The following is a 114,203-nucleotide window of genomic DNA, read 5'->3' as shown; positions in this document are numbered from 1 at the left end:
AACCTGCGCGGCGAGAGCGAGAGCGACAAGCTGTCGGCCGTCGCGCAACTGAAGGCCGCGTTCGAGAGCCTGCGCGGCAAGATTCCGGGGCTGCTGCACCTCGAGATCGGTGTGGATTCCAGCCGCGTCGACTATGCCTGCGACGTGGTGCTCTACTCCGAGTTCGACTCGCAGGGCGCGCTGGAACAGTACGCGGTGCACCCCGAACACCAGCGCGTGAAGCGCGAGCTCGGCGATTTGCGCATTGCCCGGTATCAGGTCGACTATCAACCCTAGGAGAAACCATGTTCTACGTGATCCACGCGCTGGACAAGCCCAACGCGGTGTCTGTGCGGCTGGCCAACTACGAAGCGCACAAGGCCTATCTGTCCCAGGCCACGCTCCGCACGCTCGTCTCCGGCCCGCTGCTGGCCGACGATGGCGAAACGATGATCGGCTCGTTCTTCCTCGTCGAGGCCGACCGCAAGGAGGATGTCGTGGCGTTCAACGCCAACGATCCGTTCGCGCATGCGGGACTCTGGCAGCAGGTCAATATCCACCCGTTCAACAAGCGTGTCGACAATCGCTAGGACGCGGTATCTGATCGTCGGCGGCGGCACGGCGGGCGCGGTGCTGGCCGCGCGGCTGTCGGAGGATCCGGCCGCGACGGTGGTGCTGCTCGAGGCCGGCGCCGATGTGCGGCCCGATGCGATTCCGGCCGATATCGACGATGCGTTTCCGAGCGCGTCGCTGAACCCGTCGTATTTCTGGCCGGGACTGCGGGCGCGGCGGCGCGTCGGTGGCGACGAGTTTCCGTATCCGCAGGCGCGCATCCTGGGCGGCGGGTCGAGCATCAACGGTATGTGGACGCTGCGCGGGCTGCCGTCCGACTACGAGCGCTGGGTCGATGCCGGCGCGGGTGGCTGGGGGTGGGACGATGTGCGGCCCTATTTCGAGCGCGCGGAGGGCGATGCCGGACGCGATGGCAGGCCCGGCAGCGATGGGCCGTTCGCCGTGAGGCGGGCGCCGCGCGCGGAGTGGCCCGGTATCGCGATTGCGATCGAGGCGGCGGCGCATGCGCGCGGGCTGGCGACGATCGACGATATCAACGAGCGGCCCGGATGCGGTTTCTTTGCCATGCCCTATGCGGCGCGCGACGGTCGCCGCTCGTCCGGGGTGTCGTGCTATCTGACGGCCGCGGTGCGCGCGCGGCCGAACCTGACGATCGTGACGGATGCCACGGTGCTGCGGGTGGAGGTCTCGGACGATGCGGGCGTTCGGCGGGCGACTGGTGTCACGTACCGGCGGGGCGAGACCGGGGGCGATGCGGCGATTCGGCTCGACGCCGATGAAGTCGTGCTGTGCGCGGGCGGCGTGCATTCGCCCGCCATCCTGCTGCGGTCGGGCATCGGCGACAGCGACGCCTTGCGTGCGGCGGGCATCGTGCCGCGCTGGCACCTGCCCGGTGTGGGGCGTCAGCTTCAGAACCACCCTTATCTGCAATTCGCGCTCACGTTGCCGCGGCATGCGCGGCAGTCGTCCGCGGTGCGCACGTTTGCCTGCGCGGGGGTGCGGCATTCTTCCGGGCAGCCGGATTGCCCCGAGGGCGACCTGATCCTGTCGTTGCTCGGGCGCGTGGGGCCCCGCAGTTTTGGCACCGATCTCGCGATGGTGAGCGCGGCCCTGTATGCGCCCTATTCGCGTGGATCGGTGCGCGTGACGTCGCCCGACGCAGATGCGCCGCCGTCGATCGATTTCCGGTTGCTCGACGACCCACGCGATGCGCCGCGCATGGTGCTGGCCGCGCGGATGGTGGAGGCGTTGCTGGCTTCGCCCGCGATGCGGCGCAGCTATCACGACGCGTTTATCCTGCCGCCCGTGATGGCCGCAAATCAGTTCAACCGGCCGGGCCTGGCGGGCACGCTCGTGGCGGTGGGGGCGAAGCTCGCGCTCAATGCGCCGGCACGGGTGTCGCGCCGGGTGATGGCCAACGCGCTGAAACCGGGGCGCTGGATCGGCCAGCAGCGACTGACCGACGAGGAGATCCTCGGCGCCGTCGCGCCGATGGGCCATCCGACGTCCACTTGCCGCATGGGGCGGGCAGACGATCGCCAGGCCGTGGTCGATGCCCGTTGCCGGGTGATCGGCATCGATGGCCTGCGCGTGGCCGATGCGTCGGTCATGCCGTCCGTGCCGAGCGCCAACACGAACCTGCCGACGATCATGCTTGCGGAGAAGGCGGCGGATCTGATTCGGATGCGGGCGTAATCAGCCCCGGCTGCCCCGTCGGGCCGAGGCCTGTTGCCACTGGGCCTCGGTCCATTGCAGCAGGTCTTCGGCCCCCGACGTGCGCAGATGCTGCCCGCCGTCGATGGCGATGACCTCGCCGTTGATATAGCCCGCATGATCGGACAAAAGATAAGCCGCCAGGTTGGCCAGTTCCCCATGCTCGCCCACGCGCCCGAGCGGGTTCGTGCGCGCCGGATCGACGGCCGCGCGGCTGCCCGTCGGGTCGAGCCCGGCCCCCGCGCCCGCGGTCGGGAACGGCCCCGGTGCGATGCCCACGGTGCGGATGCCATGCGGCCCCCATTCGACCGCAAGGCTGCGCGTCATCGCCTGGACCGCGGACTTCGCCATCGCCGACGGCACCGTGAATGCCCGCCCCGTGCGAACCGACGTCGACAGGATGCTCAGCACCGTCCCGCCCCGCCGCGCATCGATCCATCGCCGCCCCACCCCAAGCGTGCAATACAGCGCGCCATGCATCGTGACGCCCAGGATCGCATCCGCCGCGCGGGCCGAGAGCTGCTCCGTGCGCGCGATGAAGCTGGCGGCCGCATTGTTGACCAGCGCGTCGAGCGGCCCGGTCTGCCAGATCGACGAAAGCATCCGGTCCACGGCCTCGGGATCGCGCACGTCGCACACATGGGTCTCGACCGTAGCGCCGAATGCGCGCTGAACGTCCTCGGCAAACTCGGCAAGCACAGCCTCCCGCCGGCCGCAGACCACCAGTTGCGCCCCGAGCGAAACGAGCCGCCGCCCGATGCTCGCGCCGATACCGGTCCCGCCGCCCGTAATCAGCACGCGCCGCCCTGCAAACAGATCAGACACGAACATCGGACACCCCCTTCGTTATTGCAGTTCGAGCTTGGTCACCTGAATCAGCCGCTTCCAGCGCGCGATCTCCTCGGTCTGGTACCTGCGCAGTTCCGCGGGCGTGGAAAGGATCAACTGGTTCGATTGCTGCCGGTAATAGTCCTGCACCTCGGGCGCCGCACCGGCCTTGGCGAACAAGGCAATCACCCGCTGCACCACCGCCGGCGGCGTCTTGACCGGCAGCGCCGCGGCCACCCAGTTGAAGCACTGGAAGTCCGGCACGCCCGCCTCCGCCGAGGTCGGCACGTCGGGCAGCAGCGGCGTCCGGCGCGGCGCCGTATACGCCAGCGCGCGCGCCTTGCCGGCCTTGGCCAGCTCGATCGCGCCCGATGCATCGACCACCGCGAAGTCCACATTGCCCGCGACCACGGCGTTGATGGCATCGCCCGCGCCCTTGTACGGCACGTTGGTGGTCTTCATATTGGCCAGCTCGTTGAGCCATTCGCTATACAACGTATACGACACCGATCCCGATCCGTAATTGAGCGCGCCGGGCTTCTCGTGCGCGGCATCGATCAATGCCTTGAGCGTCGTGTAGCGCGAGTTCTGCGGCACGAGCACGAGGCAAGGACCGCGCGTCAGCAGCGACACGGGTGCGAAATCCTCGATCGGATCGTAGGGCAGCTTGCGAAAGGCCGCGGCATTCGTGGAGAGCGTCGAATTGCTGCCGACGAACACCGTATACCCGTCGGCCGGCGCGCCGAGCACCGTCTGCACGCCGATAAACCCGTTGCCGCCGGGCTTGTTCTCGACGACCACGCCCTGCCCGGTCAGGTCCGTGATCTTCTTCGCGAAGATCCGCGCGGTGGAATCGGTGCCGCTGCCGGGCGGGAACGGCACCACGAAGCGGATGGGCCGCGACGGATAATCGCCGTCGGACGCCGAGGCCGGCGCGGCCGCCCACGGCATGATGAGGGCCAGTGCCAGCGCGGCTGGCTTGCGTACTGCACGAAAAATGCGGGTCAACGTCTGCATGGTGTCGCCTGCCATGTCGGATTGGGAAGGCGCCGCCTGTGCCGGCGGTCGCCATGGAGGGAAGCGGTGCCTACTGCTGCCGCTTGAGCCCCAGCAGATCGCGTGCAATCACCCAGCGGTGCACCTCCGAGGGCCCCTCGTAGATCCGCATCAGCCGCGTCTCGTTCGCCATCATCTGCAACGGCATCTCCTTGGTCATGCCCATCGCGCCGAAGGTCTGCATCGCATGGTCGATCACGTCCCAGGCCATTTCCGTGGCGAAGACCTTGATCATCGATACCTGCGTGCGCGCCTGCTGCCCCGCATCGATGCGTGCGGCCGCGTCATAGGTCATAAGCCTGCACGCATGGATGCGCGTGGCTGCGTCGGCGACCCACCACTGGATGGCCTGCCGCTCGGCCAGCGTACTGCCGAATGTACGACGCTGCGGCGCGTACTCGCAGATCATGTCGAGCGCCCGCTGCGCGCGGCCGATGCACCATGCGGCCATCTGGACGCGGCGCGACGACAGGCGCGTCTGCATCGGTGCGAAACCCTCGCCCTCCACGCCGAGCAACTGGCTGCCCGCGACGCGGCAGTCCTCGAGCACGATCTCGTACGTAGAGTGGCCGCCGATCATCGGGATGCGCCGTTCGATCTTGAACCCGGGCGTGCCGCGCTCGACGATAAAGGCCGAGATCGCTGGCCGCTTGCCCGGAACACGCGCAGTCACGGCCATGACGATGGTCCAGTCGGCCTGCTCAGCGCGGCTGATCCAGATCTTGCGGCCGTTGAGCACCCATCCATCGCCATCGCGCTCCGCGCGCGTGGTCATCATCGCGGGATCGCCGCCCGCGCCGGGCTCCGAGATCGCAATCGCGGACACGGTCTCGCCGCGCGCGTACGGATCCAGATAGCGCTCGCGCTGGGCCGCGTTGGCGGCCTCCAGCAGCATGCGCAGGTTCGGCGTATCGGGCGGCAGCGAGTACGGGACGATCGTGCGGCCCATTTCCTCGTTGACGCCGACCATCGCGACCACGGGGAGGTCCGACCCGCCCATCGATTCGGGCGCGTCGAGCCCCCAGAGGCCCAGTTCGCGCGACATCGCGTCGAGCTTCGCCTTTTCCGCGGGCAACAGCGACAGGTGGCCGCCTTCGGCCTCGCGTGCGAGTACCGCGGGCTCCAGCGGCATCATGTGCTCGCGCACGAAGCGTGCGACGAGGTCCTTCACCATCCGGTGTTCGTGATCGATCTCGAATTGCATGGTGTCTCCGTGGTTATGGCGCGGTCTTGATGCCGGCCGCCGACAGCACTTCTTCCGTATGCTCGCCCAGCGTCGGCGCGTGCCGGCGCAGCGACAGCGGCGTGGCCGAGAACCGCGCGGCGGGACGCATCTCGCGCAGCGGGCCGGCCGTGGGATGCGTCGTTTCCTGAAACAGTCCCACCGCCTGAAGATGCGGGTGCTGCGGCACATCGTCGAGCGCGAGGATCGGGGTCGCGGGGATATCGAGTTCCGCGAACAGCGCGAGCCATTCGGCCGTCGTCCGTTCCACGGTGATCTCGGCCATCTGCGCGTACAACATCCGGATATTGGCGTTCCGCTGCGCGCGGTCCGAAATATCGAACTGATCGAGCAGATGCCCGCGTCCCGCCGACTCGAAGAACGCGCGCCAGTGGCGGTCCGTGTAAGGCAGCGCGCAAATCCAGCCATCGCGCGTGCGGGCGGGACGGCGGCCGCCCTGCAACAGCCGCGCGTATCCCGCTCCGCCCGTGGGCGGCGCGAAGGTAAGCCCGCCGAGGTGCTCGGCCATGATGAAGCTCGCCATCGTCTCGAGCATCGGGACCTCGACCTGCTGGCCTTCGCCGCGACGCTCGCGATGGAGCAGCGCCGCGAGCACGGCGTTGGCGAGGGCCATGCCGACGGTCTTGTCGGCGATCAGGCTCGGCACATACTCGGGCCGCTCGCCCTCGGGCGTGAGCAGCCCCACGAGGCCGCAGGCCGCCTGGATGATGTCGTCGAAGGCGGGCTTGTCGCGATCGGGACCGTCCTGGCCGAAGCCCGTGGCCACGCAATAGACCAGTCGCGGATTGATCGCGGCGGCGGCCGCGTAGCCGAACCCGAGCCGTTCGATGGCCGAGACGCGCATGTTGTGCACGAGCACATCGGCATCGGCGATCAACGCGCGCAGGCCGGCCTTGCCGTCTTCGGTCTTCAGGTCCAGCACGACCGAGCGCTTGTTGCGGTTCAGCGCGAGGTAGATCGAGCTCAGGCCCGGATGCCGCGATACGCCGTTGCTGCGCATCAGGTCGCCCTCCGGCCCCTCGATCTTGATCACATCGGCGCCGAGGTCGCCGAGAATCTGCGTGGCCATCGGTCCGAGTACCACCGATGTCAGGTCCAGCACGCGAATGCCGTCCAGCGGACCGGCGAGCGCGGGCCGGCCGACCCTGTCGTCCTGCTTCATGCGATGTCTCCCTGACGTACGATCAGCGGCGCTGGAAATTGGGTTCGCGCCGCTCGGCCATCGCGGCGACGCCCTCGCGGAAATCCGCGGTGGCAAACTGCACGCGTTGCTCGGCCAGTTCGCGCTGGTTCACCGCGACGATCTGGTCGGCGAGTCCCATGCGCAGCGTCTGGCGCGTGCTTTCGACCGCGAGCGGCGCGGAAAGCGCGATCTCGCCAGCCAGCGCGAGCGCGCGAAAGCGGACTTCGTCCTCAGGCACGAGTTCGTCGGCCAGACCGATGGCCACGGCCTCTTCGCCACCGATGCGGGCGCCGGTATAGAACAGTCGCGCCGCATGCTGCTGGCCGACGAGCCTCGGCAGCGTCACGCTGAGACCGAAACCGGGATGGAAGCCGAGCCGATTGAAATTGGCCGAGAAGCGCGCCTCCTGGCAGGTCACGCGGAAGTCCGCCGCGAGCGCGATGCCGAGGCCCGCGCCGACGGCCGGTCCCTGAATGGCGGCCACGACGGGCTTGCGATTGCGGAACAGCCGCAGTGCCTGCGCATAGAACGGCGCCGGATCCGCATGGACCGCGCCGCGTTCGCTGCCGCTGAAATCGGCGCCCGCGCAAAACGTGCGCAGGCCCGAGGCGAGCACGACCGCGCGGCACTCGTCATCGGCGTCGCAGTCGTCGAACGCATCGGCGAGCGCGCGCATGACGTCGGCATTGACGAAATTGTGCGGCGGGCGTGTGAGTTCGATCAGCGCGACGTGCGCTTCCGTGGCGTGGCGAACCACGGCGTCCGACATGGCATTGGCTTCGGTCGTCATTTGGCGGTTGTCTCCTTGTCTCGTCATGCAAGGCCACACCCGCGTTCCATCCAGCGCGCGGGCCTTGTGGTTTTTCAGTATTCAACAAAGGCCAGCGCGCGCCTACACTGCAATTTCAATGATTGAAATTGGTGCAATGCGCTCGTCCACCGTATCGACGCCGTCGGCCGAAGGCACCTCCAGCCGACGCCGCACGCAGGACACCGGCCGCTTCACGCGCGACAATGCCGGCAGCCAGACGCTCGAACGCGGGCTTCTGCTGCTGCGCGCGTTCCGCGCCGGAACCACCTTCCTCAGCAATGCGGAACTCGCGGCGCGCACGGGCCTGCCGCGGCCGACCGTGAGCCGCCTCACGCATTCGCTCGTCGCCGCGGGCTTTCTGCGCTACGACCTGACCACGCGCGCCTATCGGCTGGCGCCCGTGGTCCTGAGCCTCGCCGATGCGTTCGTGCAATCGACGCCCGTGCCGCGCCAGGCGTTGCTGGCCATGCAGGACCTTGCGGAGGCGGAACGCGTCAACGTCGGCCTGGCCATCGGTGACCAGACCGAAATGGTCTACGTGGTATCGATTCGCCATAGCGGCGACAGCGTTTCCCGCACCCGGCGCGTGGCACCGGGCACACGCGTGCCCATGGACAGCGCCACGATCGGGCTCGCGTGGCTGGCCATGCAGGCACCCGCCGTGCGCGACGAACTGCTCGCGCGCATCGCGGCCCGCGCGGGCGAGCGCTGGGCACGCGAAGGGAGCGGCGTCCTGCGCCGCATCGCGCAGGCGCAGCGGCAGGGGTATTGCGCCGCGCCCTACCAGTACGGTCATCTGGCAGCGGTCGGCACCGCATTCACGGGGATCGACGGGCAGGTCTATGGCCTGAATATCAGCTACCCCCAGCGCACGGGCCATGGCCGCGAGGACAGCCTCCGCTACGGCGGCATGCTGCTGGCCCTCGCCGGCCGCATGGAACTGGCGGCGGTCTCGCTCGCGCCGCAGGCCGCGGTCTAGGGTCTAGGGTCTAGGGTCTAGCACTGCGGGACGCTTCGTCTGCCCATGCGCTATCGCGCGTTGCTCGAGGAAGAGAGACATCGCCCGCGTCCGCCGCCAGCTGCGCGATCTCGTCCCATGCCCAGGCCCGCGATGTCCGACGCGCCGCCAACGGCCGTGGACCTCGGACGCCTGTGCCGGATCGCGCGGGTCTCCCCATAGCACCCTCCGCTGGCCGATCTGCAGGGACGCGACCATCCGCGCGAGCGGTGAGCGCGTCACAAAGACCCCGCCCTCCGACACCTTCGTCGCGTACGGGTCACCGCCCGGCAGCAGGGTCACTCATACCATCGGTCGACCCCGGATACACCACGCGTCAATAGGCGCCGACAATCCCGCCCCCTAGCATTCTGGCTATATCGCAGGAGGGGAATGTCATGCGCATGCCAGATTTCAGGAAGCGTAAGCCGGTGTGGATCGCCAGGGGCGTATTGCTCGTGGTCGTGGCAATGGCCGTGGTGACGGACCTGACCGGTTGCGTCAACTATGCGGGCATCCATGACGACCGGCATATCGCGACGCCCGCGCAGTTCGAGGCCAGGCAGAGCCTGCCCGACGAGCACGGGCGGTGGCCGACCCTCGCGTGGGCGCAACAGTTCGGCGATCCGCAACTGCCGGCGCTGATCGACGAAGCGCTGCGCGGCAGTCCGACCATCGACGCGGCAATGGCGCGCATTGCGAAGGCGCGTGCGTATGTCGGTGAAGCCGATGCCGCGCGATATCCCAATGTCAGCGGCTCATACTCGTGGACGCGCGCGCGGCTCTCGGACAACTCGCTCGTGCCGCCGCCGTACGGCGGATCGTGGCAGAACCTCAACAACGCATTCGCGCACGCGTCGTGGGACCTCGATCTATGGGGCAAGCAGCGCGAAGGCTTCCGGCAGGCCGTGTCGCAGGAAAAAGCGACGGAAGCGGAAGCCGAGGCCGTGCGCATCGCGCTCGCCGCCTCGGTCGCCAGCGCCTACAACCAGCTCGCGCGCCTCTACGCGCTGCATGACATCCAGGCGCGCGAGGTGGGCAACCGGCAGGATATTGGCAACGTGACCGAGCGCCGCGTGCGCGCGGGACTCGACACGGACGTCGAGCGCCAGACCGCCCATGGCGAGACCTCGACCACGCAATCGACGGTCAGCGGACTCGATGGCCAGATCCTGGCCGTGCGCTACCAGCTCGCCGCGTTGCTTGGCGCGGGACCGGATCGCGGTCAGCGGATCGCGCGGCCGACCTTCGCTGGCCTCGATACCGGCACACCCGTCATGACCCTGCCCGACAACCTGCCCGCCGACCTCGTGTCGCGCCGTCCCGATATCGTCGCCGCGTACTGGCAGGTGGATGCCGCGCTGCACGGCGTCAAGGTGACGAAGGCCGAGTTCTACCCCGATATCAACCTGTCGGTCGATGCCGGCCTGAGCGCGCTCGGCTGGGGACGATTCCTGCAGACCTCGTCGCGACAGCTGATCGCGGGCCCCGCCATTCACCTGCCGATCTTCGACGCCGGCGCGTTGCGCTCGCAGCTCAAGGGCAACTACGCCGACGTCGATGCGTCCGTCGCCCACTACGACCGCACGTTGATCGACGCGCTCTCCGACGTGGCGAGCCAGATCGCGCGTATCCGTGCGGCCGACAGGCAGCTCGTCGATGCGCGGCAGGCCCTCGATGCGCAGACCACCGCTTACCGGCTCGCGCTGATTCGCTATCGCGCGGGCCTGATCGAACAACTGACGCTGCTGCGCGCCGACGACAACCGCCTGGCCGCCGAGACCGCCGTCGTGAACCTCGAGATGGATCGTCGCGACATGCAGATCGCATTGATCCACGCGCTCGGCGGGGGCTTCGATAGCCACACGGACAACGATACCCAAGCTCTCAGGAGTGCTCCATGAACGCACCTGCCTCCGCCGCCGACGTCAGCCCGCCGCCGCCCGCGGCCGCCCCCGCCCCCGACGGCAAGACCCGCGCGCGCAAACGCTGGCTCTCCGTCATCGGCGTGATCGTCGTGGCCGCCGGCATCGGTTACGGCGTCTATTACGAACGCGTGGCGCGCTTCCATATCGACACCGACGACGCCTACGTCAACGGCAATATCGTGCCGATCACGCCGCAGATCACGGGCACCGTCATCGCGGTCGATGCCAACAACACGCAGATCGTCGAGAAAGGCAAGCCGCTGGTACGCATCGATCCCGCCGACGCCCGTATCGCGCTGCAAAAGGCCGAGGCGGACCTCGGCCAGACCGTGCGCCGCGTGCATGCGGTCTTCGTCGGCGACGACAAGCTCCGTGCGGACGTCGTGCAGCGGCAGACCGACCTTGCACGCGCGCAGGGCGACCTTCAGCGCCGGCTGGCCACGGGCGCGGCCGGCGCGGTCTCCACCGAGGACATCTCGCACGCGCAGGACGCCGTGGCCACGGCCCGCGCCGCACTGAACGCCGCGCAGCAGGCCCTGCGCGAGAACCGCGCGATGACCGACGATACGTCCGTAGCGCAGCATCCCGACGTGCAGGCCGCCGCCGCGCGCGTCCGCGACGCCTATCTGGCCTACGCGCGCACCACGATGCCCGCGCCCGTCACCGGCTACGTGACGCAGCGCAACGTGCAGGTGGGCCAGCGCGTGGCGCCCGGCACGCCGCTGATGTCGCTGGTCCCGCTCGAACAGGCGTGGGTCGATGCCAATTTCAAGGAATGGCAGCTCCGCAGCATCCGCGTGGGCCAGCCTGCGACCATCACGGCCGATGTCTACGGCGACACGGTCACCTACCACGGCCGCGTGGTCGGCCTCGCCCCCGGCACCGGCTCGGCGCTCGCGTTGCTGCCCGCGCAGAATGCCACCGGCAACTGGATCAAGGTCGTGCAACGCCTGCCGGTCCGCATCGCGATTCCGGTGGAGGAACTGCGCGCCCATCCGCTGCGCGTGGGGCTGTCGATGAATGTCGATATCGATATTCGCGATACCGCCGGCGCGCAGGATGCGAAGGCCGTCGCGCAGACCCGGGCGCTGATGGCGACGTCGTTCGCGGACGACCAGACCGATGTCTTCGCGCGGTACGGCGACGAGGCCGACGCGGAGATCGCGCGCATCGTCGCGGCAAACGCACGCTAAGCACGACAGGCCCGGAGAGTACGATGACCGCCCAGACCGATCTTCCGCCGCTGACCGGCGCCCGCATGGTGCTCGGCTCGCTCGGCATCGGGCTGGCCGGCTTCATGACCGTGCTGGATTCGTCCATCGCCAACGTCGCGATTCCGACCATCTCGGGCAATCTCGGCGTGTCCGTCGATGAAGGGACATGGGTCATCACCGTTTTCGCCGCCGCAAATTCGGTCGCCATTCCGCTGACCGGCTGGCTGACCCAGCGCTTCGGACAGGTCAAGCTGTTCGTGACGTCGATCGTGCTGTTCGTGCTGGCGTCCTTCCTGTGCGGCATCGCACCGTCGCTGCCGCTGCTGCTGGCGGCGCGGGCGCTGCAGGGCGCGGTTGCCGGCCCGCTGATTCCGCTCTCGCAGGCGCTGCTGCTGAGTTCGTGGCCGAAACAAAAAGCGTCGCTTGCGCTGTCGTTGTTCTCGATGATCGTCGTCACGGGCCCGATCGTGGGCCCATCGCTCGGCGGCTGGGTCACCGACAGCTATAGCTGGTCGTGGATCTTCTTTATCAACGTGCCCGTGGGCTTGCTGTCGGCCACGCTGGTCTGGTCGCTGTATCGCAAGCGGGAGACACCGGCGCGCAAGCTGCCTATCGACACCGTGGGGCTCGCGCTGCTGGTCATCTGGGTAGCCGCGCTCCAGATCATGCTCGACAAGGGCAAGGACCTCGACTGGTTCTCGTCCACCACCATCGTGGTACTGACCGTGGTCGCGGTGATCGCGTTCGCGCTGTTCGTGGTATGGGAGCTCACGGACAAGAACCCGATCGTCGATCTGACGCTGTTCAGGCAGCGCAACTTCCTCGGCGGCACGGTGGCCATCTCCATCGCCTATGGCATCTTTTTCGGCACGCTCGTGCTGCTGCCGCAATGGATGCAGGAGTACCTCGGCTACCGCGCGCTCGACTCCGGGCTCGCCACCGCGCCGCTGGGCTTCTTCGCGGTGATCGGCGCGCCGATCATGGGCCGGCTCCTGCCGAAGACCGATGCGCGCGTCATCGGCACGCTCGCGTTCGCCGGCTTTGCCGCGGTGTACTACATGCGCACGAACTTCTACGTGGGCATCGACGAGTGGCACATCATCGTGCCCACGCTGCTGCAGGGCATTCCGATGGCGCTGTTCTTCGCGCCGCTCACGACGATCATCCTCGCGGGCCAGCCGCCCGAGAAGGTGCCTGCCGCCGCGGGCCTGTCGACCTTCGCGCGGATGTTCTTCGGCGGCGTCGGCACGTCCGTGGCCAACGTGCTGTGGAACAACCGGACCATCCTGCATCACCAGGTGCTGACCGAGCAGGCCAGCGCCAACAACCCGGTGTTCACGGGCCAGCTCGATCGCTATCATGCGACGCTGGGGCTGAGCCACGACGCCGGCTATGCGCTGTTCGACCTCACCGTGCAGTCGCAGGCCGCGATGATGGCGCTCAACGATATCTTCTACGGCGCCGCCATCGCGATGATCGTGATCATTCCGCTGATCTGGATCACACGTCCCGCACGCGGAGGCGGAGGCATGTCGGCAGCGGCCCACTGAAGCATGGCTCAACGCCTCGCACATTTTTGTAGCTTGCATGCTCGTCAGCACCGGATTTGCTTAGCCGAAATGCTTCGAAGCCCGGCTTCGCATCGGCACCGATCGCTTCGGTGCGCCCGGCCGCGCGCACCGGCCCTGGCACCTACCCTTGGCGCTCCTATCGCCGAACCAAGAGGTAGTACACCATGCAAAGCATCGAACTGCGGGACCGGTCCCAACTTGCCACGCACGAGGCCGACGCCGGTCTCGTGCCCCCCGAGCGGCAGTCGCCCTCGCCCACATCATCCCGGCGGCGCCGGGCCTCCGCGCAGGTGCCGGCACCACTGGCATCGACCACGCCCGCGCGGACTGCCCCGGTAACCGAAGGCCGCCGCCCGATCGCGCGTGCGCTAAAGGACTATGCCGTGGAGAAGTTCCATCAGGTCGATATCGTCAACGCGCTCGCGCCGCGCCAGGATCGGGCATTCCGGACACAGATCGGCGGCACCGGCGGTGACGACGGCGCCGCGCTTGCCGAGCAGCTACGCGAGCACCTGAACACGATTCGCGACGAGATTCTCGAGGGCCAGGGCACCGAAGGCGGATACCGGTACGACCTCCCCGCTCCCGCCCGCAACCGGCTGCTGCGCGATATCGCCAGTATCGAGGCCGCGCTGAACGGCCTGACCGAGGATAAGAGCAAGGCCGCCAGCATCGGCCTCGTGGCGACACGGCTGGCGCTGACGCCATTGCCGTTGCTGCTGCCATTGCTGTCGCACGAACAGCAACGCAACGGCGTGGCGCTGATCGTCGCCTCGCTGTGCAAGACATGGCTGATCGCGGCGGGGCTGTTCATGAACCCGACGGCCAACGGCCGTGTCGTCGGGCAGCACGTGCTCAATCGCGACCTTGCCAACAGCCTGCAGGCCGTACTGCTGATCGCGAATATCGTCCCGACGAAGCAGGCGGAGGCCGTGTCCGAGAACCTTGCCTACAACCTCGTCGTGGGCGTGGCGGGCTTTGTGGCGCTCATGGCGGCCTTCTACGGCGCGAATGCCGCGAAAGCGCAGCTCGACCGCTATCGTCACGGTGCCGCCACGCCGGGCTCGCTCGGCGCGTTCACGGCCCAGTTGTCGCCGGAATCGCGCGCATTTCTGGAGGACATGGCCACGGGCACGGCGGCGCAATATGGCGCACTGCAACGTGCGCGCGCCGGCTTCAAGGCGAGCGGCCAGCGGCTCACCAACACCGCCGACGGACACGTCAGCCATATCCTCGGCGGATTGCAGAACCTCGAGAACGATATGCTGCGGCTCGCGGGCGTCCCGCAGCCGGCCGCGCGGGCCAGCCGCAACGAGGACAAGGTCGGCAAGGGCATCATGTTCGGGATCAGCGCGGCGGTCCTGTTCGCGCCGATCATCCCCGTCACGGGCGCCGGCATCAAGCCGAAGCTGGAAACCATCCCGCTCGTCGATCTGCTGATCGACTATGCATTCACGATGTTCCATATGGGCGCCATCCTCCGCAACCCGGGGGCGAGCGTGCAGGAATCGCACGATGCGTTCTCGCAGTGGGTCGGCTTCAGCGGCGTGATGGCGTTCTGCTATGGCACGAATGCCGCGCTCAACGATCCCATCGCGAAGGACGACAAGGCGTGGGGCAAGTTCATCACGGGTCTGTCGATCGCGAATACGACGGTGGCGACGCCGCTCGGGACCACGATGGCCGATGCGGTATCGCTGGTGTTCCGGCTGTTGAGCCGCGGCGACCGCGACGGCGCGGGCCGGCAGCTCGCGGAGATCGGCGAAGCGATCATGGCGGCGCCGGCTCATGCGCCAGCCGAGGCGCCGACGCAAGAACCGGCCCGCATCGTCGAGGTCACGGACCCCGACGACGCGGGCCACGCGTAGGCGCGTGGCGATCAGGTCCGATCGCCCACCGCGCGGCGGCGCGTCTCGTACGCGCTGCCGAACGTCTGCCTGGCGCGACCGAGCACCTGCACGAACTCGAGCTGTTCGCCCTCGGGGCCCTTGCAGTAGATCAGCGACCAGCCGTCGGACGGCCCTTCCGTGATGCGATTCGTATTGGTATCGACGGGCAGCGCGAGGCGCTCCTGATCGGTCCGCGCGGTCACGATGCGGTTCGCCTTTACATTGGTCATGCCACGGCGCGCGGACTCGGCTTCCAGGTCGTGCACGAACTGGTTGAAATCCACATCGTCGCGAATATAGAAGCAGATGTGCATCGAACGCGGGTACGCCGGGCTCGTCAGGTTGTGCGGCGGCGCATAGCTGTCGCCGGTCCCCTGCGGCTGATCGCGGTCGCGATACTGCAACAGCTCCAGCACCACGTTGTCGAACTGGACGAACCGCACATCCAGCCGCTGGGCACCGCTGCGAAGATCGGGCACGCCGATCGCGCGCGGATTCACGTGCTCCTGCCGCGCGCGAATCTCCTCGGTCAGCAGCAGCGTGTTCTGGATCTTCTCCCCGCTGAAATTGCCATCGCGCAGGATCTCGGTGCCGCCGAGCACCTGGGTGTAGAACTCGAACGCGCGATCCATGTTCTGGACCGTCAGCCCGAAGTGCTGGACACCGCGCAGCCGGGCGCCGAGGGACGCCGCGGCACCCGCGCGTGATGCCGATGGTGCCGATGGTGCCGATGGTGCCGATGGAGACGACTGTGCCATGGCCGTCGTCGGGGCTGCCGCCAGCGCGCCCGCAATGCCGCCCACGGAAGCGAGGCCCGCGGCCATCAGCAGGTCGCGCCGTCCGGCGTTGGGCAGCGCGCGCGCCGCGTCGTTGACGAGCTTGTCGCTGCGATCGATATTATCCTCAGACATGTTTTCTCCCACATTAGTAGAAATCGATGCTATCGGCTACGGCAGTGGACTTCTCGTTAAGCGTAGTCAAATCCGGTGAACCCCTAAGCGGGTGAGGTATCCGCTATCATCGCGGCTTCTTCGGTTTGAAGAGACAAGGTGACTGAAGCGCAGACGACTCCTCCAGAAGGTTCGGCCAACGCGGACGGCAATGGGTTCGGGTTCGGACGCTTTCGCCTGATTCCGGGCCGGCAGCTGTTGCTCGACGGGGAGACCCCGGTCCGCATCGGCGGGCGCGCGCTCGAGATTCTGGCGGCGCTGGTCGAACGGCCCGGCGATCTCGTCAGCAAGGCAGAGCTCATGGCGCGCGCGTGGCCGAACACGGTCGTCGAGGACAGCAATCTCAAGGTCCACATGGCGGCGCTGCGGCGCGCGCTGGGCGACGGCCAGCCGGGGCAGCGCTATATCGCGACCGTGATCGGCCGCGGTTATCGCTTCGTGGCGCCCGTGTCCTCCACGACCTCCTCGTTGCAACCGGCGGAACTCGCGTCACCGCCGCACAACCTGCCCGCGCTGACCACGCGCGTCATCGGTCGCGGCGACGCAATCGACACGCTGCTGTCACAACTGCGGGAGCGGCGGTTCGTCACCGTCGTGGGCCCGGGCGGGATCGGCAAGACCACGGTCGCGCTCGCCGTGGCGGACGCCGTCATTGCCGGCAGCGCGCGCGAAGTGCCGTCCGAGGTTCGATTCGTCGACCTCGCGCCGTTGTCCGACAGCCACTTCGTGGGCGGCACCATCGCGGCCGCGCTCGGTCTTTCGGTACAGGGCAGCGATGCGCTGCCCGCCGTTGTCGCCTGCCTGCGCGAGCGGCCCATGCTCATCGTGCTCGACAGCTGCGAACATGTGATCGATGCCGCCGCGGCGTTCGCCGAGCAGATCGTCTCGGGCGCGCCCGACGTGCGCATCCTGGCCACGAGCCGCGAATCGCTGCGTGTGCGCGGCGAGGTCATCTACCGCCTGGCGCCGCTCGACCTGCCGCCGGACTCGGCGACGCTCACGGCCAGGGAAGCGCTGGCGTCTCCCGCCGTGCAGCTGTTCGTCGAACGCGCAGCCGAATGCGTGGATGGATTCGAACTGCGCGATGCCGATGCGCCGGTCGTCGCCGAGATCTGCCGCAAGCTCGACGGCATCGCGCTGGCCATCGAACTGGCGGCCACGCGCCTGGACGCGTTCAGCATCCACGACCTGTCGATCCTGCTCGAGGACCGGCTGCGGCTGCTGTACCAGGACCGCCGCGGCACGCTGCCGCGCCATCGCACGCTGGCCGCCGCGCTCGACTGGAGCTACGAATACCTGCCGGTCCGCGAGCAGACGCTGCTGCGGCGCCTTTCGGTCTGCATCGGCCCCTTTACGCGCGAAACGGCTGCCGCGCTCGGGGCACTCGATGGCGAGCCCCCCGAAGTCGTCGAAGCCATGGCGAACCTCGTCGCCAAGTCCCTGCTCGTGGCCGATGTGACGGGCCATTTCGTGTACTACCGCCTGCTCGACACCACGCGGGCCTACGGCCAGCACAAGCTGATCGCGCTCGGCGAGTACGCACATTGCGTGCGCCGGCATGCGGAGCATCATCGCGACCTGCTTACCCGCGCCGCGGCGGAATGGGAAGCGCGCCCCACTGCCGCATGGCTGGCGGATTACGGCGGCAAGATCGACGACGTGCGCGCGGCGCTGCGCTGGGCGTTCTCCCCTGCCGGAGATGTCGAGCTCGGCATTTCGCTCACGGTGGCGGCCATTCCGCTGTGGATGCATCTGGCGCTGTTCGAGGAATGCCGGCAGGCCGTCGAGGGCGCGCTGGCCGTCGCGGCCGAGCGTGCCAGCGACGGCACGCAGGATCGCCGCGACGAAATGAAGCTCAATGCGGCACTGGGCGCGGCACTGCTCTATGCGCAGGGCCCGACCGTGCAGACCGGCCGTGTCTGGAGCCGCGCGCTCGCGCTCGCGGAGCAGCTTAGCGATGGCGAATACCAGTTGCGCGCGTTGTGGGGACTGTCGGTCTATCACACGTACATCGGCGAACATCGCATCGCGCTGGACCTGGCCGCGCGGTTCCGCGAGGTGGCCGCCGGCCAGGGAGATCGCGCCGCGCAGCTCAGCATCGATCGCATGAGCGCCACGGCGCTGCGCTATCTTGGCGAACAGGATCAGGCGCGACGCTATCTGGACCGCATGCTCGGGCAGTACGTGTCGCCCGTGCATCGCTCGCATATTGCACGCTTCCAGCTCGACCAGCGCGCCGCCGCGCTCGGTACGCTGTCCAGTGTGCAGTGGCTGCAGGGCTTTCCCGACCAGGCGATGGCGTCCGCGCACCGCGCCCTCGACGACGCGCGCGGCACGCACCATGCGCTGTCCGTCTCCAACGCGCTGGTCAATGCCGTGTGCCCGATCGCGCTGCTCGTCGGCGATATCGAGACCGCGCGGCACGCGCATGCCATGCTGGCGCAGCATCTCGCGCGCCAGCCCGTCACGTTCTGGAACGCCTTGTCTACCGTCGTCGACGGCATGCTGCGCCTGCGCCAGCACGATTTCACGGGGATTTGCGTCATGCGCGGGGGACTCGATGCGCTCGAGAGCAGCGGCTTCCGGCTACGCTATCCCGCCTATCTGGGCGTGCTGGCCGACGGCATGGGCGCGGCCGGGCAGTTCACGGAGGCCCACGCCGCGATCGACGAGGCGCTGTCGTGGTCCGCGCGCACCGGCGAACGCTGGTGCCTGCCTGAGCTCCTGCGCATCAAGGGCGGGCTGATCCGCGAGGGCGATGGCGATCTCGAGGCGGCGGCCGCGCATCTTCGGCAGGCCGTGGATCTTGCGCGCCACCAACGTGCCTTGTCGTGGGAATTGCGCGCCGCCTTCGATCTCGCAAAGCTATTGGCCGCCCGGAATCGCGCGGCGGAGGCGCTTGCGCTGCTCGCGCCCGTGCAGGCAAAGTTCACCGAGGGCTTTCGTACCGCGGACTACCTCGCCGCGCGCGCATTGCTGGCGACCATGCACCTTCACCACGTTTAACCAGCCTTAACGCACGCCCGCGCGCCGAACGTGCAAAAGTGTCAGAGGCACCGACCCCTTTCACTTTTATCGGAGACCCGCCATGGCGCAGGCATCTGCCAGTATCGATCTCGCGGTGCCGCCCGGCGAGGTATGGGGCCTGATCGGCGGATTCGATTCGCTGCCCGACTGGCTGCCCTATATCCCCAAGAGCGAACTCGACGACGGCGGCCGCGTGCGCCGGCTCGCCAACCCGAACGGCGATCCGATCGTCGAGCGGCTGATGTCGTTCGACGAGGCCGGGCGCAGCTACAGCTATGCGATTCTCGAGGCGCCGTTTCCCGTGACCGGCTATCTGTCCACGCTGCGCGTGGTGGAACGCGACGGCGGCCACGCCTGCCGCGTCGAATGGTCGGGGCAATTCACGCCGGACCCGGGCGTCGGCAACGAGGAGGCTTCGCAGCTGTTCCGCGGCATCTACGAAGACGGCCTGAAGGCGCTGGCCGACGCGTACGCGGCAAAGCGCTCCTGAACCACCTCGCGCTCTTCTTCGACCGGCTCTGGCACACCGATATCGAGAAGATCGACCATGCGCACGAGCTCCGCGAACGATGCCGCCTGCATCTTGCGCATGGCCTGGCTGCGATGCATCTTGACCGTCGCCTCGCTGATGCCGATGCGCTCGGCTACCTGCTTGTTGAGCAGCCCGTGCGTCGCCAGGACCATGACCTCGCGCTCGCGCGGCGTCAGCGAATCGAATCGCGCGCGGAGGCTCGCCGTATGACAGATCGACCGATAGCGCTCGCGATCGACATCGAGGCCACGATAGACCGCGTCGAGCAGGTCCTGGTCGCGAAACGGCTTGGCGATGAAATCGATGGCGCCCTCCTTCATCGCGGCAACGCCCATCGTGAAGTCCGCGTAGCCAGAGATGAAGACGATCGGCAGCGCGCGTTCCGTGCGCGCGAGCTTCGTCTGCAGCGACAGGCCGCTGAGGCCCCGCAGGCGAACGTCCAGGACCATGCAGGCGGGGCTTTCGGGCGGCGTCACGGCCAGGGCTTCCTCGGCGGACGCGAACAGCTGGTACCGCAAGCCGACCGACCGCAGCAGGTTCGACAGCGCGATGCGCACGCCCGCATCGTCATCGACGATCAGCACGGTCGCATCGTCGATGGACATGACGTCGAGGGAAGGATGGCTCGCCAAGGCTGGACTTTTCACGGGGGACCCCTCTGTCTATTCCATCGATACGGCCATACTAGGCCGATACCGCGGGGCGATGCGTGAATGCGGGGTTAATCGTCGTGAAGTGGGCGCAACAGGAATGTGGTTGAGACCGAAGGCGACTCAACTCATCCACATTCCGTCTTGGACAGGCTTAAGTCCGCCACCTAGACTGCCCTTCATCCACTTCTTTTCGAGAAACGAGATCATCATGAGCATCCGCGACACACTGGCCGGCCACGTGCTCGGCTTCGGCACCGCCCCGCTGGGCAACATGTTCCGCGCCATTCCCGAGGCAGAGGCGAAAGCCACCGTCGAGGCGGCCTGGAACCAGGGCGTCCGTTACTTCGATACGGCACCGTTCTACGGCGCCGGCCTCGCCGAGATTCGCCTGGGCGAAGTGCTCGATCAGTACAAGCGCGACGAGTACGTGCTCAGCACGAAGGTCGGCCGCATCATCCTCGACGAGGTAGAGGATGCCAGCGCGCGCTCGCTGGGCGAGAAGAGCGGCGTATTCGCCGCGGGCCGCCCGAACAAGATCGTCAACGACTACTCGGCAGACGCCACGCTGCGGTCGATCGAGGACAGCCTCGAGCGCATGAAGACCGATCGGCTCGATATCGTCTGGATTCACGATATTGCACAGGATTTCTATGGCGACGAATGGCTCTCGTACTTCGAAGCCGCGCGCAAGGGTGCGTTCCGCGCGCTGACCCGTCTGCGCGACGAAGGCGTCATCAAGGGCTGGGGCCTCGGCGTGAACAAGGTCGAGCCCATCGAACTGACGCTCGATCTGGGCGAGGCACAGCCCGACGGCTTCCTGCTCGCGGGCCGCTACTCGCTGCTCGACCACGAACGGGCGCTGCAGCGCGTGATGCCCAAGGCGGCCGAGCGCCAGACCGAGATTGTCGTCGGCGGTCCGTACAGCTCGGGCATCCTGGCGGGTGGCGCGCACTTCGAATACCAGAAGGCGCCGGCCGACATCATCGCCAAGGTGGAACGCATCAAGTCCGTGGCCCAGCGCCACGGCGTGAGCGTGAAGGCCGCCGCGCTGCAGTTCGCGCTGGCCAATCCGGCGGTCGCCGCGGTGATCCCCGGTGCCAGCAAGCCCGAACGCATCGCCGAGGACGTGGCCGCGCTGGCCGAGGTCATTCCGGCCGACTTCTGGCGCGAACTGCGCGCGGAGCGGCTGGTCGCCGCGAACGCGCCGCTGCCGATCGATCGCGGCTGATTGGCTCCGATCCGCGCAGCAAGTGCGCGAGGCGGCGGGAACAGCGGGCCAGAGGCGGAGACATCGAGAAGGATTTACCTCGATTTACCCGACTTAACCGCAGACGAGCGACCGGTCCGGTAAAACGGATTACATGCACTCGTCACACGAAGCCGCCTCGCCCTCAGCTGACTCGCGGTCGCGAGAGACTCCCATCATGAGCGACATTTTCGTATTCGGGCCCTATCGACTCTACCCGCAGGCACGTGTGCTGCAACGCGACGGCACGGACGTCCAGCTGGGTAGCCGCGCGTTCGACATGCTCGTCGCGATGGTCGATCGCGCCGGCGATGTCCTGTCGCACCGGGACCTGATGGCAATTGCCTGGCCGGATCTGGTCGTCGAGGATTCCAACGTGCGCGTGCAGATGGCCAATCTGCGGCGCAAGCTCGGTTGCGGCAGTGAAGGGGTGCGCTATATCGCGAGTATCGCGGGGCGGGGTTACTGCTTTGTCGCGCCCTTGCAATGCTTTGCCGCCGAGAAATCGCTGTCGCCCCTCCGGCGCGTCGGCGTGCCGCGCCCGCTTCCGCCGCCGCTCGAGCGCGCGCTCGGCCGCGGCGAGCAGATCGTCGAGCTTTCCGACATGATTGCCAGCCGTGGCTTCGTCACGGTCGTGGGGCCCGGCGGTGTGGGAAAGACCACGCTGTCCGTGCTCGTCGCGCATGCGATGCATCAGTACGCGGACGCGACGTGCTTCGTCGATCTCGGCATGGTCGAGCATGGCGTGCTCGTGCTCGATCATGTGATCGCAGCGGTGGGGTTGCATGTGACGGGGGGCAATCGGCTAGACGTCAATCGGCTAGACGAATTGCTGGCGTTCCTGGCCGAGCGGCGGATGCTGATCGTCCTCGACAACTGCGAGCATCTGATCGAATCGGTGGCATCGCTGGTCGAACAGCTGGTCGCGCACGCGCCCCATACCCGCCTGCTCGTTACGAGCCGCGAAGCCTTGCGCGTGCATGGCGAGTCGGTCTATCTGCTGCGCCCGCTGGGGTCGCCGCCGCATACGGGGCGACTGACGGCACGGCAGGCACTCGCGTGGCCGGCGGTGCAGCTGTTCATGGAACGCGCCCAGGAAGGCGGACATCATCCGCCGCTGAGCAACGAGCACGCGGCGGTGGTCGCGGGCATCTGCCGGCGGCTCGACGGTAACCCGCTCGCCATCGAACTCGTGGCCAGCCGGGTTGGGCGGTACGGCATCCAGGGCGTGGCGGACCTGCTCGGCAACCAGCTTGCGCTGCGCTGGCGGGGCCGGCGCGACGCGGCGCCGCGGCACCGGACGGTGGAGGCGATGCTCGACTGGAGCTGCAACCTGCTGCCGGCGCGGGACCGAATGGTGTTGTACCGGCTGAGCGTATTCACGGGCGAGTTCTCGCTCGACGCGGCGGTAGCGGTCGCGGCGGATGACCTGTGCACCACCGCGGAGGCCGCGGAATCGATCGGCGACCTGATCGACAAGTCGCTGGTCGCCGTCAATACGGTGGACGGTCGGACGCGGCTGCGGCTGCTGGACACGACGCGCACCTATGCGGCGATGCGGCTCGCCGAGGCGACCCGCACGAACGAGACGATCGCCGCCGCGCAACCCGTGCTCGCGATCGCACCGCCGCTGTTGCCGGGCCTGCAGCGGCTGATGGCGAGCCCGCTGCCGTCCTAGCAGTGCGTGAGAGGGCCGGAGGAGGCGCCGTGCTTCGCCCCGTCCTGTTCGAGCCTGTGCGTATCGGCACACTCGATCTTGCCAACCGCATCGCGATCGCGCCCATATGCCAGTATGCGGCCGAGGATGGATGCATGAACGACTGGCACCTGATCCAGCTGGGTCAGCTCGCGCTGTCGGGCGCGGCCTTGCTGACGATCGAGACCACCGCCGTGCTGCCCGAGGGCCGCACGAGCCATGCCGACGTCGGCCTCTGGAACGTGCAGAACGAAGCCGCGATGGGCCTGACGATCGAAAGCATCCGTCGCTGGTCGGACATGCCGCTCGCGGTGCAGCTGAGCCATGCCGGGCGCCGCGCCTCGGTGGAAGTGCCGTCACGCGGCGGCGCGCAGATGCCGCCCGGGGACGGGCACGGCTGGCAGACCCGCGCCCCGTCGGCACTGGCGCGCCGACAGGGCGATATCTCTCCGCGCGCGCTCGACCGCCGCGACATCAAGCGTATACGCGACGGCTTTACGGCCGCCGCGCGGCGCGCCGCGAACATCGATATCGACGCGATCCAGCTGCAGGCGGCCAGCGGCCACCTGCTTCACCAGTTCCTGTCGCCGCTCTCCAATCAGCGCACCGACGAATACGGCGGCTCGCTTGCCAACCGCATGCGCTTTCCGCTCGAAGTACTGGATGCGATTCGCGACGAAGTGTGCGTGATGTCGGCGGAGCGATGCACGGTCACGGTACGCATGCCCGCGACGGACTGGCTCGACGGCGGCTGGGATCTCGCACAGGCCACGGCATTCGCCCACGAACTCGCGCGGCATGGCTGCGATGCGATCCATATCGCCGGAGGCGGACTGCTCGACGATGCAGGCATCCCGGCGGCCCCCGGCTATCAGGTGCCGTTCGCGCGCGCGCTTCGCCACGAGACAGGCGTGCCCGTCATCGCGGCGGGCTGGATCATGGGCTTCGAGCAGGCCGAGGCGATCGTGTGCAATGGCGACGCGGACGTGATCGCGATCGGCCACGCGATCATCGAGAATCCGCAGTGGCCGCGGCATGCCGCGTTGCGGTTGTGCGGCCCGGCGCCCGGCGAGACGATGCCCTCGCCTGGCGCGCCGTGGGCGCAATGGCGCCCGCGCGCCATGCCGCACGAGTGGGAATGACGCGCCTCAGTGCGCGCGCACGGCATTCGTGATGGCGCCCGCGCATTCGCGCACCATCGGCCCGAGCTTGCCCAGCACTTCGTCGGCGGTCCACCGGCTTCCCGGCGCCACGACATGCACAGCCGCCACCGCGCGTCCGTCCTTGTTGTAGACGGGCGCGCCAACATTGAGATGTCCGATGTAGTACTCCTCGAAGTTGATCGAGTACCCACGCGCCCGGCCTTCGACGACCGCCTTGAAGATCTGCTCGCGATCGAGGTTCGTGTGCGACGTCAGCGGCTTGATATCCATCTCGCGCAGCAGCGCGTGGATCTCCGCATCGGGCAGTCCCGCCAGATAGGCGCGCCCCGCCGCCGTGCAATACATCGGCATGCGGCTACCGATGGCCTGATGCGCGACGATCGGCTTGCGGCTCGTAAACGAGGCCACGTAGACCATGTTGAGCCCGCACGGCTCGGTAAGCGACACCGTCTCGTCGCAGTTGCTGTTCATCGCGGACAGGAACGGATTGGCGCTGTCGATCAGCGTATTGGAGGCGACGTAGTTGCAGCCGATCTCCATGACCTTGTTCGCCAGCTCGTAGCGCCGCGTATGCGGGTCCTTGGTGACGTAGCCCAGCGCCTCCAGCGTGAACACGATGCGCTGCGCGGAACTGCGCGTAATGCCGACCGTTTCCGCGATCTGCCCCAGGCTCATATGCCGGTTGCGGGCGCCAAAGGCCGCCAGCACGGCGAGGCCCTTCTCGACCGACTGGTTGAACATCGGCGAATCCTTCTGATCGCTGTCCATGTGGCAACCCTTTTTCCGTAACAAATTAATCGATATGCGAACGCACATAAGCGTTTACCGAACGCCGACTTCTTCGTAGACTTTCCGTAATCGCTGCACAGACATAGTATATCGCATAGCGATTAACGTGACGCACTTTTTTGTGCAAGCGCACCAGAACGGCGCCGTTATCCGCACCAAAGTCGCACCAAGACAACGGCGACCGTTCGCACCGTCAATCGATCCGAAAGGAATGAGGAAACGCAATGAAAGTCGGAGTGGAAGTGGGAGGAACGTTCACGGATCTCGTCGCCCATAGCGGCGGCCAGGTTCGTGTCATCAAGGTGCCCAGCACGCCTTCGTCGCCGGACATCGGCGTCGTCAATGCGTTGCGCGCCGCGGGCATCGACTTTTCGCAGATCGAGGACTTCGCGCACGGCTCCACCGTGGCGACGAATGCCGTCCTCGAACGCAAGGGCGGCAAGGTGGCGTTCGTCGCCACCGAGGGATTCCGCGACATTCTCTTCTTGCAGCGTCACGATCGCCGTCAGATCTATGACCTGTTCTACAAGAAGCCCGCGCCGCCGCTGCCGCGCCGTGCCTGCTTCGAAGCGCACGAACGCATCCTGACCGATGGCTCCGTCGAGCGCGCCCTCGACGAGCGCCGCTTCCGCCTCGAGGTGCTGCCGCTGCTCGAAGCCGGCGCCTACGACGCGGTGGCCATCTGCCTGCTCAACGCCTACCGCAACCCCGATCATGAGCTGCGCCTCGCGCAGCTGATCCGCGACGCGCTGCCGGGCATCGTCGTGACCTGCTCGCACCAGGTCGCCTGCGAATTCCGCGAATACGAACGCGCCAGCACGGCCACGCTGTCGGCCTTCGTGCAGCCCGTCATCGCGGGCTACCTGGGCCGCCTGACGGAGACGCTGACGCGCGAAGGGTTCCGCGGCCGCTTCTCGGTCATGCAGTCCAACGGCGGCCGCCTGCCGGCCGAGGCCATGCGCGAGAACGCGATCAGCGCCCTCTTCTCCGGCCCCGCCGCCGGCGTGGTCGGCGCGGTGCGCCAGGTCGTGCGTTCCGGCCACCGCAATATCATCACGTTCGACATGGGCGGCACAAGCTCCGACGTGTGCCTCGTGCAGGACGGCAAGCCGACGCTGGCTCCGGAAACCGAGATCGACGGCCTGCCCGTGCGCACGCCCGTACTCGATATCGTGTCGGTGGGCGCCGGTGGCGGCAGCCTGATCTGGATCGACGACGGCGGCATGCTGCGCGTGGGCCCGGAAAGCGCCGGCGCGCAGCCTGGCCCAGCCTGCTACGGCAAGGGCGGCACGCAGCCGACGATCACCGATGCGCACGTCGTGCTCGGCACCGTGCGGCCGGAAGCGTTCCTCGGCGGCCAGATGTCGCTCGACGTGGCCGCCGCGCACCGCGCATTCGATGCGCTGGCCGCGCACTTCAAGCTGCCCGTGGAAGCCGTGGCCTATAACGCCGTGCGCCTGTCCAATGCGAACATCGTCCGCGCGATCCAGCTGGTCTCGACCGAGCGCGGCCGCGACCCGCGCGACTACGTGCTCGTGCCGTTCGGTGGCGCCGGTCCGATGCAGGCCGCGCAGATCGCCGAGGAACTCGGTATCGACACCGTGGTGGCACCGCCGAACCCCGGCGTGACCTCGGCCCACGGCCTGCTCGCCTCCGACTTCATCAAGTACGAGACGACGACGCACCGCGTGCAGGTCAGCGACGACACCTGCGGCGAGCTCCGCACGCGCTTTGCCGCGATGAAGCAGGACCTCGAGGCGCAGTTCCAGCGTATGTCGTTCGACCAGCCGCTGACGTTCGGCTACACGCTCGAGATGCGTTACGTGGGCCAGGCCTTCGAAGTGCCGCTGGAGCTGGACGCCGACGCGCTGGCGAAACTCGACCGCGCCGGCCTCGAGGCCGCGTTCATCGACGCGCATCACCGTATCTATTTCCATAGCGACAAGTCGGGCCGCCCGATGGAAGTGGTCGCGCTGCGCGTAGGCGCCACGCTCGCCGCACCGCCGCTGGCCGCCACCTCGCAGAACACGGGCAGCGCCACGGCCGCCGCGGGCGAACCGGCGCTGTACGACGGCAACGCCTGGGCACCGTGCGCGCGCCGCACCGTGACGGGCCTCGCCACGACCAACCAGTCGGTGCAGGGCCCCGCCGTGCTCGAGGACTACACCACGACGGTGCTCGTGCCCGCCGGCTGGAAAGCCGCCGTCGATTCGCAATCCAACCTGATTCTCTCCAAGGAGGCCTGAGCATGCCGGTCAATCCGTTCGACAACGCGATCATCAGCCAGAGCATGCTCGCGGCCGCCCGCGAGATGGGCGTCAAGCTGATTCGCTCCGCGTATACCACCATCCTGCGCGAGGCCAGCGACGGCTCCGCCGCGATTGCCAACGTGCATGGCGACATCGTCGCCCAGGCCGAGCTGATTCCCATCCAGCTGGGTCCCATCGGCATGACGCTGAAGGCGCTGCTCAAGAAGCATCCGGCGGAGACGATCACGCCGGACGACTTCATGATCACGAACGATCCGTACTCGGGTGGCCAGCACTTGCCCGACGTCTATATCTTCTGCCCGATCTTCTACAGCGGAAAGCTCATCGGCTTCGCGGCCAGCGTGGCGCACCAGATCGACTTTGGCGGCGGCGCCCCGGGCCTGGACCCCGGTGCCAGCGACATCTATCAGGAAGGCCTGCGCCTGCCGCTGACCAAGTGGTCGAAGAGCAAGGACTGGGACGGCGGTCCGTTCGAGCAGCTCGTGCGCGCCAATATCCGCGTGCCGGACCTGACCATCGGCGACATGAACGCGATGTTCGCGGCCAATGCCATTGCCAATGCGCGCGTCACGCAGCTCTGCGACAAGTACGGCGAAGCGACGGTCACCGAAGTCATGGCCGAGATGGTCAACTACTCGGAGCGCCGCTTCCGCGCCGCCATCCAGCAGGTGCCCGATGGCGTGTACTACGGCGAAGATGTGATCGACGACGACGGTGTCAGCGACGAACCGCTGCTGATCAAGGCCAAGGTCACCGTGGCCGGCGACTCGATCGACATCGACTTCGACGGCAGCAGCCCGCAGGTACGCCGCAACCTCAACTCGCCGTACTCGTGCACGGTGTCCGCCGCGGTCACGGTGGTCAAGTCGATCCTGACCTCGCCGGATATCCCGTTCAACGACGGCATTCTGCGCGCGGTCCGCATCTCGGCGCCGTACGGGTCGATCCTGAACCCGGCGCCGCCGTCGCCGGTGCGCGCGCGCCTGGAGGCCAACTACCGGATCTACAACGCCGTCATGCGCGCGCTGTCCACGGTGGTGCCCGAGAAGGTCATCGCCACGGGCTTCGACACGCTGACCGCCGCATGCTTCTCCATCCAGCGCGACGAGAGCTACAGCGTCTATCTTGAAATCTTCGGCGGCGGCTACGGTGGCTCGCAGCACGGCGACGGTTGCGATGCGGTGGACTCGCCGCTCTCCAATTGCGCGAACACGCCAGCGGAAGCGCTCGACATGGAGTACGACTTCTTCCGTCTGGAGCGTTACGCGCTGGAAGCGGACTCCTTCGGCACGGGCAAGCACCGTGGCGGTGCCGGTTTCAGCCGCGAATACTCGGTGCTCAAGGATGGCGTGGTATTTGCAATCTACGCGGACCGTCACCGTTATGCACCACGCGGGCTCTTCGGCGGCGAGGAAGGCAAGCGCGGCTATTGCGAAATCACGCGCAACGGCGTCACCGAACGCCTGGCGTCGAAGTCGATGGTCACGCTGAACAAGGGCGACCGTGTCAAGGTGTTCATGGGCGGCGGGGGCGGTTACGGCGATGCGCGCGAGCGCAACCCGGAACTGGTGGAAGCCGATATCTGTGATGGCATGGTAGCCAGCGCGCGCTAGACCGTGCGGCACTCTTTGGGGGAATAGAAATCATGAAGCATCGTTTCAGTGGTGTGCTGTCCCAATCGTTTGTGAAGTCGATCGCGGCGTCGGCGCTGCTGCTTGGCGCCGCTGGCGCGCAGGCCGAGATCTCCGACGGCGTGGTCCGCATCGGTCTGCTGACCGACATGTCGGGCGCGTTCTCGCAGTTCTCCGGCCAGGGGTCGGTCGTGGCCGCCCAGATGGCCATCGATGACTGTCTCGCCAGAGAGTGCAAGGGACTGAAGATCGAGCTACTGACCGCCGACCATCAGAACAAGACCGATATCGCGCTGGCCAAGGCCCGCGAGTGGGCCGACGTCAACAAGGTGGATGCCTACGCGGACATGGTCAACTCCGCGGTGGCGCTCGCCATGGAGAGCCTGGCCGTGCAGAAGAAGAAGGCCGCGCTGTTCGCGGGCGGTCCCGTGCGCATTACCAACGAGGACTGCCAGCCCGAGTACGTCGTGCAGTGGATGTGGGACACCTACTCGCAGACCGCCGCGGCCATCAAGGGCATCGCGCAGGCGAAGCAACGCTGGTACTTCATCACCGTGGACTACGCGTACGGCAACGCGGCGGCCGCCGAGGCGCGCAAGCAGCTGGAGGCGCTTGGCGCGCAGACCGTCGGCGAGACCAAGCACCCGCTCAACAGCAGCGACATGTCGTCGCAGATCATCGCCGCGCAGCAGTCCAACGCGGACGTGATCGCGTACGTCAACTCGGGCGCGGACTCGGCCAATGCCATCAAGACCGCGAGCCAGTTCAAGCTCGGCGCCAAGAAGATGCAGGCGGCGTTCTTCCCGACGGTCTACGAGATCAAGGGCATCGGTCTCGACCAGGCCAAGGGGCTGCGCTTTCCGGAGAGCTTCTACTGGGACATCGACGACGGCACGCGCCGCTTCAGCAAGCGCTTCATGGACATCTACAAGAAGGGACCGCCGTCGCTGACGCACGCCGGTGTCTACTCGTCCGTGCTGCACTACCTGAAGGCCGTGGCATCCAGCAAGTCCGATGACGCCCAGGTGGCCATCCGCACCATGCACCAGCTTCCCATCCAGGACGACGTGGTACGCAATCCCAAGCTACGCCCCGACGGCCGCATGGTGCATGACTACTACTACTTCCGCGTGAAGAACCCCGAGGAGTCGAAGGGGCCGTGGGATCTGTACGCACTGGAGAAAACGCTGCCCGGCGACGACGTATTCCTGCCGGTCGGCAACAGCCAGTGCCGGGTCTTCAAGAACGCCTCGAAGTAGCCCGGCCCCAGGCTCGTACACGGCATGACTCCAGACGATCTGATACTCGAGACGCACGCGCTGACCAAGACGTTCAAGGGTTTTACCGCGGTCAGCGACGTGAACCTGCGCGTGAAGCGTGGTTCGATTCATGCCTTGATCGGCCCCAACGGGGCCGGCAAGACCACATGTTTCAACCTGCTGACGAAGTTCCTCGAACCGACGACGGGCACGATCCTGTTCAACGGTATCGACATCACGCGCGACAAGCCCGCGCAGATCGCGCGCCGCGGCGTGATCCGCTCGTTTCAGATCTCGGCCGTTTTCCCGCACCTCACGGTGCGGGAAAACGTTCGCATCGGTCTGCAACGCCAGCTCGGCACCGCGTTCCAGTTCTGGCGCAGCGAGCGTTCGCTCGACGTGCTGAACGATCGCGCGATGGCGCTGCTGGAGCAGGTCGGCCTGACCGAGTTCGCGGAGACCGTTACGGTGAACCTGCCGTACGGCCGCAAGCGCGCGCTCGAGATCGCCACCACGCTCGCGATGGAACCGGAACTCATGCTGCTGGACGAGCCCACGCAGGGCATGGGCCACGAGGATGTGGACCGCGTGACGCAGCTGATCAGAAAGGTCTCCGCGGGCCGCACGATCCTGATGGTCGAGCACAACATGAACGTGGTCTCGTCGATCGCCGACAAGATCACCGTCCTGCAGCGTGGCGCGATTCTCGCCGAAGGTTCGTACGCGGAGGTGTCGAAGGACCCGCGCGTGATGGAAGCGTACATGGGCACCGTCGATGCCGAACTGCAGGGGGCGCACTGAGATGACATCCACCATCCCTGCCCTCGAGATCGAGGGCCTGCACGCCTGGTATGGCGAATCGCACATCCTGCACGGCGTGAACCTCACCGTGAACCACGGTGAGGTGGTCACGCTGCTGGGCCGCAACGGCGCGGGCCGCACCACGACGCTGCGCGCGATCATGGGCCTCACGGGCACGCGCAAGGGCTCGATCCAGGTGAACGGGAACGAGACCATCGGCCTGCCCACGCACAAGATCGCGCACTACGGCATCGGCTACTGCCCGGAAGAGCGGGCCATCTTCTCGAGCCTCTCGTGCGAAGAGAACCTGCTGCTGCCACCCCCACTGAAGCACCAACGGGCGGGCATGAAGGAGGCCATGAGCGAAGCCGAGATCTACGAGATGTTCCCGAACCTCGCCGAACGCCGGCAGAGTCAGGGCACACGCCTCTCGGGCGGCGAGCAGCAGATGCTGGCCGTCGGCCGCATCCTGCGCACGGGCGCCAACCTGCTGCTGCTCGACGAGATCTCGGAAGGGCTGGCGCCCGTCATCGTGCAGGCGCTTGCGCGCATGATCCTCACGCTCAAGAAGAAGGGCTACACGGTGGTGATGGTGGAGCAGAACTTCCGCTTCGCCGCGCCGCTCGCGGACCGCTTCTACGTCATGGAACACGGCAACATCGTCGAACGCTTCGCGGCCAACGAGCTCCAGAAGAAGATGCCCGTCCTCAACGAATTGCTGGGAGTCTGAACACGATGGATATCTTCGGCTATCCGCTGCCGGCGCTGCTGTCCCAGCTGCTGCTGGGCCTCGTCAATGGCGCGTTCTACGCGATGCTGAGTCTGGGGCTGGCCGTGATCTTCGGCCTGCTCAACGTGATCAATTTCGCGCACGGTGCGCTGTTCATGCTCGGCGCCGTGCTCGCGTGGGCCGGCATGGAGTATGCGGGCCTCAACTACTGGGTGATGCTCGCACTCTCGCCGCTCGTTGTCGGCGCGCTCGGCGTGATCATCGAGAAGACCATGCTGCGGTGGATCTACAAGCTCGATCACATCTACGGCCTGCTGCTGACGCTCGGCATCACGCTCGTGATCGAGGGCGTGCTCCGCTCCGTCTACGGCGTGTCCGGCCTGCCGTACTCGCCGCCAGAAGCGCTGCAGGGCGCGACCGACCTCGGCTTCATGATCCTGCCGAACTATCGCGGCTGGGTCGTGGTGGCCTCGCTCGTCGTCTGTATCGCCACGTGGTACGTGATCGAGAAGACCAAGCTCGGCGCCTATCTGCGTGCCGGCACCGAAAACCCTAAGATGGTCGAGGCGTTCGGCATCAACGTGCCGCTCATGGTCACGCTGACGTATGGCTTCGGCGTGGCGCTGGCCGCGTTCGCGGGCGTGCTCGCGGCGCCCGTCATCCAGATCTCGCCGCTCATGGGCCAGAACCTGATCATCGTCGTGTTCGCGGTGGTCGTGATCGGCGGCATGGGTTCGATCATGGGCTCGATTCTCACGGGCCTGGGCCTCGGCGTCATCGAGGGCCTGACCAAGGTGTTCTATCCCGAGGCCTCCGCCACGGTCGTGTTCGCGATCATGGCCATCGTGCTGCTGATTCGTCCCGCCGGCCTGTTCGGCAAAGACAAATAGAACCCCTGAGGATTCCTGCCGTGGACAAGAAAATACTCCCCCTGCTCGTTCTCGTCGTCATCCTCGTCGCGCCATTTGCGGGCGTCTATCCGCTGTTCGTGCTGAAGGTGCTGTGCTTCGCGCTGTTCGCCTGCGCGTTCAACCTGCTGATCGGCTACGCAGGCCTGCTGTCGTTCGGCCACGCGGCACTCTTCGGCGGCGCCGGCTATATCGCGGGCCATGCGCTCAAGCACTGGGGCATCACGCCCGAGCTGGCCCTGCTCGTGGGCACGCTGACCGGTGCGCTACTCGGCGCGGGCATGGGTGCGCTGGCCATTCGCCGCCAGGGCATCTACTTCTCGATGATCACGCTCGCCCTCGCGCAGATGCTGTACTTCGCCTGCCTGCAGGCGCCGTTCACGGGGGGCGAGGACGGCCTGCAGGGTGTGCCGCGCGGCAACCTGTTCGGCCTGCTGTCGCTGGAGGACGATCGCGTGCTCTATTACGTGGTCGTGGCGATCGTCGCCGCCGCATTCGTGCTGCTCGGCCGTATCGTCGCCTCGCCGTTCGGGTCCGTGCTGGCCGCGATCAAGGAGCATGAGCCGCGCGCCGTCTCGCTCGGCTACGACGCGGACCGCTTCAAGCTGCTCGCGTTCGTGCTGTCGGCCGCGATCTCCGGGCTTGCCGGCTCGCTCAAGGTGCTCGTGCTCGGTTTCGAGACGCTGACCGACGTGCACTGGTCGATGTCGGGCACCGTGATCCTGATGGCGCTGCTGGGCGGCATCGGCACGCGCTGGGGCCCCGTGCTCGGTGCGCTCGTCATCGTCACGCTGGAGACGCGCATCGGCGATATCGGCGCCTCGCTCGCATCGCTGACCGGCATTCCTGCATTCAACGCGCTCGGCGAATCGGTCACGATCGTCAGCGGACTGTTGTTCGTGGGCACCGTGATGTTCCTGCGCGGTGGCCTGATCTGCGCACTGGCGCCCATCGCGCGTACGAAGCGCGCCATGCAGTTGCGGCGCGTCGCGGCTCGGGACAAAATGCAGGAGACTTGAAACATCAGGAGTACCCGCATGCTGGATATCCGCCAACTGCACTATTTCGTGGCGGTCGCCGAGGACGAGCACGTCGGCCGTGCCGCCGAACGGCTGCATATTTCCCAGTCTCCGCTGAGCCGGCAGATCGCCCAGCTCGAGGAAAAACTCGGCCTCGTGCTGTTCGAGCGCGCGCAGCAACGCATTCGCCTCACGCGCGATGGACGGGTGTTTCTTGCCGAGGCGCGCGCGTTCCTCACGCACGCCAGCCGGCTTGAATCGCTCGCGCGACGGCTCGGCAGCGGCGACGAAGGCGGCCTGTGCATCGGCTACCTCGAGTACGCGATGCATTCGGGCGTGCTGCCCAATGCGTTGCGGCAGCTGCGCGAGACGCGCCCCGCTGTGCATATCGCGCTCTACAACCAGCAATCGGCCGCGCAACTCGAAGGCCTGCGCCAGCGCAGCCTCGATATCGCGCTGGTCTGCGAGCCCCCTCCGGCCGACGATCCCGATCTCGACGCGGCGCAGGTGCTCAACGATCCGATGCTGCTCGTGCTGCCCGCCTCGCATCCGCTCGCCAACGCCACGCAGTTCACACCCGACGACCTGGCCGCGCAGGAGTGGATCGGCGTGATGCACAAGGAAAGCGTGCTGCGCCACGATACGTTCATCGCCGCGTGCGCGCGGGCCGGCTTTACGCCGACGATCAAGATGGAAGCGACGGAGCCGCTGGCCGCGCTGGGACTCGTGGCGGCCGGGCTCGGGGTGACGACGATCCAGCAGAGCCTGCGTCACCAGGCGCCCGATGGCGTGGTGCTGCACGAACTGCCGTGGTTCGCATATCGCACGCCGCTGTGGGCGGCATGGCATCGTGTGAATCTGCGCCCGCTCGTGGAGTCGTTCCGCAAGACGCTGCTCGATGTGAGCAGCGCCAGGGCCGCGGCCACCGAGGCGCTCGAGGCGGCCATTGCCAGCGCCGCCTGAAGACTAGCCCCGCATTACTGCGCGAACCACGCCTTGACGATGTCGGGGTTCGCGCGCATCCAGTCGCGCGCGACCTGCGCCGACGGCTTCTTGTCCACGACGATCTGCCGTTCGAGCTCGGTCACGACGGGAATGCCCAGCTGCACGCGCGACAGCACCGTGCGCGTGCGCGCGGGCCATGTCTCCCATATCGCCTTGCGTACCACCACCACCGCCCGATCGGTACCGAACACGCCCTGCGGTTCCTCGAGCACGCGCACCGGATATACCGCGTTCAGGTACTGCGGCTGCCAGAGCGGCATGACCATCCACTTGCCCGATGCGGTCGCGTCGGCGAGGCGCCTGGCCCATTCCGGCGCCGGCGCGATGCCGAGCTTGTAGCCGGCCGCTTCGAGCCCGTAGCGCTTCATGATCTCGCCGGAACCCACCATCAAACCCGACCCGGGCCCGACGCCGATGATGTCCTTGTCCATGCGCGCGGCCACGTCGGGCTTGCGCAGGTCATCCACCGAACGCACCGCCGATTCGGGCACATGCGCGGGCACGGCCCAGTAGAGCTTCGCGCCCTCGTAGAGCGTGGTCGCCTCGACAAGCTGGCTGGCGAGCGGCGCCTGCAGCTTGCCATGCGCATTCGGCAGCCACGAGGCGACGAGCATATCGACCTCCCCCTTGCCAAGACGGTCGTAGATGGTCGGGTGATTGCCTTCGGACACGGTGACCTTGTGGCCCAGATCTTCGAGCACGGCCTGCACCACCGCGCCGGTGGCGACGTAGAAGGTCAGGTTGATCTGGCCCATCGTCACGGGGGGCGCACTCTGCGCGCGGGCAGGTGTCACGACTCCCGCGACTCCCACCATTCCCAGGCTCACGGCCACCGCGGCCAGCGTTCGCACGACATGCTTCAACATCGATTCCTCTCCGAGGGTGGTAAAAAATGGGTCATGACTTGAAGACGATCATCTTCTCTTCGGTCATCTCATCGACGGTCCACGGAATGCCGCCGATGCCGTAACCCGATTCGCGGCGGCCCGCAAAGGGCATCCAGTCCGTACGGAACGCGGTGTGGTCGTTGATCATGACCGCCGAGGCATCGAGGCGCTCCGCCGCGTCGAGCGCCACGCGCAGGTTCTCGGTGAACACGCTCGCCTGGAATGCGACCGGCAGCGAATTGGCCGATTCGATCGCCTCGTCGATATCGGTGTAGCGATAGATGCAGGTAAGCGGACCGAAGACTTCCAGCGTGGAGACCTTGGCATCGCGCGGCGGTTCGACCAGCACCGACGGCTTGAGCGTGGTGTCGCTCAGACGGCCGCCGCCGATCAGCCGCGCGCCGCCGGTCACGGCCTCGTCGATCCAGCTCTGCACGCGCGCGGCCTCCTTCGGCGAGATCAGCGGCCCCACTTCCGTTTCCGCCAGCGTGGGATCGCCCACCTTCAGTTGCGCCACGCGCGCGGCAAAGCGCTCGGTGAACGCGTCGGCAAGATCGGCATGCACGTAGATGCGCTGCGTGGAAACACAGACCTGCCCCGCGTGGTAGTACCCGCCCTTGACCAGCGGCTCGACGATCTTGTCGAGATCGGCGGAGCGGTCGATGATGGCTGGTGCCACGCCACCGTGCTCGAGCGCGCAGCGCGCGCCCGGCGCGAGCTTCGAACGCAGATGCCAGCCCACGCGCGCGGAGCCGATAAAGCTCAGGAATGCCGTGCGCGGATCGGTGACGAGCTTCTCGGCGAGGTCGGTCGATTCAGGCACGAAGGTCTGGCACCAGCCATCGGGCAATCCCGCCTCCCGCACGAGTTCGGCGAACCGCAGGCAGGACAGCGGCGTCGGCCCCGCGGGCTTGATGATGACCGGACAGCCCGCGACGATGGCCGGCACGATCTGGTGCACGACGAGATTCAGCGGATGATTGAATGCCGAGATGGCCGCCACGACGCCGATCGGCTCGACGATCGTGAACGCGCGCCGCGCGTCGCTCGCGCGCGTAAGGCCCATCGGAATCTCACGCCCGGCCTTCGTGCGCAGCACGTCGATGCCATTGCGCACGCCATCGATCGCGCGATCGGTCTCGATCAGCGCATCGGTCAGCGGCTTGCCGCCCTCGCGCGCGATCTGCATGCCGAGCGCATCGCGTTCGGCCTCCATGAGCGCGGCCAACCGTTGCAGGATGGCCATGCGCTCATGAACGGGAATCCATGTGGACCGGTCGCGGAACAGCCGCCGGGCCGTGACGAGCTTGCGCTCCAGCGCCGCGGCGTCGTCGCTCTCGATATCGGCAATCGGCTTGCGGTCGAACGCCTGGACAACTTCGATCATGGCAGGACTCCTCGTTCATCGGTGATCACCCTGGAAACTAGCAGTCCGCACGATAGTGCGTGGTTAAACGCTGTGAAAATGTAACGCCGACGACGCTTGCGTGTGCATGAATCTTCTCAGCGCTCGGCGAGCCGTCTCGCGCAGGCCATGGCCGCTTCGATGGCAGCCGCGATCTTCTGCGGCGCGCCCGGTTCGCGCGCGCGCAACGCGTACGACGGATGCCATGTTGCGACGAGCCACGTACCGTCGTCGGTACGAACGGGGGTGTCCAGATAATCGCGCAACTCGGCCTTGTGCCCGAGGATCGCGCGCAGGGCCGTGGCACCGAGCGTGACAATGACCATGGGCCGCACCGTCGCGCGCTCCTGTTCCAGCCAGTGCGCGCAGGCCTCCACCTCGCGTTGCGCGGGGGTCTTGTGCAGGCGCCGCTTGCCGCTTGCGATCCATTTGAAATGTTTGACCGCATTGGTCATGAAGACCGTGTCCGGTGCCACGCCGGCGCGGCGCATCGCATCGTTCAGCACCTTGCCGGCGGGACCCACGAACGGCCGTCCGGCCAGATCTTCCTGATCGCCGGGCTGCTCGCCCACGAGCATGATGCGCGCGGCGTCCGGCCCGTGGCCCGCGACCGCCTGCGTCGCGTGCTGCCAGAGTTCGCAGCGGCGGCATTGGTCGAGCGACGTCGGGGCCGCGCGCTGGGGTAACGCCTGTTCGGCCTCCACGGCCACCTGCTTGCCGCGCATCGCGCCCACGGTGCCTGCCTGCGCCACGCGGCGCGCGCCATTGCGCGCTTCGGCGACCATGCCGGGAATCAGCGCGCCTTCGGGCAGGCCTTTCCAGAAGCGCACCGGCATGTGCTGGTGCAGCGCGCCCTCGTTGATGCGCGCCGGATTGAACGTGCTGCGGTAGTACGCGAGCCATAGTGGTTCGGCGCGGTCGCCGGCGGCGGCGTTGTGCAATGCCGCCGCGCCGGACGCATCGGCGTCGTCCGGTGCCGCCGACAACTGCATCGTCTGGCCGTTCCAGAGCGCCGCGCCCTGCGGCGTGCCGATCCACCACGATGCCGTGCCCATGCGTTTGGCAAAATGCTCGGCCGCTTCTTCGAGAACGTCGTGGTCCGGTTCGTACCATGCGACGAACTGCGGCAGATCGCCGGCCACTTCGCCGGCGGCGATGGCGTCGGCCTCGGGGCCGGGCGGCGGCCCGCCGCATTCGCGAAAGCGGACGTAGGCGATCATGTCGTGCATCGCGCGGCGAACCGATTTCGCCATGGCATGCAGGCGCGCGCCGTCCTCGTCGGCGGCGGAGGCGACGGCGCGGTCGCCCTGCTGCCAGCGCCAGAGCACGCGGTAGAGGAATGCCCAGCGTTCGGGCGAGCGGAATCGCGCGGCGTCGCGCAGCAACTGGGAAAGCGCTTTGGAAATGCGGACCTGGGGAGGTGACGGCGGTGCAGGTGACGCCGATGCAGCGGCCTCGGGGAATGCATCCGGGACGGGTGCGGCGTCCAGCGCCAGTTGCTCCATCGCCGTCGCCCGCCCCGGGCCGCGTTCGAGCCATGTCACCGTTTCCGGCGCCCACTGCGCGGCCAGCGCGCGCAATGCCTGCTCGCGCCACGCGGCATAACCGCCGCCGACCGCGCACTCGACGGTAAGCGTGCGCGCGGCCATGCTCATAACAAGGCGAGTTGCTGCTGCATCGGCTGCAGCGGTGACAAGGCGCGCCGCAGTTGCTCGGACGTCGGATCCGCGAGCGCGGGCCGATAGTCCTGCACGACGACGAACGGCTTGACCGTATCCATCGCACACCGCAGCCGCACGAGGTCCTGGTACCGCACCGCGCGCAACCGCCGCAACTCGGCGATCCGTTTGGCATTGCGCATGCCGATGCCCGGCACACGCGCAATCATCCGCTGCGGCGCGCGATTCAGATCGACGGGAAACGACTCGCGGTGTGCCAGCGCCCAGGCCAGCTTGGGATCGATATCGAGCGGCAGGTCGCCATCGTTCTGGAACAGCTCCTCCGCGCCAAACCCGTAGCCGCGCAACAGAAAGTCCGCCTGATAGAGCCGATGCTCGCGCAACAGCGGGGGCGCCTTGGCCGGCAACCCGCCGGGACTGTCGGGGATCGGGCTGAACGCCGAGTAATAGACGCGCTTGAGCTTGTACGCGCCATAGAGCGTCTGCGCGGTCTGGAGAATCGTGCGGTCATCGGCGTCATCGGCGCCGACGATCATCTGCGTGCTCTGTCCGGCCGGCGCCTTGGCTGGCGCATGATGCGGCGCCCGCTTTTCGTGCTCGGCCTCTTCCTGCGCCAGCCGGATGGTCCCCATCGCGCGCTTGATCGTATGCACGCTCTTCTCGGGCGCCAGCCGCTGCAGGCCGCCGTCGGTCGGCAATTCGATGTTGACGCTGAGCCGGTCCGCATGACGTCCGGCCGCGTCGATCAGTTTCGGATCGGCATCCGGAATCGTCTTCAGGTGGATATAGCCGCGGAACCGATGGTCCTCGCGCAGCGATCGCGCCACCTCGACCAGCTGCTCCATCGTGTAGTCGGCGCTGCGGATGATGCCCGAGCTCAGGAACAGCCCGTCGATATAGTTGCGGCGGTAAAAATCGAGCGTCAGGTCCACGACCTCGCTCGGCAGAAACCGCGCCCGGGGCACATTGCTGGACCGCCGGTTCACGCAATATTGGCAATCGTACTGGCAGAAATTGGTCAGCAGGATCTTGAGCAGCGAGACGCAGCGGCCATCCGGCGTAAAGCTGTGGCAGATGCCGGCGCCCGTGCTGGCACCCAGCCCCTCGCGCCCGCGCGAGTCGCGCCTGGGCGCGCCACTGCTGGCGCAGGAGGCGTCGTACTTGGCGGCATCCGCCAGAATCTCGAGTTTGGTGAGCAGTTCCATGGGGGCGGGCGCCGATACTGTATGGATATACAGTATTCTACGCATCTGCCTCCGACATGCAAGGTGCGTGCACCGGACTTAGCCGATCTTCTTCAGCGCATCCGCCTTGTGAATCGCTTTTTTCCCGCTGCGTGCGCTCTTTACCTCATATTGCGGGTCGGCCGGCGTGGCCTTGGCCGTATGGCCGCCGGCCTTGGCGGTAGCGGTCACCTTGCGGGTGACCGTGCCTTCGGTGGGGCCTTGCGAGGTCTGCCAACGGACCTTGTCCCCCTTCGAGACGCCCTTCGAGACGCCCTTCGATACCTTGGTCATGCCGCGCTCCGGTGGATGATCGATACACCGGGGCGCGCAAGGACCGTGCCTTGCCCGATCACGCCGCCCGGAAGTACGCCACCGCGCGATCGAGTTCGCGCCCCTGGTCTTCGAGCGAGCGCGAAGCGGCAGCCGCCTGCTCCACGAGCGCGGCGTTGCGCTGCGTCACCTCGTCCATCTGCACGATCGCCTGATTGATCTGGCCGATGCCACGGCTCTGCTCGCCGGCCGCGCTCGTGATCTCGGCGATGATCTGCGTCACGCGCTCCACCGCGTGCATGACCTCGGACATGGTCTTGCCCGCTTCTTCCGCTACGCCCGACCCATTGCGGATCTTGTCCAGCGACGCATGGATCAGCGTCTTGATCTCCTTGGCCGCCGTCGAGGAACGCTGCGCCAGCGTCCGGACCTCGCCCGCCACCACCGCGAAGCCACGTCCCTGCTCCCCGGCACGCGCGGCTTCCACGGCCGCATTGAGCGCGAGGATATTGGTCTGGAACGCAATGCCCTCGATGATCCCGACGATGTCCTCGATGCGCGCCGAGCTCTCGTTGATATCGTGCATCGTGCGCACCACGTTACCGACGTGGCCGCCGCCGCGCCGCGCCACATCGGAGGCATCGGACGCCAGATCGTTGGCGCGCGTCGCGTGCTCGGCCGTCTGGCGCACCGTGGTGGTCAGCTCTTCCATGCTCGCCGCGGTTTCTTCGAGCGATGCGGCCTGCTGCGTGGTGCGCGACGACAGGTCGTCGGTGCCGGAGGCGATCTCGGCCGAACCGGAAGCAATCGCGTCGGACGCATGGCGGACCTTGCCGATGAGGTGCACCAGCCCGTTCTGCATCACGCCCATGGACGCCAGCACGCTGCCTGCGTAGGCGGCGTCCGCACCGTCGATCGGGCTCAGGTCGCCCGACGCCACGCGTTGCGTCGCCGCGCTCAGGACCGACGGTTCGGCACCGAGCGCGCGCAGCAGCCCGCGCGTGATCAGCAGCCCGAATCCGATGGCCGCCGCCAGCGCGAGGAGGCTGATGCCCAGCACCGTGTTGCGCAGGGTCACGGCGCGCGCTTCGGCGTCGCTCACGCTCTGTTCGGCGCGGCCAGCCGTGTATTGCTGGTAGGCGTCCGTTGCCTGTACCAGCGCGGCCAGCAGCGGCCGGCATTCGACGTTGATCTTGGTGACGGCCTGATCGCGCTCGCCGGACATCGCCAGACGCACGATATCGAGCGCGACGGGCCCATAGCGCGACTCCACGCGCGCGATATCCGCCACCAGCCTGCGCGCGGTGTCGCTCGCGTCCGGCGCGCTCGCAATGCGCGACTGCAGCGTTTCCAGCTTGTGCGTGACTTCCTCGTGGGCGCGCTGGACTTCGGCGTACTCGAGCTTGCGGTCCGCGTCGGTAGTGACCAGCACGAGATTGCGCGCCGCGATGGCACGTCGATCGACGGCCGTGCGGATGTCGTGCGCAAGCAGCGCCCGGCCGTTGATGCCGTCGATAAATCCGGCAAAGCGGCGATTGGCGTCGCCGAGCGCATAGATCGACAGTGCCGACACGATCAGGACAATGGCCACCAGCGCGCCGTAACTCGCGCGCAGCTTGCCCCGGACGGTCCAGGATTTGCTGAACATCATGAAGAACTCCCCGTTCTCTAGCTTGTTTGACGAGTGCACTGCGAGGTCTCTGACGGACCTGTGGACGCCAGTCGTGCCAGCGCTGCCCGTATATCGGCAGCGCTCGTTAAACCCGAAGGGGAATCTTCGCGTAACCGCTCTGCACCACGTTCTCTACACCACGTCCTCTGCACCACGTTCTCTACACCACCTCTTCGGCTCATGTACCATGCGCGATGCACGGCGCGAACGCGCCGGTTTCCGCAGGGGAATGCATGGAAATACCGGGACATCCGACATGGCGCGCGCTCGATCACGAGGCGCTGGCACGCATTCGGCGCGAGACGCCGGCGCACGGCGCCACGGCGCATTTCAATAACGGTTCGGCGAGTCTGGCGCCGGCTGCGGTGCTCGACGCATTGTCGGGCTGGATCGGGCGCGAGCGTGCCGTGGGGCCGCATCGCGCGCTGGCCGAGCATGCGGAACCCCTCGGGGACGTGCATGCGAGCATCGGGCGCCTGCTCGGCGTTCCGGCCCACTCCATTGCGCTTGCGCCTTCGGCCAGCGCGGCATGGGCGACGGCGCTCAGCGGCGCGTTGCAGTCCTCCCGTCCGGTGCACGTGATCAGTGCCGCGTCCGAGTACGCAGCCAATGCCGCGTATCTGCACGTGGCCCTGCGCAAGGGGCGAATCGCGCTGACCGTGCTGCCGGCCGATGCCGATACGCCGTTGCTGGAACAGGTGCGGCAGGCACTGCGCGATATGGCGCCCGGCGCGATGCCCGTGGTCTCGCTGCCTGCCGTGTCGGCGACGTTCGGCACCGTGTTGCCGCTCGATGGCATCGGCGAACTCGTGCATGCGCGCGATGGGCTGTTCTTGCTCGATGCCAGTCACCTGATCGGCCAGCGTCCCTTCGACGTACGCGCCAGCGGCGCCGACGTACTGCTGTTTCCGCCCCGCAAATGGCTGCGCGGTCCGCGCGGCTTGGCGGCCGCGCATTATTCCGAGCGCGCGCTGCGGCTGCTCGATCTGCCCGATGGGCTCGATGTCCGGGGTGCGTACTGGTCCGCGGACGACATGCATGTGCGGGAAGGCGCGATCCGCTTCGAACCGAGCGAAATGCATCCGGGGCTCAAGCTCGCGTTTCGGGCGGCCAGCAATTACGCGCAGGCAGTCGGGCTCGATCGCATCGCGGGAACCATCGCTCAGGTGCGTGGCCGTATCGTGACGGCCATTGAAGCCGCCTGCGGCTGGCTGCCGCGCGAGGCGGCCGATGCCGATAACAGCGCGCTGATCACCTATGCATTGCCCGCGCACCTGCCGGGCGCCGAGGCACTGAGCGATGCGCTGCGCGCGCAGGAGATCCACACGGCGGCCGTTGGGCTCCAGCACACGCCGTGGGCCTTTCGATCGCCCGATGCGCGCGCGCTGTTGCGGCTGACGCCGCATTACTACACGAGCGACGACGAGATTGCCGCGCTGGCCGCGGCGCTGGCGCAGTACCGGCGCCAGTAACCTCGCCGACTTACACGGCCAGCTTCTTCAGCCCTTCCAGCACGGCGGCGCCCTTGAAGGGCTTGACGATCCAGCCCTTCACGCCGGCCGCCTTGCCCCGATCCTTCATCGCGGGGCTGCTTTCCGTGGTCAGCATCACCACGTTCACGCTCTTGTTGCCGAGCTCGCCGCGGATCTTCTCGACCATCGTCAGGCCGTCCATATTGGGCATGTTGACGTCGCTGATGATCAGGCGGATGCCGGGGTCCGCCTTGAGCCGCGACAGGCCATCCTTGCCGTCCACGGCAATCTGCACGTCGAGGCCGCTGCCGCGCAGAAAGCCCGCCACTTCGTCGCGCACCGCGCTCGAATCGTCCACTACCAGAATCTTTGCCAAGGTTTTCTCCTGCTAAAAATCAGAACAGTTCGAGTTCGCCGTCGCTCGTCGCGTTGCTCGTCGCTTCCTCGGCGCCCGCATCGATATGGAAATCGATGGGCACGCGCGTGAACAGGCATGTCGTCGCATCGATGACCACGCCGTCCGCGATGGCGACGCACACGTCCGCGCGGTAGTCGGGCTTCAGGCTATCGATATGGCGCAGGCTATGGCCACCCAGTGCATAGGGCGTGGACATCCCGAGGTCGGGGAAATGCCGGACCAGTTCCTGGTTGATCGCGCCGCAGCACAGGTTGCCGAGCTCCAGCAGCGTGTCCCGCAGTTCGCCCGCGTTGTCCCGCGCGTAGTAGGCCACAGTGGCCGCATCGTTGCGGAAGCGCAGGAACAGCATGTAGCGGAAGCCCATGGCGGAGATCGTGAGCACCACGACCGGGTCGCCGCCATCGACATTGCCATCGATGCGCCCCTCGACGCGCCCATCGCTGTCGGCGGCGGGTATCGTCACGCGGTCGATCGTGCAGGTATCGCCGGGCTGCAATACGAGCCGCGAGCGCACCGCGCGCTCGAGCACGCGTTCGAGGCTTTGCCGTGCCTGCATCCCGATCATGCCGCCTTGCACTGGCAAGCCTCCTCGAGCCGCTCGGCCAGCATCGCAACGCTGGCCAGCGAGGCCGTGACCATCTTGCCGCCGGCCTGGATATCCTGGAACGTCGCCGTCGTCGTCAGATCGCTCTGATGCAGGCTGTCGCCATAGCTCTTCGACAGCGCCTCGGAGCGGGCCGCCAGCGCGCGCACCTCGCCGGCCACCACGCCGAAGCCACGGCCCGCCGCGCCGGCGCGGGCGGCTTCGATGGACGCGTTGAGCGAAACGATGACCACGTGCCGGACGATCGACGACAGTTCCATGTTCTGCTCGTGCATCGACTGGTTGCGGGCCATCAGCGAGATCATCTGCTCGTGCCACCGCTCGAACGTATGCGCGAGCCCGCGCAGCCGCTGGATTTCCCCGGCAATGCGCTGCGCCTGTTCCTGTGCGTCGGCCTGCTGCCGCCGGCTTTCCGCCAGCTCGGCATCGCGTTGCGCCAGCAGCGCCGCCTGTTCCGCGGCCGCCGCTTCCACGCGCTCCAGTTCCGCATGCAGCGTCTGCAGGCCCTGCTCGCAGACATCGAGCTCGCCCCGCAGCGTGGCGTTGGCCTGCTCCAGCAGTGTCACCGCGCCGTCCCGCTCGATCCTCGCGTGCGTTGCCGCGGTCCGCGCGCGAGCGCGCCACGCCATGCCCGCTACCGCCGCGATGGCTGCCGCCCCGGTCAGCGCGCCCATTCCAAACTCGACCATACCGCGTACTCCTTCCGTCACCGTGAATCAGGGCGCCTGCAGTGTCATCGACGCAGGCGCCTCCGCCAGCGCGGCCACGCTATCCACGGCAAACTTCCCCGGCAGGCTCACCACGGTCTGGAACTGCCGGAACGACGCGCCCGCATGGTTATCGGTAAAGCGCAGTTCGATGGTGCCGCCCGAGCGGCTCAGGAATTCGCGCACCGCATCCATGCCCACGCCGCGTCCGGAGATCGTCGTGATCGACTCGGCCGTGGAGAATCCGGGATGGAAGATGAACTGCGCGATGGCTTCGTCGCTCAGCACCGCGTCGTCCGCGACCCAGCCCCGTTCGGCGGCGGTCGCGCGGATCCGGGCCAGCGCGAGGCCGCGGCCGTCGTCGGCCACGGTGATCTGGAGCGTCTGGCCATCGACGCCCGCGTCGATGCGAATCCGGCCCGCCACGGGCTTGCCGGCCGCCATGCGCGCCTGCACGGGCTCGATGCCATGGTCGATCGCGTTGCGCAGCAGATGCGTGAATACGTTCTCGAGCATCCCCGCGACTTCCGCGCGCAGCCGGTAACCGTTGTCCTGGATGATGACCTCCGGCGCCGCCTTGCCGAGCTCGGCGGCCAGCGACGGCAAGGCTTCCACCACCGGCGCCAGTACCTCGCCGAGGCTCGAGGCGTCGAGCACGCGCAGGATGCGGTGCACGGCCGCGCGCATCGACACCAGTTCGGCAAGGCTATCGGTCCGTACGCCTTCCAGCAGGCGCAGGCTCTCGCGCACATGGCCCGCGGTATCGTCCTGAGGCGCCACGTTCCGCTCGGACGCGCCACCGCGTGCGCGCTTGCGGCCGAGCTTGTCCTCGTTGATCTCGCGATAGCGCGCCAGTGTGTCGCGCACGCGCGCCACGTCGCTGAGCAGCGCATCGGGGTTCCACGCATTGGCCTCGCGCTCTAGGCTGCGCAGCAGCTCCAGCCGCTGCTCGGCCTCGTGCACGACGTCCGTCAGATGCAGGAGCTTGTAGGTGCGCGCATTGCCCTTGATCGTATGCATATTGCGGAACAGTGCGGCAATGGCGGCGTCGTCGGCTTCCGTTGACTGGCGGATGATGTGCTCGTTCTCGTGGACGAAGCCGTGCGCGGTCTCCATAAAGCGATGGAACTTCTCTTCGCCCACCGCGAGAATCTCGCCGATCATCTCGAGGCTGCGTCGCTGCTCGCTGGCCTCGGCGGCCAGTTCGCGCAGTTGCGTCACGTCGCGCACGCATAGCATCAGGCGGACGATCGTATCGGCATCGTCGGTAATGGCGGACCAGCTCAGGTCGAGCACCTTGACCTCCCCGTCGGCCATGCGCTTCTCGACCTCGGTCGGCAGCAGGTGCTCGTTGAATACGAAGTTGATGCCGTCCTGGCCGAGGCACGCGTCGATGGCGGCTTCGGTCTGCGACAGCGCGTCGGCGCCGAGCCCGGCATCGGCGAAGACCAGTTCCATGACGTTGCGGCCGGCAATGTCGCGCGTGTCGAAGATCTGTTCGAGGTACGCCGAATACTCGGGGTGCACGATGCCGCCATCGACCACGGTCAGGATGCCCTGCTGCATGTTCTGCAGGATCGCCTGGATATCGGTGGTCTTCTGGCGCAACTGCGACGCGCTCTCCTGGATCCGCTCGATCATCTGGTTGAACGCGGCGATCGAATGGCCAATCTCGTCCATGCGACCGACTTCGATGCGGCGCGTAAAATCCTGGCTCGCCGCAATCTCGCTCATCGTGGTCTGCATGCGCGTGAGCGGCCGCGCGATCTGGCGGTCGAGCAGCCAGCCGACCAGCGACAGCAGCAGCACGGCCGCCGCGCTGACCAGGCCGATGGTGCCGGCGGCGCTGTCCAGCTGGCCGTTGAGCGAGGCAATCGCATCGTCCTTCTCGCGATTCTTCTCCACGCGCAGCGTATCGACGATCTTTTCCATCTCGTCGCGATACCGCGCGACGTTGGCGAACAGGAAGGCCTGCGCGATCTCGTCTCGGCCCGCGGCCTTCATCTCCGCGGTTTCGCGAATGGCGTCGAAATAATTGGCGAGGCTTTCGCCGGCCTGCGTCATCAGCCCCTTCTGCGCATGGGTCGCGGCATTGGCCGACTGCCGGGCCAGCGCCTCGCGCAGCGCCGCCTGCCGGGTCTTCAGGTCTTCCTGCGCCTGGGCCAACAGGTTGGCGTCGGGCGCGTAGACGAGCGCCATGGTGGCCAGCTGCACGTCCTTGACCAGCGATACCACGTCGGCGGACGCCAGCGCGCTGGGCACGACGCCCTCGGTCACGCGTTTCACTTCGGATGCACTGGCACGTGTCTGCAGGACGGCGTAACCGCCTATGGCGGTCAACGCCAGACACATCAGGACGATCAGCAGCACGATGCGCTGACGAATGGTCATGGCAAAGCTCCCCGGCAATACGAATGTCAAACCCTTCAGGCGAAGGCAATCCGCCTCGTTCTATGCGAGGCAGCGAATCGATTTACCTGGATTATGCGAACGGACTCATGACCCCGCGATGACATGTCATGAAACCGCCATCCCCTCGAACGTGGGGGCGCTTAGGGGCAGAAAATTCCGATGCACGACATGCTGGACCGGGCTATTGGAATTTTTTACCAAGAGTTCCAGCTTTGCTTAAATCTGACAAAAGTATTGAGCGTGCGTTATCAGACAGACACCGACATCGCGGCCTGCTAGCGGGGACTACATTGGAACTCAGGATCTGACCCATCCTGAATCACCCCCCGAATCACCCCCTGCTCCCCGCCGCTCCCCGGCGGGTTTTTTTTTGTGGGTTGCGTCGGAATGGCCTTGTCGGAATGACCTTATCAGGCCAAAGGCTCCGCTGCCTCCAAACGCTCGGTCGCGACAGGCCGGCATTGTGCAATGGCCCGCTGGAAACTCTGGATGGCAATCTCCACGTCGGCCTCCGTCGTAAAGCGGCCGAGACTCAGCCGCACCGTGCGCTCCGCGGCGTCGGCTGCCAGCCCGATACCCGTCAACACATGCGACGGCGTGCCCGCCGCCGAATTGCAGGCGGACGTGGACGACACAGCGAGGTCCCCGGCCAGCATGAACGGGAAGAAGCCGGCCAACGCCACCGTCAGGCTGAGCGTATGCGGAATGCACGGCGCGTTGCCCGCGTTTCGCGTGACGACACCCGAAGCCCGTACACCATCGAGCAGGCGCGCGCTCAGTTGCGCGATACGCCGGTTGTCGGCCGCCATCTCCGTGCGCGCGAGTTCGCTAGCCGTGCCCATGCCGACGATCTGGTGCGTGGGCAACGTGCCGGACCGCAGGCCCTGCTCGTGACCGCCGCCGTGCATCTGGCAGGCGACACGCGGCGCCACCTCGCGGCTCACGTAGAGCGCGCCGATACCCTTCGGGCCATAGAACTTGTGTGCCGACATCGACAACAGATCGATGCCCATTGCCTTGACGTCGATCTCGACCTTGCCCGCGGCCTGCGCGGCATCCACGTGCAGCAAGGCGCCGGCGGCGTGCACCACGCGGGAAATCTCGGCAATGTTGGTCAGCGTGCCAATTTCGTTGTTCACCATCATCAGCGACACGAGCCCCGTGGTATCGGTGAGCGCGGCTTCGACGGCGGCCAGCGAGATCTCGCCCGAGGCGTCCGGCGCAAGATAGCTCACGGCGACGCCAAGCCGTTCGAGATGCGACGCCGTATCGAGAATCGCCTTGTGCTCGAGCTTGCTGGTCACCAGATGACGGCGGTGCTGTTCGCGATCGAAGAACCCCTTGAGCGCCAGGTTGTTGGACTCGGTGGCGCCGGACGTCCAGACGATCTCCGAAGCCGCCGCGCCAATGAGCGCCGCCACCTGGGCACGGGCCTGCTCGACGAGGTGCTTCGCCTTGAGCCCCGCCGTGTGGGAGCTCGACGCCGGGTTGCCGAAGACACCGGCAGCGCCCATGCAGCCGAACATTGCGTCCATGACGCGGGTGTCCGCGGGGGTGGTCGCGGCGTAATCGAAGTAGCGCTGGGTGTCGGTGCTCATTGTTGCCGATCGTTCCAAGAGGGAGTTCCAAAGTAGAACGACCATGCTACGACGCAGCGTCTGGAACGGCGTTCCAAGATCTGCCAGCGATGGCGACCCGCATGAAAACTTATGCTATCGATCGCTCGATAAGAGGAATATTTTTCCTGGCCTATCTCTTTCCTGGCCTATCTCTTTCCTGGTCTATTTCTTCACCGCGGCAGGGTCGTAGACGACGTAGATCTTCGTGTAGCCCTTGGTCTCGAAGACACCGCTCCAGCCCTTGGGAATCGTTACCGATTCTCCCGCGTGAACGATCATCGACGAGCCGTCCGACGAGGTCAGCTTGACGCTGCCGGAGAGAAAGTACAGGAACTCCTCGTACGGAAAGCCCGGGGCCTCCGCGATTTCCTCGCGCATCGGGCCCGATTTGTACATGCCGGTCTGGAACGCGCCATCCCGCGACGTGGACGTGACGGCATCGATGGCCGCCGTGCCGTTCTCGCCCGGCTCCTTCTTTGCGTTCGGCCCCTTGAAGATCGCGCCGCGAACTTCCGTGCGGGTGGTTTTGATGGGCTTGACGACTTCCGCGTGCGCCATGCCGGCGAGGCACATGGCGGCAGCCACCAGCGTGGCGCGAAGGAGAGGTGTTGACATGACAGGCATGGGAGAAAGATGGGACGAACGGCATCATAAGGGCGTATGACGCACTTGGACCGTGTATGCCCTGCGCCCTCCTGACGCGGGCGTGCGAATCGGCAACGGCGGATGCGTAGAATGGCGCCGTGCCAGACCCAGAAACCCTCCCGCTCCCCGATAAGCTCCCCCATAAGCTCCCCGACAGGCCCCCGGCAACGCACGCCCTGCAGCGCGATATCGCCGCCTGCACGCATTGCGCCGCGCACCTGCAGGCCGGGCCACGCCCGATCGTCCAGTTCAGCGCCACCTCGCGCATCCTCATCGTCGGCCAGGCGCCCGGCTCCCGCGTGCATGCAAGCGGCGTGCCGTTCGACGACGCCAGCGGCGATCGCCTGCGCGACTGGCTCGGCATCGGCAAGGACACGTTCTACGACGCCTCGCGCATCGCGCTGATGCCCATGGGGTTCTGCTATCCGGGCAAGGGCGGCAGCGGCGACCTGCCCCCGCGGCGGGAATGTGCGCCGTTGTGGCACGCACGCGTGCTGGACTGCCTGCCGCAGGATCGCCTGACGCTGCTCGTGGGGACCTATGCGCAGGCAAGGTATCTGCCGCAGTCCAAATGCTCGATGACCGAGCGCATTGCCGACTTCCGCCGGTTCGGACCGAATGTGTTTCCGCTGCCGCATCCGTCATGGCGCGTGGTGCTCTGGATGCGCCAGCAGCCTTGGTTCGAGGCCGAATTGCTGCCCGCGTTGCGTGCCGCCGTACGCCGCCGCCTGGCTTGACTTGAAAGAAAGTCATTGACGTGCACAGCAACCCTCTGTATAAACAGCCCTCGCAGGATCTCAAGTTGTTGCTTTCAATGTTGCTTCCTTGATCGTCATGCCTCGGTGGCGTTTCTGCTGCCCGAGAACTCTCTCTTTAAGGAATCCAACATGGAAACCGGTACCGTTAAGTGGTTCAACGACGCAAAGGGCTTCGGCTTCATCACCCCGGACGCAGGTGGTAACGACCTGTTCGCGCACTTCTCCGAGATCCAGGGCAGCGGCTTCAAGTCGCTCGCCGAAGGCCAGAAGGTTCGCTACGTCGCTGGCGTTGGCCAAAAGGGCCCGGCTGCAACGAAGATCGAAGCGATCTAAGCTGCTGCTCGCCTGATGGTGAAAAAAACCCCGCACTGCGGGGTTTTTTTTATGGGATCTCAGTGTTCGCCCCCCATGTCCGCCCGCCATGTCCGCCCGCCATGTCCGCCCGCCATGTCCGCCATCTCCTCCCGCCTGCCCCCGATCCACTGCCTGCTGGCCTTCGAGGCCCGCGCGCGGCTTGAAAGCGGCGTGCTCGTCGCGAAGGAACTCAATATCACGCCGAGCGCGGTCAGCCATCGCATCCGCCAGCTCGAGGACTTCACCAACCTGACCCTGTTCACCAAGGTCAACGGCAATATCGTGCTGACGCCCGACGGGCAGTCGTATCTGGAAACGGTCCGCGGCGCGCTCTATGCGCTCAGCTACTTTTCCACGCGCGGCCGTGCCGCCAGGCCCAAGCAGAAACTCCGGCTCAGTTCCCCGCCCACCTTTGCCGCGCGCATGCTGATTCCGCGCCTCGAGCAGATTCGCGAGCAGTTCCCGTCGATCGAGGTCGATATCCAGCTGTCGGTGCCGCTGATCGGCGCAAAGGCCGAGCCCGCCGATATCGATTTTCGGTTTGGCGACGGCAACTATCCGGGCCGCAATGTCGTGAAGGTGCTCGACGAGAAGGTCGTGGCGGTTTGCCATCCCGAGTTCGCGCGCCGGCACGGTCCGTTCAAGAAGGTTTCCGACCTGCGTCCCGAGTACCTGCTGCGCTGCTCGATCGATCCCTGGCGGCCATGGTTCCAGGCGGCCCGGCTCGACTGGTCGGAGCCGGAAAGCCACTTCTCGTTCTCCGACGTCGGCCTGTTCGCGGACGCCGCGGCCCATCAGGCCGGCATCGCACTGGTGCGGCCGAGCATGGTCGGAGAGCACCTCGAGAACGGGACGCTGGCCGTGCTGTTCCCGAGCATCATGGCGGCGCCCTATTACGCCTACTATGCGACGTGCGCGCCCGAGTCGTACCAGCGCCCCGAGGTGGAGACGTTCATCCGATGGCTCGAGGACGCCCTGTACGACCCGTCGAGCCGCTACAGGCTCCCGAGAAAGCCGGTCCGGCGCGCCTCGGTCGCCTGACGCGCGGAAGCCCGCTACGAGAGCCGGCGCGCGTAGCGCTGGGCCAGCACCGCGCAGACCATCAGCTGGATCTGGTGGAACAGCATCACGGGCAGCAGGATCACGCCCACCGCGCTGCCGGCAAACAGGATGTTCGCCATCGGCGCGCCGCTGGCCAGGCTCTTCTTCGAGCCGCAGAACATGATCGTGATCTCGTCCTCCTTGCTGAAGCCGAGCCGGCGCGCGGACCATACCGTCAGCGACAGCGCCACGGCCAGCAGCACGGCATCGATGACCATCAGCCCCGCGAGCTCGTTCCAGCTGACCTGCCGCCAGAGCCCCTCCACCACGGCCGCGCTGAACGCGGCGTACACCACGAGCAGCACCGAACCCTGATCGACCACCTTGAGCAGGCGCGCGTTGCCGGTGACGAACGTGCCGATCCACGGGCGCAGCAGATGACCGGCCGCGAACGGCACGAACAGTTGCAGCGTGATGCGGCCGATCGCATCGACGCTGCTGGCAGCCGTGGTCGCGTCCGGACGCGCCATCAGCAGGCCGACGAGCAGCGGCGTGACGACGATACCGAGCAGTGTCGAAGCCGACGCGCTGCAAACCGCTGCCGGGATATTGCCGCGCGCCATCGACACCATCGCGATCGACGATTGCACCGTGGACGGCAGCAGGCACATGTAGAGCACGCCAACGTAGAGCGCGGGCCCTACCCATCGGGCAAGCAGCGGCTGGAACACCAGCCCGAGCAGCGGAAACAGCAGGAAGGTGCTGCCGAGCACCATGCCATGCAGACGCCAGTGGCCGATGCCGGACAGGATGGCGTCACGCGACAGGCGCGCGCCATGCAGGAAGAACATCGCGGCCACGCCGGCCGTGGTGAGGTGCTGGACGACGATGCCGGCGGTGCCGCTGGCGGGAAACAGACGGGCGAGCACAAGCGCCCCGACCAGCATCAGCGTGAAGCGGTCGGGGAGGAACAACGAACGGGAAGCGGACATAAAGCGAACTGCGGAAGATGGCTGAGGGTGGAGACGAGAAGGCGGCCGGGGTGGCGGTCAGAACAGAAACGGCTTCAGGCGATCCTCCCTCCATGCCACGCCGCTGCCCGGCAGATCGGCAACCCGCGCGCGCCCCTCGCTCACCTGCAGCGGATGTTCGAGAATCGGGTCCGCCATCCGGAAGTACTCGAGCAGATGGGCGCCCGGCGTCACGAGCATCAGATGCGCGCTGGTCTCCTGGTAGAAATGGTTCGACACCGGCACCCGTCGCGCCGCGCAGACCGCGCTGGCCTGCAGCCAGCCCGACACGCCACCGACCTTGCCGAGGTCGGGCATCATGAGGTCCGACGCGCCGGCCGCGAGACTCGCGGCGACCTGCGTCGGCCCCCAGAGGTTCTCGCCAGCCTGGATCGGGGTGGTGACATGGCGCGCGATCTCCGCGTGGCCCGCGAAGTCGTCGAAGTTCGTCGGCTCCTCGATCCACGTCAGGCCATAGGCGTCGAGCGCCTTGCACCGGACGAGCGCCTCGGCCACGGTCAGGCCCTGGTTGTAATCGATCAGCAGCGACGCCCTGCCCTGCATGGTCTCCAGCGCCGCCTCCACGACGGTCAGGTCGGCGCCGAGCGTCGGATGTCCGATCTTGATCTTGATATGGCGGTGCCCATCGCCGAGCGCCTGCTCGATATTGCGGCGCGTCGTGTCAGCATTCTCCATGCCGAAGCTCGCATAGACCGGTATCTCGCGCGGCTGCGTCAGGTCGGCACCGAGCAAGGCCGCAAGCGGCTGGCCGAGAAACTGGCTCCAGGCGTCCCAGAGCGCCATGTCGATGGCCGACAGCACCATGTCCAGCAGCCCCGCCGTGCCCAACAGCTTGAACTGGCCGCGCAGCTTCTGCATCGCCTGGTACGGTGCCAGCGGCTGCCCGGCCAGCGCCTTGGTGACGTCGTGCGTCAGTCGCGCCGCGGCTTCCAGTACCGTCGGCGTATAGCAGAACAGATAGGCATGGCCCGTGACGCCGGCACTGGTGGGGATATCGAGGATCACCAGCGGCGCGGCCTGCATCATGCCGCTCGCGGTGCGCAGCGGCTGCTCGAACGGCACGATGGCCCGGCGTACCTGCGAGATGCCGAGCGTCGGCACGCTGTGTCTTTCGGTCATGGTTTGTCTCCGAGCGCCGCGCGGATATAGCGGCGCGAAACGATGGTGTCGTATGCAGGCATGCTCTTGAGGTTGCCGAGCTCGACCTGCGTCGCCATCGAGTTCCTGAAGGCCTCCGGCGAGATATCGACCGAGGTGGAATAGATGCGCTCGCTGACCATGCGCCTGACTGCGGCCTCCACCACGGCCGCGTCCAGCGTCGCGAACTGGCGCCGCGCGATGGCCACGGTACCGGGCACATCGCGCTGCATATAGACGAGCGCGGCCTGGAGCCCCTTGACGAATCGTGCCGCGGTATCGGGATCGACGTCGCGGCGCGTGCTGATCGCCGCCACGGTGTACGCATCGGCCATGCTCGAAAAACTGTAGACGACCTTCATGCCCTGCGCCACGGCCTGGTCGAGCCCCGGCTGGTACAGCACCGCGAATTTCGTCTGCCCGGCCAGCAGCGGCCCCGGCTCGGAGCCGATCTGCACCTGCGTCACCTTGACGTCGCCACCGGCCTTGAGTCCATTCTGCTTGAGCAGCTTCATGAACATCGACGTGCTCGTGGTCGGCATCATCCCGGTGGCCACGGTCTGCCCCCTGAGGTCGCCCACCGTGTCGAACTTTGCATCGGGCGCGGCCGCGATCCAGAACGACGGGCGGCTGACCACGCTCGCGATGACCTGCACCGATGCGCCCTTCTCCGCCGCGATGGCGCTCCACTCGGGCCCGTGCAGCGAGAAATCGGCGGTCCCGGAAAGCAGCGCGGAGAGCGCCGCATTGGCCGATCCGGCGGTCTGCTTGGTGACGGCGAGGCCTTCCTTGTCGAAGAAGCCGCCGTCGATGGCCACGTAGACGGGCAGCAGCTGGATCGACTGGAACAGCTGCGAGAGCACGACCTTCTTGCTGTCCGCCAGCGCGGCGGGCGCCGTCGTGACGATCAGCAGCGCCGCGGCGCATTGCAGGAGACCGCGCAGGGAAAATCGCCGTGGGCGGGCGATGGGCAGGGATATCGATGGGGTCGGCATGGGATGGGTACGCGTTGGCGTGGGGTGAGGTGCGGGCAGAATGACCCGGCCATTGCAAGGCCGGGCCGTCGGGGCGTGAGCGGTATCGCGCTCAGCCGGCGATCTCGAGTTCGGGCACGCCCTTCCACTGCGGCTCGCCGTACTCGGGTTCCACCGGGCCGTTGTTGAACGTGGCGGGGCTGTGGGCGTTGCGGTTCACGCCGAACGAGAAGACGTCGAAGCGGTTGTAGTACCCGACCACGTCCTGGAACTGCTTCGGCACCACGCACTTCGCGACGTCGATGTCCGCATAGGCGATACCTTCCTCGTCGCGGATCACCTCGCTGATGGGCGCGCCGTCCGGACCGAGGATCATCGACACGCTGCGCGAGGCCTCGTCGATATTGCGATGCACGGCCGCGTTGCCGCGCGACAGCATGTCGATGACGTCGGGCTGCAGGTAGCTCGACGAGACGATATTGAACAGCTTGCCCTCGAACGCATGGGCACCGGCGCGCAGCCGGATCGAGGCTTCGAGGTCATACGCGGGCTGGCCCGCCGGATGCGTCGGAAAGCGCGGCGAGAAGCTCGAGATATGCACGTTCTCCCCCTGCGACATCAGCGCGAAGCGCGCCAGCGCATTGGTGTTCTCGCCGCAGATCAGCGCGCCCAGCCGGCCCAGGCGGGTGTCCACCACACGCAGGCCGCTGCCGTCGCCCATCGTCCACACGAGCTTCTCGAAATGCGTGGGCATGAGCTTGCGATGGCGGTTGAGGATGCTGCCGTCGTCGCCGATCAGCACGTTGGTGTCCCAGACGCAGCCCACGCTGTTCGTCGTGGCCTCATTGATGCCGATGGACACGAACACCCCGTGTTCGCGCGCGGTGCGGCGGATGCGCGCCATCTCGGGGCCGTCGATCGTGATGGACGAGGCCGCGAACTTCGCGAAGAACTCGTGCGTGTCCACGGGCGCCCAGACGCCCGCCCAGACGGGGAACGCGGAGATGAATGCCTCGGGGAACACGATCAGTTCGGCGCCATTGCGGGCCGCCTCGGCGATCCAGTCGCAGGCCTTGTCGGTGCAGGCGTCCTGATCGAAGAAAACGGACGAGATATGGCACGCGGCGGCCTTGAACTTCGGATAGGTCTTCATAGGAGTTGTCTTCTCGGTGTTGTGGTTGAAGCGGGAGCGTCAGCGGGCGCCGGCGCGGGTAATGGCACGGTCGATCACCGACCGCGCGATCAACGTGTCGTAGACGGGCTGGCTCTTGAGGTTGCCCAGCGCGATCTGTGTGGCCATGGCGACGCGCAGTGCATCGGGAGAGATCGCGACCGTGGTCGCGTAGACCTGTTCGTCGAGCATGCGCTTGACCGCGGCCTCGACGACCTGCGGCTCTACCGACGGAAATTCCTTCCTGGCGATGGCGACGGACTCGGCCGGATGGCTCGACATGAAGCGCATGGCGAGTTCCAGCGCCGCGACGAAGCGCTCGGCGGTATCGGGATCCACGGTCTTGCGCGCGGTGATGCCGGAGAGCAGATACGGTCCGTACTGCTTCGGAAAACTGTGCACGACCTTGAAGCCGCGGGCGACGGCCTGTTCCAGCGCGGGCTGGTAGAACACACCCACAGTGGCCTGGCCGGCCAGCAGCGGCCCGAGTTCGGCACCGGCCTGCACCTGCTTGATCGTGATCTTCGCGGCGGCGGGATCGATCTCGCTGTCGTTGAGCAGCTTGTTGAACAGCGACGTGCTGGCGATGGGCATCATCCCCGTCGATACCGTCTGCCCCGCGAAGTCCTTCGGGCCGCGGTAGTCGAGCTTCGGCGAGGCGGCAATCCAGACCGCAGCGCGGTTGACGATGCCGGCGACCACCTGGACGTCCGCCCCTTTCGACGCGGCGATGGCCGTCCACTCCGGGCCGTGCAGCGAAAAGTCCGCGCTGCCCGAGATCACGGCCGACAGCGCGGCATTGGGCGAGCCCGCGGTCTGCTTGGTGACGGAGAGACCCTGCTTGTCGAAGAACCCCTGGTCGAGCGCGACGTACAGCGGCAGGAACATCACCGACTGGAACAGTTGCGATACCACCACCTTCTTCGGCGCCGGCGCCTGGGCAGCGGCGGGCATGGCGGCGACGAGCGCCGTGGCGCAGCCGATGGCGACCGCGATAGACTTGAACGATAGTTTCACGATGAGATCCCGATGATTTGATGTCAAACGCTGCGTTAGACGCTGCGTTAGACGTTGAGCGTGGCCTGATGCGTGTCTTCCTTCCACGGCAGCAGCTTGCGTTCGACGTAGTCCACGACGAAATAGAGGCTGAAGCCGATCACCATCAGCATGAACAGGCCGGCCCAGACGGTATTGAGGTCGTACAGCCCCGAGGCGGTGAAGATCATGTGGCCGAGCCCGTGTTCCGACGAGATGAACTCGCCCACCACGGCGCCGACCAGACCGAAGCCGATATTGATGTGGAAGGTGGCGATGATCGCGGGCAGCGACGAGGGCACGATGACCTTGAAGAAGATCTCCTTCTTGTCGGCACCCAGCGTGACGAGCAGCGTCTGGAAATCGAGATCGGCGTTCTTGGCCGCCTGATACGCGGCGATCAGCGCGACGATCGACGTGAGCGAGACCGCCAGCGCGACCTTGGAGATCAGCCCCGTGCCGAACCACAGGATCACGATCGGGCCGAAGGCGATCTTCGGGATGCTGTTGATGGCGATGATGAACGGCTCGGTCAGGCGCGCGACGAACGGCGAGTACCAGAGCGCGAGGCCGAGAGCCGACCCCGCCACGGTGCCGATGGCGAAGCCCAGGATCGCTTCGAACAGCGTGTAGTAGCTGTCCGTCCACAGTTGCCCGTCGGCGGCGCCACGCACGAGGGACTTCCAGATTTCGGCCGGCGATCCGACCATGAAGGCGGAGATCCATCCGGCATCGACGCCGAACTGCCACGCCCGCAGCACGAGCGCCGCGATCAGCAGTTGCAGCAGCGAGCGGCCCCACGGGTTGTCGAAACGGCTGCGGGTCTTGGTGTTCTTGCGCGGAGCGGGGGCGGCGGCGGCCGTGGCTCCCGGGCTCGTGCTGGTCATGACGCGACTCATGATGATGTCCTCGATGGATGGGTGATCAGTGCTTGCGCGTCTGGATATCCAGTTCCGCGCACAGCTGGTGGAAGTAGCCGGAGAAGTTCGCGTGGCTGCGCGCGCCGATCGGCGACTTCTCGTTGATGTCGATGTCGTAGACGTGCTTGACGTGCGACGGCTTGCCGGCCAGCACGACCACGCGCTTCGACAGCGCAACCGCTTCGTCGATGTCGTGCGTGACGAGGATGACCGTCTTCTTGAACGTGTCCACGGCGTCCAGCAGCACGCTCTCCAGATACAGGCGCGTCTGGTAGTCGAGCGCCGAGAACGGTTCGTCGAGCAGCAGCACGTCGGGGTCCGAGATCAGCGTGCGGATCAGCGCCACACGCTGCCGCATGCCGCCCGACAGCGTCTTCGGGTATGCCTTGTCGAAACCGGCGAGGCCGAACGTGTTCAGGTACTCCATGGCGTTCTCGCGCGCCTCGCGCAGCGGCAGCTTCTGCAGTTCGGGCGCGAGCATCACGTTCTCGAGCACCGTGCGCCAGGGGAACAGCAGGTCGCGCTGCATCATGTAGCCGACCTTGCCGCGCAGCCCGGTCACCTGCTGGCCGCGATAGCTGATCTCGCCCGTGTCCGGATCGATGAGTCCCGCGATGATGTTGAACACCGTGGTCTTGCCGCAGCCGCTCGGGCCGATGATGCTGACGAAGTCCTGTTCGTTGACGTCGAACGTCAGGCCGCCGAGTACATCGACGGACCGGCCCTTCGACTGGAACGATTTCTTGATGCCCTTGAGGCTCAGTAGCGTGTTCATGGATGGCGCCTTCGTGAGTTGCGTATGGCCTCATCATTGCGGAGAGATGCCTGCGCGCAAATTGAAAGACGTGAACACGACGATGCAATTTTTCTCAATGTGCAGGGGGTCGCGTTGAGAATGCATCAATGTGGGGAGCGGCATTGCCATCGTGCATGCGGGCGTGCCGCCATGTGCCGCCTCGCCTCGTGCGCCTTCGCGATGGCGAGGACTATCGCGCCCTGCGCCGAAGTTGGGCAGCGATCGACGACCCGCGCGCACTAACGCAGGGCAGCTTCGGCGACGAGGAAAATTGCTGCGCGCGGGGCGAGTTGCTAAGCTTGGCCACACGGTTCGCACGCGGCGGCATGCAGCGACATGAGCGTGCGATCAACATGCGATCAACGCGCGTCGGGAGAACAGGGTTGAGAACGTTCGAAGCATCGCTGCGGCTCTACAGCCGCGATGCCGATCTCGCGGCGCTATGCCGCACGGCGAACCTTCGGCCGTGCGAGGTACCGATGAGCCATGGTCCGGGCCACGGCTACTGCGTCGTACCGTTCGACTTTCATGGCATGGAGCTTCAGGAGGCCGTGGCATCGATATGCCGCGACCTCACGCCCCATCGGCAGTCGTTCCGGCAACTGAGGAAGGACGGCGGCGAGATCGAGTTGTCGGTGGTCTGGTACTCGGCCGGCACCACGAGCGAGACCGTGGACGCAAGGGTGCTGAAGCGCCTTGGCGAGCTCGGCATCGACCTGTCGATTTCCGTCTGCACCCGCGCCTAGTCGCGTGGCCGCGCGAAAAGACCGAATGACGGCTGGCATCGATATTGCGCCCTGCCAGTGCATCGATTCGTATGGCGCCTCCGGAACCGCGCATGCGCGCCGGGCGCCCCCTCATCATGCAAAATTGGCGCATCGGACTTTCGCATTCGAGAAACTTCTTCCTTCTGCTCAGGGACACGGTCTCTGCATGGCTCGACGACTATGCGCCCAGCATGGGCGCCGCACTGGCCTACTACACGATCTTCTCCGTCGCGCCGCTGCTGCTCATCGTCATTAGCGTGGCCGGTCTCGTGTTTGGCGCGGACGCGGCGAGAGGTGCCGTGGTGCAGCAACTCGGCGGACTCGTCGGCACCGATGGCGCGGCGGCCATCGAGGCGATGCTCGTATCGCTGAACCGTCCGGGCGCCGGCACGGTCACCGCGATCGTCGGGGCGGTCACGCTGTTCATCGGCGCCACCACGGTCTTTGCCGAGCTGCAGGATGCGCTCGATCGCATCTGGCGCGTGCCCGAACGCAAGAAGGCTTCCGGCATCGTCGAACTGCTGCGCACGCGTGTGCTCTCGTTCGGCATGGTGCTCGGTATCGGGTTCCTGCTGATCGTCTCCCTCGTCGCCAGCGCGGCGGTCTCCGCGCTGGGCCGCGCATGGACGCCGCTGGGCGAAGTGGAAGCCGTGGCGCATGGCGTCGATATGCTGCTGAGCTTCAGCCTGACCACGGTCGTCTTTGCCATGATCTACAAGATCATGCCGCACGCCAACGTCCGTTGGCTGGACGTCTGGCTCGGCGCCCTGGTGACCGCCGGGCTCTTCACCATCGGCAAGGTGCTGATCGGCCTCTATATCGGCAAGACCGGCGTCGCCACCGGCTACGGGGCGGCCGGCTCGCTGGTGATCGTGCTCGTCTGGGTCTATTACTCCGCGCAGATCTTCCTGCTCGGCGCCGAGTTCACGTGGCTGTATGCAAACCGGTATGGGTCGCTCAAAGCTGCGCCCCCATCAGCGACGACAGCGCATCCGCGATCTTCTGCCGCAGCGGGCGGTGCTTCCACGCCTCGTAGGTAATCGGCGCGGAGCGCTTCAGGTCGTCCTCGAAGATGGCCGTCTGCTCCGCCGCGAATTTCGCGTCCAGGATATTCAGCGTGGCTTCGTCGTTGAGCCGGAACGAGCGGTTGTCGAAGTTCGTCGAGCCCACCGACACCAGCAAGCCGTCCACGATCATGACCTTGCAGTGGTACATCGTGGGCTGGTATTCGGCGATCAGGGCACCCGCTTGCAGCAGCCCGCCCCAGCGCTGGCGCGACGCGGCGCGCACGGTTTCCGAGTCGATGTACTCGCCGGGCACGATGATGCGCACGCGGACGCCGCGTTTGATGGCCTCCAGCAACGCATACTCGGTGATCTTGTCCGGCACGAAGTAGGCGGCAGACAGATCGATGGAGGTCTTGGCGGCGGTGATGGCAAGCTGATACATCAGCGCCATGCTCTCGCTGCCGCCCGTGGGGGAACTGCTGAATATCTGCGCGCGACCCTCGCCGGCCGGCTTCGGCATCGGGAAGTACTCGGGCCCGTGCGAAACGCGGCCCGCCACCTTGATCCAGTTATCGACGAACACGGACTGCATCTGCCCGACCACGGGGCCTTCCACCTCGAAATGCGTGTCGCGCCAGTGGTCGGGGTCCTGCGCGTTGCCGGTCCATTCGGGCGCAATGCCGACGCCGCCCGTATAGCCGATGACGCCGTCGACGATCAGCAACTTGCGGTGCGTGCGGTTGTTGAGCTTGCTCAGCGTGTACCACCGCACCGGATGGTACAACCGGACATCGACGCCCGCGCGCTTCATCGTCTCCAGGACAGATCGCTCGATCTTGGAACTGCCCACGGCATCGAGCAGCACCTGCACCTTGACCCCCGCCCGCGCGCGTTCGCTCAGCGCGTCGGCGAATGCCATGCCGATATCGCCGGACCAGTAGATGTAGGACTCGAAGTTGATGGTCTTCTTCGCCTGCCGGATGGCACCGAGCATCGCCGGAAAGATCTCGTCGCCATTGCGCAGCACGCGGTAGCGATTGCCGTCCACCACCGGCGGCCCGAGCAGCACGCCGAGTTCGTGCGCGAACTGCGGATCGTCGAGGCTGTAGACCCGATCGATGCGCCGCTCGATATGCCGGTCGTCGCCCGCGATATTCCAGACGATGGCCCCACAGATGGCGGACAACACCACGAGCGCCACGAGGGCGACGAACGAGATGGCCGTGCGCGGGGCGCGTCCGGACTGGTAACGGAGGAACTTGGTCATGTGCCCATCGCTCACGCGAGACTGAGGCGCCCATCATCCCAGCCCGCCGCCCGGAACGCCATCGGCGGCCCTCCTACAGGCTCGCCCGGACGTTCCATCCATGCCGCGCTGCACCAGAACGTTCAGCCGAACCGATCCAGCAGGCTGTACCAGGCCACGCCGGCCGCGACATAGAAGCGCTGGAGCCCATGCATCGGAATCGGCACGATCGGCGAGATCGGATAAGGGAACGCGTCGCCGGCGCCCCTGCCTGCGCCCATCCCCGTGCCCATCCCCGCACCCATCCCCGCGCCCACGAGCCGTTCGGCGATATGCTTGCCAAAGCTCGTGCACAACGCAATACCGCGTCCATTGCATCCCACGGCCACGGTCACGCCCGGTGCCGGCTCATGGACATGCGGCATGAAATCGCGCGTGACCGCGATGCGGCCGCTCCAGCGGTACGCATAGTCGAGCGGACCGAGCTGCGGGAACAGCAGCTCCAGCGAGCGTTCCAGATGCGCGAAGTCCTCCGGCCCGCGCGGATCGGCGAAGAAGCCCCGCCCGCCCATCAGCAGCCGCCCCTCGTTGTCCTTGCGGAAGTACAGCAGCAGCCGCTGCGACGTCGACGCGGTTTCGCCCCGCTCGAGGATGGCATCGGCCGCGGCGGACGTCAGCCGGCGCGTGGCCACGATAAAGCTGTTGGCCGTGAGCATCGTGCTCGACAGGCCCGGCCATAGCGGTCCCGTATAGCCATTGGTGGCGATGACGACATGCTCCGCCTCCACCGTCGCGCCCGTGGCCAGCGTCGCCTGCCAACGGGCCTTCCCTTGCGAGGCCGCGCGCGTCAGCGAGACCACAGCGCTGTCGCCGTGGATCGATGCGCCCGCGCGCTGCGCCGCCGCCGCCAGCCCACGCGTGTACGACAACGGCTGGATGGCGCCGGCACGCCCGTCGAGCCAGCCGCCCGCGAACGCGTCGGTCCCGACGCGCCGCGCCACGGCATCGCGGTCGAGCATCTCCACATTGACGCCGCGCCGCGCCCACTGCCGCGCGCGCGCATGCATGCCGTCCACGGCCTTTTGGGTATACCCAAGCTGCAGCCAGCCCGCGCGGACCGGCTGGCAATCGATACCGTGCCGCGCGATGAGGTCGAATACGAGATCCGCCGAGCCCGAGATCGCTTCGATCAGCGGTTCCGCGCGCGCGGCGCCGAGCTTCTTCACGAGCTCGTCGGGATCGTACTTGAGCGTCGGGTTGACCTGGCCGCCGTTGCGGCCGGACGCACCCCAGCCGGGCTGATGGCTATCGACGACGCGGACCGACGCACCCTGCTCCGCGAGATGCAGCGCCGTGGAGAGCCCCGTAAAGCCGGCGCCGATCACCAGCACATCGGCGCGCGTGGATTCGGTCAATGCCGGCGTATGCGGTGCATCGATCGCGGTGGCGGCCCACAGCGACGGCGGCAGCGCGCGGCCGCTCATGGCATTCTCGGTCGTCACGCGACATCTCCCGACGCCTCGTTGGCAACGCCCGCGGGCTTCTGCAATACGCGCCGCAGGAAATCCTGCGTGCGCGCCTGCCGCGGCGCGCCCAGCACCTGCGCGGCGGGTCCTTCCTCGACGATCTTTCCGCCATGGAGAAAGCAGACACGATCCGCTACCTCGCGCGCAAAACCCATTTCGTGCGTCACCACGATCATCGTCATGCCTTCCTTCGCAAGGTTGCGCATGACCTCGAGCACATCGCCCACGAGTTCGGGGTCCAGTGCCGACGTCGGTTCATCGAACAGCATCGCTTCGGGCTGCATCGCCAGCGCGCGCGCGATGGCCACGCGCTGCTGCTGGCCGCCCGACAGCTGCGCCGGATGCGCGTCCGCCTTCGCCGCCAGCCCTACCTTGTCGAGCAACGCCATCGAGCGCGCGCGGGCGGCATCCTTCGGCTCGCCACGCACGTAGACGGGGCCTTCCATCACGTTCTCGAGCACCGTGCGATGCGGAAACAGGTTGAAGCGCTGGAACACCATGCCCATGCGGCTGCGCAGCCGGTGGATGTCGCGGCCCTCGCGGTCCACGCGCTCGCCGAATGCGCGGATCTCGCCGCCCTCGTACGACTCCATGCCGTTGATGCAGCGCAGGACCGTCGATTTGCCCGATCCCGACGGGCCGATCAGGCATACCACCTCGCCCTTGTCCACGTGGAGATCCACGCCGTGCAGCACCTGATGGTCGCCAAATCGCTTCTGAAGGTTCTGGATATCGATCATGGTCGCTTCCTTCCCGCGCCAAAGCGGTGTTCCACACGGCGCAGCGCGTACACGAGCGGCAGGCTCATCAACAGGTAAAGCAACGCCACGAGCGTGTAGACGGTCATGTTCTGGAATGTCGACGACGCGATGAGCTGGCCGGCACGCGTCATCTCCGCCACCGTGATCGTCGACACCAGCGACGAGTCCTTGAGCATCATGACGAGCGTATTGCCATAGGGCGGCAGCGCGATGCGGAAAGCCTGCGGCAGGATGACCCGCCGCAGGATCAGCGGCCCGCGCATGCCCATGGCCTGCGCGGCCTCGCGCTGGCCGGGATCCACGGCCTCGATTCCCGCGCGGAAGTTCTCCGCCTGATACGCCGAGTACGCGATGCCGAGGCCGATCACGCCGGCCTGGAACGCGGTCAGATGAATGCCGGCATCGGGCAGCACGAAGTAGATATAGAACAGCTGCACGATGATCGGCAGCCCGCGAATCACGTTGACGATCGTCGAACCGGTGACCGACAGCGCGCGCACCGGAGACAGTTTCATCAGCGCGAGGCCCAGCCCCAGCACGCTGCTCAGCAGGAACGACAGCACGGTAACCTCCACCGTGACCACCGCCCCCTTGAGCAGGATGGGCAGGAACTCGCGCGCGTTCTCGAGGAAGGTCGCGACTACCATCCTCTTACATGCCCCACTTCTGGACGATCTTCGCCAGCGTGCCGTCGGCCTTGATCGCCGCGATGGCCTTGTTCACGCGGGCCAGCGTCTCGGTATCGCCCTTGCGCACGACGAGGCAGACGTCGCCCACGTTGACGGACTTGTAGCTGCCGACGAGCTTCACGCCCGGAAACGCGTTCTGGCGAATCTGATAGGCGATGAGCGGCTGATCGCCGAGGCCCGCCTTGATGCGGCCCAGCGACAGATCGCGCGACATGTCGGCGATGGAATCGTAGCTGCGCACTTCCTTGAAGATGCCCTTCTTGTTGAGCATGTCGAGGAACACCGTGCCAACCTGCGCGCCGACGACCTCGCCCTTGAGGTCGTCGAGCGAGGTGTAGGCCCTGGCATCGTCGGCCTTGACCATCAGGCCTTCGCCATACGAATAGACCGGATCGCTGAACGACACCACCTGCTCGCGCGCGGGCGTCTTCAGCATGGCCGCCGAGATGATGTCGATCTTGTTCGAGGTCAGCGAGGGAATCAGCGCCGCGAACGCGGTCTGCTGCACGTTCACCTGGAAGCCGCCGGCCTTGCCCACCGCCGTGACCGTATCGACCATCATCCCCTGGATGGTATTGGTCTTGACGTCGAGGAAGGTGAACGGCACGCCCGTGGCGGTGGCGCCGACGTTGAAGGTGGCCGGTGCACTGCCTTGGGCCCATGCGAGAGAGGAAACGGTGCCGGCGAGGCACAGAAGCAGTGCGTGGCGACGGGCGCGATTGACGATGGACATGCGAACACTCCTTGGCAAGGGTTCTGAAGGACGCGCCTTGAAGCGCGGTGCTGCGAGCTATGCAACCTGCATGCCAATAGTCGATGAACTTCCATCGACTTTTAATTCTCGAAAACCATTAGTTGCATCATATGAATCGATATGCGATTCTGCGATGTCTCCGCAAACGGCTCAATGTGATGTCAACCTCTCAATCGGAAGTCAGCCAGCTCTTCAACCAGTCGCTCGAAAAGGGTCTGGCGGTGCTGGCCGCGTTCAGCGCGTCGCGCCGCACGATGACCATCGCGGAGATCGCCGAGGTGGCGGGCATCAACAAGAGCTCGGCGCAGCGGATGGTCTTCACGCTCGAGCAACTGGGGTATCTGCGCAAGCATCCGCAGACGCGGCGCTACCAGCTGACGCTGCAGGTGATGAAGGTCGGGTACAACTACCTGGCGGCGGATCCGCTGATCGACGTCGCCAACCCGTTCCTCTCCGAACTGACGAAGGTCACCGCCGAGACGACCTGCCTCACGGAGCCCGATGGCGACGAGATGGTCTACCTCGCGCGCTTCGTCAGCGCGCATTTCGTGCCCGTGCATATGCCCATCGGCAGCCGCATCCCGATGTACTGCACCGCCTCCGGCCGGGCCTACCTGAGCGCGCTGCCGGAAGGCGAGGCGCGCGAGATCGTCGAGCAGTCGGCGCGCGTGGCGCATACCTCGTTCACGCTGACGTCCGTCGATGCCGTCATGGCCGAGCTGCAGAAGGCGCGTGTGCGCGGCTATGCGATGAATTCGGAAGAACTGTTTCTCGGCGACATGACCATCGCCTCGCCGATCGTCGGCGGCAAGGGCCGGCCGCTCGGGGCGATCCACGTGGTGGCCCCCACCGCGCGCTGGAGCGTCGAGGATACCGAGCGGCGCCTGGGGCCGCCCCTGCTGCAGAGCGCGCGGGCCATCAGCAGCTCCGTCCGCGCGCTGGGCTGACCGTCGCTACAGCGCGAGGCTCAGCCCCGTGCTGCCTTCCGCGGGCACGGCGCAGCAGATCAGCACCTCGCCCTCGCCGGGTGTGTACTCGGGCGGATGCAGATAGGCCACGGCGCCGCGTTCGAGATGCGCGAGGCAGGTGCCGCAATTGCCGTTGCGGCAGCCGAACTCCGGCGAGAGCCCGCGCTGCTCGGCCAGTTCCAGCAGCGAGCCGTCGCCCGGGTTCCAGCGCGCTTCCTTGGCCGATGCCGTGAACAGCACGGGCACCGATCCGGTCGCGGGCCGCGCGGCCGATGTCGCCGATGCATGCGGGGCCATCGCGGCATCGGGCTTGCGCGTCAGCGACGATACGCCGAACGCCTCGGCATGAATCCGCGCATCGGCGATATTGAGACACCGCAGCCCATCGTAGAGCCCCTGCATGAACGGCGATGGCCCACACAGATAGAAGTCGTAGTCGTCGAACGGCAGATGCGCGCGCAGCACGTCCATGCCGATACGGCCCGCAACGTCGTAGTCCTGCGCAACGATCGCGCCGTCCGGATGGCCGAGCACGCGCACGACGCGGATCGCCCCATTGCCCTGTGCCGCGAGCGCCGCCAGTTCGTCGCTGAAGGCGCGCTCGGCGAGCGTACGCGCGGCGTGGAAGAACCATGTCCGTCGCACGCGCTGCTTGCGCTGTCCCTCGTAGACGATATGCCGGAGCATCGCGAGCATCGGCGTCACTCCGATGCCCGCGGCCATCAGCACGGCCGGCCGCCGCTCGAGCGCATCGATCGTGAAGCCGCCCGCGGGTGCGCGCGTCTCGAGCGTGTCCCCCACCGCGAGCGTGTCGTGCAGGTATTGCGAGACCACACCCTCGCGCTTGACGCTGATGCGGTACGCCGGGTCCGATGGCGCGACCGACAGCGTGTAGGTGCGGATCAGCGGTTGCGTGTGGCCGGGCGGCGTCACGCGAATCGGCAGGAACTGCCCCGCGCAATGCGCGATGCGTCCCGCCCCGTCGGCGGGCTCCAGATGGAACGAGCGCACGACGCTGCTCTCATCGACGATGCGCGTCACGCGAAACGGCCGCCACTGGCACTTCATCGCGGCCGCGCGCAGCCGGTTGGCGGCCTGCTCCCAGTCGCCCGTCATTTGCGAGCTCGGCGACACGCCATCGGCCACGGACGACCAGCGGATGGGCAAGGCATCGTCGCGGCGCACGATGCGCTCGGGCATGAAACGCCAGAGCCGCTCGGCGCCCTGGAACGCCGCGATCTCGGGCGAATCGACGATGACCTCGGCGCGGCCGCTCATCTGCAGCAGTTCGCCGGTATCGAAATCGGCGAACGTGACGCCCGCGAGCGGATTCGAAAGGAAGTTGCCGAGCGTGTTGAAGAACAGGTTGCCCGCGAAGTCGGGAATCGTCATGCCGCCGTCGGCATCCAGCCGCACGAAGCCGGGCTTGCCGCCGCGATGGGAGACATCGACCTGACGCGTCGTTCCTTCGCCCTCCGCGTTCGGCAGATCCACGTACGAGGCGACGAAGAATGCATCGGCGCTGGCGATCAACGCGCGCGCACGGTCATCGAGTCCATCGAGTGCCTGTGGAGCCACGGCTGTGGGTAGCAGCGCCTCGCGCACGCATCGCAGCGTGCGCAGCTGGATATAACGCGGACAGTTGCCAAAGCTGTGCACGACGTCGATATGCGCGGCACGCGCGCTGCCATCGGAAGACAGACGCAGCACGCCGTTCATGCGATTGCGCCGCCGGTTGGACAGATCCATGCCGAGCAGCCCGATTGCATCGCCGTCCGCGAGCCCGGCATCGGCCGGATCCGCCGGCTCGCGCGCGATGGCAAGGTCGAGCCGGTGCGATTCGGGCGATGCGAGGAACCCCGGCGGACCCGCGCGCAGCGTGGCCCAGACGCGCCCGTCGGGCGCCACCGTGCCCAGCACGATGAACGGCAACTGCGCGAAGAAGTCGCGATGCTCGTCCGGCATGTAGTCGCGCACGAAGCGGCGCCCGACGTCGTCCATCTTCGCGAGCACGCCCACGCGTGCCTGCAGCGCCAGTTCCCCGGCGTGCCACGGCATCTGCGCCATATCAGGCGGCCAGGCCGACCGGCGTGCGCTGGAATTCCACGAAACCGGGCAGCGCCTCGATGCGCGCGAGCCACGCCAGTACGTTCGGATAGGCGTTCAGATCGACGAACCCTTCCGGCGCGCGCGCGGTATAGCTGTACAACGCGACATCGGCGATGGTCGGGCTGTCTCCGGCCAACCACGGGCGGTCCGCCAGCACGTCCTCCATGCGCTGGAGCAGCCCGTGCGCGCGTTTGATGGCGGCCTCCGCATCGAGCTTGGCCGAAAACACCGTGACGAGCCGCGCGGCCGCGGCGCCGAATGCGAGGTCGCCCGCCGCGATCGACAGCCAGCGCTCGACGGCCGCGGCGCCGGCAGGCGTCTGCGGCAGCCAGTCGGTCTTGCCGAACCGTTTGCTTGCGTAGATCAGGATCGCGTTGGAATCGGGCACGACGGTGTCGCCATCGACGAGCACCGGCACCTGTCCGAGCGGATTGAGCTTGAGAAAGGCCGGCTTCTTGTGCTCGCCGGACGGCAGATCCACCTCGACGAGCTCGAATGGCTCCCCGATCAGGGACAGATAGAGCCGGGCACGATGCGAATGCCCGGACAGCGGGTGGTAGTAAAGCTTCATGGCGTTCCCCCTACCTGCACAGGCTCGGCGACTACCGCGACGCGCGTCGCCAGATCGTTGACGCGCGACAGGTAGTGCTGGAAATGCGGCGTGGCGCGGTGATGATCGACCGCGGCGGCATCCGCATAGAGTTCGTCGAGCACGAAGCGATTCGAATCCGACACATCACGCCAGATGTCCCAGCGCAGGTTGCCGGGCTCGGCGCGGGACGGTGCGACCATGGCCGCGAGCAATGCCATCAGATCCTCGGACTTGCCGTCCTTGGCAGTCAGAATAGCCATGATCTTGAGATGCGCCATGGTCGGCCTCCAGATGTTCGTGCTTTTTTGCAATCAGGCCGTGGCGCGATCGAGCGCGGCCACGAACTTTGCCGCAATCGGGTGATCCGATGCGGGATTCTGCCCCGTGATGAGCTCGCGGTCCTCGACCACGTGCGGCGCGAAGTCCTTCGGCTCGATGATGACCTCGCCGCCGGCCGTCTTCAACGCGTAAGGCATGTCGAAGTAGATCTTGGCGTGCAGGATATTCTCCTCGACGTACTTCTCCTCGGTAGCGGAGAACACGGTCATCTTGTAGCCCGCGTACGGCCACCCCTTGGCCCACTCCTTTGCCTTCTGCGGGTCGCCGGCGATCAGTGCCGCGCGAAACTCGCGCGCGTGCGGCATCGCGGCCGCGGCCGAGATCGGGCCGTGGCACAGCATGGCGGTCGGCTTGGACTTCTCGTGGAAGTGCTGCAGGATCGTCCGCAGCTCCGCGTCCTGCATCAGATCGACGACGGGAGCCTGGCCGCCCGGGATGAACACGCCGGCGTAGTTGTCGAGCCCCTCGTCGATCACGGACTTGAGCGTGCGCACGTTCGTCATGACCGGGTCGCTGTCCCAGAACTGGCGCGCGCGCTTGTAAGCAGCTTCGTCGCCCCCGAAGTGCGCCGGGGCGTCCGACGCCGCATCGAGCGTCATCTTGGTGCCGTTCGGCGTGCTGAGCACCACCTCGTAGCCGGCCTCGATAATGGCCATGGCCGGCACGACGGTTTCATTCAGATACTGGCCGGTTGCCCCCCAGCCGCCGCCCTGTATCTCGACCCGGTTGGCATTCGAGCCAACGATCAACACTTTGCCTTTGCTCACTGCGACCTCCTTCTGCGAATAGCGAAGCCCCACGCCGCGCGTCGCTTCCATCCTATTCAAGGGATCGGCGTCCGGATGTTAATCGTGGTGAAGACTGAGACGATCGAGACAAAACCTGAGCCGATCGGTCGTCCTCGTCACACGGCGGCTGCATAGCATGGAGACAAGCCAGCGCACATCGCGCTTCCCGTCTCAGCAAGGAGTCACCATCATGAACGCACGCAATCTCCTCACCATCGCCAGCCGGCTGGACCGCCTCGGCGTCCCGATGATCCGCTTCGGCGTGGCGATCGTCTTCCTCTGGATCGGCGCCCTGAAGTTCGTGCCGTACGAGGCGGACAGCATTACGCCATTCGTCGCCAACAGCCCCTTTATGTCGTTCTTCTACGCGCACCCCGAGGCCTATCACGCCCACCTGACGCACGAGGGCCAGCTTGACCTCGTGCAGCGGGCATGGCAGGTGGCCAACCACACCTATTCGTTCTCCACCGGTCTGGGCATCGTGGAAATCGCAATCGGCCTGCTGGTACTGTCGTACCTGTTCTCGAATCGGCTCGGCCTCGTCGGCTCGATCCTCGCGTTCCTGACACCGGTGGTCACGCTGTCCTTCCTGATCACCACGCCGGAAGCCTGGGTCGCCAACCTCGGCGATGCCCAGTACGGCTTCCCCTACCTCTCGGGGGCCGGCCGGCTCGTGCTCAAGGACGTGCTGATGCTGTCCGGCGCGGTGGTCATGATTGCCGACTCCGCACGGCGGGTGCTGCAGCAGGATTTTGCGCGTAAGTGAGGTTCGCCGCCGGCCCTGTCGCCACCATGATGAAGCTCCCGATCAACCCCGCGCATGCGCCGAACAGCAGGTAGAACGCGGGGGTCATCGGGGAGCCGGTGACATGCAGCAGCCAGGTCAGGATGAACTGCGCGAAGCCGCCGAAGATCATGACCGCCACGTTGTAGCTCACGGCCATGCCGGTGGAACGGATGCGCCTCGGGAACTGCTCCGCCACCGCCGACGAGAACGGCCCGAGGAACGCGCCGAAGATGCCGCACAGCACGATCTGCATCCACATGAAGCGCGAGAAGTCCGGGTCGGCAATCAGCCATTGAAAGCACGGATACAGCAGCAGTACCGAGAGGATGAGCGCGGTGCGCAGCACGACCTGGCGGCCGACGCGATCGGACAGCGCCCCGAACAACGGGATGGCCACGATCATCGCCACGATGCCGATGCACTGCGCGATGAATGCGCTCTCCAGCGCGAGGCCGAGCGTCTTGCTCGCATAGGTCGGCAGATAGATCACGAGCACGTAGAACGAGATGGTCGCCGACGTGGTCAGCAGAAAGCTGGCCAGCAGTCCACGGCGATGCTGCACCAGCGTCTGTCCCACCCCATGTCCCACCCCATGTCCCACGCCTGCATCGTCATCGCGTGAGACCGCCACGGTCTCGCTCAGATGGTGACGAATCCAGATGCCGATCGGCGCAATCAGCAGGCCGACGATAAAGGGAACGCGCCAGCCCCAGGCATGCAGGCTCTCGCGCGGGAGCCAACCCGTGACGAGCGCGGCGACGCCCGCGCCCAGCAGCATGGCCAGCCCCTGCCCGAACATCTGCCACGACCCATATAGTCCGCGCCGGTTGCGCGGCGCCATCTCCACGAGGAATGCCGTGGCGCTGGCGAACTCGCCGCCGGTCGCCAGCCCCTGCAGCATGCGCGCGACGATGATCATCACGGAACTGGCCACGCCGATGGCCGCATAAGGCGGCGCGAACGCGATCATCGCCGTGGCCACCGTCATCAGGAAGATGATCAGTTGCAGCGCGGCGCGCCGGCCCTTGCGGTCCGCATATGCACCGATCAGGATGCCGCCAATGGGCCGAAGCACAAAGCCGATACCGAAACTCGCCGTGGTCAGCAATAACGACCCATACGCGTTTTCCGCCGGAAAGAACACGGCGGAGATGACCGCCGTCATAAACCCGTAGACGATGAAGTCATACCACTCGAGGGCATTGCCGATGACCGCGGCCGCGATCTGGTGCGTTGGGGACTTGGACATGGTGAGGGTTCCTGCGTTGCGTGGCGCTATGCCACCGGAAGCGCGCGCTCGGCGAGCCGCGCGAGATAGGCGCCGCCCAGCGGGATGGCGGCATCGTTGAAGTCGAAATGGGGGCTGTGCAGGCCGTGGTCGCCGCCTGCGGGCGAGCCCGTGCCGAAGTGCACATAGGCACCCGGACGCCGCTGCAGCATGAACGCGAAATCCTCGCCGCCGAGGCTCGGCTGCGGACGCGCGACGACCTGTGCGCGGCCGAAGAGTTCGACGGCCACGTCGGTCGCGAAGGCCGCGGCCTCCGCATCGTTGACGGTCATCGGGAACAGCCGCTCGTACGTGACCGACGCGCGCGCGCCGAACGCCGAGGCCACGCCCTGCACCACCTCATGCAGACGGCGCTCGAGCAGCGTCTGCATCTCGGCGGTCAGCGAGCGCGCGGTGCCGACGATCTTCACCGAGTCGGGGATCACCGCAAAGCCGTCCATCTGCCCGCCCTGGATCGCGCACAGGCTGATGACCGCCGCATCGAGGGCCGGCACATTGCGGCTGACGATGCTCTGCACCGCCGTGATCACGTGCCCTGCAACCAGCACCGGGTCCACGCACTTGTGGGGCGACACCCCGCCATGCCCACCCACGCCGAAGATCTCGATTTCGAGGCGGTCGGTCGCTGCCATGGCCGGCCCGGGCGCGATCGACAGCGTGCCCAGCGGCAGCGTGGGCCAGTTGTGCAGCGCGTAGACCTGCTCGACCGGAAAGCGGTCGAACAGCCCGTCGTTGACCATTTCCCGCGCGCCCGCGTAACCCTCTTCGCCGGGCTGGAACACGAGGTAGACCGTGCCGTCGAACGCGCGCGTTTCGCTGAGGTAACCAGCGGCCGCGAGCAGCATCGTCACGTGCCCGTCGTGGCCGCACGCATGCATCCGGCCGGGACAGCACGAGGCATAGGGCAACGCCGTCTGCTCGTGCAGCGGCAGCGCGTCCATGTCGGCTCGCAGGCCGATCGCGCGCCCGCTCGTCCGCCGCTTTCCCTCGATCACGCCGACGAGGCCGGTCTTGCCAATGCCGCGGTGGCAGGCAATGCCGAGCCGCTCGAGCTCGGCGGCGATCAGGTCCCCGGTGCGATGCTCGGCGAAACCGAGCTCCGGATGCGCATGCAATGTCTGCCGAAGCTGGCGCAATGCCGGCAGGCGGGCCTCGATACTGTTGACGATCGACATTTCCGTGATTTCCTTACGCGATTCGATGCGGCAAAGAATGTGCGTAAAGGCAAACGCTTGAAATCATGCTATTCCCGAATATATATTTAAGCGATCGAAGCAATAACTATCGGGAATAACCATGGAGCTGCGGCAGTTACGGTATTTCGCGAGCGTCGCGCGCGAGGGGTCGATCAACAAGGCGGCACGCGCGCACGGCCTGGCGCAGCCGGCGCTGACCAAGCAGTTGCAGCGGCTGGAGGAAGAACTCGGCGTCACGCTGTTCGAACGCCAGTCGCGCGGCATGACGCTCACCGCGGCAGGTGCGCAGTTCCTGTACGACACGACCCGGGCCCTCGAAGACCTCGATGCGGCCAGACAGCGCGCGGTCGAAGCCGCGAGCGGCAGACTTGGCAACCTGGCCATCGGCCTGACGATCCTGCACCAGCTATTACCGGTGGTTGCCGAAATCCTGCGGCAGTTTCGCGAGCAGTCGCCCGATGTCTCGGTATCGGTCAGGCAGGTCATCTCGGGGCCGCAGGTCGATCTGATCCGCTCGGGCGAACTCGATGCCGGGTTCCTCTACTTTCGTCCCATGGACGACCCCGCGCTCGACGGCATGCTGATCTCCACGCAGCAACTGGCGCTGGCCGTGCCCAACGAACCGCAGTGGACCGACAAGCCGCCGCGCCGGCTCGCGGACCTCAATGGGCGCGATTTCCTCTGGATTCCGCGCAGCGTCACGGCCTACTACCACGACCGGCTGATCGCGCATTTCCACGGCGCGGGGTTTATGCCGAAGGTGGTCATGGAAGGCACGGACAACAACTCGCTGCTGACGCTCGTCACCGCCGGCATGGGCTGCGCGATCCTGCCCGAGCAGGCGGCCGCGCACGCCAGTGCGTCCGTGCGGTTTCTCAAGCTCGACGACCTCGATCTGCAACTGCCGCTCGAGCTCGTCTGGCGGCGCGACAATCGCTCGCCCATCGCGCAGCGGCTGATCGCGCTGACGAGGCAGTGCGTCGCCCAGGCACGAGGCATGCCGCAGTTACTGCCGCGAAATCCCTGAACCACGGAACATTGCACTGCCACGCCCGCGAATACGCGTAGATTCGGCAGAACGTACCGGGCATCTGCTCCTAGACTGCATCCGTTGTCCAACCCCCAAGCCAACGGAGCATTTCCAGTGAACATGCCAATCGCCGAATTTCGTGCCAAGGCCGCCGCCCCTGCCGTCACCATGCGTGGGGCGGAGATGGTCGTGGAAGCACTACGGCGGGAAGGCGTAGCGGAGATCTGGGGGTACCCGGGCGGGGCCGTACTGCCGATCTATGACGCGCTGGCCGCGCACGAGGCGCCGCGCCATTTGCTCACGCGGCACGAGCAGGCCGCCGTGCATGCGGCCGACGGTTATGCGCGCGCGACGGGCAAGGTCGGCGTGGCGCTCGTCACGTCCGGACCGGGCGTGACCAATGCGGTGACGGGCATTGCCACCGCGTACTTTGATTCGATCCCGATGGTCGTGATCTCCGGCAACGTGCCGACGAGCATGATCGGCGAGGACGCCTTTCAGGAGTGCGACGCGGTCGGCATCACGCGCCCCGTGGTCAAGCACAACTTCCTCGTGCGCGACGTGAACGACCTGGCGCTCACGCTGCGCAAGGCGTTCCATATCGCACGCACGGGCCGGCCCGGGCCGGTGCTCGTCGATATTCCGAAGGACGTCGCGCTGGCCGAGGGCACGTTCCAGTGGCCCGAGCGCATCGATATCCGTTCGTATCGCCCGCAGCTCGAGGGGCATGACGGCCAGATCCGTCAGGCCGTTCAGGCATTGCGCAATGCGCAGCGCCCCTATGTTTACGTCGGTGGCGGCGCGTTGATGGCCGATGCGGGCGCCGAAGTCGCCGAGCTCGCGCGGCTTGTCGATGCGCCCATCACCACCACGCTGATGGCGCTTGGCCTCGTGCCGGCCACCGAGCCGCGCTATCTCGGCATGCCCGGCATGCATGGCACGTACGAGGCCAACCGCGCGATGCAGGAGTGCGACGTGTTGATCGCCGTCGGCGCGCGCTTCGACGATCGCGTGATCGGCAAGGTGGATGCGTTCTGCGCGGTGCCGCGGCAGATCATCCATATCGATATCGATCCCGCGAGCATCGGCAAGCGCGTAAAGCCAACGGTGCCGATCGTCGGCGATGCGCGGCGCGTGCTGCAGAAGCTGAACGCCGCACTGCGCGAGCAGCCGGCGGTGCCCGCGTCGGCGCGCGAGGGATGGTGGCGTTCCGTGGCCGACTGGCGCGCGCAGCGCTGCCTCGATTACCAGCGCGACGGCATCGTCATCAAGCCGCAGTACGTGATCGAGAAGCTCAGCGAGATTGCCGGCGACAACGCCTATATCTGCTCGGACGTGGGCCAGCATCAGATGTGGGCCGCCCAGCATTACCGCTTCCAGTCGCCGCGCAAGTGGATCAACTCGGGCGGGCTCGGCACGATGGGCGTGGGCCTGCCTTATGCGATGGGCGTCAAGCGCGCGTTTCCGGACAGCGACGTGTGCGTGATCACCGGCGATGGATCGATCCAGATGTGCATCCAGGAACTGTCCACCTGCACCCAGCACAACCTGCCGGTGAAGATCTTCACGCTCAACAACGGCTACCTCGGGATGGTCCGCCAACTGCAGCATGTGGACTACGGCCAGCGCTACTCCGAGTCGTATATGCACGCGCTGCCGGACTTCACGATTCTTGCGCGCGCCTATGGGCACGTTGGCCTGCGCGTGGAGCGCGAGGCCGACGTGGAACCGGCGATTCGCGAAGCGCTTCGCCTCAAGGACCGCACCGTGTTCGTGGACTTTCAGGTGGATGGCGGCGAGAAGGTCTGGCCGATGGTGCGGTCGGGCGCCGGGCTCGACGCGATCATGCTGGGGGATATCGACGGATAGAACGTGACCGGGGCGACCGGCGCGCTTCACTCGTCTTCACTACATTTAACTCGATGCCGGGTGAGTCTCCGCACTAACGTTGAGGGCGTACATCGCACAACGGACAGGGGACTCACACCGTGTTTCGCATTCACCGATCGTTTCTTCCGCTCGCGGGCGCCTTGCTGCTCGGCGCCTGCGCGTCATCCGCGTCATCCCCGTCATCCCCGTCATCCCCGTCATCCCCATCATCCCCTTCCTCGCCGCCAGTCACGGCGGAAAAAGGGACGCGTGCCGAGGGACACCTCGTTACCGTCGCCACCGTGCAGGCCAAACCCGGCAAGGAGGGCGACCTCCGCGCGGCCACCGTGCCGCTGATCGCCGCCACGCGCGCCGAGCCCGGCGTGATCACCTACGTCCTGCATGAGCAGCTCGATGCGCCCGGACGCTTCGTGTTCTACGAGGTGTTCCGCGACGAGAGCGCGTTTCAGGAGCACGTAAAGGCCGTGTACGTGCAGCAGTGGCTGCAGCGGCTGCCGGAGCTCACCGTCAACGGCATTACCGTCACCCGGCTCAAGGCCTACTGACCATGCAGCCCACCTCTCAACGCATTGCGACGACGCTGCTCGCCGCGGCGGCATTCCTGTGTGCCGCCCATGCATTCGCGCACGACGGTACCGGCGCCGTCGATTACGCACGCGTGCCCGCCGGCGCCTTCTCCGTGGTGGCCGAGATCCAGGCCAGGCCCGGCCGTGCCGACGAGCTGCGGACCATCACCCGGCCGCTCGTCGATGGCGTGCGCGGCGATCCGAAGAACCTCGTCTATTTTCTGCAGGAGGACCGCGCGCGTCCCGGGCACTTCGTGTTCTACGAGGTGTTCGCGAACGAGCAGGACTTCAATGCCCATAAGGAGACGCCTTACGTCAAGGCGTGGTTCGCCAGACTCGCCGAACTTGCCGAGGGGCCGGTCAAGGTGACGAAGCTGCAGATTCTGGGACCGCGTCCGTGATGCCACGCTTCACGCGGTAGTGCGCGCGCGCCGCGGTCTGGGGGACGACTTGCCCGCGCGCGCGATCTCGCGCGCCTCCTCGCGCAGGCATGCCATCAACGCCGTCGCACCCGGCGCGGGCCGCCGGTCGCGCAGCATCATCAGGCCGATCGGCGGCAACGCCAGCTCCACGGGCATCGGCAATACATGAAAGCGCCCCTCGGCCTGCATCTGCTGCCCGACCGAACGCGCGACGAATCCCACCGCCTGCCGTTGCGAGACGAACGCCGTCACCGCGAAGTAGGACGACGTTTCGGTCAGGTCCGCGGGCAGGTCCTGCCCATGCCGCACGAACGCCTGCTCGATCTTTACGCGCAGCGACGCCCACGGTGGCGGCAGAACCAGCGGATGCCGCGACAGGTCGCCCCAGTCTGGCCGCGCCTTGCGCGACAGCGGATGCCCGGCCGCGACGATCGCCACCATCGGTTCCTCGTATAGCGCTTCCGTGATGAGGTCCGGTGCCGCATAGGCAGGCTCGAGCCGGCCGACCACGACGTCGAGCTCCGACAACCGCAGGCGCGGCAGCAGATGCGTGAGATCGCCCTCCTCGATCAGCACCGTCGCGCGCGGCGACTGCTGCTTGAGCCGCGCCACCGCGTGGGCCAGAAGGACCGGCAGGGCCGCGCCCATCGACCCCACGCGCACGCGGCCCGCCGCGCCGCTGGCCACCGCCTCGATTTCGTCGCGCGTCACGTCGTACTGCGCGAGCACCGAGCGCGCGAAGCGCACCAGCGCTTCGCCAGCCGGCGTCGGTTCCGTGCCGCGCGTGGACCGCGTGAACAGCGTCATGCCGAGCATCTTCTCGACCTCCGCCAGCACCTTGGAAATCGCGGGCTGGCTGACGGACAGGAACTCCGCCGTGCGGCCGAGATGCCGGAACTCGTCCAGCGCCACCAGCAGTTGCAGGTGGCGCAGCTTGATATTGGAGCGGAACGCGCGGTCGATATGGGCCATGCCGGCGAGTCTACCCGCAAAGGTACGTAACGAAAAGGTTATGAAGCCATGCCAATTTTTGATTGGATGGTTATGCCTCGTCCCGCCACAATCGCAGCACGATCGCTCCGGCATGAACCGGCGGCGACAAGAACAAGGAGACCTTCCCCATGACCGATCGCCTTCCCGCGAGCCTTATGCGCCGCCGTCTGCTGCTGGGCAGCGCCGCTGCCACCGCTGCTGCCGCCACCGGCACGGCCAGCCTGCTCGCCCCGCGCATCGCCCGCGCCGCCACCGGGTATCCCGAGCGACCCATCACGTTTATCTGCCCGTGGCCCGTCGGCGGCACCGCCGACCAGTCGATGCGCGCGCTCTGCCAGGTGGCTTCGGGCATCCTCAGGCAGTCGATCGTCGTCGAGAACCGCGCGGGCGCATCGGGCATGATCGGCACGAAGGCACTGGCCCGCGCCACGCCCGACGGCTACACCATCGGCCAGATCCCGATCTCGGTCGCGCGCTTTTCGCAACTGGGCATGCTGCAACTGGACCCGCGCAAGGAACTGACCTACCTCGCGCGCACTTCGGGCCAGACCTTCGGCATCGCGGTGCCGGACAATTCGCGCTTCAAGACGCTCGCCGATGTGGTGGCGGAAGCCAAGGCGCATCCGGGCCGCGTCACCTATGCGCACGCGGGCATCGGCGGCGCCACGCACGTCGGCATGGAACAGTTCGCACTGGCGGCCGGCGTCAGGTTCAACGCCATTGCCTACAAGGGCGGTTCCGCCGCGTTGCAGGACGTGCTGGCCAGTCAGGTGGACCTGCTTGCCGACTCCAGCTCGTGGGCGCCGCACGTCGAGGCCGGCAAGATGCGCCTGCTGGCGACCTGGGGCGAGCAACGCACGCCGCGTTTCAGCAACGCGCCGACGCTCAAGGAGCTCGGCTACAACGTCGTGGTGGAGGCCCCCAACGGCATCGGCGCGCCGAAGGGCCTGCCGCCGGATGTCGAGAAGACGCTGCGCGAGGCATTCCGCGCGGCGGTGGCGAGCCCGGAGTTCAAGACCGTGGCCGCGCGTCTCGATGCACCGATCATGTACCTCGACGGTCCCGACTATCGCAAGTACGTGGGCGAGGTCTACGAGCAGGAAACGCAGCTGATCCAGCGCCTCAAACTCAAGGAAATGCTCGCGCAGAGCTGATCCGCCATTCTCGATTCCATTACCCACCGTGACCCAAGACCCCGTCATCCGCCTGCATGCCAACGACAACGTGCTGATCGCCCGTGGCGACCTCACGCTGGGCCAGCACCTCGAGGCCCTGGGCGTGCGCATGCGCGCGCAGGTGCCCGCCGGCCACAAGATTGCCGCGCGCGCGATTGCGCGCGGCGAACAGGTACGCAAGTACGATACCGTGATCGGCGTGGCGGATCGCGATATCGCGCCGGGCGATCACGTGCACAGCCACAACCTGCGGCTCGTGGACTTCTACCGCGATCCCGCGTTCTGCGCGGACGTGCGGCCCATCGACTACGTGCCCGAGGCGGAGCGCGCGACGTTCCTCGGCTACGTGCGCCCCGACGGCCGCGTGGGCACGCGCAATTTCATCGGCATCCTGGCGTCGGTCAACTGTTCGGCCACGGTCATCAAGCATATCGCCGCGCATTTCACGCAGGAGCGGCTGGCCGGCTATCCCAATGTCGATGGCGTGGTGGCGTTCGCGCAGAGCAGCGGCTGCGGCATGTCGTCGCCGAGCGAGCACTTCGACCTGCTGCGCCGCACGATCGCCGGCTATGCGCGCCATGCGAATCTGGCCGGTGTGCTGATCGTCGGTCTGGGCTGCGAGCGCAATCAGGTCAGCGCGCTCGTCGAATCGCAGGGCCTCGCACCGGGCGAACAGCTGCATACGCTGGTCATGCAGGACACCGGCGGTACGCGCGCGACCATCGAGGCCGGCATCCGCGCCGTGGAGTCGATGCTGCCGCGCGCCAATGCCTGCACGCGCCAGCGCGTGAGCGCCAGCCATCTGAAGATCGGCCTCGAATGCGGCGGCTCGGACGGGTTCTCCGGCATCACCGCGAACCCCGCGCTCGGGGCGGCCATGGACATCCTCGTGCGGCACGGCGGCACGGCGATCCTGTCGGAGACGCCCGAGATCCATGGCGTGGAATACATGCTCACGCGCCGCGCGGTCACGCCCGAGGTCGGGCAGAAGCTGCTCGACCGCCTGGCGTGGTGGGAGCGGTATACGGCCGGCCAGAACGCGCAGTTCAACGGCGTGGTCGGTCACGGGAACCAGCAGGGCGGCCTCGCGAACATCTTCGAGAAGTCGCTGGGCTCCGCGATGAAAGGCGGCACCACCCCGCTGCAGGCCGTGTACGAATATGCCGAGCCGATCGACAAGGCCGGCTTCGTCTTCATGGACTCGCCCGGCTACGATCCCGTGGCCGCGACCGGCCAGATCGCCAGCGGCGCGAACATGATCTGCTTCACCACGGGCCGCGGCTCGATGTTCGGCTCCAAGCCCGCGCCGACGATCAAGCTCGCTTCCAACACGCCGATGTATCGGCGGCTCGAGGAAGACATGGACATCAACTGCGGCGTCGTGCTCGACGGCGAACTGTCCGTGGCGCAGCTTGGGGAACGGATCTTCGAACACATCCTCCGTGCCGCTTCCGGCGAGCCGACCAAGAGCGAACTGCTGGGGCTCGGCGATCATGAATTCGTGCCCTGGCACGTTGGCATCGTCAGTTGATTTCCCCCATCCTTTTATCCGGTACGCCTCCATGTTGACTACCCTTACCGATCGGACGCTGCTGCGCGCGCAGAACTTTATCGACCAGCAGTGGCGAGACAGCGGCGCACGCTTCGAGGTGATCGATCCCGCGACGGGCGAAATCATCGCCCACGTGCCCGACAGCGACGCTGCCGATGCGAAGGCCGCCGCCGACGCCGCGGCGGCCGCGTTCCCGGACTGGAGCCGCCGCACCGCGCGCGAGCGCGCGCAGCGGATCAAGCGCTGGCACGCGCTGATCCTCTCCCACGAGCAGGACCTCGCGCGCATCATCTCGGCCGAGCAGGGCAAGCCCATGGCGGAAAGCCTTGGCGAGGTCCGCTATGGCGCCTCGTACGTCGAATGGTTCGCCGAGGAAGCCACGCGCATCTGCGGCGACGTGGTCGCGGAAGCCGTGCCGGGACGCAAGATGATCGTGCTGAAGGAACCGGTCGGCGTGGTGGCCGCCATCACGCCGTGGAATTTCCCGCTGGCGATGATCGCGCGCAAGATCGCGCCCGCGCTCGCGGCCGGCTGCACCGTGGTCTGCAAGCCTGCCGAAGACACGCCGCTGACCGCGCTGGCCCTTGTATACCTGGCCGAGCAGGCGGGCCTGCCGCGCGGCGTACTCAATATCGTCACGGCCTCGCGCGTGCGGACGCCGGCCGTGGTCGACGCGTGGCTCGCGGACAGCCGCGTGCGCAAGATCACGTTCACGGGCTCCACGCCCGTGGGCAAGCACCTTGCGCGCGAGTCGGCCGGCACGCTCAAGAAGCTCTCGCTCGAACTCGGCGGCAATGCGCCCTTTATCGTCTTCGACGATGCCGACCTCGATGCCGCGGTGGAAGGCTTGATGGCCGCCAAGTTCCGGAACGGCGGCCAGACCTGTGTCTGCCCCAACCGCATTTATGTGCAGGCCGGCGTGCACGACATCTTCGTCGGCAAGCTGGCGGCGCGCGTCTCCGCACTGCGCGTGGGCCCGGCCAGCGAGGCCGCGTCCCAGATCGGGCCGATGATCAACGCGCGTGCCGTGGCCAAGATCGACCGGCATGTGCGCGACGCGCTCGAGAAAGGCGCGCATGTGGTGGTCGGCGGCGAACGCGTGCGCACCGACGACGGTCCGCATTACTACGCGCCCACGGTACTCACCCGGGCGACCCCTGCCATGGCGCTGGCCGACGAGGAGACCTTCGGCCCGGTGGCGCCCATCTTCCGTTTCCACCACGAGGACGAGGTGATTCGCGATGCCAATGACACCCCATTCGGCCTTGCCGCGTATTTCTACTCGAACGATGTACGGCGCATCTGGCGCGTGGCACAGGCGCTGGAAACCGGCATCGTCGGGATCAACGAGGGCGCGCTCGCGTCTGAGGCGGCGCCGTTTGGCGGCGTGAAGGAGTCCGGTTACGGCCGGGAGGGCTCGCGTCACGGACTTGACGATTACATGCATACGAAGTATCTGTGCCAGGGGCAGCTCAGCTGACCCGCCCGAAAACAGAGACCAACACGGACACCAAGGAGACCGCATGCCCGCCCATAACCCGTTCAAGGCCGCCCTGGCCGCTGGCCAGCCGCAGATCGGACTCTGGATGTCCGCCGCATCGTCCTATCTGGCCGAGATCAGCGCCACGGCCGGCTTCGACTGGCTGCTCGTGGACGGCGAGCATGCGCCCAACGACGTGCGCTCGATCCTGGAAACGCTGCAGGCGCTCGGGCCCTACCGCTCGCAGGCCGTCGTACGTGCCGTCTCGGGCGAGACCGCGCTGATCAAGCAGCTGCTCGATATCGGCGCGCGCACGCTGCTGATTCCGATGGTCGATACCGCCAAACAGGCCGCCGCGCTGGTGCGCGCCACGCGCTATCCGCCGTTCGGCGTGCGCGGCGTGGGCAGCGCCGTGGCGCGCGTGTCCCAGTGGTCGGCCCGCAAGGACTACCTAACCGTGGCCGACGACGAGGTCTGCCTGCTCGTGCAGGCCGAAACCGTGACCGCCATGCAGAATCTGGAAGCGATCTGCGCCGTCGACGGCGTGCATGGCGTGTTTATCGGTCCGGCCGACCTCGCCGCGTCGATGGGCCATCGCGGCAACCCGGGGCACCCGGAGGTGCAGGACCAGATAGAATCCGCGATGCGCACGATCGTGGCGAGTGGCAAGGCGGCCGGTACGCTGACTTCCGACAACACGCTCGCACGCCGGTATCTGGAGCTGGGCTGCACGTTCGTGGCGACCGGCGTGGACGTACTGGTCTATGCCAACGCCGCGCGCCGGCTGGCCGCCGAGTTCCTGCCGGACCGCGCCGCCAGCATTGCCGCGCCGGGCGCTGCCTACTAACCTGCCGACTTTTCCGCCTGCTTTTCCGCCTGCTTTCCCGCCGACTTTCCCGCCCTCCGAGCCACGATGACCGCTTCCCCCACCCAAGCCGCCCTGCTGTCCGCCATGCAGGACATCGTCGGCGCCGGCAACTGCCTGACCGCCGATGCCGATACCGAGGCCTATGTCACCGACTATCGCCGCCTCTATCGCGGCCGGTCGCCGGTGGTGGTCATGCCCGCGACGACCGGGCAGGTCAGCCGCGTGATGGCGTGGTGCCATGCCAACGACGTGCCCGTCGTGCCGCAGGGCGGCAACACGTCGCTGATGGGAGGCGCGGTGCCCGACGATAGCGGCACCGCCGTGGTCATCAGCCTCAAGAAGATGCATCGCGTGCTGGCGATCGATACGATCAACGACACGATGACCGTGGAAGCCGGCGTGACGCTGTCCGCGGCCCGTGCCGCGGCCGACGAAGCGAAGCGCCTGTTTCCGTTGCGCATCGGCTCGGAAGGTTCGTGCCAGATCGGCGGCAATCTCTCGACCAACGCGGGCGGCACGGCGGTCCTGCGCTACGGCAATATGCGCGACCTCGTGCTCGGCATCGAGGTGGTCCTGCCCGATGGCCGCGTGTTTTCATCGCTGAAAGGACTGCGCAAGGACAACACGGGCTACGACCTCAAGCACCTGTTCATTGGCGCGGAAGGCACGCTCGGCATCATCACGGGCGCGGTGCTCAAGCTGATGCCGCAGCCGCGCTCGACCGCGGTCGCCTTCGTGGCCGTGCAGAGCCCCGAGGCCGCCGTGGACCTGCTTGGCCGTGCGCGCGCGCTGTCGGGCGGTGCCGTGACCGCCTTCGAACTGATCTCGGCGCCCGCGCTGGAGCTCGTGCTCGAGTATCTGGGCAATATCCCCTCGCCGCTCGAGAGCCGGCACGACTGGATGGTGCTGATCGAGCTGACGTCGGGCGCCGACGAGGAGACGCTCGGCGGCACGCTGATGGAGATTCTGGAGGCGGGTCTGGAGGCGGGCCTCGTCGTCGATGCGGCCGTGGCATCGAGCCTGGCCGATGTGCAGCAGTTCTGGCGTATCCGGGAGGAAATCTCCGACGCGCAGACGCGCACCGGCGGAAGCATCAAGTGCGATATCTCGGTGCCCGTCTCGCGTATTGCGCAGTTCATCGGCAAGGCGTCGGCTGAAGTGCTGGCGCTGGAGCCCGCCACGCGCATGGTCATCTACGGCCATATGGGCGACGGCAATGTCCACTTCAATCCGCTGCGGCCACGCGACCGCGACGCCAAGTCGTTCCTCGCCCAGTGGTACAAGCCCGTGTCGGACCTCGTGGACGGGCTGGCCCATGCCGAGAATGGCTCGATTTCGGCCGAGCATGGGGTCGGCGTGGCCAAGCGGGACGATCTGCTGCAATACAAGTCGTCGGTGGAGCTCGAATTGATGTGGCAGGTCAAGCGCGCGCTGGATCCGAAGAATCTGCTGAACCCGGGGCGGCTCCTGCCCGAGCTCAAGTAAGCAAAAAGGGAGCGGGGCCTGCGCCCCGCTCCCTGCCCTTCCGCGACTTGCTTTTATGCGCGATGGAAGCTCTGAAGATGCCGCTCAGCGCGGGCTCTTCTTGATGTCTTCCTTGGCATCGCCGTAGCTGGCCTGCGTCTTGCCAGCCACTTGCTCGGCCTTGCCCTTGATCTCGGTGGAGGTCTTGCCCGTGAGCTTGCCGGCGAGTTCCTTCGCCTTGCCCTTGGCCTCGGTCATGCGACCCTTCACTTGGTCCTTGTTCATGATTACGCTCCTTGCGGTCAGTTTGTGGGCGCCTCCGAAGTACGCTTTGCATCGCGTCGGAAGCGGCTCACTGTCAGTGTAGAAAAACCGGGGCCCGGATTTTGTAGGACAGGCGCGCAACGTGCTGTCAGAACAGGCCGAAGACCTTATCGGCACTCGCGCAAAACCCGCATGCCCTTATGCGGCAGGGTCCCATAACGATCCGTAAATTCCTTCGTTCGTCGGACGTGTCACCGCCGCTTATCGTGTGGGTCGGCTCACCACCCTCATTTGCGCCCCATGCCCGATCGGAACGACCCGTATCTCGACCCCGCCCGGCGGGATGCCCTGTGGAAGCTCGGCCGCGTCGGCCTCGGCGCGGCAACGCTGTCCGCCCTCACTCCGTTCAGCGCATTCAGTGCCCCATCCGCCGCGGCGCGCCCGGACGTCATCCGCATCGGCGTGGCGCAGCCCGCCACCGGCACGCCGCCGACCTTCGCCGGCAGTTCGCTCTCCATCGCGCACGCCAAGGGCTGGGTCGAGGAAGCGTTCAAGCCTGCCGGCACGCGTATCGAGTGGTACTTCTTCAAGGGCGCCGGTCCCGCCGTCAACGAGGCCCTGACCAACCGCCAGCTGGACTTCGCGCTGCAGGGCGACCTGCCTTCGATCGTCGCGCGCGCGGCCGGTCTGAAGACGCGGCTGGTGCTGGCCACCGGGGTGCGGACCAACATCTATATCGGCGTGCCGCCGGACTCTCCACTCAAGACGGTGGCGGATCTGCGCGGCAAGCGGGTATCGCTGTTCAAGGGCACGAATATGCATTTGCCGGCACTGCGGCTGCTCGAATCGCAGGGGCTGACCGAGAAGGACGTGCGGCTCCTGAACCTCGATACCGCCGGCTATCTCGCGGCACTGACCACGCGCGATATCGACGCGGCCATCGGCGCGATGGACATCCTGCGCCTGCGCGACAAGGGCGCCGTGCGCGTGCTGTATACGAGCAAGGGTCAGTCGCCGATCTATACGCGGCAGAGCCATGTCCTGGTCACCGACGACTTCGCCGGCCGCTATCCGGAGGCCACGCAGCAGTTCGTGCGTACGGCCGTCGAATCGGCGCGCTGGGCCTCGGATGAAAAGAATCGCGAAGAAGTGCTACGGACATGGGCGCGCGCGGGCACGCCTTACGAGCACTGGAAGGAAGACTTCGACGGCGAACCGCTGCGCGTTCGCCTCAATCCGAACTTCGATCCGTTCCTCGTCGCGCGCTACAAGGACGCCGTGGAGCAGTCCTATCGGTTCCGCCTCAGCCGCGCGCGCTTCGACGTGGACCAGTGGATCGATCAGCGCTACCTGCGTACCGCGCTCGACGAGCTGAAGCTCCAGACTTACTGGCCCATCTACCAGCCGGACGGCAAGATCCTGGGGGCGTAATGGCAACCGACTCGCTCGCGCTGGAAGCGCCGCGGCCCGCCGTTGCCCTCGACGGCTACCGCCGGCATATCGTGGACGTGCTGCTCGCCTGGCCCGTGCCGCTGGCGCTGCTGGCCATCTGGTACATCGCCGCCCGCTTCGAATGGATTCCACCGCAGGTCCTGCCGACGCCCGAAGCCGTGGCGCACACGCTGGCGGACCTGCACGCGTCCGGCGAGCTATGGGACAACCTGCGCATCAGCGCGCTGCGCGTGGCGGCCGGATTCGGCGTCGGCCTCGTCGCCGGCTTGTCGCTGGGTACGGCCATGGGACTGTCGGCGCGGTTCCGCGACTACGTTTATCCCACGTTCAAGGCGTTCAGCCAGGTGCCCGTACTCGGATGGCTGCCGCTGCTGATGCTGCTGGTCGGCATCGACGAAGCGCTCAAGATCATCCTGATTGCCAAGGCGGCGCTCGTGCCGATTGCCATCAACACGTACAAGGGCATCGGCAACGTGCCCGCCCCGTATCTGGAAGTGGCGCGCGTGCTGCGGCTGTCGCGATGGCAGACGCTGTCGCGCGTGATCTTTCCCGCGGCGGCCGCGCCCGTATGGAATGGCATTCGCTATGGATTGACGCATGCGTGGCTCGCGCTCGTCGTCGTGGAGCTGCTCGCCTCCTCCGAGGGGCTGGGCTACATGATCGTGTACGGACGGCAGCTGTTCCAGCTCGATATGGTGATCGCGGCGGTCATCGTCGTCGGCGCGATCGGCTTTACGCTCGATCAGCTGCTCGCGCGGGCCGAGCGTGTCGTGTTGCGCTGGCGGAAACCGGGCTTTTGAGGAGGCACATGCCATGATTGCATCCACGAAGCCGGGCATTCCACGCGTGCTGCGCGGATGGGTGTTGCCGGTCGGTCTCGTTACGCTCTGGTGGGCCGCCGTCGCATTCGGCTGGTCCAGATCGCCGCTGCTCGTGGCGCCGTCCAAGGTTTGGGATACCGCCGTCGAGCAGATTGTCAGCGGCAAGCTGTTCGCGGCCCTGGCCGCCAGCCTGTGGCGCGATCTGGCAGGTTTCGCCATCGGCACGACCGTCGGCCTCCTGTTCGGTACCGCGCTTGGCCTGTCGCGTCTGTGCGAGAAAATGGTCGGCCCGACGTTCCACACGGTCAAGCAGATCTCGCTGTTCGCGTGGATTCCGCTGATCTCGGTCTGGTTCGGCCTCGGCGATACCGCCAAGGTCGTCTTCCTGTCGCTAGCCGCATTCTTCCCCGTCGTGCTCAACACCTTCGAGGGCATTCGTGGCGTGCCGGCGGACCTGATCGAGGTCTCGCGCGTGCTGCGCTTTACGCGCCGGCAAACGCTGTGGCGCGTGGTGCTGCCCGCTGCCTCGCCCGCGATCTTCGCGGGCATTCATCTGGCGCTGATCTATGCGTGGCTGGCCACGCTCGGCGCCGAGTACCTGCTGGTGTCCGGCAAGGGCATCGGCAACACGATGATCGACGGCCGCGAGAACTTCTGGATGGACCTCGTGCTGTTCGGCGTCATCGTCGTGGGCCTCGTCGGCTTCACCCTCAACTGGATCGCCGGCCATATCGAGGCGCGGCTGCTGCGCTGGCGCGGCCGCTCGGTCGCCGCCCACTGAACCTCTTTCGGAGACATGCCGATGGCACATGCCGGCACACTCGATATCTCGCATTTGTCGAAACAGTACGACGTCAAGGGCGCGGCCCTGCCGGTGCTCGAGGACATCACGCTCTCCATCCAGCCCGGCGAATTCGTCAGCGTGGTCGGCACCAGCGGGTGCGGCAAGTCCACGCTGCTGCGGCTGATCGTCGGCCTCGAGGACGAATACCGCGGCGAGATCCTGCTCGACGGCAAGCGCGTGGTGGGCACGAGCCTGCAGCGCGGCATCGTGTTCCAGGAGCATCGGCTGTTTCCGTGGCTCACGGTCGAGCAGAACATCTCGCTGGCCTTGCTGAACAGCGGCCTCAGCGAAGGCGACAAGTTCCGCACCGTGCAGTCCCATATCGACCTCGTCGGACTGGGCGGCTTCGAACACGCCTATCCGTACCAGTTGTCGGGCGGGATGTCCCAGCGCGTGGCCATCGCGCGGGCGCTCGTCACGCGTCCGGACATCCTGCTGCTGGACGAACCGTTCGGCGCGCTCGATGCGCTGACGCGCGCTTACCTGCAACAGGAACTCCACCGCATCTGGCAGGCCGAGGGCATCACGATGATTCTCGTCACGCATGACGTCGAGGAAGCGGTCTACCTCGGCGAACGCGTGGTGGTCATGGAGCCTCGGCCTGGACGTATCCGCCGCATCGTGCCCGTGGATCTCGCCCATCCGCGCGAACGGTCGGCGCCCGCGTTCTCGCGCATCCGGGACACCGTGCTGCGCGAACTCGGCGACAAGCCGGCCGAAGCCGCCGCGCCGCCGCTGGCACCGCAGCTGCACGTCGTGACCGATCACGTGCCGCTTGCGTTTCAGTTTGCAGTCTGACTATTTCGATAACGAACACAGGGGAGTGAATATGAAAGCAGGAACGATCTACCGCCGGCGCACGTTGGCACTGCTGGCGGCAGTGATCGCGGGCGGTGTCATGCAGACGGCCGGTATCGCGCACGCGGCCGATGCGGACAAGAAGGAAATTCGCTTCGGCGCGACGGCAGGCCCGTACGCGGATCAGGTGCGCTTCGGGATCAAGCCGATTCTCGAACAGCGCGGGTACAAGGTGACGATCGTCGAGTTCAGCGACTACGTGCAGCCGAACCTCGCACTCGCCGACGGGGCGATCGACGCCAATGCCTTCCAGCACGAGGTGTATCTGAAGAAGTTCTCGTCGGATCGCAAGCTGCAACTGTCGGAGGTCGTGAAGGTGCCGACCGCGCCGATCGGCATCTACAGCCGCAAGCACAAGTCGCTGCAGGACGTGAAGAGCGGCGCGACGGTCTCGCTGCCGAACGACCCGACCAACCTTGCGCGCGCGATCGCGATTCTGCAGCAGATCGGCTGGGTCACGCTCAAGCCGGGCACCGACGCCGTGCGCGCGTCCGAGCGCGATATCGACGGCAATCCGCACAAGCTCAAGCTCGTGCAACTGGAGGCCGCGCAGTTGCCGCGCTCGCTCGACGATGTGGACTATGCGTTCGTCAACGGCAACTTCGCGCTGGCGTCGGGGCTGTCGCTGACATCGGCGCTGAAGCTGGAAGCCATTCCGGACTACTACATGAACCTCGTGGCCGTGCGCACGACCGATATCAATCGGCCGTTTGTCGCCGATATCCGCGATGCGTATCGGTCGGCCGAGTTCAAGGCCGTGACCCAGCAGAAGTTTGCGGGCTTCAATCCTCCGGCGTATCAACGTTAACCGAACGTTAACCGAACGCTGACCGGCGCCGGTCAGGCCAGTTGCGCGTAGCCGCGCAGCTGCGCCTCGCGCTCCATCGAGGCAATCGGCAGGTAGTCGGCCACGGTGGAGCGCACCACGTCTCCCAGGTGGAGCCGCGCACTGAGGTCGGGGCGCTCGTGCAGCACGCTGCGCAAGGCCGCGCGTACGCGGCGGACCAGCGCCACGCTCGCGCGCCGGGAAGCGATAAACGGCAGCCCGGGCACGGGCCGCGTAAAGCCGATCTGCCGCACGCCGGCCACCAGTTCGGGATGATGCTCGGCCGCGAATGCCAGCGTGACGCAATCGATGGCGGCCACGTCCGCTTCGTCGTTGCCCAGCGCGGCCAGCGACGCCAGATGGGAACCGGTGAGCACGATCTGGCTGAAGAACCGGCCGCCGTCGGTGTCTGCCTTGACCAGCGGCGCCACCGCATGGCGCAGCGCATTCATGCCGCTATGCGAATCGGGGCCGTTGCAGGCGGCACGCGCGCCGCGACAGTCGGCCAGCGACCTGGGACCGCCCGCGCGCACCACGAGCGCGCTGCGATAGCGTTGCCGGTGACAGCCCGGCACGTCGAACCGCGGCGTGCCGATCAGGCGCACGTGCGGCGCCAGTCCGCGTACGAGCGGGAGTCCGCAGGTCTGCGACAGCAGCAGATCGTCGCGATGCCAGAATGCCTGCAGGGCATCGTGGCCTTCGCCGGGATCCACGGCGCGCAGGGCGATGGCGCTCCCCTCGGCCGCACCGTCGCGTGCCAGTGCGTCGCCCACGCGCTCGATCAGCTCGAGCCAGTCGGCGCGCAGGGATGCGGAAACGTTGTACATGGGCAGTGCGGCTACCCAGCGCTCGAGCTTAGCCATGGCTGGACGGTCCCTGAAATATCGGGTGCGCGACGGGTGCCACCGGGCGCCACGCATACCGCCGCAGCCATTCCCGATAGCCCCGCACGAAAAAGCCGTCATTGCGTGCCAGGTAGTCCTCCGCGCGACGCCGGTACACCCAGCCGAGCGCGAACCACGGCACCGAGGGCAGATCGTGATGCACGAGGTGATAGTTGTTATTGAGGAACAGCAGCCGCCAGCCCAGCCCCGCATCGTTGATGATGCTGCGGCCCGGATGCGAATCGCTGGGACGGTGTTCCTGGAACGACCGGATGGCCGCGAGCGACATGGCTGGATATACAACGCCGCAGAGCACCAGCCACACGGGGATGCCGCAAGCATATTGCAGCCACCCCAGCAATGCCGCCAGCGCCGACAGATGCGCGAGCCACATCGGCACATCGCGCCAGTCCCCCGCCCTCACCTTGCCCGCCGCCTCCGCCGCGATCGCGTAGATCGAGAACGCGGGCTGCAGCACCACGCGCCCGAGCAGCGTATTGCGCGTGGCGTAGAGCCGGCGGCGCAGCGGACCCGCCGCCTGCCATTCGATCGGAAACAGGAAATAGCTTTCAGGATCCGCCTCGGGATGCGTGAGCTCCGCATCGTGATGCTGGAGATGCGCGCGCCGGTAGAGGCCGTACGGGAGCCATACGCCGAGGGGCGCCGCGCCGAGCAACGTATTGAGCCATGGCACGCGCGTCGGATGACCATGCAGCAGCTCGTGCTGCAGCGAGAGGTACCACGTGGTGGCCAGCGTGAGCAGCACGCAGGTCAGCGGCAATCCCAGCCGCGCCGCGTTGGCCGCGACGCCGAACCAGGATCCATAGACGGCCACCACAAGCATCCATGTCGGCATTTCCGTGCGCCAGAGCCAGTGCCGCGCCGCGCGCGTCAGCTCTTCGCGTTGCCGATCGTCGAGGTAGATTGCCATGGCTCCTGTCAGTGCCGTGATACGAGACTGCAGGATACGGCCCGGGGTATGTGCACGGGAACGAATGAATGCCGATAACCATATGCACTTGTCGACGCAGCCACGCTTACGCCACCGCACGCTCCTCGATACGCGCGGCTTCCAGTTGCGCGATCAACGCGCGCGTCACCTTGCCGACCTGCGGAATATGCTCGGTCACGGCATTCGACTCCCAGAAGACCCCGCGCAATGGATGCCCCACGGCATGGAGCCCCGCCTGCGGGTGCCCATGCGCGTCGAGCAGCGCGCAGGTGTCGCGCGCCGCCTGCAGGCCAAAGCCCAGCGGGTCGGGCAGCACGAGCCCGCGTGCCAGCACATCGCGGCAAAGCGGATCGTCGCTGCGTCGCCAGTCGTATTCGAAACCGAGGCAATTGACCACGCGGTCTGCCTCGAGCGTATGCACCGCGGTACCGCCGCGCTCGCGCCAGCGCACGGCCAGCCGGCCGTCGGCCAGCGCCTCCACCGCCAGCAACTGCCCGGCCTCATGACGATAGCGTCCATCGGCCTTGACGCGCGTTTGCCAGGCAAGCGCCACCGGCGCCGAGCGATGCAGCGACACGTCCCATAGCGATCGCAGCGTACGGACGAAGCGGCGGCGTTCGGCTTCGGATGCGCGCGCCCATAGCGCATCCACATGCAGCCGCAATGTCGGCACGATGCGCTGCCAGTCCTCGCCCTGCGCGCGCAACCGGCGCAGCTGGGGATGGACCTGCCGGACGAGCTCGCGCAGCGTCAGGCCGTGCTCTGGAATCTCGACGAAGTCGGGCCACGGCTCCAGTGCGCGACGTTCGTTGACGGCAAGCCCCTTGCGCGAGATCGCCACATGTTCGCCCCGAAACCCCGCATGCTCGGCGGAAATCAGACCGTCCAGCGCGCTCAGGCCCGCACCGAGATAGACGATGCGTCGCCCGCGCGCGATGCCATCGAGCGCGCCCGGCGCCCATTGGTCATGGACATACGCACGCGATGCGAGCACCGCATCGTCGATGGCAAACGGCAGATCCTTCGCGCGGCGTTGCATCAGGCCCGTGGCCAGCACGACCTTGTCAGCATGCCGCCGGCGGCCGTCGCCGAGCGTCACCACGTAGGACTTGCCTACCCGCTGCAAGCCCGTCGCGCGCGCACGCAGATGCTCGAGCGTCAGGCCCTCGCGCAATGCTGCCGGGTGGGTCGCCATGCAGGTCGTCCACGCTTCCTGAAGATAGGCACCGTAGAGCCGCCGCGGCGGCAGACTGTCGCCCAGCGCCACGCCCTCCGGCGGCGTCCAGGCACCCGCGGCCACCTGCCGCGCAAGCCAGTCCGTGAAGTGCCCGGGCTCGTCGTCGAACAGGCTGATCATCTTGCTGATGCCGTTGATCAGGTGATGCGGCAACGCCGTGGCATAGGCCACGCCAAGTCCCGGTGTCTCGGCCGGTTCGATCAGATCGATATGGAGCGGCACCGGCGACTGGCGCAGCAGCCGCAGCGCGACGGCCACGCCCGCGAAACCGCCGCCGACGATCGCAATGCGTGGGATAGCGGATGGCGCTGTCATACGGTTTCCCCTTCCCGTGCACCTTCGCGGACACCTTCGCGGTCACCTTCCCGCACCCGATGGCTGGCCGCCACGTGATCCTCGCCGAGCAGCGCACGGCCGTCGCCATACAGCTTCTCGCGGAGCGTGCCGGGGCGATATTCGGTCTTGTAGACGCCGCGCCGCTGCAGTTCGGGCACCACGAGCTCCACGAAGTCGCGATGCGAATCGGGCATGATCGTGTAGCTGAGATTGAAGCCATCGACGCCCGTGTCCTCGATCCACGCCTGCATCGCGTCCGCCACCTGCTCCGGGGAGCCGACGATGACAGGCCCCTTGCCGCCGATCGCGTTATGCCGCGCCAGTTCACCGATGGTCCATACGCGGTCCGGATCGCCGATGGTAAAGCCCTCGATCGTCGATTGCATGGCCTCGCTGCGCTCGTACGTGAACGGCGCGTCGATATCCTTGCCGGCCAGATCGACACCGGTCCAGCGCGAGAACAGCGCCAGCGCGCCTTCGAGGCTCACATGCTGCTCGATATCGGCGAGCTTCGCGCGCGCCTCCTCCTCGGTACGGCCGACGATCACGGTCAGCAGCATGAAGAACAGCACCGATGCCGGATCGCGCCCCTGCTCCGCCACGCGGCGGCGGGTGTCCTCCACCGTATCGCGAATGACCTTGCGGCTCGGCGCGCTGATAAACACGCATTCCGCGTGTTTGGCGGCGAAGTCCTTCCCGCGCGCGGAGGCGCCGGCCTGATACAGCAGCGGTGTGCGCTGCGGGGACGGCTCGCTGTAGTGCACGCCTTCCATCTGGTAGTACTTGCCGTCGTGATGGATCTCGTGCACCTTGCTCGGGTCCGCAAAGACCTGTCCCTCGCGGTCGCGTACCGCGGCATCGTCCTCCCAGCTGCCTTCCCACAGCTTGTATAGCAGTTCCATATACTCGTCCGCCACGTCGTAGCGCTCGTCGTGCCCGCGCGATTCGCCGAGGCCCACGGCCTTCGTGCCCGTGTTGCCGAAGCTCGTCACGATATTCCAGCCCACGCGGCCACCCGTCAGATGGTCGAGCGTCGACATGCGGCGCGCGAACTGATACGGCGGCTCGTAGGTCGTGCTGCTCGTCACCGCGAAGCCCAGGTGCGTCGTGACCTGCGCCATCGCGGAGACGAGCAGCAATGGATCCAGGCGCGGAAACTGCAGCGCGCCGCGAATGGCCGGCGCGTGCGAATTGCCGTACACGCTATACGTACTGATGCCGTCGGCCCAGAACAGCGCGTCGTAGAGGCCGCGTTCCGCGATCTGCGCGAGTTCGGTCCAGTAGGCCAGCGTGTGGTATTGCAGCGATTTGTCGCGCGGATGCTTCCACAGGCCCGGCGACAGATGGCTCGGGGCGAACGTGACGAAGGCGTTGATGCGGATTTCTTTTGGCACGGTGATGAGTGTCGATAAGGCAACGGGATCGGGTCAGGCGGGCTGCAAGGCGGGTGTGAGGGTCGACGCGGACACCGTTGCGGGATGCGCGGGCCGCTTGAGCCCAAGATGCTCCCGCAACGTCGTCCCCGTGTACTCGGTCCGATACAACCCCCGCCGCCGCAGTTCCGGAATCACGTGCGCGATAAAGTCATGGAGACCGCCCGGCAGATACGGGGCCATGATGTTGTAGCCATCGGCGCCGTAATGCCGGAACCGCTCCTCGAGCTCATCGGCGATCTGCGACGCCGTGCCGACGAGCTGCCAATGCCCGCGCGCGCCGGCCACGCGTTGGTACAGTTGCCGAATGGTCAGGTTCTCCCGCCGCGCGAGATCGATCACGAGTTGCTGGCGGCTCTTGGTGCCATTGGTCTCCGGCAGATCCGGAATGGGACCGTCGAGCGGATACTGCGACAGGTCCACGCCGCCCGCGATCGTCGATAGCAGCGACAGCCCGACCACGGGATCGATCAGCGCCTGCAGTTGCTCGAACTTCTCGCGGGCCTCCGCCTCGCTCGCGCCGACCACCGGGAAGACGCCCGGCATCACGCGCAGATCGTCATGCGAACGGCCATACCGCGCGAGCCTGCCCTTCAGGTCCGCATAGAACGCGACGGCTTCCTCGAGCGTCTGCTGCGCGGTGAACACGACCTCGCCATTGCGCGCCGCAAGCTCCTTGCCGGCTTCCGACGATCCCGCCTGCACCACCACCGGATGTCCCTGAGGCGTACGGGAGACGCTCAGCGGCCCCTGCACCTTGAAGTGCTCGCCGCGGTGATGCAGCACATGGCGCTTGGCCGCGTCGTAGAAGATGCCGCGTTCCTTGTCCCGCACGAACGCGTCGTCCTCCCAGCTGTTCCACAGTCCGGTGACCACTTCGACGAACTCGCGTGCCCGCGCGTAGCGGTCCGCGTGCGCGTAGTGTTTGTCGAGGTTGAAGTTGCGCGCCTCGTGCTCGTTTCCCGTGGTCACCACGTTCCAGCCCGCGCGGCCGCCGGACAGATGGTCGAGCGACGCGAACTTGCGCGCCACGTGATACGGCTCGTTGAACGAGGTCGAGGCGGTGGCCACAAGGCCGATCCGCTCCGTCACCGCCGACAGCGCCGACAACAGTGTCAGCGGCTCGAACTGTGCCTGATAGCTATGGGCGACGCGGCTCAGCACCTCGACGTTGTCGCCGCGCGTGCCCGCGCCGTCCGCGAGAAAGATCAGGTCGAACTTCGCCGCCTCGGCCGCGCGCGCGAGGTCCGCGTAGAACCGGAAGTCGATCCCGCCATCGGCCTGCGCATCGGGATGACGCCACGCCGCGATATGGTGGCCGGAGGGATACAGGAACGCGCCGAGGCTGATTTGCCCGCTTCGTTGAGTCATGGCTGGAGAAGGGAGGTGCCGAGGAAGCGTTCTAGCGTAATCAATTCCAGCACCGGCGCTAAACGCGATTTCCGCATGTCGATACCGGTTGGCGCCCGCCATCCATATACGAAATGAGTCTTTGTTCCGTAAGGTGCGCGTTCGCAAAATGCGTTCGATGAACGTTGCCCCCCGTATCCCCCCTTCCGCCAGCCGATCTTCCCGCCCCGATCTCGCCGCACTGCGCCACCTCGTGGAGACGCGCTTCGCCGCGCGTGAAGCGCTGGCGCACGAGCACGCGGCGCTGCCGCTCGACAACCTGCGCGAACTGCACGACGGTGGCTGGCTGCGCCTGACATTGCCGGACGCGCTCGGTGGCGCCGACAGCCGGCTCGGCACGGACGACCCCGGTACCTATCTGCAGGCGATCCGCACGATTGCTCGCGTGTCGCCGGGCACGGCCCATTGCCTCCAGGTGCACAACCATGCGCTATGGACCGTGTGGGAGACCGGCACACCCTCGCAGCACGCGCGGTTTCTCGCGCCGCAACGCGAGCGGCTCTCGCTGTTCGCATTCCTCGGCAGCGAGCCCGGTCTCGCGCCGGGCTCGCCGCGTTACCAGACGCGTGCCGTCGCCGACGGCGATGGCCTCCGCGTCACGGGCGTCAAGCAATACGCGACCAACGGCATCGAGCACGGTTACGGGCTCGCCTTTGCATCGGTGGACGGTCCCGACGGCCTGATCCATAACCAGCAGATGGTCCTCGTGGAACCGTCGATGGCCGGTGTTACGCAGATCGGGGGCTGGTATCGCCCCACCGGCATGCGCGTGGCGGAAAGCCCGCGCGTCCAGCTCGACGACGTCCGCGTTCCGGCCTCGCATGTGCTGGGCCGCCCAGGCGACTATGTACGCGGCCGCTGGCAGGGGCGTTTCCATCTGGGTTTTGCGGCCAACTATCTGGGCATGGGCGAAGGGATCGCCGGATGGGCCACGGACTGGCTGCGCGACTTTCCCGAGCGCGTGGCGGATCCGTTCGTACAGGCGCACGTCGGCGAGGTACAGGTCGCCCTGCAGGCGGCCGCCGCCTCGCTCGACCGTGCGATTGCCATATGGCGCGCCGGGGACGTGCAGCGGGCCGAGCTGACCTCGATGGCCGCCAAGTCCACCTGCGCGCAGGCCGCGATGCTTGCGGCCGAAACGATGGGCCGCCTGACGGGTTCCACCGCGCTGTTCGACGATCATCCGCTGGGACGGCTGATCCGCGACCTGCACACGCACGTCCTGCACGTCGGACACGACCGCACGCATCAGACGATCGGTGCCGCCATGCTGGGGCAGGCCTTCGATTCCACGCGGCAGCGATGACCATGCGGACGCTGACGTGCGACGTGCTCGTGATCGGATACGGTGCCGCGGGCGCGGCCGCGGCGATCGAGGCCGCCGACGCCGGTGCGCGCGTGCTGCTCGTCGAGAAGATGCCCTGGCCCGGCGGCCTGTCCGTGGTCTCCGCCGGCGGCGCGCGCATGGCGTTCGACGCCGATGCCGCGCTCGACTATCTGCGCCACACCTGTGGTGACCGCACGCCCGACGACGTCCTGCAAGTGCTCGCGCAGGGTATGCAGGACTTTCCGGCATGGCTGCGTGCGCTGGCCGAGGACATTGGCGCCGAGCTCGTCGTGCGCGAGGCCGTCGGGAACTATCCGTTCCCCGGGTTCGAGTCCCTCGGCTATGCGGAAGTGCGGTCGCTGCCGGACGACCTCGCGTTCGGCGATCGCATTCCCGGCCACGTGACCGCGCTGTCGCCGCCCGGGGCGCGATTCTTCGGGCTATTGCAGGCGCATGTGGAACGGCGGCCGATCTCCGTGCTGACCGGCACGCGCGCGACGCGGCTATTGCGCGATGAGGACGGCCCCGTGCATGGCGCCATGCTCGCGGACGCGCACGGTGCGTTGCGCGTCCATGCGACGCGTGGCGTCATTCTCGCCTGTGGCGGCTTCGAGGCCGACCTCCGCATGCAGCAGGCATGGTTCGAGCCCGCCGAGGTGCTCAATGGCAGCTTCCTCGGCAACACCGGCGATGGCATTCGCATGGCGCAGGCGCTCGGAGCGGACCTCTGGCATATGTGGCACTTTCACGGCCCTTATGGCTTTCGGCATCCGGATCCGGCGTTTCCGTTCGGGCTGTACCCAAAGAGCTTTCCGATGTGGACGCCCGGGCATGCACACGACAATCTGCCTGTCATGCCGTGGATCCTCATCGATCAGCTCGGCCGGCGCTTTGCCAACGAGTACGAGCCCTACCCCGGCGATACGGGCGTGCGGCACTTTTCGCATCTCGACGGCAACCACGGGCGCAATACGCGGCTGCCGGCATGGATGGTGCTCGATGCCGATGGCTTCGCCATGTACAAGCTTGGCCGCTTCATCGCCCACGTCACGCCCGATGCGCCCGCAGCCGCGCGCGCGTTTGCATGGAGCGAGGACAACGGGCAGGAGCTCGCGCTCGGCATCTTCCGCGAGGCGGCGTCCGTATCGTCACTGGCCGCGCTGGCGGACATGCCCGAGGCCGCCCTTGCCGCGGCGCTGGACGCCTGGAACGACGCGTGTGCCGCGCGGCACGACGACGCGTTCGGTCGCCCGCCGTCCACCATGCGTCCCATTGCGCGCGCGCCGTTCTATCTCGCGCGGGTCTGGCCGCTCGTCATCAATACGCAGGGCGGCCCCGTCCACGATGCCGACCAGCGCGTGCTCGATGTGGATGGCCGCGCCATCGCCGGCCTGTATGCGGCTGGCGAGCTTGGCAGCGCGTTTGGCCATCTGTATATGGCGGGCGGCAATCTTGCCGAATGCATCGTTGGCGGCCGGCGCGCGGCGCGCCATGCGGTATCGCGCGTCGATGCTCACCACGCCGCCGCACACGTCCCCCTCGAATCCGACCCTGTCGTGTTCTCCTGACCACCCCTTCCGCCACAAGGCGCTGTCACGTCCATCCCTGTCCAGAACATGAAGCTGTCGCTCCCCTCCCCGCACCGCACCGTCGCCGGAACGACCCTCGCCGCCGCGCTGCTCGCCGTCACCCTCCCCGCCGGCGCCATCGACGGCAAGCCCGCCGTCGACAAGCAGACGGTGGTCGTCGCCATCACCGCTCTGCCCGCCAACCTCGACCCGCTGATTCCGCCGAGCGTCGAGTCGGCCAAGTACGCATGGAACGCGTTCGACGCGCTCTATGGCTTCGACCGCCAGGGCAACCTCGAACCGCGCCTTGCCACCGGCTACGATATCAGCGGCGACGGTCTGGTCTGGACCTTCAAGCTGCGCAAGGGCGTCAAGTTCCAGAACGGCGACGCCTTCACCGCCGATGACGTCAAGTTCTCGATGGACCGTGTGCTGCAACCCGAGTCGAAGAGTACGCGGCGCCCGTTCTTCGCACCGATCATCGAATCGACGACGGTCAAGGATCCGCAGACCGTGGTGTTCCGCCTCAAGAAAAAGGATGGGGCGTTCCTGAACAAGCTGGCCGGCTATCTCTATATCGTGCCGCACAGGTACGCGCAGTCGCTGCCGAACGCCGATGCCTTTGCCCAGGCCCCCATCGGCACCGGCCCGTGGAAGATCGTGCGCAATCAGGTCGGGCGCGAGCTCGCGTTCGAACGCTTCGACGGCTTCTGGGGCACCAAACCTGCGGTCTCGCGCCTCGTCTACAAGGTCGTGCCCGAGGCCAGCAGCCGCGCCAGCGCGCTGCTGGCGGGAGAGGTCGATCTGGCCACCGAAGTGCTGCCGACCGACCTCGAACGCCTGCAAGCCAACAAGGGGCTCGCGGCAGAAGTGGTCGATGGCGGCAGCCCGCTGCATATCCGCATCTACTCCAACGACGCCGCCTCGCCGCTATCGAAGCGCGACGTCCGGCTCGCGATGAACTATGCGGTGGACAAGAAGGCGCTGATCGCCAGCGTGTTGCGTGGCCAGGCGGCGGAACTCAATTCGCTGATTCCGTCGAGCTATCCGTATGGCAGCAATCCCGCGCTGAAGCCGTTCGCGTTCGATATCGCGAAGGCAAAACAGCTGCTCGGCGAAGCGGGGTATGCCAAGGGCTTCGATACCAGCCTCACCTGCCCGAGCAACCAGCCGCGCGTCATCTGCGAGACGCTGGCCGCGTACTGGGGTCAGGTCGGCATCCGCACACAGATCAAGGTCATCGACTCGGTCGCCTACAACCGCCTCAACAATACGCACCAGAGCGGCCCGCTCGTCGTCATGGGCTTCGGCAACGCGATCTACGACCCGATTCACGTCATCGGCGGCGCGGCGACGAAGGACGGCACGTGGTCGGACTATTTCAATCCCGAGGTCGAGAAACTCGTCACGCAGGTCGATGGCGAGCCCGAGAAGGCAAAGCGGGACGCCATCTTCCGGCAGATCCTGCAGGTCACGCGTGACGACGGGCAGGCCGTGCTGCTGGCCGAACCCAAGGTCATCTACGTCAAGGACCCGCAGTTGGACTGGAAGCCGCAGGTGGCCGGCTGGAGCCTGAACTTCCGCGAAGCGGCGTGGAAGTAAGCCGGGCATGCTCAACTACCTCCTCCGGCGCCTCGCGCAATCCGCGCTGACGGTCCTGCTCGTGATCGCGCTGATCTTTACGATCGTCCGCGCGATTGGCGACCCGACGCACCTGATGCTGCCACCCGAGGCCACGGAGGCGGACCGCGTCGTCCTGCGCCAGCAGATGGGGCTCGACCGGCCCCTGCCGGTGCAGTTCGCGAGCTTTCTTGGCGACCTCGCGCATGGCGACTTCGGGACCTCGTACCGCTTCTCGCGTCCCGCGCTCGGCGTCGTCGCGGAAGCACTGCTGCCCACGCTGATCCTCGCCGTGGCCGCGCTCGGCGTGGCCGTGCTGATCGGGCTGCCGCTGGGTATCGCGTCCGCGCTCTGGCCACACGGCGTCGTCGACCAGTTCGCCAAGGTGTTTGGCGTGCTCGGGCAGGCGGCGCCGCCGTTCTTCTTCAGCCTCATCTTCGTCAAGCTGTTCTCGCTCGAATTCCGCTGGTTTCCGACCGGCGGCTATGGCTCCGTGGCGCATCTGATCCTGCCGATGTGCGCGTTGGGCTGGTACGCCGCGGCGGGCGTGGCAAGACTGACGCTCTCGAGCATGACCACGGTCCTGCATTCGGAGTACATCAAGTTCGCGCGCATCAAGGGCGTGCCCGAACCGGTCATTGTGTTTCGGCATGCGCTGCGCAACGCCATCCTTCCCGTCATCACCTTCGTCTCGCTGCAGTTCGGTGTGCTGCTCGGCGGCGCGGTGTCGGTCGAGGTGGTCTTCGCCTGGCCCGGCGTCGGGCAACTGATCCTCGATTCGATCAACAACCTCGACTACACGATCGTGCAGGCCGCCGTGACCATCGCGGCGGTCGTGTTCGCGCTCGTCAACCTGGCGGTGGACCTGCTGTACGCCGTCATCGACCCTCGGATTCGCTATGCCTGATGTGCTGCCGCGGAATGTCCTGCCGCTGATCCGAGAACTGCCGTCGGAGCCGATTGCCGTGCCCGCCGCCCCTCCGCGCTCACGCCGTCTTGCCGCGCGCGTGCAGAAGTGGACCGCCATCGCCGCCGTGCTCGTGATCGGCCTCTGCGCGCTGCTGGCACCGCTGATCGTACCGTTCGATCCCGTGGCGATCTCGCTCGCCGACACGTTCCAGCCGCCCTCCGCCACGCACTGGATGGGGACCGATCCGCTCGGCCGCGACATCCTGTCGCGCGTGATCGCCGGCGCGCGCGTCTCGCTGACCGTCGCGCTCATCGTCGTCGGCCTGGCGGGGCTGATCGGCACGACGCTCGGCGTGGTGGCCGGCTATCTCGGCGGCGCGGCCGACGCGTTCATCATGCGCCTGACCGACATGCAGCTGGCATTCCCGGCCGTCATCCTGGCGCTGGTGCTGGCCGGCGTGATCGGCGTCGATATGACGAACCTCGTGATCGTGCTCACGCTGGCCAACTGGGCCCGTTTCGCGCGCGTCACGCGCGGCGAGGTCCTCTCGCTGAAATCGCGCGAATACGTACTGCTCGCGCGCCTGGCGGGCGCGGGCACCGGATGGATCCTGCGCCGCCATATCGTGCCGAACGTGCTGGGCACGCTGATCGTGCTGGCCACGCTCGACCTCGGCAGCGTGATCGTGCTGGAAGCCACGCTGAGCTTTCTGGGCCTCGGTGTCCAGCCGCCGCTCGCGTCGTGGGGATCGATGATCGCCGAGGGCCGCAGCCATCTGAGCAATGCATGGTGGATCTGCGTGCTGCCCGGCGCGGTGCTCATCGTCACGGTACTGGCCGCGAACCAGCTCGGCGACGTCCTGCGGGAAAAGCTGAACCCCGTGATTCCCGAAAGCTGGTGACAGGACGACACCATGGACATTCTTCTCGAAACCCGCAATCTCACCACGCAGCTCGTGACGCAGGGCGGCACGGTGACCGCCGTCGATCATGTCAACCTCAAGGTCCGGCGCGGCAAGATCCTCGCGCTCGTCGGCGAGTCGGGCTCCGGCAAGAGCATGACCTGCGCGTCGATGCTCGGCCTCCTGCCGCCCAACGGCCGCATCGTGGAGGGCGCAGTGCTGTTCGACGGCGCCGACCTCGTGCGCTTGCGCCCACGGCAATTGCGCGCGCTGCGCGGCAAGCGCATCGGCATGGTGCTGCAGGACGCGATGACGGCGCTCAATCCGCTGCTGACGATCGGCGACCAGATTGCCGAAGTCTTTCGCTGGCACCATGGCATTACCGATCGGGCCACGTTGCGGCGCCTGAGTATCGAAGCGCTCGAGGCCGTGCGCATTCCCGCCGCGACAGAGCGCCTGGACAGCTATCCGTTCCAGTTCAGCGGCGGGATGCGGCAGCGTGTCTGCATCGCGATCAACCTGGCGTGCGCGCCGGACCTGCTGATCTGCGACGAGCCGACGACCGCGCTCGATGTCACGGTGCAGATGCAGATTCTGGGTCTGCTGAAGTCCCTGCAGGCATCGCGAAACCTCACTATCGTCTTCGTCACGCACGATCTGCAGCTCGCGTCCCAGTTCTGCGACGACGTGGCCATCATGTATGCGGGCCGCGTGGTGGAACACGGGCCGATTGCCGATGTCTTTGCACATCCCGTGCATCCGTACACGGAGGGCCTGCTGAGCGCCGTGCCCTCGCTGCACGATCGGGATGCCGCGCTGCGCACGATTCCCGGCACACCGCCGCTTGCGCGCGCATGGGCCGATGGCTGCCGCTTCGCGGCGCGCTGCGGGGAGGCCGATGAACGCTGCCATGCGCGTTATCCCAACTGGTTCGAATGGGACGAGGGTCGGCGGCGTGTGGCGTGCTGGCATACGGTGCAGCGCGTGCAACGGTCTATCGGGCCGGCCGCCGACGTACCGGCGGACGCGGCCACCCATCCACGCAGGAGGGTTGCATGACGGCACACCCGGCATTTCTCTCCGCTCGGGATCTGCACAAAACCTACCAGGTCCGCAACGGCCTCCTTGGCGCCAGCCGCACGCTGCACGCCGTGTCGGGCGTCGGCTTCGACGTGCCCGCCGGCACCACATTCGGCCTCGTCGGCGAGTCGGGCTCCGGCAAAAGCACGCTCGCACGGCTGCTGCTCGCGGCCGAACCCGCGACGGCCGGCACGCTCCGCGTCGATGGCGCCCCGCTATCGCTGCGCGGCGCGCGCGAGCGCAAGGCGTTCCACCGGCTTGTGCAACCCGTCCTGCAAGACCCCTACGCCTCGCTGAACCCGATGATGCGTATCGGCGATATCGTCGCCGAACCCATGCGCGTGCACGATCTGTATCGCGGCAAGGTCCTGCAGGCGCGCGTGGGCGCGCTGCTCGCGGCGGTCGGCCTGATGCCCGAGCTCGCCACGCGATATCCGAACCAGCTGAGCGGCGGCCAGCGCCAGCGCGTGGCCATCGCGCGCGCGCTGGGCCTCTCGCCGCGCGCGCTCGTGCTCGACGAACCGGTCTCCGCGCTCGACGTTTTCATTCAGGCGCAGATCCTCAATCTGCTCAAGGATATCCAGCGCGAACAGGCGCTGACCTACGTGCTGATCTCGCACGATCTCGCCGTGGTCGCCTATATGAGCGACCAGATCGGCGTGCTCTATCTGGGCGAGTTCATGGAGATCGGCCCGCGCGACGAGATCCTGCGCCGCCCGGCGCATCCCTACACGCGCGCGCTGATCGCCGCGAGCGAGACCCGCGTCGATTCGACGACCGCCGGTGCACCGCCCGCGGACATCCCGTCGCCCGTCGCGCTGCCCGCCGGCTGCCGCTATCAGGCCCGCTGCCCGTATGCCACCGCGCGCTGCCGGCAGGAAAAGCCCGTATTGCGCGAGGTCGCCGGGCCGAACGCTTCGACTGCCGCGCATCGCGTGGCCTGCCATGTCGATCTGACACCGACCACCCCACCCCGAACCGAGGTGCACACATGACACAGACCCAACTCGCCGCCACCGACCTGTCCGACGCCCCCGGCGATGCGGATCTGGGCGCCGCCCAGGCAGGGCTTCGCATCGCCCCGCTGTCCGCGCATATCGGCGCGGAGATTCATGGCGCCGACCTCACGCAACCGCTCCCCGCCGCGCAGGTCGCCGCGATTCGCCGCGCGCTGCTGCGCTGGAAGGTCGTGTTCTTCCGCGACCAGCCGCTGACGCACGATACGCAGGTCGCGTTCGCGCGGCAATTCGGCGAGCTGACCGTGGGACACCCCGTGTTCGGCCATGTGGAGGGGCACCCCGAGGTGTACTCGATCGGCAAGCATCGCAAGGCCAACCGCTTTCAGGGCCAGACGAACGTGCGGCCCTGGACCGGCTGGCACACCGACGTGACGGCCGCGGTCAATCCGCCCGCCGCATCGATCCTGCGCGGCGTGACCATCCCGCCGTATGGCGGCGACACGCAATGGACCAACCTCGTCGCCGCCTATCAGGCGCTGTCGGCGCCGCTGCGCGCGTTTGTCGATGGGCTGCGCGGCATTCATCGCTTTACGGCCCCGGCCGGCGCCAGCGGCACGCGCGAGTTCGACGCGCTGGTCAATCGCGCGTCGCTCGTCAGCGAGCATCCGCTCGTGCGCGTGCATCCGGAAACAGGCGAGCGCGCGCTCTACGTCAGCCCGTCCTTCCTGAAATCGGTCAAGGACCTCGCGCCTCGCGAAAGCCAGCAGATTCTGGAATTACTCTGGGAACATGCGATACGCCCCGAGTTCACGGTGCGTTTCAAGTGGGAGCCGGGCAGCCTCGCGTTCTGGGACAACCGGTCCACCGCGCATCTGGCGCCGACCGATATCTTCGATCTCGACTTCGATCGGCAGCTCTATCGCGTGACGCTCGTCGGCGATGTGCCGGTAGGGCCCGATGGCCGTGCGTCGGTGGCCGTGGAAGGCGATCCGGTGCTCGCCTCGCACGGCGCGGCCAGCTGAATCAGCGTCTGCGATCGAAGTGCCGCGCCAGCCGTTCGCCACTGAACTGCACGAGCGTGACGAGTGCCACGAGAATGACGATCACATTGAACATCACCGCCGTCTCGTAGCGCTCGTATCCATACCGGATGGCCAGATCGCCGAGGCCGCCCGCGCCGACGGCGCCGGCCATCGCCGACGACCCGATCATCGCGATCACGGTCACCGTGGCGCCGCCGAGCAGCGCCGGCAAGGCTTCCGGCAACAGCACGTGTCGCACGATATGCCAGCGGCGGCAGCCCATCGCCCGCGCGGCCTCCACGAGCCCGGGATCGATCTCGTTGAGCGCGACCTGCGATACGCGCGCGAAGAACGGAATCAGATGCGCGCTCAGCGGGACGACGGCGGCCCAGGTGCCCATGGTCGTGCCCACGATCATGCGCGTTACCGGCAGCATCGCGACGAGCAGGATGATGAACGGGATCGCGCGGAACATGTTCACGAGCACGGACAGCACGCGGTGCAGGCGCGGACGCGGCGCCAGGCCTCGCGGCGCGGTCACGGTCAGCACAAGCGCGAGCGCCATGCCGGCGACGAACACCACCGCGCAGGCGGCGCCCGTCATCAGCAGCGTCTCGCCGAAAGCTTTTACGTACTTGTCAAAGACTGGCAGCCACATGGCGTGGGGCCTCCGGTTGCGGTGTGGCGGATGGATGCGGTTCACGGCCTTGCGCCGGCCGTGGGGGGCGAAGGGGACGCAACGGGCGCAGCAATGCGATGGTCGCCTCGGCGCGTGGCTCGGTGAAGACGTCCCACACGGTGCCCTGTTCGACGATGCGCCCATGATCGAGCACAAGCACGCGATCGCATGCCTCGCGGATCACGGCCATATCGTGCGTGATCAGCACGACGGTGAGGCCGATCTTGCGATGGATATCGCGCAGCAGCGCGAGGATCTGCTCGGTGGTCTCCGGATCGAGCGCGGACGTGGCCTCGTCGCAAAGCAGAATCTCGGGATGATTGACCAGTGCCCGGGCGATGCCCACGCGCTGCTTCTGGCCGCCCGACAGCTTTGCGGGGTAGACCTTTGCCTTGCCCTCGAGGCCGACCAGCGCCAGCACCTCGTTGACACGCGGCGCGATGTCCTTCGCCGGCACGCCGGCCACACGGAGCGGCAGCGCCACGTTCTCGAACACGGTCTTCGCCGACAGCAGGTTGAAGTGCTGGAAGATCATGCCGATGCGCTGGCGCAAACCCACGAGCCCATCGTCGTCCAGCACGCCGATATCGCGGCCGTCGATCGATACGCGTCCGGTATCGGGCCGCTCCAGCATATTGATGGTCCGCAGCAGCGTGGATTTCCCCGCGCCGCTGCGGCCGATGATGCCGAACATCTCGCCGCGCGCGACGCTGAAGGAGATCTCGGCCAGTGCGGGCGCAGGGGCGCCCGCATACGTCTTGCCGATGCGGTCGAAAACGATATGCGGGTCGCTTGTTTGCAGATTGGACATGGCGGATCAGAACGCCGGGATCACCGAGCCCTGGAACTTGGTCAGGATGAACTGGCGCACTTCGTCGGAGTGGTAGGCCTTGACCAGCGGCGCGACCCAAGGCGCGGCCTTGTCCTTCTCGCGCACCGCGATCACGTTGACGTACGGGTTGTTCTCCTTCTTCTCCACGGCAATGCCATCGCGCGTGGCGATCAGTCCGGCCTGATAGGCGAATGTATTCACGATGGCCGCGGCATCGACGTCCGGCAGCGCGCGCGGCTGCACCACGCCGGCGGTCTCGATGAACTCGAACTTCTTCGGGTTCGCGGTGATGTCCGCCAGCCCCACGGTACCGGTGAACGGATCGAAACCGTCGCGCAGCTTGATCAGGCCCTTGTCGCGCAGGATCACGAGCGCGCGTGTCTGGTTGCTCGGATCGTTCGGCAGGCCAATGCGCGCGCCGTTGGGCAGCGCATCGAGCGACTTGTACTTCTTCGAGTAGAACGCGATGGGCGAGATCAGCGTATGGCCGACATCGACGATCTTGTAGCCACGCTGCTTGATCTGGTCCCGCAGGAACGGGATGTGCTGGAACGAGTTGGCATCGAGGTCGCCGTTGTTCAGCGCCTCGTTGGGGCTGGCGGTGCCCGTAATGATGATCGTCTGCACCTTGAGACCCTGCTTCTCTGCCACGCGGGTGACCACCTCCCAGATCTCCTCGTCCACGCCGCCCCGCACACCGACCTTGAGCGGGCGGTCGGCGCGCTGGGCGTGGGCGGCGGTGGTCGTGGCGACTGCGGCAAGGGCGAGGGCAATCGAGGCAAGAACGTGGCGTCGTTTCATGTTGGCGGCACTGAGTCAGGGAAGCGCCCAGTCTAGGCAGCACGCCGCCACGGGTCCACGAAGGTTTCCGACGATGCAAATGCGGTCCGTGCCGGGACGGTTACCGCCACCCCTCCTTCGCGGGGGCCTGCCGGTTTGTCCGGCTTGATACATTACGCGCGACCCGCCGCAGTGCGGGCGAGCCCACGACAAAGAATATTCCGCATCTATCCGCATGTCTCACCGCACCCTGCTGCTCGCCGCGCTCGCGGCCACCGCCACGCCAGCCAGCGCCATCGGCCTGGAACAGATCACGACCAACGTCTACGCGGTCCGCGCGGCTGGCGCGCAGGGGAATGCCATCGCCAATACCTCTGGCGTCGTCATCGGCCAGAACCAGGTGGTGACGGCATGCAATGCGCTCGCCGGCGCGCGATCGATTGCCGTCGTGCGCGACAACGTTTCCTACGAGGCCACGCTCGCCGCGCCCGATGTCGAACGCAATCTCTGCCTGCTCAAGGTGCCGAACCTGCCGGGCACGGGCGTGACCCTCGCCGCGGGCAACACGGCGCCGACGCTCGGCCAGAAGATGGTGCTGGCATCCGTGGCCGGCGGCGCGGTCGCGGTGCGCGAATCGGCGGTCACCGGACTGCAGGCGGGGACGGACTACAAGCTGTCGAGCATCGAGCTGGCGGTACCGCAGGATGCGGCGGCCAACGGTGGTGCGCTGTTCGACGACGGCGGCCGACTGGTTGGCATCCTCCTGTCGTCCGCAGGCAATCCGCCGCCACGCCAGCGCGCGGTACCCGCCGCATGGGTGCGCGATATCAACGCGCGCGGCGCGACGGCGCTGGCAAACTATCAGCCTTCCGCGAATGACTCGGCACGCGGCACCGGTGCGGCCGGCGCCCCGGTTGCCCCGCAAGCCGCCGCATCGGACGGCTCGCCACGCGTCGGCGAGGTCTGGCAATACGTACTGACGGACAATCTGACGCGCCGCCAGTCGGAAGTGAGATACCGCGTGGACCGCATCGAAGCCGACCGCGTAATCATCAACCAGGGCGGCCGCATCGAACGCCCCGACGGCAGCCTCGAACGCATCGTCACGCCCGCCGGCGGCGAGTTCGACGCGGCATCGCCCCCGACGGGCTGGGTCCCCGCGGGCGTAAAGGTCGGCCAGCGCTGGAAACTCTCGTACAAGCAGGCGGGCGGCACGCTGACGAACATCGACGGCATCGCCAGCAGCGAATCCGACATCTCCACACCCGCCGGCCAGTTCCGCACCATCCGCATCACCTATCGCGGCTACGTCCAACGCGTCATCAACGGCGGCGGCGGCACTGTCAGCTCCCCCTACTCGGCCACGGCGTGGTACGCCCCGGACATCAACCGCGTGGTCCGCTTCCAGATGAACTCGGCCCAGATGGCGGAGACACTGGAACTGGCGGCGCATCGGTTCGAGTAACCTCGAGATGCATGTGCCTTATGAGGCTTACAACGCCTTATAATCGCCATACCGTCAACGATTTTTTGCCATAAATCGTTGATATTATGGCGATTGCTATCTAGACTTCGGTGATGAGCCCGCCTCGCCGCCCACCGAAGCACACCCCCGTTCTCGTGCAGACCGCGCTGGAGCGTCTGGGCACCCGCGTGGTGAGCGCCCGCAAGGTCCGCGAAATGACGCAGGAGCAGCTGGCCCATTTTTCCGACGTCTCGTTATCGACCCTCCGCACGATCGAAAACGGCGGCGATGGCGTATCGACCGGCAACCTGCTCAAGGTGCTTCAGGGGTTGGGGCTTCTGGATCAGTTGGAAGACCTGCTGGCGCCGCAGAACGACCCCGAGTTCGTTGCTTTCGCAACGCGACAACTGGGAGAAGGCTGATGGCGACCGTACCGATCTGGGCGTGGCCACCGGGTCAGGACGCGCCATTGCATGCGGCAGACCTGACTGTCGACCGGGCATCGTCTCGCTTCGCATACTGTGCCGACTATCTCGATCGCGCCGAGGCACGGCCCCTCGACCCTCTCGAACTTCGCCCGGTACGTAGCGCCCGCGGAATCGCCATTCGCGGTGCCGACGGCTTGCCCGGCGTCATACGCGATGCGAAACCCGCCGGATACGGTGCGGACAGACTCGCCGCACAAGCGGGCACCCCGCTGAGTGCCCTGCAGCTTCTGGAACTCGGGGTGCCCGATGGCGTCGGCGCGGTCGAGGCATGCATCGATATCGAACGCAAGCTCGCGTGGCGGCCGAAAGGACTCGACGAACTCCGACCGCTGGTGGAGGAACTCGATGCCGCGGCGCCGTCGAGCAGGGCATTGCGCCGATTGAACGAGGATCTTGCGACCAGTGCTGGTGGGGAGCGTCCAAAGACGACACTAGTGCATGACGGTCGCCTCTGGCTTGCAAAGATGCAGGATCGCGGCGACCGCCCTGCGTTGCCCGCGCGCGAATTCGTGACGATGGAACTTGCGCGAGCGGCGGGCCTCGACGTCGCCCCAGTGGAACTGGTCACGTTTGGATCGCATCAGGTATTGCTGGCCGAGCGTTTCGATAGAGCTGGAGATCCCTATCGACCACAGCGCAAGCTCTACGCGAGCGCCCATACGGTACTCGGCTTACGGCTCGATGCCGTGCGCGGCGACCCTCACCGGTCGTATCTCGCCTTCGGCGATCGCCTGCGCGTATGGGCGAGAGGCCGGGATGATCTGCCGCGGCAACTGCGCGAACTTTGGCAACGCATGGTGTTCAACGCGCTGGTCGGCAACATCGACGATCATCCGCTCAACCATGGCCTGCTGCACGACGGCTCCCTGGAGAAAGGCTGGCACCTGTCGCCGGCGTTCGATATCACGCCCGCGGCGAACATTGTTTCGCAGCCGATCGGCGAAGGACCCGCACTCGCCATGGCAACAGGCAAGGACGGTAGCAGCCGCACAAGCGCGGCACGATTGATCGACGCCGCATCGCATTTCGGGGTGGACACCGATACCGCCGCAGACTGGATCTCTGCCACCGCAATCCTCGTGGCCAGCCGTTGGGAATCGATGCTCCGCCAGGCCGCGATGCCTATCAGCGAGGACGCCGCACGTCTGGACCGGCTGATTGCCGATGCGCGCACGGCGTTCGCCTACAGTGAATGGTTTGCCGAGCGCACATAGGATCAAATCAGCCAGCGCTTGATGTTGTCGAGCCATTATGCCAAGCCCGGACACGCTCGCCCGCCCCCTCACTCCGCCACGATCTTCTTCTCCGCCGCAATGCGCTGCCAGCGTATGACCTCCGCCTTCAGGTAGTCGCGCGCCGACGCCGATGTCCCGCCGCTGATCTCGGTACTCAGCGCGCCGAGTTTCTCCCGCAGGTCGGGCGATTTCAGCGCATCGTTGGCGGCATGGTTCAGGGTGTCGCGAATGCTGTCCGGCAGGTTGGGCGGGCCCATCAGCATGTACCAGGCGCTGATCGCAAATCCGGGGATGCCCGACTCCGCGACCGTTGGCACATCGGGGAGCGACGCGACTCGTGTGGGCGTCGTGACGGCCAGCGCGCGCAGGCGGCCGCTGCGGATGTACTGGAGCACCGTGGGCACCGTGTCGAAGTTCACGTCTACCTGCCCGCTCAGCAGATCCGTCAGCGCCGCGCCGCTGCCCTTGTACGGCACATGTGTCATGGTCGCGCCCGTCGCCGACTGGAACAGCTCCGCGGCGAAATGCTGCTGCGTGCCGACACCCGACGAGGCATAGTTCACCGCCCCCTTCTTCGCCTTGCTCATCGCGATAAAGTCCGCCAGCGTCTTTGCCGGGGAGCTGGCCGGCACGACGATCACCTGCGGCACCGTGCCGATCAGCACGATCGGCGTGAAGTCCTTCTCGGGGTCGTAGGGCAGCTTCGGCGTGATGGCCGGGACCATCGCGTTGGAACTGACATGCCCGAGCAGCAGCGTATAGCCATCGGGCTTCGCCCGCGCGACCGCCGTGGCCGCGATCGTGCCGCTGGCACCCGCTCGGTTTTCGATGACCACGGGTTGCTTCAAGATCTCGCCAAGCTTCTGCCCCAGCTGCCGCGCAATGATGTCGGTGCCGCCGCTCGGCGCGAAGCCGACCAGCAGCGTGATGGGCTTCGCGGGATAAGTGTCCTGCGCATATGTCGCGCCGGTCAGCAGCCCGAGGGCGGCTGCCAGCACGATCCGTTGGATGTGTTTCACGTCCCGTCTCCTCGTGCTGGCTGCCGCTCAGTGATGTGACATCAGGCTGCCGAACCCGTCGATCTGGTCCTTGATGCCCATCTTTCGCAGCGCGGACCAGTAGATCACCGGACCCGATGCGAACACCGGCTTGCGCAGCCACTTCTCGGCATCGTTGGCCACGCGGGCGTAGGCAAGGTTGGTACCGAGCTGCAGGATCGCATCGGGCTTTGCCGCCTCGCAGCGCATCGTCGCGGCCGCAAGCTCTTCGTACGTCTGCGACGCAACGTGGATGATGCTCTTGCACTTGAGCCCCTCCACGTGGACCACCTCGAATCCGCGAGCGGTGAAGTAGTCGATCGCGTTCTGCTCGATCACCGGATAGTACGGCGTCAGCAACGCAATCTTCCTGGCACCGCACAGCTTGAACGCCTGCTCCGCCGACTGCGCGCCCATCGTCACGTTCAACCCGGAGATCTTTTCCAGATGCTCGAGCAGCGCAAAGCTGCCCCGCTCCCCGCCCATATAGCTTTGCGAGGACATGCCCAGCACCAGATGATCGATCAACGCTTCCCGCAGGCGCCGCACCGAGTCGTCGAGGTTCGCGGTGACGTTGCGCATGATGATCGACCAATCCTCGTTCTGCTCGATCTTCTGGTTCGGCACGTAGTAGCGGTCCACCGCGTTGATGATGCCGCGCGGCCGCATGTCCATCATCTCGTTCTCGACGTTGACGTTCGGGCCCGGCGTCATGATGCCGATGACGCCGCGCGGCCCCAGCGCGTTCACATAACGCTGCGCGTCGTGCGTCGAGCCGTCGATCTCGCGGATACCCTGTTGGAATGCATTCATTTTCAGCCTATCTCCTGATTCGATCGCGTTGAAAATCCACTTAATCGCTAAAGTGAATGCATGTCACTGTAGGAGTCCGCGTCGCGCGCGGTCAAGCCATTTGCATGCAGGATCGGGTAAACACGGGTCAAAAATCGGCGCCTTGACATCCATACCGCCGAAAATGCATGCATAATCGCGGTTATGAGCAAAGAATTCGTCCACAACTCCCTCCTCGACAACCTGCGCGAAGTCTTTATTCGCGGCGATGTGCCGCCTGGCGCCAAGGTCCCCGAAGCCGAGCTATGCGAACGGTTCGGCGTGTCCCGGACGCCGTTGCGCGAGGCATTGAAGGTGCTCGCCGCCGAGGGGCATGTGGAACTGCTGCCCAACCGCGGCGCGCGCGTGCACGTGTTGACGCTGGAGGAGGTGGACGGGTTGTTCGCCGTCGCCGGCGCGCTGGAAGCGCTGGCCGGAGAGCAGGCCTGCAAGCGCATCGAACCGGCGGCGCTCGCCGCGCTGGAAGCCGTGCATGAAGACCTGCGGACCGCATTCCGCGCGCGCGATCTGGCGCCCTACTACGATGCCAATCGGCGGATTCACGAAGCGATCGTCGCGGCCACGCACAACCCCATACTGCAGACGCAGTACGCGCAGCTGAACGCGCGCATTCGTCGCATTCGCTTCGATTCGCCAATGACCGAAGAGATCTGGTCGCGCGCGATGGCCGAGCATGAAGGCATGCTCAATGCGCTGCAGCGCCGCGATGCGGCAGCCATGGCCAGCATTCTGAAGACACACCTGATGCACAAGAGCGAGGCCATCCTCGATGCGATGCGCGCCGAGGCGGCCGTGCAGAAACCGGCGCGGACGCGCCGCCCTGCGTCTACGGCGCCAGCGAATCCACCGGCGTAACGACCATCAGCAGCCGCGCCGGCGTCTTGCCGATATTGCGGCCGCGGTGCGGCTTTTCGCAGTTGAAGTGGACGCAGTCTCCCGCGCCGAGCACGGCCACCTGTCCGTTGATCTCGAATTCG

The 114,203-nt window shown here is 66.8% G+C and carries 106 protein-coding genes (2 of these 106 running past the window's edge); 55 read left to right on the top strand and 51 right to left on the bottom strand.

All coding sequences use genetic code 11. The annotated features are described in order from the left end of the window. The 3 genes in view from FOB72_RS19290 to FOB72_RS19280 are tightly spaced (at most 8 nt apart) and all read left to right on the top strand, a layout consistent with a single transcriptional unit that may run on beyond the window. On the top strand, positions 1 to 276 hold the 3' portion of the coding sequence (locus FOB72_RS19290; RefSeq protein ID WP_263364822.1) for a Dabb family protein. 27 nt of this gene lie to the left of the window's left edge; 276 of the gene's 303 nt are visible here — the last part of the coding sequence; its start codon lies off the left edge, out of view; it ends in the stop codon at positions 274 to 276. Between the two features lie 8 nt (positions 277 to 284). Continuing rightward, complete coding sequence (locus tag FOB72_RS19285) at positions 285 to 569, top strand: YciI family protein (protein ID WP_150374352.1); 285 nt, start codon at positions 285 to 287, stop codon at positions 567 to 569. Continuing rightward, on the top strand, positions 553 to 2,247 hold the full coding sequence (locus FOB72_RS19280) for a GMC family oxidoreductase (protein WP_223851696.1): 1,695 nt from the start codon (positions 553 to 555) through the stop codon (positions 2,245 to 2,247). Before FOB72_RS19285 ends, FOB72_RS19280 begins: the two co-directional genes overlap by 17 nt. Here the strand turns inward: FOB72_RS19280 and FOB72_RS19275 are convergent, their stop codons facing one another. From FOB72_RS19275 to FOB72_RS19255, 5 genes are all read right to left on the bottom strand, one after another. Beyond that, positions 2,248 to 3,096, bottom strand: coding sequence for an SDR family oxidoreductase (locus tag FOB72_RS19275; RefSeq protein WP_150374350.1), 849 nt, complete (start codon positions 3,094 to 3,096; stop codon positions 2,248 to 2,250). It abuts the gene before it with no gap. 15 nt (positions 3,097 to 3,111) lie between these two features. Continuing rightward, the gene (locus FOB72_RS19270) at positions 3,112 to 4,110 is read right to left on the bottom strand and encodes a Bug family tripartite tricarboxylate transporter substrate binding protein (protein ID WP_150374349.1); all 999 of its coding nucleotides are present in this window, start codon (positions 4,108 to 4,110) and stop codon (positions 3,112 to 3,114) included. A 70-nt stretch (positions 4,111 to 4,180) separates the two neighbouring features. Continuing rightward, positions 4,181 to 5,353: an acyl-CoA dehydrogenase family protein gene (locus tag FOB72_RS19265; protein ID WP_150374348.1), complete on the bottom strand. Its 1,173-nt coding sequence runs from the start codon at positions 5,351 to 5,353 to the stop codon at positions 4,181 to 4,183. A gap of 13 nt (positions 5,354 to 5,366) precedes the next feature. Then, a complete protein-coding gene (locus FOB72_RS19260; RefSeq protein WP_150374347.1) occupies positions 5,367 to 6,554 on the bottom strand; it encodes a CaiB/BaiF CoA transferase family protein in 1,188 nt (395 codons plus the stop codon). A 22-nt stretch (positions 6,555 to 6,576) separates the two neighbouring features. Then, the gene (locus tag FOB72_RS19255) at positions 6,577 to 7,365 is read right to left on the bottom strand and encodes an enoyl-CoA hydratase/isomerase family protein (protein ID WP_150374346.1); all 789 of its coding nucleotides are present in this window, start codon (positions 7,363 to 7,365) and stop codon (positions 6,577 to 6,579) included. A 136-nt stretch (positions 7,366 to 7,501) separates the two neighbouring features. On the opposite strand from FOB72_RS19255, the gene FOB72_RS19250 reads away from it, so the two are divergent. The 5 genes from FOB72_RS19250 to FOB72_RS19230 all read left to right on the top strand — a co-directional run bounded on the left by FOB72_RS19250 (position 7,502) and on the right by FOB72_RS19230 (position 14,964). Continuing rightward, the gene (locus tag FOB72_RS19250) at positions 7,502 to 8,365 is read left to right on the top strand and encodes an IclR family transcriptional regulator (RefSeq protein ID WP_150374345.1); all 864 of its coding nucleotides are present in this window, start codon (positions 7,502 to 7,504) and stop codon (positions 8,363 to 8,365) included. A 422-nt stretch (positions 8,366 to 8,787) separates the two neighbouring features. Continuing rightward, complete coding sequence (locus FOB72_RS19245) at positions 8,788 to 10,287, top strand: efflux transporter outer membrane subunit (protein ID WP_150374344.1); 1,500 nt, start codon at positions 8,788 to 8,790, stop codon at positions 10,285 to 10,287. Further along, on the top strand, positions 10,284 to 11,504 hold the full coding sequence (locus tag FOB72_RS19240) for an HlyD family efflux transporter periplasmic adaptor subunit (RefSeq protein WP_150374343.1): 1,221 nt from the start codon (positions 10,284 to 10,286) through the stop codon (positions 11,502 to 11,504). The genes FOB72_RS19245 and FOB72_RS19240 overlap by 4 nt, the downstream gene beginning before the upstream one ends. A 23-nt stretch (positions 11,505 to 11,527) precedes the next feature. Then, positions 11,528 to 13,075, top strand: coding sequence for a DHA2 family efflux MFS transporter permease subunit (locus tag FOB72_RS19235; protein WP_150374342.1), 1,548 nt, complete (start codon positions 11,528 to 11,530; stop codon positions 13,073 to 13,075). A gap of 185 nt (positions 13,076 to 13,260) precedes the next feature. Next, the gene (locus FOB72_RS19230) at positions 13,261 to 14,964 is read left to right on the top strand and encodes a hypothetical protein (protein ID WP_150374341.1); all 1,704 of its coding nucleotides are present in this window, start codon (positions 13,261 to 13,263) and stop codon (positions 14,962 to 14,964) included. An 11-nt stretch (positions 14,965 to 14,975) separates the two neighbouring features. Here the strand turns inward: FOB72_RS19230 and FOB72_RS19225 are convergent, their stop codons facing one another. Then, a complete protein-coding gene (locus FOB72_RS19225) occupies positions 14,976 to 15,896 on the bottom strand; it encodes a VOC family protein (protein WP_150374340.1) in 921 nt (306 codons plus the stop codon). 138 nt (positions 15,897 to 16,034) lie between these two features. Here FOB72_RS19225 and FOB72_RS19220 point away from each other — a divergent pair, with 138 nt between their 5' ends. Continuing rightward, positions 16,035 to 18,941, top strand: coding sequence for an ATP-binding protein (locus FOB72_RS19220; RefSeq protein ID WP_150374339.1), 2,907 nt, complete (start codon positions 16,035 to 16,037; stop codon positions 18,939 to 18,941). An 82-nt stretch (positions 18,942 to 19,023) separates the two neighbouring features. Next, on the top strand, positions 19,024 to 19,452 hold the full coding sequence (locus FOB72_RS19215; protein ID WP_150374338.1) for an SRPBCC family protein: 429 nt from the start codon (positions 19,024 to 19,026) through the stop codon (positions 19,450 to 19,452). Here FOB72_RS19215 and FOB72_RS19210 read toward each other — a convergent pair. Beyond that, complete coding sequence (locus FOB72_RS19210) at positions 19,398 to 20,141, bottom strand: response regulator transcription factor (protein WP_317889554.1); 744 nt, start codon at positions 20,139 to 20,141, stop codon at positions 19,398 to 19,400. The two genes, FOB72_RS19215 and FOB72_RS19210, sit on opposite strands and share 55 nt — an antisense overlap. Positions 20,142 to 20,355: 214 nt before the next feature. Here FOB72_RS19210 and FOB72_RS19205 point away from each other — a divergent pair, with 214 nt between their 5' ends. The 3 genes from FOB72_RS19205 to FOB72_RS19195 all read left to right on the top strand — a co-directional run bounded on the left by FOB72_RS19205 (position 20,356) and on the right by FOB72_RS19195 (position 24,231). Then, the gene (locus FOB72_RS19205; protein ID WP_150374337.1) at positions 20,356 to 21,375 is read left to right on the top strand and encodes an aldo/keto reductase; all 1,020 of its coding nucleotides are present in this window, start codon (positions 20,356 to 20,358) and stop codon (positions 21,373 to 21,375) included. A 196-nt stretch (positions 21,376 to 21,571) separates the two neighbouring features. Continuing rightward, a complete protein-coding gene (locus tag FOB72_RS19200) occupies positions 21,572 to 23,071 on the top strand; it encodes an ATP-binding protein (protein ID WP_191002340.1) in 1,500 nt (499 codons plus the stop codon). A 29-nt stretch (positions 23,072 to 23,100) separates the two neighbouring features. After that, positions 23,101 to 24,231, top strand: a complete 1,131-nt coding sequence (locus tag FOB72_RS19195) for an oxidoreductase (protein WP_150374335.1) — start codon at positions 23,101 to 23,103, stop codon at positions 24,229 to 24,231. Positions 24,232 to 24,237: 6 nt separating this feature from the next. Here the strand turns inward: FOB72_RS19195 and FOB72_RS19190 are convergent, their stop codons facing one another. After that, positions 24,238 to 25,020 carry an IclR family transcriptional regulator gene (locus FOB72_RS19190; RefSeq protein WP_150374334.1) on the bottom strand — a complete coding sequence of 261 codons (783 nt, stop codon included), beginning with the start codon at positions 25,018 to 25,020 and terminating at the stop codon, positions 24,238 to 24,240. Positions 25,021 to 25,265: 245 nt separating this feature from the next. On the opposite strand from FOB72_RS19190, the gene FOB72_RS19185 reads away from it, so the two are divergent. The 8 genes from FOB72_RS19185 to FOB72_RS19150 are packed head-to-tail and all read left to right on the top strand — an operon-like array spanning position 25,266 to position 34,622. Further along, positions 25,266 to 27,287, top strand: coding sequence for a hydantoinase/oxoprolinase family protein (locus FOB72_RS19185; RefSeq protein ID WP_150374333.1), 2,022 nt, complete (start codon positions 25,266 to 25,268; stop codon positions 27,285 to 27,287). A gap of 2 nt (positions 27,288 to 27,289) precedes the next feature. Further along, entirely contained in the window at positions 27,290 to 28,924 is a 1,635-nt protein-coding gene (locus tag FOB72_RS19180) for a hydantoinase B/oxoprolinase family protein (RefSeq protein WP_150374332.1), read from the top strand. 32 nt (positions 28,925 to 28,956) lie between these two features. Next, positions 28,957 to 30,201, top strand: a complete 1,245-nt coding sequence (locus FOB72_RS19175) for an ABC transporter substrate-binding protein (protein ID WP_223851695.1) — start codon at positions 28,957 to 28,959, stop codon at positions 30,199 to 30,201. A 24-nt stretch (positions 30,202 to 30,225) separates the two neighbouring features. Continuing rightward, entirely contained in the window at positions 30,226 to 31,002 is a 777-nt protein-coding gene (locus FOB72_RS19170; protein WP_150374331.1) for an ABC transporter ATP-binding protein, read from the top strand. A 1-nt stretch (position 31,003) separates the two neighbouring features. Next, entirely contained in the window at positions 31,004 to 31,732 is a 729-nt protein-coding gene (locus tag FOB72_RS19165) for an ABC transporter ATP-binding protein (protein WP_150374330.1), read from the top strand. A 5-nt stretch (positions 31,733 to 31,737) separates the two neighbouring features. Then, complete coding sequence (locus FOB72_RS19160; protein ID WP_150374329.1) at positions 31,738 to 32,622, top strand: branched-chain amino acid ABC transporter permease; 885 nt, start codon at positions 31,738 to 31,740, stop codon at positions 32,620 to 32,622. Between the two features lie 20 nt (positions 32,623 to 32,642). Continuing rightward, a complete protein-coding gene (locus FOB72_RS19155; RefSeq protein ID WP_150374328.1) occupies positions 32,643 to 33,659 on the top strand; it encodes a branched-chain amino acid ABC transporter permease in 1,017 nt (338 codons plus the stop codon). Between the two features lie 18 nt (positions 33,660 to 33,677). Beyond that, complete coding sequence (locus FOB72_RS19150) at positions 33,678 to 34,622, top strand: LysR family transcriptional regulator (RefSeq protein ID WP_150374327.1); 945 nt, start codon at positions 33,678 to 33,680, stop codon at positions 34,620 to 34,622. 14 nt (positions 34,623 to 34,636) lie between these two features. Here FOB72_RS19150 and FOB72_RS19145 read toward each other — a convergent pair whose 3' ends face one another. From FOB72_RS19145 to FOB72_RS19120, 6 genes are all read right to left on the bottom strand, one after another. Then, complete coding sequence (locus FOB72_RS19145; RefSeq protein WP_150374326.1) at positions 34,637 to 35,530, bottom strand: glycine betaine ABC transporter substrate-binding protein; 894 nt, start codon at positions 35,528 to 35,530, stop codon at positions 34,637 to 34,639. A 31-nt stretch (positions 35,531 to 35,561) separates the two neighbouring features. Next, a complete protein-coding gene (locus FOB72_RS19140; RefSeq protein WP_150374325.1) occupies positions 35,562 to 36,938 on the bottom strand; it encodes an aldehyde dehydrogenase family protein in 1,377 nt (458 codons plus the stop codon). 116 nt (positions 36,939 to 37,054) lie between these two features. Continuing rightward, complete coding sequence (locus FOB72_RS19135) at positions 37,055 to 38,605, bottom strand: UdgX family uracil-DNA binding protein (protein WP_150374324.1); 1,551 nt, start codon at positions 38,603 to 38,605, stop codon at positions 37,055 to 37,057. A gap of 2 nt (positions 38,606 to 38,607) precedes the next feature. Continuing rightward, positions 38,608 to 39,840 (bottom strand): putative DNA modification/repair radical SAM protein, encoded by a 1,233-nt coding sequence (locus FOB72_RS19130; protein ID WP_150374323.1) that lies wholly within the window; start codon positions 39,838 to 39,840, stop codon positions 38,608 to 38,610. Positions 39,841 to 39,918: 78 nt separating this feature from the next. After that, on the bottom strand, positions 39,919 to 40,152 hold the full coding sequence (locus FOB72_RS19125) for a DUF2945 domain-containing protein (RefSeq protein ID WP_150374322.1): 234 nt from the start codon (positions 40,150 to 40,152) through the stop codon (positions 39,919 to 39,921). Positions 40,153 to 40,210: 58 nt separating this feature from the next. Then, positions 40,211 to 41,779, bottom strand: coding sequence for a methyl-accepting chemotaxis protein (locus tag FOB72_RS19120; protein WP_150377262.1), 1,569 nt, complete (start codon positions 41,777 to 41,779; stop codon positions 40,211 to 40,213). 257 nt (positions 41,780 to 42,036) lie between these two features. Here FOB72_RS19120 and FOB72_RS19115 point away from each other — a divergent pair, with 257 nt between their 5' ends. Further along, positions 42,037 to 43,275, top strand: a complete 1,239-nt coding sequence (locus FOB72_RS19115) for an aminotransferase class V-fold PLP-dependent enzyme (RefSeq protein WP_191002339.1) — start codon at positions 42,037 to 42,039, stop codon at positions 43,273 to 43,275. Between the two features lie 10 nt (positions 43,276 to 43,285). On the opposite strand, the gene FOB72_RS19110 is transcribed toward FOB72_RS19115, so the two are convergent. The 6 genes from FOB72_RS19110 to FOB72_RS19085 all read right to left on the bottom strand — a co-directional run bounded on the left by FOB72_RS19110 (position 43,286) and on the right by FOB72_RS19085 (position 49,650). Next, positions 43,286 to 43,651, bottom strand: a complete 366-nt coding sequence (locus tag FOB72_RS19110) for a response regulator (RefSeq protein WP_150374320.1) — start codon at positions 43,649 to 43,651, stop codon at positions 43,286 to 43,288. 19 nt (positions 43,652 to 43,670) lie between these two features. Beyond that, positions 43,671 to 44,270 carry a hypothetical protein gene (locus FOB72_RS19105; RefSeq protein WP_223851835.1) on the bottom strand — a complete coding sequence of 200 codons (600 nt, stop codon included), beginning with the start codon at positions 44,268 to 44,270 and terminating at the stop codon, positions 43,671 to 43,673. Further along, positions 44,255 to 44,986, bottom strand: coding sequence for a methyl-accepting chemotaxis protein (locus FOB72_RS19100; RefSeq protein ID WP_150374319.1), 732 nt, complete (start codon positions 44,984 to 44,986; stop codon positions 44,255 to 44,257). Before FOB72_RS19100 ends, FOB72_RS19105 begins: the two co-directional genes overlap by 16 nt. A 27-nt stretch (positions 44,987 to 45,013) precedes the next feature. Further along, positions 45,014 to 47,395, bottom strand: coding sequence for an ATP-binding protein (locus tag FOB72_RS19095; RefSeq protein ID WP_150374318.1), 2,382 nt, complete (start codon positions 47,393 to 47,395; stop codon positions 45,014 to 45,016). A gap of 431 nt (positions 47,396 to 47,826) precedes the next feature. Continuing rightward, the gene (locus tag FOB72_RS19090) at positions 47,827 to 49,014 is read right to left on the bottom strand and encodes a cysteine desulfurase family protein (RefSeq protein ID WP_150374317.1); all 1,188 of its coding nucleotides are present in this window, start codon (positions 49,012 to 49,014) and stop codon (positions 47,827 to 47,829) included. Between the two features lie 183 nt (positions 49,015 to 49,197). After that, entirely contained in the window at positions 49,198 to 49,650 is a 453-nt protein-coding gene (locus FOB72_RS19085) for a cupin domain-containing protein (protein ID WP_150374316.1), read from the bottom strand. A 206-nt stretch (positions 49,651 to 49,856) separates the two neighbouring features. Here FOB72_RS19085 and FOB72_RS19080 point away from each other — a divergent pair, with 206 nt between their 5' ends. The 3 genes from FOB72_RS19080 to FOB72_RS19070 all read left to right on the top strand — a co-directional run bounded on the left by FOB72_RS19080 (position 49,857) and on the right by FOB72_RS19070 (position 51,833). Next, a complete protein-coding gene (locus FOB72_RS19080; RefSeq protein WP_223851834.1) occupies positions 49,857 to 50,417 on the top strand; it encodes a uracil-DNA glycosylase family protein in 561 nt (186 codons plus the stop codon). A 150-nt stretch (positions 50,418 to 50,567) separates the two neighbouring features. Further along, complete coding sequence (locus FOB72_RS19075) at positions 50,568 to 50,771, top strand: cold-shock protein (protein ID WP_109582846.1); 204 nt, start codon at positions 50,568 to 50,570, stop codon at positions 50,769 to 50,771. Positions 50,772 to 50,885: 114 nt separating this feature from the next. Further along, positions 50,886 to 51,833 carry a LysR substrate-binding domain-containing protein gene (locus FOB72_RS19070; protein WP_150374314.1) on the top strand — a complete coding sequence of 316 codons (948 nt, stop codon included), beginning with the start codon at positions 50,886 to 50,888 and terminating at the stop codon, positions 51,831 to 51,833. A gap of 14 nt (positions 51,834 to 51,847) precedes the next feature. On the opposite strand, the gene FOB72_RS19065 is transcribed toward FOB72_RS19070, so the two are convergent. From FOB72_RS19065 to FOB72_RS19035, 7 genes are all read right to left on the bottom strand, one after another. After that, a complete protein-coding gene (locus FOB72_RS19065) occupies positions 51,848 to 52,825 on the bottom strand; it encodes a bile acid:sodium symporter family protein (protein WP_150374313.1) in 978 nt (325 codons plus the stop codon). Positions 52,826 to 52,882: 57 nt separating this feature from the next. Further along, complete coding sequence (locus FOB72_RS19060; RefSeq protein ID WP_150374312.1) at positions 52,883 to 53,983, bottom strand: enolase C-terminal domain-like protein; 1,101 nt, start codon at positions 53,981 to 53,983, stop codon at positions 52,883 to 52,885. Then, a complete protein-coding gene (locus FOB72_RS19055) occupies positions 53,980 to 54,996 on the bottom strand; it encodes an ABC transporter substrate-binding protein (protein ID WP_150374311.1) in 1,017 nt (338 codons plus the stop codon). The genes FOB72_RS19060 and FOB72_RS19055 overlap by 4 nt, the downstream gene beginning before the upstream one ends. A 91-nt stretch (positions 54,997 to 55,087) precedes the next feature. Next, positions 55,088 to 56,128, bottom strand: coding sequence for a carbon-nitrogen hydrolase family protein (locus tag FOB72_RS19050; protein ID WP_150374310.1), 1,041 nt, complete (start codon positions 56,126 to 56,128; stop codon positions 55,088 to 55,090). Between the two features lie 39 nt (positions 56,129 to 56,167). Further along, a complete protein-coding gene (locus tag FOB72_RS19045) occupies positions 56,168 to 57,163 on the bottom strand; it encodes an ABC transporter substrate-binding protein (RefSeq protein ID WP_223851694.1) in 996 nt (331 codons plus the stop codon). 47 nt (positions 57,164 to 57,210) lie between these two features. Continuing rightward, positions 57,211 to 58,080: an ABC transporter permease gene (locus FOB72_RS19040; RefSeq protein ID WP_223851693.1), complete on the bottom strand. Its 870-nt coding sequence runs from the start codon at positions 58,078 to 58,080 to the stop codon at positions 57,211 to 57,213. Between the two features lie 25 nt (positions 58,081 to 58,105). Continuing rightward, positions 58,106 to 58,876 (bottom strand): ABC transporter ATP-binding protein, encoded by a 771-nt coding sequence (locus FOB72_RS19035; RefSeq protein ID WP_150374309.1) that lies wholly within the window; start codon positions 58,874 to 58,876, stop codon positions 58,106 to 58,108. 404 nt (positions 58,877 to 59,280) lie between these two features. Here FOB72_RS19035 and FOB72_RS32230 point away from each other — a divergent pair, with 404 nt between their 5' ends. Beyond that, positions 59,281 to 59,643 (top strand): DUF4279 domain-containing protein, encoded by a 363-nt coding sequence (locus tag FOB72_RS32230; protein ID WP_191002337.1) that lies wholly within the window; start codon positions 59,281 to 59,283, stop codon positions 59,641 to 59,643. A gap of 116 nt (positions 59,644 to 59,759) precedes the next feature. Then, the gene (locus FOB72_RS19025) at positions 59,760 to 60,704 is read left to right on the top strand and encodes a YihY/virulence factor BrkB family protein (protein ID WP_150374307.1); all 945 of its coding nucleotides are present in this window, start codon (positions 59,760 to 59,762) and stop codon (positions 60,702 to 60,704) included. Here the strand turns inward: FOB72_RS19025 and FOB72_RS19020 are convergent. The 5 genes from FOB72_RS19020 to FOB72_RS19000 all read right to left on the bottom strand — a co-directional run bounded on the left by FOB72_RS19020 (position 60,622) and on the right by FOB72_RS19000 (position 65,626). Beyond that, positions 60,622 to 61,938 carry a phospholipase D-like domain-containing protein gene (locus FOB72_RS19020; protein WP_150374306.1) on the bottom strand — a complete coding sequence of 439 codons (1,317 nt, stop codon included), beginning with the start codon at positions 61,936 to 61,938 and terminating at the stop codon, positions 60,622 to 60,624. The two genes, FOB72_RS19025 and FOB72_RS19020, sit on opposite strands and share 83 nt — an antisense overlap. A 122-nt stretch (positions 61,939 to 62,060) precedes the next feature. Beyond that, a complete protein-coding gene (locus FOB72_RS19015; protein WP_150377259.1) occupies positions 62,061 to 63,401 on the bottom strand; it encodes an NAD(P)/FAD-dependent oxidoreductase in 1,341 nt (446 codons plus the stop codon). A gap of 14 nt (positions 63,402 to 63,415) precedes the next feature. Continuing rightward, positions 63,416 to 64,183: an amino acid ABC transporter ATP-binding protein gene (locus FOB72_RS19010; protein WP_150374305.1), complete on the bottom strand. Its 768-nt coding sequence runs from the start codon at positions 64,181 to 64,183 to the stop codon at positions 63,416 to 63,418. Next, on the bottom strand, positions 64,180 to 64,851 hold the full coding sequence (locus FOB72_RS19005) for an amino acid ABC transporter permease (protein ID WP_150374304.1): 672 nt from the start codon (positions 64,849 to 64,851) through the stop codon (positions 64,180 to 64,182). The genes FOB72_RS19010 and FOB72_RS19005 overlap by 4 nt, the downstream gene beginning before the upstream one ends. A gap of 4 nt (positions 64,852 to 64,855) precedes the next feature. Beyond that, complete coding sequence (locus FOB72_RS19000; RefSeq protein ID WP_150374303.1) at positions 64,856 to 65,626, bottom strand: ABC transporter substrate-binding protein; 771 nt, start codon at positions 65,624 to 65,626, stop codon at positions 64,856 to 64,858. A 179-nt stretch (positions 65,627 to 65,805) separates the two neighbouring features. Between FOB72_RS19000 and FOB72_RS18995 the strand changes: the two genes are divergently transcribed. Then, positions 65,806 to 66,594, top strand: a complete 789-nt coding sequence (locus tag FOB72_RS18995) for an IclR family transcriptional regulator (RefSeq protein WP_150374302.1) — start codon at positions 65,806 to 65,808, stop codon at positions 66,592 to 66,594. 6 nt (positions 66,595 to 66,600) lie between these two features. On the opposite strand, the gene FOB72_RS18990 is transcribed toward FOB72_RS18995, so the two are convergent. The 4 genes from FOB72_RS18990 to FOB72_RS18975 are packed head-to-tail and all read right to left on the bottom strand — an operon-like array spanning position 66,601 to position 70,422. Further along, a complete protein-coding gene (locus FOB72_RS18990) occupies positions 66,601 to 68,682 on the bottom strand; it encodes a pyridoxamine 5'-phosphate oxidase family protein (protein ID WP_150374301.1) in 2,082 nt (693 codons plus the stop codon). A 1-nt stretch (position 68,683) separates the two neighbouring features. Beyond that, positions 68,684 to 69,295 carry a glutathione S-transferase family protein gene (locus FOB72_RS18985; RefSeq protein WP_150374300.1) on the bottom strand — a complete coding sequence of 204 codons (612 nt, stop codon included), beginning with the start codon at positions 69,293 to 69,295 and terminating at the stop codon, positions 68,684 to 68,686. Next, the gene (locus FOB72_RS18980) at positions 69,292 to 69,594 is read right to left on the bottom strand and encodes a putative quinol monooxygenase (RefSeq protein WP_150374299.1); all 303 of its coding nucleotides are present in this window, start codon (positions 69,592 to 69,594) and stop codon (positions 69,292 to 69,294) included. Before FOB72_RS18980 ends, FOB72_RS18985 begins: the two co-directional genes overlap by 4 nt. A gap of 33 nt (positions 69,595 to 69,627) precedes the next feature. Further along, entirely contained in the window at positions 69,628 to 70,422 is a 795-nt protein-coding gene (locus tag FOB72_RS18975) for a type 1 glutamine amidotransferase domain-containing protein (RefSeq protein ID WP_150374298.1), read from the bottom strand. Positions 70,423 to 70,633: 211 nt separating this feature from the next. On the opposite strand from FOB72_RS18975, the gene rclC reads away from it, so the two are divergent. Continuing rightward, positions 70,634 to 71,209 (top strand): reactive chlorine resistance membrane protein RclC, encoded by a 576-nt coding sequence (gene rclC / locus FOB72_RS18970; protein ID WP_150374297.1) that lies wholly within the window; start codon positions 70,634 to 70,636, stop codon positions 71,207 to 71,209. Here the strand turns inward: rclC and FOB72_RS18965 are convergent. Then, positions 71,154 to 72,479 carry an MFS transporter gene (locus FOB72_RS18965; protein ID WP_150374296.1) on the bottom strand — a complete coding sequence of 442 codons (1,326 nt, stop codon included), beginning with the start codon at positions 72,477 to 72,479 and terminating at the stop codon, positions 71,154 to 71,156. The genes rclC and FOB72_RS18965 overlap by 56 nt on opposite strands. Positions 72,480 to 72,505: 26 nt before the next feature. Continuing rightward, entirely contained in the window at positions 72,506 to 73,702 is a 1,197-nt protein-coding gene (locus tag FOB72_RS18960) for a M20 aminoacylase family protein (protein ID WP_411859891.1), read from the bottom strand. 112 nt (positions 73,703 to 73,814) lie between these two features. Here FOB72_RS18960 and FOB72_RS18955 point away from each other — a divergent pair, with 112 nt between their 5' ends. The 4 genes from FOB72_RS18955 to FOB72_RS18940 all read left to right on the top strand — a co-directional run bounded on the left by FOB72_RS18955 (position 73,815) and on the right by FOB72_RS18940 (position 77,601). After that, positions 73,815 to 74,741 carry a LysR family transcriptional regulator gene (locus FOB72_RS18955; protein WP_150374294.1) on the top strand — a complete coding sequence of 309 codons (927 nt, stop codon included), beginning with the start codon at positions 73,815 to 73,817 and terminating at the stop codon, positions 74,739 to 74,741. Between the two features lie 117 nt (positions 74,742 to 74,858). After that, complete coding sequence (ilvB, locus tag FOB72_RS18950; protein ID WP_411859865.1) at positions 74,859 to 76,613, top strand: biosynthetic-type acetolactate synthase large subunit; 1,755 nt, start codon at positions 74,859 to 74,861, stop codon at positions 76,611 to 76,613. 119 nt (positions 76,614 to 76,732) lie between these two features. Continuing rightward, positions 76,733 to 77,179 (top strand): putative quinol monooxygenase, encoded by a 447-nt coding sequence (locus FOB72_RS32625; protein WP_150374292.1) that lies wholly within the window; start codon positions 76,733 to 76,735, stop codon positions 77,177 to 77,179. 2 nt (positions 77,180 to 77,181) lie between these two features. Beyond that, positions 77,182 to 77,601 (top strand): putative quinol monooxygenase, encoded by a 420-nt coding sequence (locus FOB72_RS18940; protein WP_150374291.1) that lies wholly within the window; start codon positions 77,182 to 77,184, stop codon positions 77,599 to 77,601. A 9-nt stretch (positions 77,602 to 77,610) separates the two neighbouring features. Here the strand turns inward: FOB72_RS18940 and FOB72_RS18935 are convergent, their stop codons facing one another. After that, positions 77,611 to 78,594, bottom strand: a complete 984-nt coding sequence (locus FOB72_RS18935; protein ID WP_150374290.1) for a LysR substrate-binding domain-containing protein — start codon at positions 78,592 to 78,594, stop codon at positions 77,611 to 77,613. Between the two features lie 149 nt (positions 78,595 to 78,743). Between FOB72_RS18935 and FOB72_RS18930 the strand changes: the two genes are divergently transcribed. The 5 genes from FOB72_RS18930 (at position 78,744) to FOB72_RS18910 (ending at position 85,175) form a co-directional block, all read left to right on the top strand. After that, entirely contained in the window at positions 78,744 to 79,769 is a 1,026-nt protein-coding gene (locus FOB72_RS18930; RefSeq protein WP_150374289.1) for a tripartite tricarboxylate transporter substrate binding protein, read from the top strand. Between the two features lie 28 nt (positions 79,770 to 79,797). Further along, positions 79,798 to 81,321 (top strand): UxaA family hydrolase, encoded by a 1,524-nt coding sequence (locus tag FOB72_RS18925; protein WP_150374288.1) that lies wholly within the window; start codon positions 79,798 to 79,800, stop codon positions 81,319 to 81,321. 31 nt (positions 81,322 to 81,352) lie between these two features. After that, entirely contained in the window at positions 81,353 to 82,822 is a 1,470-nt protein-coding gene (locus tag FOB72_RS18920; RefSeq protein ID WP_150374287.1) for an NAD-dependent succinate-semialdehyde dehydrogenase, read from the top strand. A gap of 43 nt (positions 82,823 to 82,865) precedes the next feature. After that, positions 82,866 to 83,669 carry a 4-hydroxy-2-oxoheptanedioate aldolase gene (gene hpaI, locus FOB72_RS18915; protein ID WP_150374286.1) on the top strand — a complete coding sequence of 268 codons (804 nt, stop codon included), beginning with the start codon at positions 82,866 to 82,868 and terminating at the stop codon, positions 83,667 to 83,669. Between the two features lie 66 nt (positions 83,670 to 83,735). Further along, the gene (locus tag FOB72_RS18910; RefSeq protein WP_150374285.1) at positions 83,736 to 85,175 is read left to right on the top strand and encodes an FAD-binding oxidoreductase; all 1,440 of its coding nucleotides are present in this window, start codon (positions 83,736 to 83,738) and stop codon (positions 85,173 to 85,175) included. A gap of 84 nt (positions 85,176 to 85,259) precedes the next feature. On the opposite strand, the gene FOB72_RS18905 is transcribed toward FOB72_RS18910, so the two are convergent. Beyond that, positions 85,260 to 85,439 carry a CsbD family protein gene (locus FOB72_RS18905; RefSeq protein WP_150374284.1) on the bottom strand — a complete coding sequence of 60 codons (180 nt, stop codon included), beginning with the start codon at positions 85,437 to 85,439 and terminating at the stop codon, positions 85,260 to 85,262. A gap of 279 nt (positions 85,440 to 85,718) precedes the next feature. Between FOB72_RS18905 and FOB72_RS18900 the strand changes: the two genes are divergently transcribed. The 5 genes from FOB72_RS18900 to FOB72_RS18880 are packed head-to-tail and all read left to right on the top strand — an operon-like array spanning position 85,719 to position 90,201. Then, positions 85,719 to 86,849 carry an ABC transporter substrate-binding protein gene (locus FOB72_RS18900; protein WP_150374283.1) on the top strand — a complete coding sequence of 377 codons (1,131 nt, stop codon included), beginning with the start codon at positions 85,719 to 85,721 and terminating at the stop codon, positions 86,847 to 86,849. Beyond that, on the top strand, positions 86,849 to 87,670 hold the full coding sequence (locus tag FOB72_RS18895; RefSeq protein ID WP_150374282.1) for an ABC transporter permease: 822 nt from the start codon (positions 86,849 to 86,851) through the stop codon (positions 87,668 to 87,670). Before FOB72_RS18900 ends, FOB72_RS18895 begins: the two co-directional genes overlap by 1 nt. Positions 87,671 to 87,683: 13 nt before the next feature. After that, positions 87,684 to 88,472: an ABC transporter permease gene (locus tag FOB72_RS18890; RefSeq protein ID WP_150374281.1), complete on the top strand. Its 789-nt coding sequence runs from the start codon at positions 87,684 to 87,686 to the stop codon at positions 88,470 to 88,472. A gap of 21 nt (positions 88,473 to 88,493) precedes the next feature. Next, complete coding sequence (locus FOB72_RS18885; protein ID WP_150374280.1) at positions 88,494 to 89,333, top strand: ABC transporter ATP-binding protein; 840 nt, start codon at positions 88,494 to 88,496, stop codon at positions 89,331 to 89,333. A gap of 31 nt (positions 89,334 to 89,364) precedes the next feature. Further along, positions 89,365 to 90,201, top strand: coding sequence for a MetQ/NlpA family ABC transporter substrate-binding protein (locus FOB72_RS18880; RefSeq protein ID WP_150374279.1), 837 nt, complete (start codon positions 89,365 to 89,367; stop codon positions 90,199 to 90,201). Positions 90,202 to 90,233: 32 nt separating this feature from the next. Here the strand turns inward: FOB72_RS18880 and FOB72_RS18875 are convergent, their stop codons facing one another. The 5 genes from FOB72_RS18875 to FOB72_RS18855 form a co-directional block, all read right to left on the bottom strand. Continuing rightward, a complete protein-coding gene (locus FOB72_RS18875) occupies positions 90,234 to 91,082 on the bottom strand; it encodes a phosphate/phosphite/phosphonate ABC transporter substrate-binding protein (protein ID WP_223851692.1) in 849 nt (282 codons plus the stop codon). Continuing rightward, positions 91,075 to 92,034 carry a fatty acid desaturase gene (locus FOB72_RS18870; RefSeq protein ID WP_150374278.1) on the bottom strand — a complete coding sequence of 320 codons (960 nt, stop codon included), beginning with the start codon at positions 92,032 to 92,034 and terminating at the stop codon, positions 91,075 to 91,077. The genes FOB72_RS18875 and FOB72_RS18870 overlap by 8 nt, the downstream gene beginning before the upstream one ends. 106 nt (positions 92,035 to 92,140) lie before the next feature. Next, on the bottom strand, positions 92,141 to 93,607 hold the full coding sequence (locus FOB72_RS18865; RefSeq protein WP_150374277.1) for an FAD/NAD(P)-binding protein: 1,467 nt from the start codon (positions 93,605 to 93,607) through the stop codon (positions 92,141 to 92,143). Then, the gene (locus FOB72_RS18860) at positions 93,604 to 95,022 is read right to left on the bottom strand and encodes an LLM class flavin-dependent oxidoreductase (RefSeq protein ID WP_150374276.1); all 1,419 of its coding nucleotides are present in this window, start codon (positions 95,020 to 95,022) and stop codon (positions 93,604 to 93,606) included. Before FOB72_RS18860 ends, FOB72_RS18865 begins: the two co-directional genes overlap by 4 nt. Positions 95,023 to 95,055: 33 nt before the next feature. Beyond that, complete coding sequence (locus FOB72_RS18855; RefSeq protein WP_150374275.1) at positions 95,056 to 96,432, bottom strand: LLM class flavin-dependent oxidoreductase; 1,377 nt, start codon at positions 96,430 to 96,432, stop codon at positions 95,056 to 95,058. Between the two features lie 157 nt (positions 96,433 to 96,589). Between FOB72_RS18855 and FOB72_RS18850 the strand changes: the two genes are divergently transcribed. From FOB72_RS18850 to FOB72_RS18815, 8 genes are read left to right on the top strand one after another with little or no spacing between them, the layout of a single operon-like run. Then, the gene (locus tag FOB72_RS18850) at positions 96,590 to 97,777 is read left to right on the top strand and encodes an acyl-CoA dehydrogenase family protein (RefSeq protein WP_191002335.1); all 1,188 of its coding nucleotides are present in this window, start codon (positions 96,590 to 96,592) and stop codon (positions 97,775 to 97,777) included. Continuing rightward, positions 97,774 to 99,366, top strand: a complete 1,593-nt coding sequence (locus tag FOB72_RS18845) for an FAD-dependent oxidoreductase (RefSeq protein ID WP_150374273.1) — start codon at positions 97,774 to 97,776, stop codon at positions 99,364 to 99,366. Before FOB72_RS18850 ends, FOB72_RS18845 begins: the two co-directional genes overlap by 4 nt. A gap of 48 nt (positions 99,367 to 99,414) precedes the next feature. Further along, positions 99,415 to 100,968 (top strand): ABC transporter substrate-binding protein, encoded by a 1,554-nt coding sequence (locus FOB72_RS18840; RefSeq protein ID WP_150374272.1) that lies wholly within the window; start codon positions 99,415 to 99,417, stop codon positions 100,966 to 100,968. Positions 100,969 to 100,975: 7 nt separating this feature from the next. Further along, positions 100,976 to 101,893 carry an ABC transporter permease gene (locus tag FOB72_RS18835; RefSeq protein ID WP_150374271.1) on the top strand — a complete coding sequence of 306 codons (918 nt, stop codon included), beginning with the start codon at positions 100,976 to 100,978 and terminating at the stop codon, positions 101,891 to 101,893. After that, positions 101,886 to 102,797, top strand: a complete 912-nt coding sequence (locus FOB72_RS18830; protein WP_150374270.1) for an ABC transporter permease — start codon at positions 101,886 to 101,888, stop codon at positions 102,795 to 102,797. Before FOB72_RS18835 ends, FOB72_RS18830 begins: the two co-directional genes overlap by 8 nt. A gap of 12 nt (positions 102,798 to 102,809) precedes the next feature. Next, positions 102,810 to 103,856, top strand: coding sequence for an ABC transporter ATP-binding protein (locus tag FOB72_RS18825; protein ID WP_150374269.1), 1,047 nt, complete (start codon positions 102,810 to 102,812; stop codon positions 103,854 to 103,856). Then, entirely contained in the window at positions 103,853 to 104,872 is a 1,020-nt protein-coding gene (locus tag FOB72_RS18820; RefSeq protein WP_150374268.1) for an ABC transporter ATP-binding protein, read from the top strand. The genes FOB72_RS18825 and FOB72_RS18820 overlap by 4 nt, the downstream gene beginning before the upstream one ends. Then, positions 104,869 to 105,858, top strand: coding sequence for a TauD/TfdA dioxygenase family protein (locus FOB72_RS18815; protein ID WP_150374267.1), 990 nt, complete (start codon positions 104,869 to 104,871; stop codon positions 105,856 to 105,858). Before FOB72_RS18820 ends, FOB72_RS18815 begins: the two co-directional genes overlap by 4 nt. A 1-nt stretch (position 105,859) precedes the next feature. Here the strand turns inward: FOB72_RS18815 and FOB72_RS18810 are convergent, their stop codons facing one another. Genes FOB72_RS18810 through FOB72_RS18800 form a run of 3 tightly spaced genes read right to left on the bottom strand, consistent with a single transcriptional unit; the run spans position 105,860 to position 108,170 of the window. Further along, positions 105,860 to 106,516, bottom strand: a complete 657-nt coding sequence (locus tag FOB72_RS18810) for a methionine ABC transporter permease (RefSeq protein ID WP_150374266.1) — start codon at positions 106,514 to 106,516, stop codon at positions 105,860 to 105,862. Beyond that, the gene (locus tag FOB72_RS18805) at positions 106,497 to 107,348 is read right to left on the bottom strand and encodes a methionine ABC transporter ATP-binding protein (protein WP_150374265.1); all 852 of its coding nucleotides are present in this window, start codon (positions 107,346 to 107,348) and stop codon (positions 106,497 to 106,499) included. Before FOB72_RS18805 ends, FOB72_RS18810 begins: the two co-directional genes overlap by 20 nt. A gap of 6 nt (positions 107,349 to 107,354) precedes the next feature. Then, a complete protein-coding gene (locus FOB72_RS18800; protein ID WP_150374264.1) occupies positions 107,355 to 108,170 on the bottom strand; it encodes a MetQ/NlpA family ABC transporter substrate-binding protein in 816 nt (271 codons plus the stop codon). Between the two features lie 214 nt (positions 108,171 to 108,384). Here FOB72_RS18800 and FOB72_RS18795 point away from each other — a divergent pair, with 214 nt between their 5' ends. The 3 genes from FOB72_RS18795 (at position 108,385) to FOB72_RS18785 (ending at position 111,316) form a co-directional block, all read left to right on the top strand. Beyond that, positions 108,385 to 109,614: a serine protease gene (locus FOB72_RS18795; RefSeq protein WP_150374263.1), complete on the top strand. Its 1,230-nt coding sequence runs from the start codon at positions 108,385 to 108,387 to the stop codon at positions 109,612 to 109,614. Between the two features lie 155 nt (positions 109,615 to 109,769). Then, positions 109,770 to 110,036 carry a helix-turn-helix domain-containing protein gene (locus FOB72_RS18790; protein WP_223851691.1) on the top strand — a complete coding sequence of 89 codons (267 nt, stop codon included), beginning with the start codon at positions 109,770 to 109,772 and terminating at the stop codon, positions 110,034 to 110,036. After that, complete coding sequence (locus FOB72_RS18785; protein WP_150374261.1) at positions 110,036 to 111,316, top strand: type II toxin-antitoxin system HipA family toxin; 1,281 nt, start codon at positions 110,036 to 110,038, stop codon at positions 111,314 to 111,316. Before FOB72_RS18790 ends, FOB72_RS18785 begins: the two co-directional genes overlap by 1 nt. Before the next feature lie 68 nt (positions 111,317 to 111,384). Here the strand turns inward: FOB72_RS18785 and FOB72_RS18780 are convergent, their stop codons facing one another. Beyond that, the gene (locus FOB72_RS18780; RefSeq protein WP_150374260.1) at positions 111,385 to 112,356 is read right to left on the bottom strand and encodes a Bug family tripartite tricarboxylate transporter substrate binding protein; all 972 of its coding nucleotides are present in this window, start codon (positions 112,354 to 112,356) and stop codon (positions 111,385 to 111,387) included. Positions 112,357 to 112,383: 27 nt separating this feature from the next. Beyond that, entirely contained in the window at positions 112,384 to 113,187 is an 804-nt protein-coding gene (locus tag FOB72_RS18775; RefSeq protein ID WP_150374259.1) for an igiC, read from the bottom strand. Positions 113,188 to 113,370: 183 nt separating this feature from the next. Here FOB72_RS18775 and FOB72_RS18770 point away from each other — a divergent pair, with 183 nt between their 5' ends. Further along, positions 113,371 to 114,081 (top strand): GntR family transcriptional regulator, encoded by a 711-nt coding sequence (locus FOB72_RS18770; protein WP_150374258.1) that lies wholly within the window; start codon positions 113,371 to 113,373, stop codon positions 114,079 to 114,081. On the opposite strand, the gene FOB72_RS18765 is transcribed toward FOB72_RS18770, so the two are convergent. Further along, positions 114,053 to 114,203, bottom strand: partial view of a cupin domain-containing protein gene (locus FOB72_RS18765; RefSeq protein ID WP_191002334.1) — the end only. Its footprint extends 449 nt past the window's final position; 151 of the gene's 600 nt are visible here — the last part of the coding sequence; its start codon lies off the right edge, out of view — the gene reads right to left on this strand; it ends in the stop codon at positions 114,053 to 114,055. The genes FOB72_RS18770 and FOB72_RS18765 overlap by 29 nt on opposite strands.

This window comes from Cupriavidus pauculus (assembly GCF_008693385.1).
Taxonomy (GTDB): Bacteria; Pseudomonadota; Gammaproteobacteria; order Burkholderiales; family Burkholderiaceae; genus Cupriavidus; species Cupriavidus pauculus_D.
This window is presented reverse-complemented; position numbering and strand designations above follow the sequence as displayed.

Coding starts and splice junctions, on each gene's coding strand:
- FOB72_RS19260 (WP_150374347.1), bottom strand. CDS start 6,554: ATGAAGCAGGACGACAGGGTCGGCCGGCCCGCGCTCGCCGGTCCGCTG.
- FOB72_RS19225 (WP_150374340.1), bottom strand. CDS start 15,896: ATGTCTGAGGATAATATCGATCGCAGCGACAAGCTCGTCAACGACGCG.
- FOB72_RS19015 (WP_150377259.1), bottom strand. CDS start 63,401: ATGAGCGGCCGCGCGCTGCCGCCGTCGCTGTGGGCCGCCACCGCGATC.
- FOB72_RS18825 (WP_150374269.1), top strand. CDS start 102,810: ATGGACATTCTTCTCGAAACCCGCAATCTCACCACGCAGCTCGTGACG.
- FOB72_RS18885 (WP_150374280.1), top strand. CDS start 88,494: ATGGCACATGCCGGCACACTCGATATCTCGCATTTGTCGAAACAGTAC.
- FOB72_RS19115 (WP_191002339.1), top strand. CDS start 42,037: ATGGAAATACCGGGACATCCGACATGGCGCGCGCTCGATCACGAGGCG.
- FOB72_RS18865 (WP_150374277.1), bottom strand. CDS start 93,607: ATGACAGCGCCATCCGCTATCCCACGCATTGCGATCGTCGGCGGCGGT.
- FOB72_RS19040 (WP_223851693.1), bottom strand. CDS start 58,080: ATGAGTCGCGTCATGACCAGCACGAGCCCGGGAGCCACGGCCGCCGCC.
- FOB72_RS19175 (WP_223851695.1), top strand. CDS start 28,957: ATGAAGCATCGTTTCAGTGGTGTGCTGTCCCAATCGTTTGTGAAGTCG.
- FOB72_RS18840 (WP_150374272.1), top strand. CDS start 99,415: ATGAAGCTGTCGCTCCCCTCCCCGCACCGCACCGTCGCCGGAACGACC.
- FOB72_RS18985 (WP_150374300.1), bottom strand. CDS start 69,295: ATGAAGCTTTACTACCACCCGCTGTCCGGGCATTCGCATCGTGCCCGG.
- FOB72_RS19135 (WP_150374324.1), bottom strand. CDS start 38,605: ATGGCCGCGCGCACGCTTACCGTCGAGTGCGCGGTCGGCGGCGGTTAT.
- FOB72_RS19065 (WP_150374313.1), bottom strand. CDS start 52,825: ATGTCCGCTTCCCGTTCGTTGTTCCTCCCCGACCGCTTCACGCTGATG.
- FOB72_RS18920 (WP_150374287.1), top strand. CDS start 81,353: ATGTTGACTACCCTTACCGATCGGACGCTGCTGCGCGCGCAGAACTTT.
- FOB72_RS19240 (WP_150374343.1), top strand. CDS start 10,284: ATGAACGCACCTGCCTCCGCCGCCGACGTCAGCCCGCCGCCGCCCGCG.
- FOB72_RS19160 (WP_150374329.1), top strand. CDS start 31,738: ATGGATATCTTCGGCTATCCGCTGCCGGCGCTGCTGTCCCAGCTGCTG.
- FOB72_RS18810 (WP_150374266.1), bottom strand. CDS start 106,516: ATGTGGCTGCCAGTCTTTGACAAGTACGTAAAAGCTTTCGGCGAGACG.
- FOB72_RS19170 (WP_150374331.1), top strand. CDS start 30,226: ATGACTCCAGACGATCTGATACTCGAGACGCACGCGCTGACCAAGACG.
- FOB72_RS19205 (WP_150374337.1), top strand. CDS start 20,356: ATGAGCATCCGCGACACACTGGCCGGCCACGTGCTCGGCTTCGGCACC.
- FOB72_RS19060 (WP_150374312.1), bottom strand. CDS start 53,983: ATGACCGAAAGACACAGCGTGCCGACGCTCGGCATCTCGCAGGTACGC.
- FOB72_RS18930 (WP_150374289.1), top strand. CDS start 78,744: ATGACCGATCGCCTTCCCGCGAGCCTTATGCGCCGCCGTCTGCTGCTG.
- FOB72_RS18880 (WP_150374279.1), top strand. CDS start 89,365: ATGAAAGCAGGAACGATCTACCGCCGGCGCACGTTGGCACTGCTGGCG.
- FOB72_RS18935 (WP_150374290.1), bottom strand. CDS start 78,594: ATGGCCCATATCGACCGCGCGTTCCGCTCCAATATCAAGCTGCGCCAC.
- FOB72_RS19140 (WP_150374325.1), bottom strand. CDS start 36,938: ATGATCGAAGTTGTCCAGGCGTTCGACCGCAAGCCGATTGCCGATATC.
- FOB72_RS19235 (WP_150374342.1), top strand. CDS start 11,528: ATGACCGCCCAGACCGATCTTCCGCCGCTGACCGGCGCCCGCATGGTG.
- FOB72_RS18855 (WP_150374275.1), bottom strand. CDS start 96,432: ATGACTCAACGAAGCGGGCAAATCAGCCTCGGCGCGTTCCTGTATCCC.
- FOB72_RS18980 (WP_150374299.1), bottom strand. CDS start 69,594: ATGGCGCATCTCAAGATCATGGCTATTCTGACTGCCAAGGACGGCAAG.
- FOB72_RS19010 (WP_150374305.1), bottom strand. CDS start 64,183: ATGATCGATATCCAGAACCTTCAGAAGCGATTTGGCGACCATCAGGTG.
- FOB72_RS19125 (WP_150374322.1), bottom strand. CDS start 40,152: ATGACCAAGGTATCGAAGGGCGTCTCGAAGGGCGTCTCGAAGGGGGAC.
- FOB72_RS19130 (WP_150374323.1), bottom strand. CDS start 39,840: ATGGAACTGCTCACCAAACTCGAGATTCTGGCGGATGCCGCCAAGTAC.
- FOB72_RS19005 (WP_150374304.1), bottom strand. CDS start 64,851: ATGGTAGTCGCGACCTTCCTCGAGAACGCGCGCGAGTTCCTGCCCATC.
- FOB72_RS18995 (WP_150374302.1), top strand. CDS start 65,806: ATGTCAACCTCTCAATCGGAAGTCAGCCAGCTCTTCAACCAGTCGCTC.
- FOB72_RS18875 (WP_223851692.1), bottom strand. CDS start 91,082: ATGGCTAAGCTCGAGCGCTGGGTAGCCGCACTGCCCATGTACAACGTT.
- FOB72_RS18805 (WP_150374265.1), bottom strand. CDS start 107,348: ATGTCCAATCTGCAAACAAGCGACCCGCATATCGTTTTCGACCGCATC.
- FOB72_RS19090 (WP_150374317.1), bottom strand. CDS start 49,014: ATGAGCACCGACACCCAGCGCTACTTCGATTACGCCGCGACCACCCCC.
- FOB72_RS18895 (WP_150374282.1), top strand. CDS start 86,849: ATGGCAACCGACTCGCTCGCGCTGGAAGCGCCGCGGCCCGCCGTTGCC.
- FOB72_RS19075 (WP_109582846.1), top strand. CDS start 50,568: ATGGAAACCGGTACCGTTAAGTGGTTCAACGACGCAAAGGGCTTCGGC.
- FOB72_RS18815 (WP_150374267.1), top strand. CDS start 104,869: ATGACACAGACCCAACTCGCCGCCACCGACCTGTCCGACGCCCCCGGC.
- FOB72_RS19085 (WP_150374316.1), bottom strand. CDS start 49,650: ATGTCAACACCTCTCCTTCGCGCCACGCTGGTGGCTGCCGCCATGTGC.
- FOB72_RS19180 (WP_150374332.1), top strand. CDS start 27,290: ATGCCGGTCAATCCGTTCGACAACGCGATCATCAGCCAGAGCATGCTC.
- FOB72_RS19285 (WP_150374352.1), top strand. CDS start 285: ATGTTCTACGTGATCCACGCGCTGGACAAGCCCAACGCGGTGTCTGTG.
- FOB72_RS18900 (WP_150374283.1), top strand. CDS start 85,719: ATGCCCGATCGGAACGACCCGTATCTCGACCCCGCCCGGCGGGATGCC.
- FOB72_RS19200 (WP_191002340.1), top strand. CDS start 21,572: ATGAGCGACATTTTCGTATTCGGGCCCTATCGACTCTACCCGCAGGCA.
- FOB72_RS18850 (WP_191002335.1), top strand. CDS start 96,590: ATGAACGTTGCCCCCCGTATCCCCCCTTCCGCCAGCCGATCTTCCCGC.
- FOB72_RS19255 (WP_150374346.1), bottom strand. CDS start 7,365: ATGACGACCGAAGCCAATGCCATGTCGGACGCCGTGGTTCGCCACGCC.
- FOB72_RS18830 (WP_150374270.1), top strand. CDS start 101,886: ATGCCTGATGTGCTGCCGCGGAATGTCCTGCCGCTGATCCGAGAACTG.
- FOB72_RS19275 (WP_150374350.1), bottom strand. CDS start 3,096: ATGTTCGTGTCTGATCTGTTTGCAGGGCGGCGCGTGCTGATTACGGGC.
- FOB72_RS19190 (WP_150374334.1), bottom strand. CDS start 25,020: ATGGACAGCGATCAGAAGGATTCGCCGATGTTCAACCAGTCGGTCGAG.
- FOB72_RS18955 (WP_150374294.1), top strand. CDS start 73,815: ATGGAGCTGCGGCAGTTACGGTATTTCGCGAGCGTCGCGCGCGAGGGG.
- FOB72_RS18770 (WP_150374258.1), top strand. CDS start 113,371: ATGAGCAAAGAATTCGTCCACAACTCCCTCCTCGACAACCTGCGCGAA.
- FOB72_RS18905 (WP_150374284.1), bottom strand. CDS start 85,439: ATGAACAAGGACCAAGTGAAGGGTCGCATGACCGAGGCCAAGGGCAAG.
- FOB72_RS19095 (WP_150374318.1), bottom strand. CDS start 47,395: ATGACCATTCGTCAGCGCATCGTGCTGCTGATCGTCCTGATGTGTCTG.
- FOB72_RS19230 (WP_150374341.1), top strand. CDS start 13,261: ATGCAAAGCATCGAACTGCGGGACCGGTCCCAACTTGCCACGCACGAG.
- FOB72_RS19000 (WP_150374303.1), bottom strand. CDS start 65,626: ATGTCCATCGTCAATCGCGCCCGTCGCCACGCACTGCTTCTGTGCCTC.
- FOB72_RS18795 (WP_150374263.1), top strand. CDS start 108,385: ATGTCTCACCGCACCCTGCTGCTCGCCGCGCTCGCGGCCACCGCCACG.
- FOB72_RS19020 (WP_150374306.1), bottom strand. CDS start 61,938: ATGACCAAGTTCCTCCGTTACCAGTCCGGACGCGCCCCGCGCACGGCC.
- rclC (WP_150374297.1), top strand. CDS start 70,634: ATGAACGCACGCAATCTCCTCACCATCGCCAGCCGGCTGGACCGCCTC.
- FOB72_RS18835 (WP_150374271.1), top strand. CDS start 100,976: ATGCTCAACTACCTCCTCCGGCGCCTCGCGCAATCCGCGCTGACGGTC.
- FOB72_RS19250 (WP_150374345.1), top strand. CDS start 7,502: ATGCGCTCGTCCACCGTATCGACGCCGTCGGCCGAAGGCACCTCCAGC.
- hpaI (WP_150374286.1), top strand. CDS start 82,866: ATGCCCGCCCATAACCCGTTCAAGGCCGCCCTGGCCGCTGGCCAGCCG.
- FOB72_RS19270 (WP_150374349.1), bottom strand. CDS start 4,110: ATGCAGACGTTGACCCGCATTTTTCGTGCAGTACGCAAGCCAGCCGCG.
- FOB72_RS18785 (WP_150374261.1), top strand. CDS start 110,036: ATGGCGACCGTACCGATCTGGGCGTGGCCACCGGGTCAGGACGCGCCA.
- FOB72_RS19265 (WP_150374348.1), bottom strand. CDS start 5,353: ATGCAATTCGAGATCGATCACGAACACCGGATGGTGAAGGACCTCGTC.
- FOB72_RS18940 (WP_150374291.1), top strand. CDS start 77,182: ATGCAGCCCACCTCTCAACGCATTGCGACGACGCTGCTCGCCGCGGCG.
- FOB72_RS19185 (WP_150374333.1), top strand. CDS start 25,266: ATGAAAGTCGGAGTGGAAGTGGGAGGAACGTTCACGGATCTCGTCGCC.
- FOB72_RS19120 (WP_150377262.1), bottom strand. CDS start 41,779: ATGTTCAGCAAATCCTGGACCGTCCGGGGCAAGCTGCGCGCGAGTTAC.
- FOB72_RS18775 (WP_150374259.1), bottom strand. CDS start 113,187: ATGAATGCATTCCAACAGGGTATCCGCGAGATCGACGGCTCGACGCAC.
- FOB72_RS19035 (WP_150374309.1), bottom strand. CDS start 58,876: ATGAACACGCTACTGAGCCTCAAGGGCATCAAGAAATCGTTCCAGTCG.
- FOB72_RS19100 (WP_150374319.1), bottom strand. CDS start 44,986: ATGGTCGAGTTTGGAATGGGCGCGCTGACCGGGGCGGCAGCCATCGCG.
- FOB72_RS18845 (WP_150374273.1), top strand. CDS start 97,774: ATGACCATGCGGACGCTGACGTGCGACGTGCTCGTGATCGGATACGGT.
- FOB72_RS18800 (WP_150374264.1), bottom strand. CDS start 108,170: ATGAAACGACGCCACGTTCTTGCCTCGATTGCCCTCGCCCTTGCCGCA.
- FOB72_RS18870 (WP_150374278.1), bottom strand. CDS start 92,034: ATGGCAATCTACCTCGACGATCGGCAACGCGAAGAGCTGACGCGCGCG.
- FOB72_RS19245 (WP_150374344.1), top strand. CDS start 8,788: ATGCCAGATTTCAGGAAGCGTAAGCCGGTGTGGATCGCCAGGGGCGTA.
- FOB72_RS18910 (WP_150374285.1), top strand. CDS start 83,736: ATGACCGCTTCCCCCACCCAAGCCGCCCTGCTGTCCGCCATGCAGGAC.
- FOB72_RS19215 (WP_150374338.1), top strand. CDS start 19,024: ATGGCGCAGGCATCTGCCAGTATCGATCTCGCGGTGCCGCCCGGCGAG.
- FOB72_RS18820 (WP_150374268.1), top strand. CDS start 103,853: ATGACGGCACACCCGGCATTTCTCTCCGCTCGGGATCTGCACAAAACC.
- FOB72_RS18965 (WP_150374296.1), bottom strand. CDS start 72,479: ATGTCCAAGTCCCCAACGCACCAGATCGCGGCCGCGGTCATCGGCAAT.
- FOB72_RS19165 (WP_150374330.1), top strand. CDS start 31,004: ATGACATCCACCATCCCTGCCCTCGAGATCGAGGGCCTGCACGCCTGG.
- FOB72_RS18990 (WP_150374301.1), bottom strand. CDS start 68,682: ATGGCGCAGATGCCGTGGCACGCCGGGGAACTGGCGCTGCAGGCACGC.
- FOB72_RS19070 (WP_150374314.1), top strand. CDS start 50,886: ATGTCCGCCATCTCCTCCCGCCTGCCCCCGATCCACTGCCTGCTGGCC.
- FOB72_RS18890 (WP_150374281.1), top strand. CDS start 87,684: ATGATTGCATCCACGAAGCCGGGCATTCCACGCGTGCTGCGCGGATGG.
- FOB72_RS19145 (WP_150374326.1), bottom strand. CDS start 35,530: ATGTTGAAGCATGTCGTGCGAACGCTGGCCGCGGTGGCCGTGAGCCTG.
- FOB72_RS19150 (WP_150374327.1), top strand. CDS start 33,678: ATGCTGGATATCCGCCAACTGCACTATTTCGTGGCGGTCGCCGAGGAC.
- FOB72_RS19050 (WP_150374310.1), bottom strand. CDS start 56,128: ATGAAGACCTATCCGAAGTTCAAGGCCGCCGCGTGCCATATCTCGTCC.
- FOB72_RS19025 (WP_150374307.1), top strand. CDS start 59,760: ATGCAAAATTGGCGCATCGGACTTTCGCATTCGAGAAACTTCTTCCTT.
- FOB72_RS19055 (WP_150374311.1), bottom strand. CDS start 54,996: ATGCCGACCCCATCGATATCCCTGCCCATCGCCCGCCCACGGCGATTT.